General features: G+C 50.4%; 97 protein-coding genes and 4 pseudogenes (1 of these 101 running past the window's edge). 38 read left to right on the top strand and 63 right to left on the bottom strand.

Going from position 1 to position 115,343, the window contains the following annotated elements; translation table 11 throughout:
- The 6 genes from glgP to asd all read right to left on the bottom strand — a co-directional run.
- Positions 1-1,752, bottom strand: the 5' portion of a protein-coding gene (glgP, locus tag AB4H76_RS02125) for a glycogen phosphorylase (protein WP_000993449.1). Its footprint begins 696 nt before the window's first position; 1,752 of the gene's 2,448 nt are visible here — the first part of the coding sequence; its start codon is at positions 1,750-1,752; its stop codon lies beyond the left edge, outside the window.
- A gap of 18 nt (positions 1,753-1,770) precedes the next feature.
- Positions 1,771-3,204, bottom strand: coding sequence for a glycogen synthase GlgA (glgA, locus tag AB4H76_RS02120; RefSeq protein ID WP_096854162.1), 1,434 nt, complete (start codon positions 3,202-3,204; stop codon positions 1,771-1,773).
- Positions 3,204-4,499, bottom strand: coding sequence for a glucose-1-phosphate adenylyltransferase (gene glgC / locus AB4H76_RS02115; protein ID WP_000253975.1), 1,296 nt, complete (start codon positions 4,497-4,499; stop codon positions 3,204-3,206). Before glgC ends, glgA begins: the two co-directional genes overlap by 1 nt.
- A 17-nt stretch (positions 4,500-4,516) precedes the next feature.
- Positions 4,517-6,490 (bottom strand): glycogen debranching protein GlgX, encoded by a 1,974-nt coding sequence (gene glgX / locus AB4H76_RS02110; RefSeq protein WP_077492431.1) that lies wholly within the window; start codon positions 6,488-6,490, stop codon positions 4,517-4,519.
- The gene (gene glgB, locus AB4H76_RS02105) at positions 6,487-8,673 is read right to left on the bottom strand and encodes a 1,4-alpha-glucan branching enzyme (RefSeq protein ID WP_001283723.1); all 2,187 of its coding nucleotides are present in this window, start codon (positions 8,671-8,673) and stop codon (positions 6,487-6,489) included. The genes glgX and glgB overlap by 4 nt, the downstream gene beginning before the upstream one ends.
- A gap of 272 nt (positions 8,674-8,945) precedes the next feature.
- Positions 8,946-10,049 carry an aspartate-semialdehyde dehydrogenase gene (asd, locus tag AB4H76_RS02100; RefSeq protein WP_000799956.1) on the bottom strand — a complete coding sequence of 368 codons (1,104 nt, stop codon included), beginning with the start codon at positions 10,047-10,049 and terminating at the stop codon, positions 8,946-8,948.
- A 191-nt stretch (positions 10,050-10,240) separates the two neighbouring features.
- On the opposite strand from asd, the gene yhgN reads away from it, so the two are divergent.
- A complete protein-coding gene (yhgN, locus tag AB4H76_RS02095; protein ID WP_001002544.1) occupies positions 10,241-10,834 on the top strand; it encodes an NAAT family transporter YhgN in 594 nt (197 codons plus the stop codon).
- 56 nt (positions 10,835-10,890) lie between these two features.
- On the opposite strand, the gene gntU is transcribed toward yhgN, so the two are convergent.
- From gntU to AB4H76_RS02070, 5 genes are all read right to left on the bottom strand, one after another.
- Positions 10,891-12,231: a gluconate transporter gene (gene gntU, locus AB4H76_RS02090; RefSeq protein WP_000210111.1), complete on the bottom strand. Its 1,341-nt coding sequence runs from the start codon at positions 12,229-12,231 to the stop codon at positions 10,891-10,893.
- A 3-nt stretch (positions 12,232-12,234) separates the two neighbouring features.
- A complete protein-coding gene (gene gntK / locus AB4H76_RS02085) occupies positions 12,235-12,762 on the bottom strand; it encodes a gluconokinase (RefSeq protein ID WP_000108330.1) in 528 nt (175 codons plus the stop codon).
- A gap of 138 nt (positions 12,763-12,900) precedes the next feature.
- Positions 12,901-13,896: a gluconate operon transcriptional repressor GntR gene (gntR, locus tag AB4H76_RS02080; protein ID WP_000730249.1), complete on the bottom strand. Its 996-nt coding sequence runs from the start codon at positions 13,894-13,896 to the stop codon at positions 12,901-12,903.
- Positions 13,897-14,119: 223 nt separating this feature from the next.
- On the bottom strand, positions 14,120-14,815 hold the full coding sequence (yhhW, locus tag AB4H76_RS02075) for a quercetin 2,3-dioxygenase (RefSeq protein WP_000639811.1): 696 nt from the start codon (positions 14,813-14,815) through the stop codon (positions 14,120-14,122).
- A 122-nt stretch (positions 14,816-14,937) separates the two neighbouring features.
- Entirely contained in the window at positions 14,938-15,975 is a 1,038-nt protein-coding gene (locus AB4H76_RS02070) for an oxidoreductase (protein ID WP_077492435.1), read from the bottom strand.
- A gap of 332 nt (positions 15,976-16,307) precedes the next feature.
- Here AB4H76_RS02070 and yhhY point away from each other — a divergent pair, with 332 nt between their 5' ends.
- From yhhY to AB4H76_RS02045, 5 genes are all read left to right on the top strand, one after another.
- A complete protein-coding gene (gene yhhY / locus AB4H76_RS02065; protein WP_001295206.1) occupies positions 16,308-16,796 on the top strand; it encodes an N-acetyltransferase in 489 nt (162 codons plus the stop codon).
- 236 nt (positions 16,797-17,032) lie between these two features.
- Positions 17,033-18,211 (top strand): Hcp1 family type VI secretion system effector, encoded by a 1,179-nt coding sequence (tssD, locus tag AB4H76_RS02060; RefSeq protein ID WP_077492437.1) that lies wholly within the window; start codon positions 17,033-17,035, stop codon positions 18,209-18,211.
- Positions 18,208-18,702: a protein YrhA gene (gene yrhA / locus AB4H76_RS02055; RefSeq protein WP_000988496.1), complete on the top strand. Its 495-nt coding sequence runs from the start codon at positions 18,208-18,210 to the stop codon at positions 18,700-18,702. Before tssD ends, yrhA begins: the two co-directional genes overlap by 4 nt.
- Positions 18,703-18,796: 94 nt before the next feature.
- The gene (gene yrhD, locus AB4H76_RS02050) at positions 18,797-18,952 is read left to right on the top strand and encodes a protein YrhD (RefSeq protein WP_001307436.1); all 156 of its coding nucleotides are present in this window, start codon (positions 18,797-18,799) and stop codon (positions 18,950-18,952) included.
- Between the two features lie 199 nt (positions 18,953-19,151).
- The gene (locus tag AB4H76_RS02045) at positions 19,152-19,436 is read left to right on the top strand and encodes a YrhB family protein (protein ID WP_000634159.1); all 285 of its coding nucleotides are present in this window, start codon (positions 19,152-19,154) and stop codon (positions 19,434-19,436) included.
- Positions 19,437-19,473: 37 nt separating this feature from the next.
- On the opposite strand, the gene ggt is transcribed toward AB4H76_RS02045, so the two are convergent.
- Complete coding sequence (gene ggt / locus AB4H76_RS02040; RefSeq protein WP_000595071.1) at positions 19,474-21,216, bottom strand: gamma-glutamyltransferase; 1,743 nt, start codon at positions 21,214-21,216, stop codon at positions 19,474-19,476.
- Positions 21,217-21,335: 119 nt separating this feature from the next.
- On the opposite strand from ggt, the gene AB4H76_RS02035 reads away from it, so the two are divergent.
- Positions 21,336-21,776: a DUF2756 family protein gene (locus AB4H76_RS02035; RefSeq protein WP_000825996.1), complete on the top strand. Its 441-nt coding sequence runs from the start codon at positions 21,336-21,338 to the stop codon at positions 21,774-21,776.
- On the opposite strand, the gene ugpQ is transcribed toward AB4H76_RS02035, so the two are convergent.
- The 10 genes from ugpQ to livK all read right to left on the bottom strand — a co-directional run bounded on the left by ugpQ (position 21,763) and on the right by livK (position 31,951).
- Positions 21,763-22,506 (bottom strand): glycerophosphodiester phosphodiesterase, encoded by a 744-nt coding sequence (gene ugpQ / locus AB4H76_RS02030; protein WP_000073599.1) that lies wholly within the window; start codon positions 22,504-22,506, stop codon positions 21,763-21,765. The two genes, AB4H76_RS02035 and ugpQ, sit on opposite strands and share 14 nt — an antisense overlap.
- Positions 22,503-23,573, bottom strand: coding sequence for a sn-glycerol 3-phosphate ABC transporter ATP binding protein UgpC (ugpC, locus tag AB4H76_RS02025; protein WP_000907792.1), 1,071 nt, complete (start codon positions 23,571-23,573; stop codon positions 22,503-22,505). Before ugpC ends, ugpQ begins: the two co-directional genes overlap by 4 nt.
- A 1-nt stretch (position 23,574) precedes the next feature.
- Positions 23,575-24,420 carry a sn-glycerol-3-phosphate ABC transporter permease UgpE gene (ugpE, locus tag AB4H76_RS02020; protein WP_000572176.1) on the bottom strand — a complete coding sequence of 282 codons (846 nt, stop codon included), beginning with the start codon at positions 24,418-24,420 and terminating at the stop codon, positions 23,575-23,577.
- Positions 24,417-25,304 carry a sn-glycerol-3-phosphate ABC transporter permease UgpA gene (gene ugpA, locus AB4H76_RS02015; protein ID WP_000099289.1) on the bottom strand — a complete coding sequence of 296 codons (888 nt, stop codon included), beginning with the start codon at positions 25,302-25,304 and terminating at the stop codon, positions 24,417-24,419. Before ugpA ends, ugpE begins: the two co-directional genes overlap by 4 nt.
- Before the next feature lie 97 nt (positions 25,305-25,401).
- Positions 25,402-26,718 carry a sn-glycerol-3-phosphate ABC transporter substrate-binding protein UgpB gene (gene ugpB, locus AB4H76_RS02010; protein WP_000803190.1) on the bottom strand — a complete coding sequence of 439 codons (1,317 nt, stop codon included), beginning with the start codon at positions 26,716-26,718 and terminating at the stop codon, positions 25,402-25,404.
- 396 nt (positions 26,719-27,114) lie between these two features.
- Positions 27,115-27,828, bottom strand: a complete 714-nt coding sequence (gene livF / locus AB4H76_RS02005; RefSeq protein ID WP_000416900.1) for a high-affinity branched-chain amino acid ABC transporter ATP-binding protein LivF — start codon at positions 27,826-27,828, stop codon at positions 27,115-27,117.
- 1 nt (position 27,829) lies between these two features.
- Positions 27,830-28,597 carry a high-affinity branched-chain amino acid ABC transporter ATP-binding protein LivG gene (gene livG, locus AB4H76_RS02000; protein WP_000082101.1) on the bottom strand — a complete coding sequence of 256 codons (768 nt, stop codon included), beginning with the start codon at positions 28,595-28,597 and terminating at the stop codon, positions 27,830-27,832.
- On the bottom strand, positions 28,594-29,871 hold the full coding sequence (gene livM, locus AB4H76_RS01995; RefSeq protein WP_000803782.1) for a branched chain amino acid ABC transporter permease LivM: 1,278 nt from the start codon (positions 29,869-29,871) through the stop codon (positions 28,594-28,596). The genes livG and livM overlap by 4 nt, the downstream gene beginning before the upstream one ends.
- Positions 29,868-30,794 (bottom strand): high-affinity branched-chain amino acid ABC transporter permease LivH, encoded by a 927-nt coding sequence (gene livH / locus AB4H76_RS01990; RefSeq protein WP_001295111.1) that lies wholly within the window; start codon positions 30,792-30,794, stop codon positions 29,868-29,870. Before livH ends, livM begins: the two co-directional genes overlap by 4 nt.
- Positions 30,795-30,841: 47 nt before the next feature.
- A complete protein-coding gene (gene livK, locus AB4H76_RS01985; RefSeq protein ID WP_000827696.1) occupies positions 30,842-31,951 on the bottom strand; it encodes a high-affinity branched-chain amino acid ABC transporter substrate-binding protein LivK in 1,110 nt (369 codons plus the stop codon).
- A 423-nt stretch (positions 31,952-32,374) separates the two neighbouring features.
- On the opposite strand from livK, the gene panM reads away from it, so the two are divergent.
- Positions 32,375-32,758: an aspartate 1-decarboxylase autocleavage activator PanM gene (gene panM / locus AB4H76_RS01980; RefSeq protein ID WP_000778795.1), complete on the top strand. Its 384-nt coding sequence runs from the start codon at positions 32,375-32,377 to the stop codon at positions 32,756-32,758.
- 198 nt (positions 32,759-32,956) lie between these two features.
- Here the strand turns inward: panM and livJ are convergent, their stop codons facing one another.
- The 5 genes from livJ to ftsY form a co-directional block, all read right to left on the bottom strand.
- The gene (livJ, locus tag AB4H76_RS01975; RefSeq protein WP_001022007.1) at positions 32,957-34,060 is read right to left on the bottom strand and encodes a branched chain amino acid ABC transporter substrate-binding protein LivJ; all 1,104 of its coding nucleotides are present in this window, start codon (positions 34,058-34,060) and stop codon (positions 32,957-32,959) included.
- 270 nt (positions 34,061-34,330) lie between these two features.
- On the bottom strand, positions 34,331-35,185 hold the full coding sequence (gene rpoH / locus AB4H76_RS01970) for an RNA polymerase sigma factor RpoH (protein ID WP_000130217.1): 855 nt from the start codon (positions 35,183-35,185) through the stop codon (positions 34,331-34,333).
- Between the two features lie 244 nt (positions 35,186-35,429).
- Positions 35,430-36,488 carry a permease-like cell division protein FtsX gene (gene ftsX, locus AB4H76_RS01965; protein ID WP_001042003.1) on the bottom strand — a complete coding sequence of 353 codons (1,059 nt, stop codon included), beginning with the start codon at positions 36,486-36,488 and terminating at the stop codon, positions 35,430-35,432.
- Complete coding sequence (gene ftsE / locus AB4H76_RS01960; RefSeq protein ID WP_000617726.1) at positions 36,481-37,149, bottom strand: cell division ATP-binding protein FtsE; 669 nt, start codon at positions 37,147-37,149, stop codon at positions 36,481-36,483. The genes ftsX and ftsE overlap by 8 nt, the downstream gene beginning before the upstream one ends.
- 2 nt (positions 37,150-37,151) lie before the next feature.
- A complete protein-coding gene (gene ftsY, locus AB4H76_RS01955) occupies positions 37,152-38,648 on the bottom strand; it encodes a signal recognition particle-docking protein FtsY (protein WP_001040683.1) in 1,497 nt (498 codons plus the stop codon).
- A 149-nt stretch (positions 38,649-38,797) separates the two neighbouring features.
- Between ftsY and rsmD the strand changes: the two genes are divergently transcribed.
- Together rsmD and AB4H76_RS01945 are read left to right on the top strand one after the other, a co-directional pair.
- Positions 38,798-39,394 carry a 16S rRNA (guanine(966)-N(2))-methyltransferase gene (gene rsmD, locus AB4H76_RS01950; RefSeq protein ID WP_000743193.1) on the top strand — a complete coding sequence of 199 codons (597 nt, stop codon included), beginning with the start codon at positions 38,798-38,800 and terminating at the stop codon, positions 39,392-39,394.
- A complete protein-coding gene (locus AB4H76_RS01945; RefSeq protein WP_001295207.1) occupies positions 39,384-39,653 on the top strand; it encodes a DUF1145 family protein in 270 nt (89 codons plus the stop codon). The genes rsmD and AB4H76_RS01945 overlap by 11 nt, the downstream gene beginning before the upstream one ends.
- A gap of 2 nt (positions 39,654-39,655) precedes the next feature.
- Here the strand turns inward: AB4H76_RS01945 and AB4H76_RS01940 are convergent, their stop codons facing one another.
- The gene (locus AB4H76_RS01940) at positions 39,656-40,015 is read right to left on the bottom strand and encodes a DUF2500 domain-containing protein (protein WP_000042903.1); all 360 of its coding nucleotides are present in this window, start codon (positions 40,013-40,015) and stop codon (positions 39,656-39,658) included.
- Between the two features lie 140 nt (positions 40,016-40,155).
- Between AB4H76_RS01940 and AB4H76_RS01935 the strand changes: the two genes are divergently transcribed.
- Positions 40,156-40,782 carry a lysoplasmalogenase gene (locus AB4H76_RS01935; RefSeq protein WP_000964718.1) on the top strand — a complete coding sequence of 209 codons (627 nt, stop codon included), beginning with the start codon at positions 40,156-40,158 and terminating at the stop codon, positions 40,780-40,782.
- 73 nt (positions 40,783-40,855) lie between these two features.
- Positions 40,856-43,054, top strand: coding sequence for a Zn(II)/Cd(II)/Pb(II) translocating P-type ATPase ZntA (gene zntA / locus AB4H76_RS01930; RefSeq protein WP_077491530.1), 2,199 nt, complete (start codon positions 40,856-40,858; stop codon positions 43,052-43,054).
- A 101-nt stretch (positions 43,055-43,155) separates the two neighbouring features.
- On the opposite strand, the gene tusA is transcribed toward zntA, so the two are convergent.
- Positions 43,156-43,401: a sulfurtransferase TusA gene (tusA, locus tag AB4H76_RS01925; protein WP_000130621.1), complete on the bottom strand. Its 246-nt coding sequence runs from the start codon at positions 43,399-43,401 to the stop codon at positions 43,156-43,158.
- A gap of 220 nt (positions 43,402-43,621) precedes the next feature.
- On the opposite strand from tusA, the gene AB4H76_RS01920 reads away from it, so the two are divergent.
- Positions 43,622-44,287, top strand: coding sequence for a 7-cyano-7-deazaguanine/7-aminomethyl-7-deazaguanine transporter (locus AB4H76_RS01920; RefSeq protein WP_001103663.1), 666 nt, complete (start codon positions 43,622-43,624; stop codon positions 44,285-44,287).
- Between the two features lie 72 nt (positions 44,288-44,359).
- The gene (dcrB, locus tag AB4H76_RS01915) at positions 44,360-44,917 is read left to right on the top strand and encodes a phage sensitivity protein DcrB (RefSeq protein ID WP_001245295.1); all 558 of its coding nucleotides are present in this window, start codon (positions 44,360-44,362) and stop codon (positions 44,915-44,917) included.
- A 3-nt stretch (positions 44,918-44,920) separates the two neighbouring features.
- Here dcrB and AB4H76_RS01910 read toward each other — a convergent pair whose 3' ends face one another.
- Positions 44,921-46,138: an MFS transporter gene (locus AB4H76_RS01910; RefSeq protein WP_001300943.1), complete on the bottom strand. Its 1,218-nt coding sequence runs from the start codon at positions 46,136-46,138 to the stop codon at positions 44,921-44,923.
- Between the two features lie 131 nt (positions 46,139-46,269).
- Here AB4H76_RS01910 and AB4H76_RS01905 point away from each other — a divergent pair, with 131 nt between their 5' ends.
- The 12 genes and pseudogenes from AB4H76_RS01905 (at position 46,270) to AB4H76_RS01850 (ending at position 59,919) form a co-directional block, all read left to right on the top strand.
- Positions 46,270-47,319: an AI-2E family transporter gene (locus AB4H76_RS01905; RefSeq protein ID WP_001300885.1), complete on the top strand. Its 1,050-nt coding sequence runs from the start codon at positions 46,270-46,272 to the stop codon at positions 47,317-47,319.
- Between the two features lie 54 nt (positions 47,320-47,373).
- Positions 47,374-47,961 (top strand): 4'-phosphopantetheinyl transferase AcpT, encoded by a 588-nt coding sequence (acpT, locus tag AB4H76_RS01900; protein ID WP_000285774.1) that lies wholly within the window; start codon positions 47,374-47,376, stop codon positions 47,959-47,961.
- 110 nt (positions 47,962-48,071) lie between these two features.
- On the top strand, positions 48,072-49,646 hold the full coding sequence (nikA, locus tag AB4H76_RS01895) for a nickel ABC transporter substrate-binding protein (RefSeq protein ID WP_000953348.1): 1,575 nt from the start codon (positions 48,072-48,074) through the stop codon (positions 49,644-49,646).
- Complete coding sequence (nikB, locus tag AB4H76_RS01890; RefSeq protein WP_000947062.1) at positions 49,646-50,590, top strand: nickel ABC transporter permease subunit NikB; 945 nt, start codon at positions 49,646-49,648, stop codon at positions 50,588-50,590. The genes nikA and nikB overlap by 1 nt, the downstream gene beginning before the upstream one ends.
- On the top strand, positions 50,587-51,420 hold the full coding sequence (nikC, locus tag AB4H76_RS01885; RefSeq protein WP_077492362.1) for a nickel ABC transporter permease subunit NikC: 834 nt from the start codon (positions 50,587-50,589) through the stop codon (positions 51,418-51,420). The genes nikB and nikC overlap by 4 nt, the downstream gene beginning before the upstream one ends.
- Entirely contained in the window at positions 51,420-52,184 is a 765-nt protein-coding gene (nikD, locus tag AB4H76_RS01880; protein ID WP_077492360.1) for a nickel import ATP-binding protein NikD, read from the top strand. The genes nikC and nikD overlap by 1 nt, the downstream gene beginning before the upstream one ends.
- Complete coding sequence (nikE, locus tag AB4H76_RS01875; protein ID WP_000173665.1) at positions 52,181-52,987, top strand: nickel import ATP-binding protein NikE; 807 nt, start codon at positions 52,181-52,183, stop codon at positions 52,985-52,987. The genes nikD and nikE overlap by 4 nt, the downstream gene beginning before the upstream one ends.
- A gap of 5 nt (positions 52,988-52,992) precedes the next feature.
- A complete protein-coding gene (nikR, locus tag AB4H76_RS01870; protein WP_001190062.1) occupies positions 52,993-53,394 on the top strand; it encodes a nickel-responsive transcriptional regulator NikR in 402 nt (133 codons plus the stop codon).
- 202 nt (positions 53,395-53,596) lie between these two features.
- On the top strand, positions 53,597-57,832 hold the full coding sequence (gene rhsB / locus AB4H76_RS01865; RefSeq protein ID WP_121689807.1) for a rhs element protein RhsB: 4,236 nt from the start codon (positions 53,597-53,599) through the stop codon (positions 57,830-57,832).
- Positions 57,804-58,187 (top strand): protein YhhH, encoded by a 384-nt coding sequence (gene yhhH, locus AB4H76_RS01860; protein ID WP_001271686.1) that lies wholly within the window; start codon positions 57,804-57,806, stop codon positions 58,185-58,187. Before rhsB ends, yhhH begins: the two co-directional genes overlap by 29 nt.
- A gap of 104 nt (positions 58,188-58,291) precedes the next feature.
- Positions 58,292-58,642 (top strand): annotated as a pseudogene (locus AB4H76_RS01855) (lyase); the annotation flags it as partial.
- Between the two features lie 140 nt (positions 58,643-58,782).
- Positions 58,783-59,919, top strand: a pseudogene (locus AB4H76_RS01850) (ISAs1-like element ISEc1 family transposase).
- Positions 59,920-60,083: 164 nt separating this feature from the next.
- On the opposite strand, the gene AB4H76_RS01845 reads toward AB4H76_RS01850, so the two are convergent.
- The 6 genes from AB4H76_RS01845 to AB4H76_RS01820 form a co-directional block, all read right to left on the bottom strand.
- A complete protein-coding gene (locus tag AB4H76_RS01845; RefSeq protein WP_001216257.1) occupies positions 60,084-61,208 on the bottom strand; it encodes an ABC transporter permease in 1,125 nt (374 codons plus the stop codon).
- Complete coding sequence (gene rbbA / locus AB4H76_RS01840; protein ID WP_000149156.1) at positions 61,208-63,943, bottom strand: ribosome-associated ATPase/putative transporter RbbA; 2,736 nt, start codon at positions 63,941-63,943, stop codon at positions 61,208-61,210. Before rbbA ends, AB4H76_RS01845 begins: the two co-directional genes overlap by 1 nt.
- Complete coding sequence (locus AB4H76_RS01835; protein ID WP_000361491.1) at positions 63,940-65,007, bottom strand: HlyD family secretion protein; 1,068 nt, start codon at positions 65,005-65,007, stop codon at positions 63,940-63,942. The genes rbbA and AB4H76_RS01835 overlap by 4 nt, the downstream gene beginning before the upstream one ends.
- Before the next feature lie 62 nt (positions 65,008-65,069).
- On the bottom strand, positions 65,070-65,183 hold the full coding sequence (gene yhiY / locus AB4H76_RS01830) for a protein YhiY (RefSeq protein ID WP_001296785.1): 114 nt from the start codon (positions 65,181-65,183) through the stop codon (positions 65,070-65,072).
- A 189-nt stretch (positions 65,184-65,372) separates the two neighbouring features.
- Positions 65,373-66,995, bottom strand: coding sequence for a YhiJ/YhiL family protein (locus AB4H76_RS01825; protein ID WP_001300550.1), 1,623 nt, complete (start codon positions 66,993-66,995; stop codon positions 65,373-65,375).
- 261 nt (positions 66,996-67,256) lie between these two features.
- Positions 67,257-68,864: a YhiJ/YhiL family protein gene (locus tag AB4H76_RS01820; RefSeq protein ID WP_000643701.1), complete on the bottom strand. Its 1,608-nt coding sequence runs from the start codon at positions 68,862-68,864 to the stop codon at positions 67,257-67,259.
- A gap of 382 nt (positions 68,865-69,246) precedes the next feature.
- Here AB4H76_RS01820 and AB4H76_RS01815 point away from each other — a divergent pair, with 382 nt between their 5' ends.
- Positions 69,247-70,299: a DUF2776 domain-containing protein gene (locus AB4H76_RS01815; protein ID WP_001028905.1), complete on the top strand. Its 1,053-nt coding sequence runs from the start codon at positions 69,247-69,249 to the stop codon at positions 70,297-70,299.
- Positions 70,300-70,957: 658 nt separating this feature from the next.
- Here the strand turns inward: AB4H76_RS01815 and pcoE are convergent.
- The 7 genes and pseudogenes from pcoE to pcoA form a co-directional block, all read right to left on the bottom strand.
- Positions 70,958-71,392, bottom strand: a complete 435-nt coding sequence (gene pcoE / locus AB4H76_RS01810; protein ID WP_000723069.1) for a copper resistance system metallochaperone PcoE — start codon at positions 71,390-71,392, stop codon at positions 70,958-70,960.
- Positions 71,393-71,609: 217 nt separating this feature from the next.
- Positions 71,610-73,010, bottom strand: a complete 1,401-nt coding sequence (pcoS, locus tag AB4H76_RS01805) for a copper resistance membrane spanning protein PcoS (RefSeq protein ID WP_001211180.1) — start codon at positions 73,008-73,010, stop codon at positions 71,610-71,612.
- Complete coding sequence (pcoR, locus tag AB4H76_RS01800) at positions 73,007-73,687, bottom strand: copper response regulator transcription factor PcoR (protein ID WP_001188930.1); 681 nt, start codon at positions 73,685-73,687, stop codon at positions 73,007-73,009. The genes pcoS and pcoR overlap by 4 nt, the downstream gene beginning before the upstream one ends.
- Before the next feature lie 54 nt (positions 73,688-73,741).
- A complete protein-coding gene (pcoD, locus tag AB4H76_RS01795) occupies positions 73,742-74,620 on the bottom strand; it encodes a copper resistance inner membrane protein PcoD (protein WP_229692861.1) in 879 nt (292 codons plus the stop codon).
- 55 nt (positions 74,621-74,675) lie between these two features.
- The gene (gene pcoC / locus AB4H76_RS01790; protein WP_020219105.1) at positions 74,676-75,056 is read right to left on the bottom strand and encodes a copper resistance system metallochaperone PcoC; all 381 of its coding nucleotides are present in this window, start codon (positions 75,054-75,056) and stop codon (positions 74,676-74,678) included.
- Between the two features lie 39 nt (positions 75,057-75,095).
- Positions 75,096-75,986, bottom strand: coding sequence for a copper resistance outer membrane transporter PcoB (gene pcoB, locus AB4H76_RS01785; protein ID WP_001378118.1), 891 nt, complete (start codon positions 75,984-75,986; stop codon positions 75,096-75,098).
- 5 nt (positions 75,987-75,991) lie between these two features.
- Positions 75,992-77,808, bottom strand: a pseudogene (gene pcoA, locus AB4H76_RS01780) (multicopper oxidase PcoA).
- A gap of 234 nt (positions 77,809-78,042) precedes the next feature.
- Between pcoA and AB4H76_RS01775 the strand changes: the two are divergent.
- Both AB4H76_RS01775 and AB4H76_RS01770 read left to right on the top strand, forming a co-directional pair.
- On the top strand, positions 78,043-78,492 hold the full coding sequence (locus tag AB4H76_RS01775) for a copper resistance protein (RefSeq protein ID WP_001023257.1): 450 nt from the start codon (positions 78,043-78,045) through the stop codon (positions 78,490-78,492).
- Between the two features lie 288 nt (positions 78,493-78,780).
- Entirely contained in the window at positions 78,781-79,518 is a 738-nt protein-coding gene (locus tag AB4H76_RS01770) for a peptidoglycan DD-metalloendopeptidase family protein (RefSeq protein WP_000287501.1), read from the top strand.
- Positions 79,519-79,551: 33 nt separating this feature from the next.
- Here AB4H76_RS01770 and AB4H76_RS01765 read toward each other — a convergent pair whose 3' ends face one another.
- The 7 genes from AB4H76_RS01765 to silC form a co-directional block, all read right to left on the bottom strand.
- Positions 79,552-79,749, bottom strand: coding sequence for a DUF2933 domain-containing protein (locus AB4H76_RS01765; RefSeq protein WP_000843494.1), 198 nt, complete (start codon positions 79,747-79,749; stop codon positions 79,552-79,554).
- 40 nt (positions 79,750-79,789) lie between these two features.
- Entirely contained in the window at positions 79,790-82,267 is a 2,478-nt protein-coding gene (silP, locus tag AB4H76_RS01760; RefSeq protein ID WP_001398208.1) for an Ag(+)-translocating P-type ATPase SilP, read from the bottom strand.
- A gap of 97 nt (positions 82,268-82,364) precedes the next feature.
- Positions 82,365-82,805 (bottom strand): DUF411 domain-containing protein, encoded by a 441-nt coding sequence (locus tag AB4H76_RS01755; RefSeq protein WP_000758229.1) that lies wholly within the window; start codon positions 82,803-82,805, stop codon positions 82,365-82,367.
- An 86-nt stretch (positions 82,806-82,891) separates the two neighbouring features.
- Positions 82,892-86,038 carry a Cu(+)/Ag(+) efflux RND transporter permease subunit SilA gene (gene silA / locus AB4H76_RS01750; protein ID WP_020219104.1) on the bottom strand — a complete coding sequence of 1,049 codons (3,147 nt, stop codon included), beginning with the start codon at positions 86,036-86,038 and terminating at the stop codon, positions 82,892-82,894.
- Between the two features lie 10 nt (positions 86,039-86,048).
- Positions 86,049-87,341: a Cu(+)/Ag(+) efflux RND transporter periplasmic adaptor subunit SilB gene (gene silB / locus AB4H76_RS01745; protein WP_001381488.1), complete on the bottom strand. Its 1,293-nt coding sequence runs from the start codon at positions 87,339-87,341 to the stop codon at positions 86,049-86,051.
- A gap of 113 nt (positions 87,342-87,454) precedes the next feature.
- Positions 87,455-87,808 (bottom strand): cation efflux system protein CusF, encoded by a 354-nt coding sequence (gene cusF / locus AB4H76_RS01740; protein ID WP_001246155.1) that lies wholly within the window; start codon positions 87,806-87,808, stop codon positions 87,455-87,457.
- Positions 87,809-87,835: 27 nt separating this feature from the next.
- Positions 87,836-89,221 carry a Cu(+)/Ag(+) efflux RND transporter outer membrane channel SilC gene (silC, locus tag AB4H76_RS01735; protein WP_000475507.1) on the bottom strand — a complete coding sequence of 462 codons (1,386 nt, stop codon included), beginning with the start codon at positions 89,219-89,221 and terminating at the stop codon, positions 87,836-87,838.
- Between the two features lie 189 nt (positions 89,222-89,410).
- Between silC and silR the strand changes: the two genes are divergently transcribed.
- From silR to AB4H76_RS01715, 4 genes are all read left to right on the top strand, one after another.
- Positions 89,411-90,091 carry a copper/silver response regulator transcription factor SilR gene (gene silR / locus AB4H76_RS01730; protein ID WP_000697968.1) on the top strand — a complete coding sequence of 227 codons (681 nt, stop codon included), beginning with the start codon at positions 89,411-89,413 and terminating at the stop codon, positions 90,089-90,091.
- Positions 90,084-91,565, top strand: coding sequence for a copper/silver sensor histidine kinase SilS (gene silS / locus AB4H76_RS01725; protein ID WP_000555736.1), 1,482 nt, complete (start codon positions 90,084-90,086; stop codon positions 91,563-91,565). Before silR ends, silS begins: the two co-directional genes overlap by 8 nt.
- Before the next feature lie 244 nt (positions 91,566-91,809).
- Positions 91,810-92,241, top strand: a complete 432-nt coding sequence (gene silE, locus AB4H76_RS01720) for a silver-binding protein SilE (protein WP_000790485.1) — start codon at positions 91,810-91,812, stop codon at positions 92,239-92,241.
- 147 nt (positions 92,242-92,388) lie between these two features.
- Complete coding sequence (locus tag AB4H76_RS01715; protein ID WP_000647571.1) at positions 92,389-92,739, top strand: DUF305 domain-containing protein; 351 nt, start codon at positions 92,389-92,391, stop codon at positions 92,737-92,739.
- 168 nt (positions 92,740-92,907) lie between these two features.
- Here AB4H76_RS01715 and AB4H76_RS01710 read toward each other — a convergent pair whose 3' ends face one another.
- From AB4H76_RS01710 to AB4H76_RS01675, 8 genes are all read right to left on the bottom strand, one after another.
- Positions 92,908-94,734 carry an AAA family ATPase gene (locus AB4H76_RS01710; RefSeq protein ID WP_001239419.1) on the bottom strand — a complete coding sequence of 609 codons (1,827 nt, stop codon included), beginning with the start codon at positions 94,732-94,734 and terminating at the stop codon, positions 92,908-92,910.
- A gap of 563 nt (positions 94,735-95,297) precedes the next feature.
- Positions 95,298-95,597 (bottom strand): helix-turn-helix domain-containing protein, encoded by a 300-nt coding sequence (locus AB4H76_RS01705; protein WP_001097216.1) that lies wholly within the window; start codon positions 95,595-95,597, stop codon positions 95,298-95,300.
- A 352-nt stretch (positions 95,598-95,949) separates the two neighbouring features.
- The gene (locus AB4H76_RS01700) at positions 95,950-96,876 is read right to left on the bottom strand and encodes a hypothetical protein (protein WP_000262423.1); all 927 of its coding nucleotides are present in this window, start codon (positions 96,874-96,876) and stop codon (positions 95,950-95,952) included.
- Between the two features lie 11 nt (positions 96,877-96,887).
- A complete protein-coding gene (locus AB4H76_RS01695; RefSeq protein WP_001324699.1) occupies positions 96,888-98,444 on the bottom strand; it encodes a TnsD family Tn7-like transposition protein in 1,557 nt (518 codons plus the stop codon).
- A gap of 40 nt (positions 98,445-98,484) precedes the next feature.
- The gene (locus AB4H76_RS01690) at positions 98,485-99,933 is read right to left on the bottom strand and encodes an ATP-binding protein (RefSeq protein ID WP_001049180.1); all 1,449 of its coding nucleotides are present in this window, start codon (positions 99,931-99,933) and stop codon (positions 98,485-98,487) included.
- Complete coding sequence (locus AB4H76_RS01685) at positions 99,933-102,056, bottom strand: transposase (protein ID WP_000351437.1); 2,124 nt, start codon at positions 102,054-102,056, stop codon at positions 99,933-99,935. The genes AB4H76_RS01690 and AB4H76_RS01685 overlap by 1 nt, the downstream gene beginning before the upstream one ends.
- The gene (locus tag AB4H76_RS01680) at positions 102,043-102,885 is read right to left on the bottom strand and encodes a TnsA endonuclease N-terminal domain-containing protein (RefSeq protein WP_000090707.1); all 843 of its coding nucleotides are present in this window, start codon (positions 102,883-102,885) and stop codon (positions 102,043-102,045) included. Before AB4H76_RS01680 ends, AB4H76_RS01685 begins: the two co-directional genes overlap by 14 nt.
- Positions 102,886-103,027: 142 nt before the next feature.
- A complete protein-coding gene (locus AB4H76_RS01675; RefSeq protein WP_000439198.1) occupies positions 103,028-104,230 on the bottom strand; it encodes an NAD(P)/FAD-dependent oxidoreductase in 1,203 nt (400 codons plus the stop codon).
- Between the two features lie 231 nt (positions 104,231-104,461).
- On the opposite strand from AB4H76_RS01675, the gene pitA reads away from it, so the two are divergent.
- Positions 104,462-105,961, top strand: a complete 1,500-nt coding sequence (gene pitA / locus AB4H76_RS01670) for an inorganic phosphate transporter PitA (protein WP_000902780.1) — start codon at positions 104,462-104,464, stop codon at positions 105,959-105,961.
- 243 nt (positions 105,962-106,204) lie between these two features.
- Here pitA and uspB read toward each other — a convergent pair whose 3' ends face one another.
- Positions 106,205-106,540, bottom strand: coding sequence for a universal stress protein UspB (gene uspB / locus AB4H76_RS01665; RefSeq protein ID WP_000626187.1), 336 nt, complete (start codon positions 106,538-106,540; stop codon positions 106,205-106,207).
- A gap of 390 nt (positions 106,541-106,930) precedes the next feature.
- On the opposite strand from uspB, the gene uspA reads away from it, so the two are divergent.
- Positions 106,931-107,365 (top strand): universal stress protein UspA, encoded by a 435-nt coding sequence (gene uspA / locus AB4H76_RS01660; RefSeq protein ID WP_000323571.1) that lies wholly within the window; start codon positions 106,931-106,933, stop codon positions 107,363-107,365.
- 76 nt (positions 107,366-107,441) lie between these two features.
- Here the strand turns inward: uspA and AB4H76_RS01655 are convergent.
- Positions 107,442-107,507 (bottom strand): annotated as a pseudogene (locus AB4H76_RS01655) (hypothetical protein); the annotation flags it as partial.
- A gap of 175 nt (positions 107,508-107,682) precedes the next feature.
- Here AB4H76_RS01655 and dtpB point away from each other — a divergent pair.
- Positions 107,683-109,152 carry a dipeptide/tripeptide permease DtpB gene (gene dtpB / locus AB4H76_RS01650; RefSeq protein ID WP_001098652.1) on the top strand — a complete coding sequence of 490 codons (1,470 nt, stop codon included), beginning with the start codon at positions 107,683-107,685 and terminating at the stop codon, positions 109,150-109,152.
- Between the two features lie 48 nt (positions 109,153-109,200).
- Here the strand turns inward: dtpB and rsmJ are convergent, their stop codons facing one another.
- Both rsmJ and prlC read right to left on the bottom strand, forming a co-directional pair.
- Positions 109,201-109,953, bottom strand: coding sequence for a 16S rRNA (guanine(1516)-N(2))-methyltransferase RsmJ (gene rsmJ, locus AB4H76_RS01645; protein ID WP_000686620.1), 753 nt, complete (start codon positions 109,951-109,953; stop codon positions 109,201-109,203).
- A 7-nt stretch (positions 109,954-109,960) separates the two neighbouring features.
- Complete coding sequence (gene prlC / locus AB4H76_RS01640) at positions 109,961-112,003, bottom strand: oligopeptidase A (RefSeq protein WP_001298719.1); 2,043 nt, start codon at positions 112,001-112,003, stop codon at positions 109,961-109,963.
- A gap of 202 nt (positions 112,004-112,205) precedes the next feature.
- Between prlC and rlmJ the strand changes: the two genes are divergently transcribed.
- Together rlmJ and gorA are read left to right on the top strand one after the other, a co-directional pair.
- Positions 112,206-113,048, top strand: coding sequence for a 23S rRNA (adenine(2030)-N(6))-methyltransferase (rlmJ, locus tag AB4H76_RS01635; protein WP_000954225.1), 843 nt, complete (start codon positions 112,206-112,208; stop codon positions 113,046-113,048).
- Between the two features lie 71 nt (positions 113,049-113,119).
- Complete coding sequence (gorA, locus tag AB4H76_RS01630; RefSeq protein WP_000160808.1) at positions 113,120-114,472, top strand: glutathione-disulfide reductase; 1,353 nt, start codon at positions 113,120-113,122, stop codon at positions 114,470-114,472.
- Positions 114,473-114,525: 53 nt separating this feature from the next.
- Here the strand turns inward: gorA and dinQ are convergent, their stop codons facing one another.
- Positions 114,526-114,609: a damage-inducible type I toxin DinQ gene (gene dinQ, locus AB4H76_RS01625; protein WP_001295215.1), complete on the bottom strand. Its 84-nt coding sequence runs from the start codon at positions 114,607-114,609 to the stop codon at positions 114,526-114,528.
- Between the last annotated feature and the right edge of the window lie 734 nt (positions 114,610-115,343).

Below are 115,343 nucleotides of genomic sequence, written 5' to 3'. Positions count from 1 at the left end.
CACGCGCGGTACCCACTTCGCATCCGGGTCGGCCTTGATGCGGTTATAGCGGGTAATCACATGCAACACATTCATCAATTGACGTTTGTATTCGTGAATACGTTTGATTTGTACATCGAACAACGCCTTTGGATTCACCACCACATTCAGCTGCTGGGCGATATACTCTGCCAGACGCTTTTTGTTCTCCAGCTTCGCCTGATGCACAGCGTGATTAACCATTGGGAAATCACAGTGTTGTTGCAGCTCATTAAGCAGGCTAAGGTCGGTGCGCCAGTTACGGCCCAGGTGTTCGTCCAGCACGGCTGAAAGCGATGGGTTCGCTACCGCTAGCCAGCGACGCGGCGTCACACCGTTGGTGACGTTGGTGAAACGACCCGGGAAGATTTTCGCAAAGTCGGCAAACAACGATTGCACCATCAGATTAGAGTGCAGTTCCGATACACCGTTAACTTTGTGGCTCACAACAACCGCCAGCCAGGCCATACGCACACGACGACCGTTGGATTCATCAATGATCGACGCCCGTCCCAGCAGATCGGTATCGTTCGGATACTGTTCCTGCAAGGTTTTCAGGAAATAGTCGTTGATTTCAAAGATGATCTGCAGGTGACGCGGCAGAATTTTACCCAGCATATCAACCGGCCAGGTTTCCAGCGCCTCGCTCATCAGCGTGTGGTTAGTGTAGGAGAAGACCTGACAACACACCTCAAACGCGTCGTCCCAGCTAAATTGGTGCTCATCGATCAGCAGACGCATCATCTCAGGAATCGACAGTACCGGATGGGTATCATTGAGATGAATCGCGATTTTATCCGCCAGGTTATCGTAGGTTTTATGCAACTGATAATGGCGGCTTAAAATGTCCTGAATGGTCGAGGAAACCAGGAAGTATTCCTGACGCAGGCGCAGCTCACGCCCGGAGTAGGTGGAGTCATCCGGATACAGTACGCGAGATACGTTCTCGGAGTGGTTTTTATCTTCCACTGCCGCGAAGTAGTCACCCTGGTTGAATTTACCGAGGTTAATTTCGCTACTGGCTTGCGCACTCCACAAACGCAACGTGTTGGTCGCGTCGGTATCGTAACCAGGGATTATCTGATCGTAAGCGACTCCCAGAATCTCTTCGGTTTCAATCCAGCGCGTTTTTTTACCTTCCTGCTGAATGCGACCACCAAAACGGACTTTATAGCGCGTGTTGTGGCGTTTGAATTCCCACGGGTTACCGTATTCCAGCCAGTAGTCTGGCGACTCTTTCTGGCTACCGTTAACGATGTTCTGCTTGAACATACCGTAGTCATAGCGGATGCCGTAACCGCGCCCCGGCAACCCTAACGTCGCCAGAGAATCAAGGAAGCAAGCCGCCAGACGTCCCAGGCCACCGTTACCGAGGCCCGGATCATTTTCTTCATCAATCAGCTCTTCGAGATTTAACCCCATCGCTTCCAGTGCGCCCTGTACATCTTCGTAAATTCCTAGCGACAACATGGCGTTGGAGAGCGTACGGCCAATCAAAAACTCCATCGACAGGTAGTAAACCTGACGAGTTTCTTGCGACAACTGGGCACGGTTTGAACGTAACCAGCGCTCCACGAGACGATCGCGCACAGCAAATAACGTTGCGTTCAGCCATTCATGTTTATTGGCGACGACCGGGTCCTTTCCAATCGTAAACATCAGCTTGTAAGCGATAGAGTGCTTAAGAGCTTCTACGCTAAGCGTGGGCGATGAATATGTAAACGGAGCATTCATATAGGCGTTTCCTGAAAACTATTTCAAGCGATAGTAAAGCTCACGGTACGACTTCGCCGCGACCTGCCAGCTAAAATCCATTGCCATAGCCTGACGTTGCACAAACCGCCACAGTGAAGGACGGGACCACAGTACAAAAGCACGCCGAATAGCCCGTAACAGCGACCAGGCATTACTATCTTCAAAGACAAACCCACTGGCGACGCCATCTGCAAGGTTCTCAAGAGAACAGTCAGAAACCGTATCAGCAAGCCCACCGGTGCGCCGCACTAACGGCAGCGTACCGTACTTCAATCCATAAAGTTGCGTTAAGCCGCACGGTTCAAAACGGCTGGGCACCAGAATGACGTCCGCGCCGCCCATAATGCGATGCGAAAATGCTTCGTGATAGCCAATCTGAACGCCCACCTGACCGGGGTATTCCGCTGCCGCCGCAAGGAAACCTTCCTGCAGCACCGGATCGCCCGCGCCGAGTAGCGCCAGCTGCCCGCCCTGCTCCAGAAGGCCCGGTAAGGCTTCCAGCACCAGGTCGAGACCTTTCTGGCTGGTCAGACGGCTCACCACTGCAAAAAGCGGCACTTTATCGTCAACCTTAAGCCCCATTGCGATTTGTAACTGGCGCTTATTTTCCGCTTTATCTTCCAACGTATCGCGGGTGTAACGCGAGGCCAACAGTAAGTCCGTCTCAGGACTCCAGATTTTCTCGTCCACGCCGTTCAGTACGCCGGAAAGACGCCCTTCACGGTGACGCTGTTGCAACAGACCTTCCATACCGTAGGCAAACTGCGGTTCGGTGATCTCGCGAGCGTAGGTTGGACTGACCGCCGTAATGTGATCGGCATAGTACAGACCGGCCTTCAGGAAAGAGATTTGTCCGTTGAATTCCAGCCCATGAATATTAAAGAATGACCATGGCAATTGGATGTCATTCATGTGATGTGCATAAAACATGCCTTGATAGGCCAAGTTGTGCACAGTAAACACCGACTTCGCCGGACGCCCGCGCACCGCCAGATACGCAGGCGCAAGGCCTGCATGCCAGTCGTGCGCATGCACCACATCAGGACGCCAGAATGGGTCAAGCCCGCTGGCCATTTCTGCCCCAACCCACCCCAGCAGCGCAAAACGCAATACGTTGTCGGTATAGGCAAATAAGTTGGTATCGTGATACGGGCTTCCCGGACGATCATAGAGATGCGGCGCGTCAATCAGGTATATGCCAACCCCGTTGTAATGACCGAACAACAGCGTGATATGTCCGGCGAAGGTATCACGACGGGATACTACCTGCGCATCGGTCACGCCACGGCGAATATCGGGAAATGCAGGCAACAGTACGCGAGCGTCAACGCCGTCTGCGATTTGTGCTGCGGGTAATGCCCCAATAACATCAGCCAGACCGCCGGTTTTAAGCAGCGGGAACATCTCTGAACATACATGTAAAACCTGCATTATCGCTCCTGTTTATGCCCTAACTTCCGTAGCATTTCGCGCGTTACCAGCACGATGCCTTCTTCTGAACGATAGAAACGACGTGCATCTTCCTCTGCGTTTTCACCAATCACCATGCCTTCCGGAATAACACAAGCACGATCGATGACGCAGCGGCGCAGACGGCACGAGCGACCTACCCATACTTCCGGTAACAATACGGCGGAATCAATGTTGCAGAATGAATTCACGCGAACGCGCGAGAACAGAACGGACTGCACCACCACCGAACCGGAGATCACACAGCCGCCGGATACCAGTGAGTTAAGGGTCATCCCGTGGCTACCGGAGCGATCCTGCACGAATTTCGCTGGCGGTAATGATTCATTGTAGGTGCGAATTGGCCAATTGCGATCGTACATATCCAGTTCCGGCACCACAGAGGCCAGATCGAGGTTCGCTTTCCAGTAAGCTTCCAGCGTACCCACATCGCGCCAGTACGGCTCGGCATCCGGGTCGGATTGTACGCAAGAGAGCGGGAACGGGTGCGCATAGGCCAGACCGGCTTCGGTGATCTTGGGAATCAAATCTTTGCCAAAGTCGTGGCTGGAGTTCTCATCACGATCGTCTTCTTCCAGCAGTTCATACAGATAGTCGGCGTCAAAGACGTAGATACCCATACTCGCCAGAGATTTGCTCGGATCGTTCGGCATTGACGGTGGGTTAGCAGGTTTTTCAACGAATTCGATAATTTTATCGTTCTCATCAACCGCCATAACGCCAAATGCGGAGGCTTCTTCAATCGGTACTGGCATACAAGCAACGGTGCAACGTGCGCCTTTTTCGACGTGATCGATAAGCATACGCGAGTAATCTTGCTTGTAGATATGGTCGCCCGCCAGGATCACCACGTATTCCGCTTTATAACGGCGGATAATATCGAGGTTTTGGGTGACCGCATCTGCGGTGCCGCGATACCAGTTTTCCCCTTTCATTCTCTGCTGCGCTGGCAGCAGATCGACAAACTCGTTCATTTCTTCATTAAAGAATGACCAGCCGCGCTGAATGTGCTGCACCAGAGTGTGGGACTGGTACTGGGTGATCACGCCCATACGACGGATCCCGGAGTTGATGCAGTTAGACAGCGCAAAGTCGATAATGCGGAACTTACCGCCGAAGTGTACGGCCGGTTTTGCTCGCTTATTGGTTAAATCCTTCAGGCGGGTACCACGTCCTCCCGCCAGTATCAGGGCAACAGATTTCAATGGCAGCTGGCGCGCCAACATTAAGTGATCGTTCTTCTCTAAACTAACCATGACTAACTCCTTTTTTATCATCTCTGGAACACACACAATCCGTGTGCAGGTCCCTGCCAGACAGCCGTAATCACTGGGTTATCCTCTCCAGCGAATGGGGGAATGGCGTGCCACTCCCCAGCAGGTAAAACAATCTCTGTTACCTCAAGCGTGGCGTTAATTGCGATCAAAAAGCGATCCGAGAGCAGAATTTGCAGCTGTTTCGGCCCGTTTTGCCACTCATCCGTGCTTAAAGGTTGAGCATATCGATTTAGCCAACGGACATTGCCGTCGCCTTCTTCCCACCAGCGATTCTCCACCAAAGCGGGAATACGCTTGCGCAGATGGATTAACGCGGCGGTAAATGCGGTTAAACCACTGCTTGCCTGCGACCAGTCCAACCAGGTTAATTGGTTATCCTGACAGTAGGCATTGTTATTGCCATGCTGGCTGTGACCATGTTCGTCACCGGCCAGTAACATCGGCGTGCCCTGGGAGAGCAACAACGTTGTTAACAGGGCATGAATGCTGTCGCGCCGCCGTTCAACCAGATCAAGAGTACCGCCTAACCCTTCTTTACCATGATTGTTACTGTAATTGTTGTTGGTCCCGTCGCGATTTTCTTCTCCGTTTGCTTCATTGTGTTTATGGTTGAAGCAAACGCAGTCGCGAAGCGTAAAACCGTCATGCGCGGTGACGAGATTAATCGCGGCACTCGGCAGACGACCATTACGTTTAAAAACATCGCTGGAGGCAGCAAAACGCCCGGCAAACGCCCCCAGAGGCAAATCATAATGTAGCCAGAAACGACGGGCAGCATCGCGGAAATGATCGTTCCACTCGGCAAACAGCGGCGGGAAATTTCCCACCTGATAACCACCAGGAGCGATATCCCACGGTTCAGCAATTAACTTCACCTGCGAGAGCACCGGGCAGTTCTGGATAGCGGTAAACAACGGCGCATCCTGACGGAACTCTGGCGTACGGCCCATGACTGCCGCCAGATCAAAGCGGAAACCATCGACGTGACAGGTTTCTACCCAATAACGCAGGCAGGCGCAGGCATAATCCACCACCGCCGGATGACTCAAATTGAGCGTGTTGCCACAACCGGTCCAGTTGTGATAATCGCCGTCTTCTCTTATCCAATAATAGCTACGGTTGTCGATCCCACGCAGCGAGAATAACGGGCCGTCGAGGTCCAGTTCCGCACTATGGTTGAGCACGATATCAAGAATGACTTCGATACCCGCTTTATGCAGTGCTTTGATTGCATCGCGAAACTCATGCAGCGCCGTTTCTGGCGAGCAGGCATACGCCGGATGCAGCGCAAACATCGCCACCGGGTTGTAACCCCAGTAGTTACTTAGCCCCATGCGTTGCAGACGTGGTTCACTGGCAAACTGCGCCACTGGCAGCAGTTCCAGCGCGGTAATGCCCAATTGTTTCAAATAGTTGATCATCACCGGATGTCCCAGGGCTTTATAAGTGCCACGGATCTCGACCGGGATCTCCGGGTGCAGGTACGTTAATCCTTTAACATGGGCTTCATAAATGATGGTGCTGCCCCACGGCGTGCGCGGCGGGGCATCATCTTCCCAGTCATAGTGATCAACCACCACTACGCATTTCGGCGCAATGGCGGCGTTGTCGCGATAGTCAGGTTCATTATGACCGGCGTGCAGCAGCGGGTTATCTTTGAATTCCCCGTCAATTTGCCGCGCGCAAGGATCAATCAACAACTTCGCCGGGTTAAAGCGATGCCCCTCGGCGGGTTGCCAGGGGCCATGAACGCGATAACCATAACGCAAACCCGGGCGCGCATCCGGCAGATAACCGTGCCAAATGTCGTCACTGTGCCCTGGCAAGTCATAGCGATGTTCCTGGCCATTGGCGTCAAAGACACACAGCTCTACCCGCTCGGCATGAGCGGAGAAAAGTGTGAAGTTGACGCCCTGACCGTCGTAATGCGCGCCGAGGGGAGCGGGTTTGCCAATGGCGAGTTGTGTCATTCTGCCTCCCGAACCAGCCAGATAGTGGCCAGCGGTGGTAGCGTCAGGCTTAGTGAATGCTGACGACCGTGGCTGGCAATCTCATCGCTGTGTACCGTGCCGCCATTGCCTGCATTACTGCCGTGATAGTGCATGGAATCGGTATTGAGGATTTCACGCCATTTGCCCGGCTGGTTTATGCCGAAGCGATAATCATGACGCGGTACCGGCGTAAAGTTACTGGCAACGATGATTTCGTTACCCTCTTTATCGCGACGCACAAAGATCAGCACCGAGCGTTCTTTGTCATCCACCACCAGCCATTCAAAGCCGTACGGGTCAAAATCCAGTTCATGCATTGCTTTATGGTGGCGGTAGGTGAGGTTCAGATCGCGCACCAGACGCTGGACACCGTGGTGCCAGTTATCGCCGCCTTCCAACAGATGCCAGTCGAGGCTGGCGTCATGGTTCCACTCGCGGCCCTGGGCAAATTCGTTACCCATGAACAGTAGTTTCTTGCCCGGGAATGCCCACATCCAGCCATAGTAGGCGCGCAGGTTCGCGAATTTCTGCCATGCGTCGCCCGGCATGCGGTCGAGAATCGATTTTTTACCGTGGACCACTTCATCATGCGACAACGGCAGGACGAAGTTTTCAGTGTAGTTGTAGAGAATCCCGAAGGTCAGTTTATCGTGATGATACTGACGATAAACCGGGTCGAGCTTCATGTAGTCCAGGGTGTCATGCATCCAGCCGAGGTTCCACTTGTACCAGAAGCCCAGACCGCCCATATCCTGCGGACGAGAAACGCCAGGGAAATCGGTAGACTCCTCAGCCATTGTCACCGCACCGGAAACCTGCTCACCAAGAATACGGTTGGTATTACGCAAGAATTCAATCGCTTCAAGATTCTCGCGCCCGCCAAATTCGTTCGGGATCCACTCCCCCTCTTTACGGCTGTAGTCGCGATAAATCATTGACGCCACCGCATCGACGCGCAGCGCATCAATACCAAAACGTTCAATCCAGTAAAGCGCGTTACCGACGAGGAAGTTACTGACTTCACGGCGACCATAGTTGTAGATCAGCGTGTTCCAGTCCTGATGATAGCCTTCACGCGGATCGCTGTGTTCATACAAGTTCGTGCCATCAAATTCGGCAAGCGCAAAGTCATCGGTCGGGAAGTGGCCTGGCACCCAGTCGAGAATCACGTTCAGACCAGCTGCGTGTGCGGCATCAATGAAATAACGGAAGTCGTCGCGAGTACCAAAACGGCGGGTTGGTGCATACAGGCCGGTTGGCTGATAACCCCAACTGCCATCGAAGGGATGCTCGTTAATGGGCAGTAGTTCGAGGTGGGTAAAGCCCATCCATTTAGCATAAGGCACCAGTTGATCGGCCAGCTCGCGGTAGCTCAACCAGAAATTGTTGTCGGTGTGGCGACGCCAGGAACCCAGGTGAACTTCATAAATAGAGATTGGCGCATCAAACTGATTCGCTTTTTTGCGCTCTTCAGTCTGTACAACCTTTTCCGGCAGCCCGCAAATAAGAGACGCGGTTTCCGGGCGCATTTGCGCTTCGAAGGCATAAGGGTCGGACTTCAGACGCAAGTTGCCATTGGCATCAATCATCTCGTATTTATAGAGCTGACCGTTATGCGCCCCAGGGATAAACAGTTCCCAGATGCCGCTCTCTTTACGCAGGCGCATCGGGTGACGGCGACCGTCCCAGTAGTTGAATTGCCCAACCACCGAGACCCGACGGGCGTTTGGAGCCCAGACAGAGAAACGCGTACCTGTGACGCCATCCATAGTATCTGCATGCGCGCCTAAGGTTTCATACGGGCGCAGGTGAGTACCTTCAGATAATAGCCAGGCATCCATTTCCTGGATTAGCGGACCAAAACGGTAAGGATCATCAATCAGGTTTTGCTGACCATGCCAGACAACAGCCAACTGATAGCGGAAAAAATTCTTACGTCGCGGAATGACGCCGCTAAAGAATCCCCGTGAGTCGAGACACTCCAGTTTTGCGAGTTTGCGCCCGGTTTTCGGTTCAATCACCCACACATCGGTAGCGTCGGGTAAAAGGGCACGGACTTCCAGTCCCGCGGTGGTTTTATGCATTCCCAGTACGGAAAAAGGATCCGCAAAATGGCCTGCAATTAGCGCGTTAATCACGTCTCTATCGATACGATCGGACATGCTTGTCTTCCTGTTTTATTGTGTCACCCCATCCAATTGGATTTTTGACTTCTGGTTGTGACATTTTTTTGACCTGAACGGCGCAGCACTCTGTGCATCCTCTCTGCGTCGTCCTCACTTCAGGTAAGGCTGTGAATACTCATGTATTCAGCCACCCTTAAAGAATAGCCAATGCTCTATTTAACTCCCGGTAAATCATGAAACATCTGCGCTTACTCCTGTATTACGCACTAACAGGGGCGGCATCGCGCCCCAGATTTAATGAATAAAGATTACGCCAGTTGACGAAGCATCCGACGCAGCGGCTCCGCGGCCCCCCACAGCAGCTGGTCGCCCACTGTAAAGGCTGACAGGAACTCTGGTCCCATATTCAGCTTACGCAGGCGGCCTACCGGCGTGGTCAGCGTGCCGGTAACGGCAGCTGGGGTTAGCTCACGCATAGTGATTTCCCGATCGTTCGGAACGACTTTCGCCCACGGATTGTGCGCAGCCAGCAGTTCTTCCACGGTCGGAATAGACACATCTTTTTTCAATTTAATAGTGAATGCCTGGCTGTGGCAGCGCAATGCCCCGACACGCACACATAAACCATCTACCGGAATTACGGAAGATGTGTTGAGGATCTTGTTGGTTTCCGCCTGCCCTTTCCACTCTTCGCGGCTCTGACCGTTATCGAGCTGTTTGTCGATCCACGGAATCAGGCTACCCGCCAGCGGCACGCCAAAGTTATCCACCGGCAGCTCACCGCTACGGGTTAAGGTTGTGACTTTGCGTTCGATATCGAGAATAGCAGAGGACGGGGTCGCGAGTTCATCTGCCACATGGCCATACAGATGGCCCATCTGGGTTAATAACTCACGCATATGTCGCGCACCACCGCCGGAAGCGGCCTGGTAGGTTGCAACGGACACCCAATCAACAAGATCATTGGCGAATAAACCACCCAACGACATCAACATCAGGCTTACGGTACAGTTACCGCCAACAAAAGTCCTGATGCCATTATTTAATCCGTCGGTAATGACGTCCTGATTGACGGGGTCAAGAATGATGATGGCGTCATCTTTCATGCGCAGAGACGATGCTGCGTCAATCCAGTAACCTTGCCATCCGCTTTCACGAAGCTTTGGATAGATTTCGTTGGTATAATCGCCGCCCTGACAGGTCACAATGATATCGAGGGCCTTTAGCGCCTCCAGATCAAAGGCATCCTGAAGTGTGCCAGTGGTTCCGCCAAAAGACGGCGCAGCCTGGCCAAGCTGAGAAGTAGAAAAGAAGACAGGGCGAATGGCGTCGAAGTCGCGCTCTTCAACCATGCGTTGCATGAGAACGGAGCCGACCATACCGCGCCAGCCGATAAAACCAACATTTTTCATAAGCGTTTTTTCCTGCAAAGATGTGTGCTGTACAAATGTGCCGGTCTCCTCTTGGCACATCTTTCACCATACAAAAAGCAGCCAAAGTCGCAAGTGAAATTAATCAATGATAGCGAAGCCATCAGTAATGCGACTTATCCTGCTTTGTTAGCACGCAGAAAGTCCGCGGCAATTATCAGGGAATTTGAGTTATGAATGAAATCATTTCTGCAGCAGTTTTATTGATCCTGATTATGGATCCGCTCGGAAACCTGCCTATTTTCATGTCCGTACTGAAACATACTGAACCGAAAAGACGGCGGGCAATCATGGTGCGAGAGTTGCTTATTGCTCTCCTGGTGATGCTGGTGTTCCTGTTTGCGGGTGAGAAAATTCTGGCATTTCTCAGCCTGCGAGCAGAAACCGTCTCCATTTCTGGCGGCATCATTCTGTTTCTAATCGCCATTAAGATGATTTTCCCCAGCGCTTCAGGAAATAGCAGCGGGCTTCCGGCAGGTGAAGAGCCATTTATCGTGCCGTTGGCAATTCCGTTAGTCGCCGGGCCGACTATTCTCGCCACGCTGATGTTGTTGTCTCATCAGTACCCGAATCAGATGGGACATCTGGTGATTGCTCTGCTGCTGGCCTGGGGCGGCACCTTTGTCATCCTGCTACAGTCTTCGCTATTTTTACGTCTGCTGGGCGAGAAAGGGGTGAACGCACTTGAACGCCTGATGGGATTGATTCTGGTGATGATGGCAACCCAGATGTTCCTCGACGGCATTCGAATGTGGATGAAGGGGTAACGAGGAGAGTTTTTCGAAAAGAACCCGGTAGTGTCACAACTACCGGGCGAACAAACTTAACTCAACAGCTGGAACGCAATCATCCCAACGATGGCACCGACAGTGCCGAGGATGGTTTCCATCATGGTCCAGGTTTTCAGCGTTTCGGCTTCGGTCGCGCCGGTAAATTTACCGAACAACCAGAAACCGGCGTCGTTAACGTGGCTGACAACAATCGAACCACCAGCGATACAAATCGACAGCGCCGCCATTTGCGCACCGGAGTAGTTCAGTTGTTCAATAACCGGCATCACCAGTCCTACCGCCGTTAAACAGGCTACGGTGGCAGAACCCTGAATGATGCGCACTGCAGCGGCCAGCACGAAGCAGGTGATGGCTATCGGCAGGCCCATGCCAGTTAACGCTTCGCCCAGTGCCGGACCTACGCCAGAGTCAACCAGCACCTGTTTGAACACGCCGCCTGCACCAATCACCAGCAGAATGATCCCCGCCGGTTGCAGCGCGTGACCGCAAATCTCCATCACTTTGTCTTTTGGCATGCCCTGACGCATTGCCAGGCCATAAATCGCTACCAGACAAGCAACCAGAATCGCGGTAAACGGATGACCAATAAACTCGAACCATTCGTAAGCGGTAGAGCCTTCTGGCACAAAACGCGCGGCAATGGTTTTCAGCCCCACCAGCACCAGCGGCAACAGGATCAGCGACAGGCTGAATCCGAAGGACGGCATTTTGCCTTCGCCGAGATGCGGTTCGCTGATGTCATCAGGAATATGCAACTCCACGTAACGGCTGATGAAATTACCCCACAGCGGCCCGGCAATAATCATTCCCGGAATTGCCGCACACAGGCCAATCAGGATCATCCAGCCAAAATCGGCGTTCATCTGCGATGCCAGCAGCATTGGCGCTGGCCCTGGCACCAGGAACGCCGCCGCTGCCGCCACGCCTGCGAATAATGGGATTACCAGCTTCACCAGGTTCGTACCGGTGTGGCGCGCCATTGAGAAAGCAACGCTAATCAGCAGAACAATCGCCACTTCAAAGAACAGCGGTAGCGCACAGACCAGCCCCGCAAGGCCGATGGCATAATGCGCGCGGCTGTGACCGAAGGATTTGAGCATTTTGACGGCAATCTGATCGACTGCGCCGGTTTCATGTAAGATCTTGCCAAACATAGCTCCCAGGGCGACAACCACCGCCAGGAAGCCGAGGGTGCCTCCCATCCCTTTTTCCATCGTCGCTGCGATTTTATCGAGCGGCATACCGGAAAAAAGGCCAGCCCCCATGGACACCACCATTAAAGCCAGGAAAGCGTGCATACGCGCCTTCATGACTAAAAACAGCAGCAGTAAAACAGACCCTACTGCTGTTAAAACAAGCGTTAATGTAGTCACTACTTATTTGCCTTTTTTAATAACCTCAATGGTGCTTGCCACAACACCTTCCAGCGGTTGATCGATATCCACCACCAGTACATCGGTTTCGTCCGCACCCGGCTCCTGCAGCGTTTCAAACTGCGTCACCAACATTTGGGTTTTAAAGAAATGGCCTTTGCGCGCTTTCAGGCGGCTTTCAATCACATCAAAATCGCCTTTCAAATAGATGAAAGAGAGATTCGGATTACCTTCACGCAGCAAGTCGCGATAGTGTTTTTTCAATGCAGAACAGACGATCAGCGACACTTTATTAGTGCGCTGCATAGCAAACGCGGCGTCGTTCAGCGCCTGCAACCACGGTTTGCGATCGTCGTCATTCAGTGGTTCGCCAGACGCCATTTTTTCGATATTGCGCCGTGGATGGAGGAAATCGCCATCAAGAAACGCGGCATGAAGTTGATGCGCCACTTCACTGGCGACCGCAGATTTGCCGCTGCCCGATACGCCCATCAAGACGTAAATGTGGTGATCATGGTTAGTCGTGCTCAAAGTGGTGCCCCCACAATACAAGAATTAAAAATGTTACGGGTAACTGTTATCGGTAACATTGTCCAGCCGGACAATATCAGAAGCAATATCCATCCATGCCTTAAGTGTATAAGTGTGAGCTACTTCAAATTTGTGGGCTTAAATAGATCCGCCCGGTGACAAGGTGAAACCTAAATCTAACATTTTCGGTGTCACAGATTCGCCACGAATACGCGCCAGCAGGCGTTCAGCGCCAATACTGCCCATCCGCTCACGCGGCGTCAGTACGCTCGCCAACCGTGGTTCCATCACCTGACCAATGTCATGACCGTGGAAACCGGCAATCGCCATATCGTCAGGAACTTTTAACCCCAGACGCTGGCATTCAAACGCCGCGCCGACCGCCAGGTCATCATTAGTACAGAACACGCCATCCAGCTGCGGATATTCCCGCCTCGCCTGGCGAATCAGTTCAATACCGGAAGAGTAAGAAGAAGATTGCTCAACCATCACGCTATATGGCACCAGGTCTGCATCCAGCATCGCCTGTTCGTATCCCTTCTGTTTGATGATAGTACGTTCGTCGAGACGTGCGCCGAGATAAGCAATGTGGCGATGCCCGCGAGCAATAATGGCGGTGGTCATCTGGCGTGCCGCTTCAAAGTTATCAAAACCGACGGCAATATCGAGGCACGGCGACTTGCTGTCCATCAACTCCACCACCGGGATCCCCGCCACTTCAATCATCTTTAAGGTGCGTGGCGTGTGAGTACGTTCGGTGAGGATCAGTCCATCGATATTCCATGAGAGCATGGATTCGAGGCGTTCTTGCTCCATTTCCGGTTTATAACCGTAGTGCGCCAGCATGGTTTGATAACCGTGCGCGTCGGTGACGCTTTCGATTCCGCGTAATACTTCCGCGAAAACCTGGTTGGTGAGAGAAGGTAACAGGACGCCAATCGCCCGGCTGGTGGCGTTAGAGAGGATATCGGGCGCACGATTGGGAATATAACCCAGTTCATCAAGAGCGGCGGCAATCTTGCCGCGTAGAGCGACGGAAACCTGCTCCGGGTTACGCAAAAAGCGGCTGACCGTCATTTTGGTCACGCCTACACGGTCAGCCACATCCTGAAGTACGGGTCTTTTCTTTTTCATCGTCCTGAAGGTACAAAAGAGATAGATTCTCTTAGTTTAACACGGACGCATCAGAACCTTCCCGGGGAAAACAGTGCTTGTTTACAATTATTAGATATACACTAAATCAATTGCATCGCATTGTGCTAACGACGCGGCAAAACCCCGGAAGCGTGCATCAGCACGCGACCGGAGCGAGCGAGGAAGCCTGCAAAAAGGCAGGCTTCAAAGATGCCGTTGAGTTTTAAACCGGCGGCAGATCGAACAGTAACACTTCGCTGTCGCTATCCGCATGGATGGAGATTGCCTGCTCATCCCAGATTGCCAGACCATCGCTGGTCGAGGCTTTCACGCCGTTAATGGTGACATTGCCTTTCACCACCTGGATCCAGACGCGGCGTTCAGCGGCAATCTGATGCACCGACTGCTCATCTTTCAGCAACGCCCAACGATACAGTTCCATATCCTGATGCACTTTCAATGAACCATCTCGAGCATCCGGCGAGAGCACCAGCTGTTTGCCCTGTACGGCATCGAAGCGACGCTGTTCATAACGCGGCGTAATGCCATTTTCTTCAGGCATGATCCAGATCTGATACAGATGCAGACGCTCGGTGCTGCTTGGGTTGTACTCTGAGTGACGAATACCCGTACCCGCACTCATAATCTGGAACTCACCCGCCGGAACCTGCTCTTTATTGCCCATGCTGTCCTGATGCTCAACAGTACCTTCCAGCACGTAGGTCAAAATTTCCATATCTTTATGCGGGTGAGTGCCGAAGCCCTGCCCTGCTTCAATCACGTCGTCGTTAATCACGCGCAGCGCGGAGAAGCCCATAAAGTTCGGATCGTAATAGTTGGCAAAAGAGAAAGTATGCCAGGAGTCCAGCCAGCCATGATTTGCATGACCACGTTCATTTGCTTTGCGTAAGTAGATCATTTGTATTCGCCCCATGAATGATTTCGATGGGCTTAGTGTGGACCCGATCTGCCTGGGATGATAGAGGGTGAAAATTGACCCCTCTGTTCAAAAAAATTGAACTATTCGAGGGGCCATCAAACTTACTTCGCGAGAGTCACTGTGGAGGGAGAGGCTTGCTCAAATCCGCGTTCAAGGATTTCCAGATTGGTAAGAACTTCAGATTCCTTGACGTAATTTGGCGCACCGTGGGTGATGGTTTGATACAACGCATCATAAACGCGCCCGTAATCGCCCATCTCCGGCTTCATCTCTTCTCTGACCGTCACGCCCTCGTCATTGACATACTCCAGCACACCGACCGAATCATCCGCTGCGAATCCCGGTTCGCCCGGCATAATATTAGCCTTCAGGCTGGTTTCCTGCTGGTCGATACCGTATTTAATAAACGAACCTTTCTTACCGTGAACGATAAATTTCGGATAATCGATTTTCACCAGATGGCTGGTTTTGACGATGGCTTTCAGGTCGCCATAAAACAGTTGCGCTTCAAAGGTGTCGTCAGGATTGGCTTTATTACGCAGGCTGCGGATGTCATAAGCGACGTGATCCGGGCGACCGAACAGAGAAATAATCTGGTCCATCGTATGCACACCAAGGCCATAAAACGCGCCATCCTGCGGCAGCCCAGGTTTGGTTTCTGCCACCGGGCGGTAATAGTCAAAATGGCTTTCCACTTCAACAATCTCTCCCAACTTGCCACTTTCAATCGCTTTTTTCGCTGTCAGGAAGCAGGAGTCAAAGCGACGATTCTGATACGGCGTGACGGTCAGCCCTTTGCTTTTCGCCAACGCAAACAGCTCCTTCGCCTGGGCAAGCGTCGGGGTGAACGGTTTTTCGACCAGCACATTTTTCCCGGCTTCCAGCGCGCGTTTCGCGTACTCGAAATGGCTGTCCGCGTGGGTGCAGACAACAACCAGCTTAACATCGGGATCGTTTAGTACTTCGTCGAGATCGCTGGTGAAATGGATATGGGAATAAATGGGAGCCTGTTCTTCCGGCTTCGCATGGCAACGAAAAATATGCGCGACATGCCAGCTATCCTTGCGGTTAAGTACATACGGCAGATGGTAACGGGTGGTGCTTTTGCCGAAGCCAATAAAGGCGCAGTTGATGACCATGATTTCGTCCTTTTTAAGGTGGTTATTTACACCTTAGCGCAAAGCGGACGTGGTTCCTACTGGAGTGCGCATAACGAACACAAGCACTCCCGTGGATAAATTGAGAACGAAAGATCAAAAAAAAAGCCAGCACCCGGCTGGCTAAGTAATACTGGAAGCAATGTGAGCAATGTCGTGCTTTCAGGTTCTCCGCGAGGGTCTTCCTGATCGCGAGACAATAATAATCATTCTCATTCGCACTTGTCCAACACTTTTTGCAAAAAAATGCATTTGACTCGCATTTGAAAGTCAATGATGTTGAAAGGGACATTTACCCCAAAGAGGACAAAGGAATGAGTGAGATAGTAATACGCCACGCAGAAACACGGGATTACGAGGCCATCAGGCAGATTCACGCCCAGCCGGAGGTGTATTGCAACACACTACAGGTGCCTCATCCTTCCGATCATATGTGGCAGGAGCGACTCGCCGATCGTCCCGGCATCAAGCAACTCGTCGCCTGTATTGATGGAGACGTCGTGGGCCATCTCACCATTGACGTGCAACAGCGCCCACGCCGCAGTCATGTTGCCGATTTTGGTATCTGTGTCGACTCTCGTTGGAAGAACCGCGGCGTCGCCAGCGCCCTGATGCGAGAGATGATTGAAATGTGCGACAACTGGTTGCGGGTAGATCGCATTGAACTAACCGTGTTTGTCGATAACGCCCCGGCAATTAAGGTCTATAAAAAATACGGCTTTGAAATTGAAGGGACTGGTAAGAAGTACGCATTGCGTAATGGTGAATATGTCGATGCATATTATATGGCGCGGGTGAAGTAAGATAGTGCCCTTTTTCTGAGATGGAAAAAGGGTGTCATTCAAAATCGACATACCTTCCTTTAAGGTATTTATTTGCCCAATACATATATTGAGATTTAACTCATAATTACTTCCTAAAGTGTAATATTTTATTTTTTAATATATACGCCTACAATTTCCTGGAGTAAATAAATAACAATTAACAAGCATAATATTGCCATTGATAAAATAGCATGCCATAAAAGGACTTTTCAGGGATGAGTAATATTGTTTACCTGACAGTAACGGGAGAACAACAAGGAAGCATCTCCGCAGGTTGTGGGACTTCTGAGTCTACAGGTAATCGTTGGCAGAGCGGGCATGAGGATGAAACATTTACATTCTCACTCTTAAATAATATTAATAATACGGGGCTTGGTTCACAGTTCCATGGTATAACATTTTGTAAATTAATTGATAAAAGCACTCCATTATTTATTAATTCCATTAACAATAATGAACAAATATTTATAGGATTTGACTTCTATCGAATAAATAGATTTGGTAGATGGGAAAAGTATTATTATATACAACTAAGAGGCGCTTTTTTATCGGCTATTCATCACCAGATCATTGAAAACCAACTGGATACAGAAAAAATAACTATTAGTTATGAATTTATCCTCTGTCAACATCTTATCGCAAATACCGAGTTCAGCTATTTGGCACTCCCTGAAAATTATAACCGTTTGTTTTTACCAAATTCAAAAAACCAAACAAATAATCGTTTCAAAACGTTAAATAGCAAAGCTATTGGCAGGCTACTTGCTGCTGGTGGCGTATACAATGGGAACATTGAAGGATTCAGAGATACTGCGGAAAAACTGGGTGGAGATGCAATAAAAGGCTATGATCAAATACTAAATGAAAAAACAGCGGGCATAGCGATAGCAACAGCATCTATTCTTTTAACAAAGCGTTCTAATGTTGATACATATACAGAAATAAATAGTTACTTAGGCAAACTTAGAGGTCAACAAAAACTTCTTGATGGTATAGACATAATAGAAATAATATACATTAAGAGACCTTCAAAAGACTTAGCTAACTTACGAAAGGAGTTTAATAAAACTGTAAGAAAAAATTTTCTTATCAAACTTGCAAAAACCTCCGAAGCATCTGGAAGATTCAACGCCGAAGACCTTTTAAGAATGAGAAAGGGCAATGTTCCTCTAAATTATAATGTTCACCATAAACTATCTCTAGATGATGGTGGTACTAATGATTTCGAAAATTTAGTATTAATCGAAAACGAACCATATCATAAAGTTTTTACTAACATGCAATCACGAATAGCTAAGGGAATATTAGTAGGTGAAAGCAAAATCACTCCCTGGGCCATTCCATCTGGCTCAATTTATCCTCCCATGAAAAATATTATGGACCACACAAAATGATGACTAAAACCCAAATAAATAAATTAATAAAAATGATGAATGATTTAGACTATCCATTTGAAGCACCGCTCAAGGAATCATTTATTGAAAGTATAATCCAAATAGAATTTAATTCTAATTCAACTAATTGCCTGGAGAAGTTATGTAATGAAGTTAGTATTCTTTTTAAGAATCAACCTGATTATCTTACTTTTTTAAGAGCAATGGATGGATTCGAAGTTAATGGATTACGATTATTTAGCCTCTCGATTCCAGAACCTTCAGTTAAAAACCTTTTTGCCGTAAATGAATTTTATAGAAATAATGATGATTTCATAAACCCTGATCTACAAGAACGGTTAGTGATCGGGGATGATAGCATTTCAATATTTACTTATGACATTAAAAGTAACTTTTTTGAAATTAGAGATAATATTGGCACAGAAAATATATTCAGTTCGTTTAGTGATTTCTCTTCATTCTTAAACGAAATCATGGACAGTTGTTCATAATAATCAAAAGGAAACAAAAATCATTGTAAACCATGCCATCTTTTTAGAGATTACCAGCAGAAAATTCCTTGTTCGAAATTTAGCAGTGCAAGCTATGGAAAAACTTACAACGGAACTACACTCCTTAAGTGAGATGGACCGAAGACATGTAGTCTCTATTTTAGCCGAAATAGCTAATGGCTATGATGATTTTAATGACATGTTGATTTATTTAGAATTTTACCCGAATCATAAGATTCTGATATCTTAAATAAGAAAATCCCGTTCGACGTTCTGAAAAAGAAATCATAAAATATTAGCAGATACTTATTTCGTGACTATATCTTATCCGATGAACTTTTTTCAAAACCAGCATTTAATAATATCTTTGACGAAGATGAACGCGTCTTTGCTCAATGTATCACACAGGAATAATAATATAACACTCAACAATAATATTTATTATAATTATGATTACTTATCACGACGCATTCGCGAAAGCGAACCATTACCTTGATGATGCAGATCTCCCGGTCGTCATTACTCTACATGGACGCTTTAGCCAGGGCTGGTATTTCTGTTTCGAAGCACGAGAATTTCTCGAAACTGGAGATGAGGCCGCGCGCTTAGCTGGTAACGCACCTTTTATTATTGATAAAGACAGTGGTGAAATTCATTCTCTGGGAACGGCAAAGCCGCTGGAAGAATATCTACAGGATTACGAAATAAAAAAGGCTACCTTCGGCTTGCCCTGACAAAATAGCCCTCTTCCCACGAAGAGGGCCGCTAACCTTAGTACCCCGCCGTTAAATCATCCACCGAGCGCGGGTCGGATGCGCCGTACAACTCACCGTCCGGCCCAACCATAATGCTTTGTGTACTGCCCATCGCCTCTTTCAGCGCCACTTTCTGACCTTTTGCTTCCAGCAGCTTGAGCGTATCCGGGCTAAACCCTTTTTCGACACGCAGCTCGTCCGGCAACCACTGATGGTGGAAACGCGGCGCATTGGTCGCTTCGGCGACGTTCATGCCATAATCGATGCTATTCACCACCATTTGCAGCACCGTGGTGATAATCCGGCTACCGCCTGGGCTACCGGTAACCAGCCAGGTTTTACCGTCTTTCACCACAATGGTCGGCGACATCGACGACAGCGGGCGTTTGTTCGGCCCGACGGCGTTGGCATCACCGCCCACCAGCCCGTAAACGTTCGGTACGCCCGGTTTGGCGGAGAAATCATCCATCTGGTTATTAAGCAGAATACCGCTCTCGCCCGCGACAATACCCGTACCGAAGGTGGTGTTCAGCGTATAGGTCACCGCCACCGCGTTACCGTCTTTATCCACTACAGAGTAATGGGTAGTTTGATTACTCTCATAAGGCGCAAGCTTGCCAGGGCGAATCTCACTGGACGGCTTCGCTTTGTTGATATCAATTTGATCGGCAATGGATTTGGCATAGGCTTTATTGGTCAGTGCCTGCCACGGGACTTTGACAAAATCCGGGTCGCCAAGATATTCCGAGCGGTCGGCGTAGGCGTATTTCTCCGCTTCTGCCATGATTTGCATCGCATCGGCGCTGCCAAAGCCGTATTTCTTCATATCGAAGTTTTCCAGAATATTGAGGATTTGTACGATATGGATCCCGCCGGAGGATGGCGGTGGCATGGAGTAAACCTGATACCCGCGATAATCGCCGCTTATCGGAGTGCGTTCGACCGCTTTATAAGCCGCTAAATCTTCTTTAGTGATCAAGCCACCGTTTTTCTGCATCTCCTGGGCGATCTGTTCCGCAATCGTGCCTTTATAGAATTCGTCCGGGCCGTTTTCAGCAATCATCTCCAGGCTCTTTGCCAGGTTCGCCTGCACCAGCGTGTCGCCCTTTTTCAGCGGCTCGCCCTCTTTCCAGAAGATAGCTTTACTGTTTTCGTGATTCGGCAACACTTCGCTACCGTAGGTTTTGAGATCGTCAGCCAGCGCGTCGTTAACGATAAAACCATCGCGTGCCAGTTTAAACGCGGGCTGCACGACTTTGTTCAGCGGCATGGTGCCGTATTTATCCAGCGCCAGCGAGAAACCTGCTACCGTACCCGGTGTGCCGGAAGCCAGATGCGAAGTGAGTGATTTTTTGCTGTCCGGGTTGCCCTGATCATCGAGGAACATATCGCGGGTCGCTTTGGCGGGTGCCATTTCGCGGAAATCGATAGCCGTGGTATTGCCATTTTTCGAGCGGATTAACATAAAACCACCACCGCCCAGATTCCCTGCCTGCGGATGCGTTACCGCCAGCGCGTAGCCCACCGCCACGGCGGCATCAACGGCATTCCCGCCCTCCTTGAGGATATCCACCCCCACCTGAGTGGCAGTGGCGTCCACAGACGCTACTATTCCCTGTTTCGCGCGTACCGGGTGGAAGACATCTTCCTCCACACCATACGAGACGGGCGGCGCAGGAGGCGCGGCGGCGGCGCTAAAACAACTTCCTGAGAGCAGAGCAGCAATGGCCACCCGGCGTAAAAACGTCGGTTTTATCATCGTTATTCTCCAGAGATTAAGGGGCAACCCCAGCTAAGCCTGGTATATAACTCTGAATTAATCATCGTTTTGTCGGGAAGCGAGTAAACTTAAAGGATATCTTCAGAGGAGGATACGCGATGAAACGACTTCTGATTCTTACGGCACTCCTGCCGTTTGTCGGCTTTGCACAGCCCATTAATACTCTGAACAACCCTAACCAGCCGGGGTATCAGATACCCAGCCAGCAGCGGATGCAAACCCAGATGCAGACTCAGCAAATCCAGCAAAAAGGGATGCTGAATCAGCAACTGAAAACGCAAACTCAGTTGCAACAGCAGCATTTAGAAAACCAGATAAACAATAATTCTCAGCGGGTGTTGCAGTCACAGCCGGGGGAGCGAAATCCCGCCCGGCAGCAAATGCTGCCCAACACCAACGGCGGGATGTTAAACAGCAACCGTAATCCGGATAGTTCGTTGAATCAGCAGCATATGCTGCCGGAGAGGAGAAACGGCGACATGCTGAATCAGCCCAGCACGCCGCAGCCTGACATTCCGTTGAAAACTATTGGGCCGTAAAGTTCGGACCAATCACGTCAATCGCATCGGTACAGATGCAATCCACGCCCCAGCGCAGCAACTCTGCCGCGCGCTGGGGTTTATTGACGGTATAAACCAGAATCCGCAGTCCGGCGTCTTTCAACTGCATCACTCGCACTTTATCGAGTAACTTATGATTGAGATGAATAGAGACGCAGCCCAGCCGCGCGGTCAGTTCGCGCCAGTCGTCGCGCCACTCATCCAGCAACAAACCGCGCGGCAGTTCCGGTACTGCCTGTTGTGCGGCTTCTAAAGCATCAATCTCAAACGATGACAGCAGCGGCGGCGTCATACCGGCCCACAGTTGGCGTGCCGCCAGCGCCACCATTTTGCCCGTTAATGGTCCAGTGCCAGTGGTGGGTTTGATTTCGATATTCGCCATCATCCCGTGTTCACGACAGCGTTCCGCCACCTGCGAAAGCAACGGTAGCGGCTCACCTTTAAACGCTTTGCTGTACCAACTGCCCGCATCCACGCGCAGTAAATCCTGCCAGTTCAGTTCACCCGCGACGCCCCAGCCGTTGCTGGTGCGTTCGAGATTGTCGTCATGGAGCAGGAAGATCTCGCCATCTTTCGATAACTTCGCGTCAAATTCGATCATCTTATGACCGTATTTTGCCCCGACGTCGATTGCCGCCAGGGTGTTTTCCGGGGCCAGCTTACCGCCGCCACGATGAGCGACGATGCGGGGATAAGGCCAGTTACTCATACTCGTTGTCCTGTTTCACCATCAAAAAGATGCAGCTGATTTTCCGCCAGATGCAGCCACAGCGTGCTGCCTGCCGTCGGGCGCTCCTGATGCGCCAGTCGCACCACCAGCTTCTGCTCGCCCCAGCGTCCGTGCGCCAGGTTATCTGCGCCGAGGATCTCCAGCGTGTCCATCACCATCGGTACGCCGCCTTCTGCCTGCGAGCTTAGCGCAATATGTTCCGGGCGAATGCCGAGAGTCATTTTACGCCCGGCATACTGACGGTAGCCACCGTTTAGCGGCAGCTCAATACCGCCGTCCAGTTCGAAATGCGTGCCTTCGTTATTCACGCGGCCTGTCAGCAGGTTCATCGCCGGACTGCCGATAAAACTCGCTACAAACAGGCTGGCGGGCTTTTCGTAGACTTCAACTGGTGTGCCAATCTGTTCGGCAACGCCGCCGTTCATCACCATTACTCGCTGGGCGAGCGTCATCGCTTCAACCTGATCGTGAGTAACGTAGAGTGAAGTCGTTTTCAGGCGACGGTGCAACTGTTGCAGTTCAAGACGCATCTGCACGCGCAGCTTGGCATCGAGGTTAGAGAGCGGCTCATCAAACAGGAACACCGCCGGATCGCGCACAATCGCGCGGCCCATCGCCACACGCTGGCGCTGACCGCCGGAAAGCTCGCGCGGGCGACGTTTGAGCAGACCGTCCAGCTCCAGAATGCGCGCCGCTTCTTTAACGCGCTCGGCAATTTGCTGCTTGCCCATGCCGCGAATTTTCAGCCCCCACGCCATGTTTTCTTCGACACTCATATGCGGATAAAGCGCGTAGTTCTGGAACACCATCGCAATCCCGCGATCTTTTGGCTCCATTTCAGTCACGCGCTGGTCGTTGATCCAGATATCGCCTTCTGTCACCCGCTCCAGCCCGGCAACCATGCGCAGCAGCGTCGATTTCCCGCAGCCAGACGGCCCGACCATCACGATAAATTCGCCATCCGCCACATCAAGGGTCAGCGGTTTAATGACCTGGGTTTTACCATCCCAGCTTTTGGTTACTGCCTGTAATTTCAGTCCTGCCATCTTATTTCTCACTATCGACCAGGCCGCGCACGAAGGCACGCTGCATCACTAAAACAATCACCACCGGAGGGATAAGCGTTAATAACATCGCCGCCATCACTGAGTTCCATTCCGTGGTGCCTTCGCCTGTAGCGATCATCCCTTTGATCCCTGCCACGGTGGTGCCGAGATCCACATCGGTAATAATCAACAACGGCCACAAATACTGATTCCAGCCGTAGATAAAGGTGATCACAAACAGCGCCGCCAGATTAGTTTTGGAGAGCGGAAAAACGATGTCGCAAAAGAAGCGCATTGGCGATGCGCCGTCGATCCGCGCGGCTTCCACCAGCTCATCCGGCAGCGTCATAAAGAACTGGCGGAACAGGAAAGTAGCGGTCGCCGAGGCCATCAGCGGCAGCGTTAAACCGGCGTAGCTGTCGAGCATCTGCAGGTTGGCGATGACTTCCACCGTCGGGAAGATACGTACTTCAACCGGCAGCATCAGGGTGATAAAAATCATCCAGAAGAAGAGGTTACGTAGCGGAAAACGAAACCAGACAATGGCAAATGCCGAGAGCATCGAGACGGTAATTTTGCCGAGCGTAATGCTGAACGCCATCACAAAGCTGTTAAGCAACATCCGCCAGAACGGCGCGCTATTCGTGCCTACCCCGTTCACCCAGATGTTGTGGATGTTTTCCAGCAGATGTGTGCCGGGGATGAGCGTCATCGGCGCGGCATAGACGGCCTGTTTATCCAGCGTCGCCGCGACAAACGCCACGTACAGCGGGAAGAGGATCACCGCGATCCCGAGGATCAGCATGGTATGGCTGAATATCGTCAGCCACGGACGGTTCTCAATCATTGGTAACGCACCTTGCTTTCAACATAGCGGAACTGCACCACCGTCAGCACGATGACGAGGAACATCAACACCACCGACTGTGCGGCAGACGAAGCCAGATCCAGTCCGGTAAAACCTTCGCGGTAGATCTTATAAATCAGCGTCGTGGTGGCCTGAACCGGCCCGCCGGACGTGGCGGCGTCGATCACCGGGAAGGTGTCGAAGAAGGCATACACCAGGTTCACTACCAGCAGGAAGAAACTCACCGGGGCGATAAGCGGCAGCGCAATCTTAAAGAAGCGGCGAATCGGCCCTGCACCGTCGATGGCTGCGGCTTCGATCAACGAACGGGGAATGGATTGCAGCGCGGCATAGAAGAACAGGAAGTTGTAGCTGATTTGCTTCCATACTGAGGCAAACACCACCAGAAACATTGCCTGACCGCTGTTTTGCGCGTGGTTCCAGTCGTAGCCGAACTCCGCGAGAAAATGGGTGATCAGCCCGCGACCGGGGTTAAACAGGAAGATCCACAATACGGCGGCAACGGCGGGAGCCACGGCGTAAGGCAGCAACATTAAGGTTTGATAGAAACGGCTGCCGCGCACGATGTACTCCACCAGCGCCGCAAAGAACAGCGATACCAGCAAACCGCTGACGGTGACAAAGGTGCTGAATTTTATCGTCGTCCAGAAGGAGTCGAGATAGTAGCTGTCATGGAACAGCGTGACGAAGTTATCCAGGCCGACAAACTGGCTGGAGAAACCAAACGGATCGACGCTTTGTAGCGAGTACCACAACGCTTCGCCCGCAGGCCAGATAAAAAAGATAACGGTGATGATGAGCTGCGGCGCGACCAGCAGATAAGGCAGCCAGCGCGAGCGGAACACCGGACGGGATGATGACATTACGGTTAATTCCTGAACTGTGCCGGATGCGCTTCGCTTATCCGGCCTACACGCGATGCCAGGTCAGATAAGCGAAACGCATCCGACATTACACTGATTAAGACTTCGTCGATTTCTCAAAGCGGCGCAGCAACTGATTTCCACGCTCAACGGCGGTATCCAGTGCCTGCTGTGGTGTCTTCTTACCGGTCCACACGCTCTCCAGCTCTTCATCCACAATCACGCGGATCTGCGGCATGTTGCCCAGACGCAGCCCTTTGGTGAACGGCAACGGCGGCTTATTCAGCATCTGACGCGTCGCGGTATCCGCCCCTGGGTTTTTCTCATAAAAGCCCTGCTCACGGGTCAGGTCATACGCTGCTTTGGTGATTGGCAGATAACCGGTTTTCTGATGCCACTCGGCAGCGTTTTCTGGCTTCGCGAGGAAATCGAGGAACTTCGCCACACCGGTATACGTTTCTTTATCTTTACCCTGCATCACCCACAGGCTGGCTCCGCCGATAATGGCGTTTTGTGGCGCATCTTTCGCATCGGCGTCGTAAGGCATCATGCCTACGCCGTAGTTAAATTTGGCGTACTCGCGAATGTTGGCAAGAGAACCGGAAGAGGCGGTGGTCATCGCGCAATCACCGTTATAGAACTTCTCGGTGGATTCATCCTTACGACCGACGTAGCTGAAGTCGCCCTTCTTGTTCATCTCCTCGAGCATGGCGATGTGTTTCACCTGCTCCGGCTTGTTGAACTCCAGCACCGCGTCCGTGCCGTCAAAGCCGTTGTTTTTGCTGGCAAACGGCAGACCGTTCCAGGCGCTAAAGTTTTCCAGTTGGATCCAGCCCTGCCAGCCGCTGGCGTAGCCGCACTTCATACCGGAGGCTTTCAGTTTCGCGGCATAGTCCGCCAGATCCTGCCAGGTTTTCGGCGGTTGTTCCGGGTCTAATCCTGCTTTCTTGAAGGCGTCTTTGTTGTAATAGAGAACGGGGGTCGAGCTGTTGAATGGCTGGGAGAGTAAGTGGCCCGTTTTGCTGTCGGAGTAGTAACCGGAAACCGTCGGCACAAACTGCGACTCATCGAATTGAATCCCCGCCTCTTTAAACACGTCATATACCGGTTTAATGGCTTTCGATGCCATCATGGTGGCGGTGCCAACTTCATAAACCTGCAAAATAGCCGGAGCGTTGCCGGTACGAAATGCGGCAATCCCCGCGCTTAAATTCTGTTCGTAGTTGCCTTTATAGGTCGGTACAATTTTGTAATCCGGATTTTCGGCGTTAAAACGTTGGGCCAGAGAATCCACCTCTTTACCCAGTTCCCCTTCCATAGAATGCCAGAACGGAATGGTCGTCACTGCCTGTGCATTCCCCATTAACGCCAGTCCGAGCGCCAGTGCTGAAGCTGTATAATGTAACGGTTTCATCGTTTATCTCTCTTGTTGTACCGAATGCGCGAATTCACGCGTTTTATGCTCGCGGGGTAACATGACATGCTCGAATTACAGAAAAATAACTTTTTTGTTACATTTGTAAGATAGTAAGGTGTCAGAAAGATGACAAGGCGGTGACGGCGTGGGTGAGGGAAAATGGGAGATGGGGCACGGATAAGCGGAAAAATAGAAGGTCTGAATCAAACTCTACAGATTACTCATCGTTTCATGCCAGATGCGGCGTAAACGCCTTATCCGGCCTACAAGATCGTGCAAATTCAATATATTGCAACTCACCCAGTAGGCCTGATAAGCGCAGCGCATCAGGCAATTTTACATTTGTCACCTGTCTCAAAGGAGTCTTTTGACTCCTTATCAATCAACGTGTTATTACCCGCCTAAATACGCACTTCTCACTGCTTCGTTCGCCAGCAGCACGTCGCCGGTATCGGAGAGCACCACATGGCCGTTTTCCAGCACGTAGCCGCGATCCGCCAGCTTTAGCGCCTGGTTGGCGTTCTGCTCGACGAGGAAGATAGTCATCCCCTGCTCGCGCAGCTGCTCGATGGTGTCGAAAATTTGCTGGATGATAATCGGCGCAAGACCGAGCGATGGCTCATCAAGTAGCAGCAAACGCGGATTGCTCATCAGCGCGCGACCAATCGCCAGCATCTGCTGTTCACCGCCGGACATGGTGCCCGCCCGCTGAACACGGCGCTCATGCAGACGTGGAAACAGTTCATACACCCACTTTATGCGCTCCTGAAACTGGTCACGTTCGGCAAAGAAGCCGCCCATCGCCAGGTTCTCTTCCACCGTCATCCGCGAGAAGACGCGACGCCCTTCCGGGACAATCGCTACCGCTTCGCGCATGATTTTCGCCGTCTGCCAGTCGGTAATGTCTTTATCATCAAACACAATTCGCCCGCTGGTGGCGCGCGGATCGCCGCATAACGTACCAAGCAAGGTGGTTTTCCCCGCCCCGTTCGCGCCAATCAGCGTGACAATCTCGCCCTGATTGATATGCAAGCTCACCTCATGCAGCGCCTGGATTTTGCCGTAGTGGGCGCTGACTTTGTCAAAGGACAACATGACTTTTTCCATCTTATGCCTCACCTAAATAGGCACGGATCACGTCCGGGTTATTACGGATTTGCTCCGGCGTACCGTTTGCCAGTGGCGTCCCCTGATTGACCACGTAAATTCGGTCTGAAATCCCCATCACCAGCTTCATATCGTGTTCAATCAACAAGATAGTGGTGTTGTGATGATTGCGCAGTTCGGCAATCAGCTCATCCAGCTCTTTCGTCTCTTTCGGGTTAAGACCTGCCGCCGGTTCGTCGAGCATTAAAATCTCCGGCTGCGTCACCATGCAACGGGCAATCTCCAGACGGCGTTGGTCACCATAGGCCAGGTTACTCGCCTGACGGTTGGCGTGTTCCAGCAAACCAATGCGCTCAAGCCAGGTGGCGGCGCGGTCGAGCGCTTCGCTCTGGGCGCGACGGAAAGAAGGCGTTTTCAACAGGCCAGAGAACAGCCCGGTTTTCAGTTGCTGATGCTGCGCCACCAGCAGGTTTTCAATTACCGTCATTTCACGGAACAGACGCACATGCTGGAAGGTGCGCACCACGCCCATGCGGGCAATTTGCTGCCCCGGTAAACCTTCAAGATGCTGATCGCGCAGTAAAATGGTGCCGCCGGTGGGTTTGTAGAAACCGGTCAGGCAGTTAAAAACCGTGGTTTTTCCGGCACCGTTAGGGCCGATTAACGAGACGATTTCCTGCGGGTACAGTTCAAGATTGACGTTGTTCACCGCCAGCAGGCCGCCGAAGCGCATCATCAGACCGTTAACAGATAATAATGGCTGACTCATGCCTGCTCTCCTTTCGCTGCGCCGTTTTTCAGCTTCAGTTGCGGGCGCGTCATGGGCAGCAAGCCCTGCGGACGCCAGATCATCATCAGCACCATCAAACCACCGAGCATTAACATGCTGTATTCGTTGAAATCACGCATCAATTCGCGCGACACCACCAGCAAAATTGCCGCCAGAATCACCGCAAATTGCGAGCCCATACCGCCGAGCACCACTATCGCCAGCACAAACGCCGATTCGGCAAAGGTGAAGGATTCCGGGCTGACAAAGCCCTGACGCGCCGCAAACAGCGTTCCGGCAAAACCGGCAAACGCGGCGCTGATGGTAAAGGCGGTCAGCTTGATACGACGCGGGCTTAAGCCCAGCGAACGGCAGGCAATTTCATCTTCACGCAATGCTTCCCACGCACGCCCCAGCGGCATCCGCAGCAGGCGGTTAATGACAAACAGGCTTAGCACCACCAGCAGCAACGCCACCAGATACAGGAAGATGACGCGATCGGAGGGATCGTATTTCAGGCCAAAGAAATTACTGAACGTGTCCCAGCCGCCTTCACGAGCGGTACGGCTGAACTCAAGGCCGAAGAAAGTCGGTTTCGGGATCTGACTGATTCCGTTCGGGCCGCCGGTAATTTCGGTGTTATTGAGCAGCAATATGCGCACAATTTCGCCGAAGCCAAGGGTAACGATCGCCAGATAATCACCACGCAGACGCAGCACCGGAAAGCCGAGCAGGAAGCCCGCCGCCGCTGCCATTAACCCGGCAATCGGCAGACAAGTCCAGAAGCCCAAGCCGTAATAGTGATTGAGCAGCGCAAAGGTGTAAGCGCCGATGGCGTAAAAACCGCCGTACCCCAGCACCAGCAGACCAGAAAGACCAACAACCACATTCAGCCCGAGACCGAGGATAATGTAGATCATGGTCAGAGTGGCGATATCCACCGTCCCACGTGACACCATAAACGGCCACGCCACCGCAAGCACCAGCAGCGCCACGAGGAACAGTTTCTGCTTCACCGTGGAGCCATCAATGGCGGGCAGAATAAACTTCGGTCCGGAAACACTTTTCAACCCTTTCTGGAAAGCAGGTCGCAAAAGCTGAAAGAAAAAGACCACCGCCGTGCCGATAAACACCCACTGCCAACGGACATCCGAAGCGCTGTCGACCACCAGTTTGGTGCCATCCAGCTCCAGTTGCACGCCCATAAAGACGCCAGCGAGGACAAAGAACATCGCGGCAGAGAGCAGCGCCATTGCAATATGCATCGGTTTCATACTTTCTCTACCTCCGGGCGACCCAGAATACCGGTCGGCATCACCAGCAGCACCAGAATCAGCAGGGCAAATGAAACCACATCCTTATATTCCGTACTCAGATAGGCAGAAGAGAGCGCCTCCGCAATCCCCAAGATCAGCCCGCCAATCATCGCCCCTGGAATGCTGCCAATCCCACCGAGCACCGCAGCGGTAAAGGCTTTCATCCCGGCCATAAAGCCGATATAGGGGTTAATGACGCCATAGAACTGACCGAGCAGTACGCCAGCCACTGCCGCCATCGCCGCGCCAATAACAAAGGTCAAAGCAATCACCCGGTCGGTGTTGATGCCAAGCAGGCTCGCCATTTTCAGATCTTCCGCGCAGGCACGACAGGCGCGCCCCATACGGGAATAGCGAATGAAAATCGTCAGCGCCAGCATGGCGAGGAAGGTGACAATCCAGATCACCGCCTGCATGGTGGTAATAGAGGCAGAGAAGTTTTCGCTATGGCCCACCACCCACTGACCGTTAAACAGGCTGGGCAGCGCCACATCGCGCGAACCTTCGGTCAGGCTGACGTAGTTTTGCAGGAAGATGGACATACCGATTGCGGAAATAAGCGCAATCAGGCGCTTAGAATTACGCACCGGGCGGTAAGCCACCCGTTCGATACTCCAGCCGTAGGCGCTGGCAATGACGATTGCGCCGACGAATCCCGCCGCCACCAGCAGCCAGCCGGTATCAATGCCCATCATCATCAGCGCGGCGATGATCATAAATGAGACGTAGCTGCCAATCATATAAACCTCGCCGTGGGCGAAGTTGATCATGCCGATAATGCCGTAAACCATGGTGTAGCCGATGGCTATCAGCGCGTAGGTACTGCCCAGCGTGACGCCGTTAAACATCTGCTGCAAGAAATACAAAAACTGCTCAGACATAAGGTAACCTTTCTAAACCCGCCCGCATTTTACGGGCGGTGGGATGATCACTTGGCTGCCGTGGATGAACCGTCGGCGTGCCACTGGAAGACACCAAAATCAAATCCCTTAAGATCGCCTTTTTCATCCCAGTTCAGCGGCCCAATCACGGTGTTTGCACCGTTAGCTTTTAAATCTTTCACCAGCGCCAGCGGCTCATCGCTGCCAGTACGCTCAAGGGCAGTCGCCAGAGATTGCACCGCCGCGTAGGTGATCCAGACATAAGGCCCGGACGGATCTTTCTTGTCTGCTTTCAGCGCATCAACGATGCCCTGGTTTGCCGGATCCTGGTCATAGCGTTTTGGCATAGTGACCAACATGCCTTCGGCAGCATCACCGGCAATATTCGACAATGATGCGTTACCCACACCTTCCGGCCCCATAAACTGAGTTTTCAGGCCAACGGAACGGGCCTGGCGCAGCATCTGCCCCATTTCTGGGTAGTAACCGCCGTAGTAAACGAAGTCGATGTTTTCTTTTTTCAGGCGGGCGATCAGCGCGGAGAAATCTTTCTCCCCGGCGGTAATACCGTCGAAGAAGACGACGTTGGCGTTAGCCGCTTTCAGCCCGTCCTGCACCGAACGCGCCAGCCCTTCGCCATACTGTTGTTTGTCGTGAATGATGGCGATGCGCTGGGGCTTCACCGTCTCAAGAATGTATTTTGCCGCCGTTGGCCCCTGGGAAGAGTCCAGCCCGGCAGTACGCATAATGTGTTGATAACCGCGTTGGGTCAGCTCCGGGTTGGTCGCTCCCGGCGAGATCATCAGAATACCTTCGTCTTCGTAGATATCTGATGCAGGTTGGGTAGAAGAAGAACACAGATGACCAATAACGTATTTAATGCCGTCATTAACGATTTTGTTGGCGACCGCAACGGCTTGTTTCGGGTCGCAGGCGTCGTCATATTCCACGCCAACCAGCTTGTCGCCCTTAATTCCCCCTTTGGCATTAATGTCTTTAATCGCCTGACGCGCGCCGTTAAATTCCATATCGCCCCACTGGGCAATCGGGCCGGACATCGCGCCGACAACGGCGACTTTAATATCGTCAGCCATAGCGGTGTGTGAAATTGCCAGTGCAATCATCCCTGCGATGATAGTTTTCGCATTCCGTTTCATAGTCAAAAATCCCCATTCGTGATGTTGTGTTGCTTTGTTTTTATGTGTTAACAAATCAGACTGTTCTTTTTTTATACTGCACTGTTTTTGCCTGTCTGATTAAGGGTTTAGCGCAGTATTTTGTGATAATAGTGATTAAAATCCCTATTTTTCAGTCGATTAAGAACAGATAATATTCTGAATTTATTGATAGATAAACAGAAAAAAGTGCCTTTGTCAGCATAAAATAACGGCACAAAGGGCGGAATAATTCACTACCATTCAGGGGATTATGCTGGGTATTTTTCATTCTCTAATGTTTTAACTTTGTAATTATTGCTGTTAAAAAATTAATCACCTGCCAAAAGAAATAAAAAAGAGAAAGCCTCCGATTAAATTATTTCGCTACACTGGTTCCACTTTTGTGATTTACACGGGTTACCCATGAAGCTGACCATCATTCGATTAGAAAACTTTAGCGACCAGGACCGGATTGACCTGCAAAAGATCTGGCCGGAGTATTCCCCTTCCTCTTTACAGGTTGACGATAACCACCGTATCTACGCCGCGCGTTTTAACGAGCGCCTGCTCGCTGCCGTACGGGTAACCTTAAGCGGCACCGAGGGAGCACTGGATTCCCTGCGTGTGCGGGAAGTCACCCGACGTCGCGGTGTGGGGCAATATCTGCTGGAAGAGGTTTTGCGTAACAATCCTGGCGTTTCATGCTGGTGGATGGCGGATGCAGGCGTGGAAGATCGCGGTGTGATGACGGCGTTTATGCAGGCACTGGGATTTACGGCGCAACAGGGCGGCTGGGAGAAGCGTTAATCGTCAAGTTGATTTCAAAAGTGATGACCAACGAGAAATTGCCTGATGCGCTACGCTTATCAGGCCTACAATGTGTGTTGCAATTTACTGATTTCTTTGGATCTTGTAGGCCGGATAAGGCGTTTACGCCGCATCCGGCATGAAGCAACGTACTCGATATTAGCAATTTGGCGGCAACCCAAAGTTGCCGATTAATGATTACTTCGCATCGGTCGCCGTGCCGTTGGCGTGCCAGTCAAATACGCCGAACTCAAAGCCTTTCAGATCGCCTTTCTCATCCCACGTCAGCGGTCCCATTACGGTATCCACGGAGTTCGCTTTCAGGTATTTGGCGATTTCAGCCGGATCGTCAGACTGATTCAGGCCCGCCTGCAAAGATTGCAGCGCGGCGTAGGTGGTCCAGACGAATGCGCCGCTTGGGTCCTGTTTTTTCGCTTTGATCGCGTCAACAATGGGTTTGTTCGCCGGAACCTGATCGTAGTTCTTCGGCTTGGTCACCAGCAGCCCTTCCGCTGATTCGCCCGCAATGTTAGACAGCGAAACGTTAGCCACACCTTCCGGCCCCATAAACTGAGTTTTCAGCCCTGCCGCGCGTGCCTGACGCAGGATTTGCCCCATTTCCGGGTGATAACCGCCGTAGTAAACGAAGTCGATATTCTCTTTTTTCAGACGCGCCACCAGCGTTGAGAAATCTTTTTCCCCGGCGGTGATACCATCAAAGAACACCACGTTAGCATTGCCTTTCTTCAGGCCGTCCTGCACCGCTCGCGCCAGACCTTCGCCGTATTGCTGTTTGTCGTGAACGATAGCAATACGCTGCGGTTTCACTTTCTCAAGAATATATTTCGCCGCCGTCGGCCCCTGGTCGGAGTCCAGGCCGGTGGTGCGCAGGATCAGCTGATAGCTACGGGCGGTCAGCTCCGGCGCGGTTGCCGCTGGGGTGATCATTAAAATGCCTTCGTCTTCGTAGATATCAGACGCAGGCTGCGTTGATGAAGAACAGAGGTGACCAATCACGTATTTAATGCCGTCGTTAACGACTTTGTTCGCCACCGCAACCGCCTGTTTCGGGTCACAGGCATCGTCATATTTTACGATTTGCAGTTTGTTGCCTTTAATGCCGCCTTTAGCGTTGATATCCGCAACCGCCTGCTCTGCGCCGGTAAACTCCTGGTCACCGTACTGGGCCACCGGACCGGACATTGCGCCCACGACCGCGACTTTAATATCTTCTGCCAGAGCCATATTGCTGAATGCCAGCGCGATACATCCTGCCAGTAACGCTTTACCCTTTATGTTCATCCTGAGAATCCCCATTCTTCTGGTTATTACGTGTGTTGTGATGTTGTTGTTCAGCACTTTATTTCGTTTTATGCATGACTACCCGTGCTTTAGCAGCATACTCTGCTAAAACATACCCGATTTTTATGATATTGGAATAGCTATTTTGACAGTTTATTAACAATCTGCGTGGGGATTGGCGTTTTGCCGGAGGGGAAATTGATTATTGTAGAGGCTCAAAAAACAAAAACCCCGGACTCGCATCCAGGGTTCTCTGCTTAATAGCGGAAATTACGCTTCTATAGCAGCGCGCAGTTTTTTCATCGCGTTCTTTTCCAGCTGGCGTACACGTTCAGCGGAAACGCCGTAACGGTCAGCCAGTTCCTGCAACGTGGACTTGTTGTCTTCGTCCAGCCAGCGCGCGCGGATGATGTCCTGGCTGCGTTCGTCCAGACCCTGCATCGCGTCGGTCAGACGGTTTGCCGCCTGCTCTTCCCAGTTATCATCTTCGATGCCGTCGGCAAAGTTAGATGATTTATCCTGCAGATAGAGCACCGGTGCCATCGGTTGGCTGTCGGAATCGTCGTCGGAAGACAGGTCAAAGGTCATGTCCTGTGCCGCCATACGTGATTCCATCTCACGTACGTCTTTGCTGGTTACGCCCAGTTCACGGGCCACCATTTCGACTTCATCCTGGTTAAACCAGCCCAGACGCTGCTTGGTTTTACGCAGGTTGAAGAACAGTTTGCGCTGCGCTTTGGTGGTCGCAACTTTGACGATACGCCAGTTACGCAGGACGTATTCGTGGATCTCTGCTTTGATCCAGTGAACGGCGAAGGAGACCAGGCGCACACCCACTTCCGGGTTAAAACGGCGCACTGCTTTCATCAGGCCGATGTTACCTTCCTGAATCAAATCCGCCTGTGGCAGGCCATAGCCCGCATAATTACGAGCAATATGAACAACAAACCGCAGGTGAGACAGGATCAGCGTTTTAGCTGCTTCCAGATCGCCATGGTAATGCAGCTTTTCAGCCAGCGCCCGCTCCTCGTCAGCCGACAACATCGGCCACGCGTTAGCTGCCCGGATGTAGGAATCCAGGTTGCCAACTGGGGCTAAAGCTAAACTTTGCATTTTGTCAGTCATTCAAATCCTCTCAATCGATATCTTCTGGCGCTTCAGTGGTAGCAACAACTGTGCCAGAGCTTAAGAGCAACGAGGTTATCATTCACTGTTTTATCAGACCGTGATTTTATCCACAAGTTCAATGCAAGCTTGTGAATAAATTACGCACAAAATGTGACATAGAGATGAAATACCGGGAAGAGACAACGGGGTCTCTTTCCCTGCTACGGAACCCATTGCAGGGAAAGAGTATAACACGCTTTTATTATTCAGGCGTAAAGTGGCGTAAATGTTGTACCGTGGCAAGCCACGCTGCCACCCAGCCAATCATCGAGCATACCAGCAGCAACAGCAGGCATTCATCGAACGATAAACCATTGATATCAAACTTCGTTCCGAAAACCTGTGCCACTTCCGCAACCGCCGATGACAATCGCAGTACCAGAATTTCTGACAAAATTAGTGACAACAATGCGCCAGAAAATCCCAGCAGTGCGCCACCGTACAGGAACGGGCGCAGGATGAAACCATCCGTCGCACCAATCAGTTTCTGCACGTTAATGGAGTCACGGCGAGCAAAGATGCTCAGACGTACGCTGTTGCCGATGACGAGGAACACGGCCGCCACCATCAATACGCCGATCATCGCCGAAACGCGCCCGACCAGCCCAGTCAACGCCGCCAGACGGGCAAACCAGCTGTCATCCATCCGCACTTCGTCAATGCCGTTAATCTGCGTGATACGATCACGCAGCGTATTGAGTGATTCCGTCCCCTGAAAATCGAGTTTCGGGATCACCACCGCCACTGCCGGAAGCGGGTTTTCTTCCAGCATATCCAGCGCGCCGCCAAAGCCAGACCAGTTACGGAACTCGCCCAGCGCGTCTTCACGAGAAAGATAATTCACTTTCTCCACGCCTTGCTCGGCCTGCAACTGTGCCACCACGCCCGCAGCAGCGTCATCGTCCAGCGTTTTTTGCAGATAAACAGTGATTTGCGGTGACGGATAATACTGCGTCGCCGCCTGGTTAACGTTTTTGTACACCATATAACAGACGCTGGGCAGCGTCAGGGAGATGGCGATAACCATCACCGTTAAAAATGTGGCGAACGGTTTGCTTTTCAGATCCTGCAATGCGCCGTGGAAGGCATAGCGCACCTGTTCGTTGAAAACGTTGGTTTTGCGATTTACCGGTTTTGGCGAGGATTTCGCGCGTTTCGGTGCGTTACGACCGCCATCGCCTGAGCCGCCGACCGATTTACGGAAGCGATCCAGACGCCCGCCAAACTGCCGAATATGATTGATTGCATCGCGCTTATTCATGGCCCACGCCTCCATGCAAGTGACCATCGCTCAGGGTGAGCATGCGATAGGAACGCCGTGAAATCAGGTTGAGGTCGTGCGTTGCCATCAATACGGTTACCCCAACGCGGTTAAACTCTTCAAACAGACGTAGAATCCCTTCCGACAACGCGTCGTCCAGGTTACCAGTCGGTTCGTCCGCCAGCAGTACCGCGGGCTTATTCACCACCGCGCGGGCAATGCCAACACGCTGTTGTTCACCGCCCGAAAGCTGAATAGGGAAGTTCTTCGCTTTGTCCAGTAGCCCGACTTTATCCAGTGCCGCCGACACCCGGCGACGAATATCGTCACCGCTGGCACCAGCGATAATCAGCGGGATCGCCACGTTATCGTAGACAGTACGGTCCATCAGTAGATGGTGATCCTGGAAAATCATGCCAATCTGGCGGCGCAGAAACGGAACTTCACGGTTTTTCAGACGCGTGATGTCATGGCCGCTAAACCAGATTTTCCCGGCGCTGGGCCGCTCAATCCCACAGATCAGCTTCAGGAGGGTACTTTTCCCTGCGCCGGAATGACCGGTCAGAAACGCCATCTCACCCGGCTGCATATGGAACGTAACGCCCTGCAGCGCCTGTCTCCCACCGAGATAAGCCTTGCTGACATGTTCAAAGCGAATCATTGTTAATCCTCTCGGGCAAAAAGTGCCTCTATAAAGTCGTCCGCCTTAAACGGACGCAAATCCTCAATACGTTCGCCGACACCAATGTAGCGGATAGGGATACCAAACTGGTCAGCCACCGAGAAAATTACCCCGCCTTTCGCCGTGCCGTCCAGTTTCGTTAGCGTGATGCCGGTTAAACCAACGGCTTCATGGAACAGTTTGGCCTGGCTTACCGCGTTCTGCCCGGTGCTGGCATCGATAGTCAGCATAACTTCATGCGGCGCTTCAACGTCGAGTTTCTTCATCACGCGGACGATTTTCTTCAACTCTTCCATCAGGTGCGATTTGTTCTGCAGGCGTCCGGCGGTATCGGCAATCAGGACGTCGATATTACGCGCTTTAGCTGCCTGAATGGCGTCGAAGATAACAGAGGCGGAATCCGCACCGGTATGCTGGGCAATCACCGGAATATTGTTGCGCTGACCCCAGACCTGAAGCTGTTCAACCGCTGCTGCACGGAAAGTATCGCCCGCCGCCAGCATCACCGATTTACCCTGCTGCTCAAACTGACGTGCCAGCTTACCAATCGTCGTGGTTTTACCCACACCGTTGACGCCCACCATCAGGATCACGAACGGCGTTTTACCTTCAACATTCAGCGGCTCATCGACTTTCGCCAGAATCTCGCCCATCTCTTCTTTCAGCAGGCCATAGAGCGCCTCGGCATCACGAAGCTGCTTGCGGGATGCGCCTTCCGTCAGATTGGTGATAATTTTACGTGTGGTTTCCACGCCCACATCGGCGATCAAAAGCTGTTCTTCCAGCTCTTCAAACAGATCATCGTCGATTTTTTTACCGCGGAACAGGCTGATAAATCCGGAACCGAGATTTTCTTTGGTTTTTAACAGGCTGCGTTTCAGGCGCGCGAAGAAACCTTCTTTGGTCGGTTTTTCCTGCTCCTGAGCGATTTCTTCCACCGGCTGCTCTTCTTCTGCCGGAGGAACCACCATCACCGCCTCTTCTGCCGCTTCGGCAGCCAGCGCCTGTGCTTCCAGCTCTTCGTCGGTGATTTCTTCTTTAGCCGCTTCTTCTTCCGCCGCTTCGACAATCTCTACGGTTTCCGCTTCAGCCTGCCACTCTTCTGGCGAAACCTCTTCGGCGTTGACGTCTTCCGGCAACGGCAGCTCTTCACGTTCGATAGCCACTGGCTCCGGCGTTTCTTCTACGACCGGTTCCGGCTGTGCAACGACTCCCGCTTCAGGCTGCGCTTTTTCACTTTCAGCAACCTGTTCAGTGACTTCCACAACGTCGGCAGCAAAAGTTTCCGCCTCGGCTTCAGTATGCGCCTGCGGCTGCTCTTCAACGGCTTGTTCAGAAGCCTTCGCAGGCTCTTGCACCTGAACGATTTCTTCTACAACCGATTGTTCATTCTGAACTTCTGTCTCTTTTTCCGGGGTCTGCTCTTTTTGACCAAAGCCCAGCCAGGAAAAAAAGCCACGTTTTTTTTCTTTCGCCATTTGCGACTACACTCCTCGCTGTTGCTTCATGGCACAGCGTTAACGCTATGTACATAGCAGCTAAAAAAATGATGAAATAGTCTATCACTTAACTTAATTCACATCACCGCCTGCAAGTATGTGTTATCTGGCGGATTGAGCAATTTATCATGAAAAAACCGAATCATTCCGGCAGCGGCCAAATCCGCATTATTGGCGGGCAGTGGCGAGGCCGTAAACTCCCGGTTCCTGATAGCCCAGGTCTGCGCCCCACCACCGACCGCGTACGCGAAACGTTGTTTAACTGGCTGGCTCCGGTCATTGTTGACGCCCAATGTCTGGATTGCTTCGCCGGGAGCGGCGCGCTGGGACTGGAAGCGTTATCGCGCTACGCTGCGGGGGCCACGTTGATTGAGATGGATCGCGCGGTTTCTCAGCAGTTAATTAAGAATCTGGCGACACTAAAAGCAGGCAATGCACGCGTGGTGAACAGCAACGCGATGTCATTCCTGGCGCAAAAAGGTACACCGCATAATATCGTGTTTGTCGATCCACCGTTCCGCCGTGGCTTGTTAGAAGAGACGATAAATTTACTGGAAGATAACGGCTGGCTGGCTGACGAAGCCCTGATTTATGTCGAAAGCGAAGTCGAAAACGGTCTGCCCACTGTTCCGGCAAACTGGTCATTACATCGGGAAAAAGTGGCGGGTCAGGTGGCTTATCGGCTGTATCAACGCGAAGCACAAGGAGAAAGTGATGCTGATTAATATTGGTCGTTTGTTAATGCTCTGCGTTTGGGGATTTTTAATCCTCAATCTGGTGCATCCCTTCCCGCGCCCGCTGAATATTTTCGTTAACGTGGCGCTGATTTTTACCGTGCTGATGCATGGTATGCAGCTGGCGCTATTGAAATCCACTTTACCGAAAGATGGCCCGCAGATGACTACCGCCGAAAAGGTGCGGATTTTCCTTTTCGGCGTGTTTGAACTGCTGGTCTGGCAGAAGAAATTTAAAGTTAAAAAATAACCTTATTGTTCGCCAACAAAGCTAACAAAGCGCGTTCCTTTATAGCTCAGCGTACCTTTATCGCCCACTGTCAGGGCATGGTACTGCTGGGCGTCGAGGCGAAACGTCTGCTCCATTCCTCCGCTTTGCGGTTTGAAGCTTACCTCATAGCGCATACTGGTGCCTGCCGGAGTCACTTCCTGCTGGCGCGAACGGCGATCGTTAATCGGTTTTTCCCGCTTGTTGCTCACCACCACCAGCTTTTGCTGGAGCGGAGCCATATCATTATCAGCTTTTTCCCGTCGCTGTTGCATAAAACGAAACGATGCGGCGACGACAATTAAGCCAATGATAACAATAAAGAAAAGAGGTGGTTTGCTCATCTTTATCCCTCATCGGAAAATGCGGAAATAAGCATACCCTGCCAGTTATGGTGTTGTCATCCGTCCACCCTCGCCACTAAACTGGAAGCAAGACCGTAGGCATTCCGCTTACGAAAAAATAACGAATTCAAGGAACTAAGATGCTTTGGTCGTTTATCGCTGTCTGTCTTTCCGCATGGCTATCTGTGGATGCATCGTATCGTGGGCCAACCTGGCAACGCTGGGTGTTTAAACCGTTAACCCTTCTTCTCCTGCTGTTACTGGCTTGGCAAGCGCCGATGTTCGACGCCATTAGCTATCTGGTGCTGGCAGGGCTGTGCGCCTCACTGCTGGGCGATGCGCTAACCCTGTTGCCACGTCAACGTCTGATGTACGCCATCGGCGCGTTTTTCCTCTCGCACCTGCTGTACACCATCTATTTCGCCAGTCAGATGACGCTCTCTTTCTTCTGGCCTCTGCCACTGGTGTTGCTGGTTCTGGGTGCGCTGTTACTGGCGATTATCTGGACGCGGCTGGAAGAGTATCGTTGGCCTATCTGCACGTTTATCGGCATGACGCTGGTGATGGTGTGGCTGGCAGGTGAACTGTGGTTCTTCCGTCCGACCGCTCCGGCGCTCTCTGCGTTTGTTGGCGCTTCGTTGCTGTTTATCAGTAACTTTGTCTGGCTGGGGAGCCACTATCGCCGACGCTTCCGTGCGGATAACGCGATTGCTGCGGCCTGCTACTTTGCCGGTCACTTCCTCATCGTCCGCTCACTGTATCTCTGATAAAACTTGACTCTGGAGTCGACTCCAGAGTGTATCCTTCGGTTAATGAGAAAAAACTTAACCGGAGGATGCCATGTCGACTCCTGACAATCACGGCAAGAAAGCCCCTCAATTTGCTGCGTTCAAACCGCTAACCACGGTACAGAACGCCAACGACTGTTGCTGCGACGGCGCATGTTCCAGCTCGCCAACTCTCTCTGAAAACGTCTCCGGCACCCGCTATAGCTGGAAAGTCAGTGGCATGGACTGCGCCGCCTGTGCGCGCAAGGTAGAAAATGCCGTGCGCCAGCTTGCAGGTGTGAATCAGGTGCAGGTGTTGTTCGCCACCGAAAAACTGGTGGTTGATGCCGACAATGACATTCGTGCACAAGTTGAATCTGCGGTGCAAAAAGCGGGCTATTCCCTGCGCGATGAACAGGCCGCCGACGAACAACAAGAATCACGCCTGAAAGAGAATCTGCCGCTGATTACGCTAATCGTGATGATGGCAATCAGCTGGGGTCTGGAGCAGTTCAATCATCCGTTCGGGCAACAGGCATTTATCGCGACCACGCTGGTTGGGCTGTACCCGATTGCTCGTCAGGCATTACGGCTGATCAAATCAGGCAGTTACTTCGCCATTGAAACGTTAATGAGCGTAGCTGCTATTGGTGCGCTGTTTATTGGCGCAACGGCTGAAGCTGCGATGGTGTTGCTGCTGTTTTTGATTGGTGAACGACTGGAAGGCTGGGCCGCCAGCCGCGCGCGTCAGGGCGTTAGCGCTTTAATGGCGCTGAAACCAGAAACCGCCACGCGCCTGCGTAACGGTGAGCGGGAAGAGGTGGCGATTAACAGCCTGCGGCCTGGCGATGTGATTGAAGTCGCCGCAGGTGGGCGTTTGCCTGCCGACGGTAAACTGCTCTCCCCGTTTGCCAGTTTTGATGAAAGCGCCCTGACCGGAGAATCCATTCCGGTGGAGCGCGCAACGGGCGATAAAGTTCCTGCAGGAGCCACCAGCGTAGACCGTCTGGTAACGCTGGAAGTGCTGTCAGAACCGGGTGCCAGCGCCATTGACCGGATTCTGAAACTGATCGAAGAAGCCGAAGAGCGCCGCGCCCCCATTGAGCGGTTTATCGACCGTTTCAGCCGTATTTATACGCCAGCGATTATGGCCGTCGCCCTGCTGGTGACGCTGGTGCCACCGCTGCTGTTTGCCGCCAGCTGGCAGGAGTGGATTTATAAAGGCCTGACGCTGCTGCTGATTGGCTGCCCGTGTGCGTTAGTTATCTCCACGCCCGCGGCGATTACCTCCGGGCTGGCGGCAGCAGCGCGTCGTGGGGCGTTGATTAAAGGCGGAGCGGCGCTGGAACAACTAGGTCGTGTTACTCAGGTGGCGTTTGATAAAACCGGTACGCTGACCGTCGGTAAACCGCGCGTTACCGCGATTCATCCGGCAACGGGTATTAGTGAATCTGAACTGCTGACACTGGCGGCGGCGGTCGAGCAAGGCGCGACGCATCCACTGGCGCAAGCCATCGTGCGCGAAGCACAGGTTGCTGCACTCGCCATTCCCGCCGCCGAATCACAGCGGGCGCTGGTCGGGTCTGGCATTGAAGCGCAGGTTAACGGTGAGCGCGTATTGATTTGCGCTGCCGGGAAACATCCCGCTGATGCATTTGCTGGTTTAATTAACGAACTGGAAAGCGCCGGGCAAACGGTAGTGCTGGTAGTACGTAACGATGACGTGCTTGGTGTCATTGCGTTACAGGATACCCTGCGCGCCGATGCTGCAACTGCCATCAGTGAACTGAACGCGCTGGGCGTCAAAGGGGTGATCCTCACCGGCGATAATCCACGCGCAGCGGCGGCAATTGCCGGGGAGCTGGGGCTGGAGTTTAAAGCGGGCCTGTTGCCGGAAGATAAAGTCAAAGCGGTGACCGAGCTGAATCAACATGCGCCGCTGGCGATGGTCGGTGACGGTATTAACGACGCGCCAGCGATGAAAGCTGCCGCCATCGGGATTGCAATGGGCAGCGGCACAGACGTGGCGCTGGAAACCGCCGACGCAGCATTAACCCATAACCACCTGCGCGGTCTGGTGCAAATGATTGAACTGGCACGCGCCACTCACGCCAATATCCGCCAGAACATCACTATTGCGCTGGGGCTGAAAGGGATCTTCCTCGTCACCACGCTGTTAGGGATGACCGGGTTGTGGCTGGCGGTGCTGGCAGATACGGGTGCGACGGTGCTGGTGACAGCGAATGCGTTAAGATTGTTGCGCAGGAGATAAGGCAAACCGATCGCAACATTGAGCGCGATCGGTCCCCTCGCTCCTCTGGGGAGAGGGTTAGGGTGAGGGGAAAAGGCGGCATCGAAGCCAATCAGCCCCCATCAACCGCCTTTACGAATCAAATAACGATAAGGCAATCCATCCGTCTCTTTAGCAACCAGTTCGTGTTCCATAAAGGTACAAAACCCAGGAATATCGCGGGTCGTCGCCGGATCGTCAGCAATAATCAGCAACGTTTCACCTGGCTGCATATTGCGCACTGTTTTGCGCACCATCATTACGGGTTCCGGGCAGCGCAGGCCAAGTGCGTCGAGTGTGTGGTCAGGGCTGGAAAAGAGATCGGTCATTTTCTTCTCATCACATAAAAAAACGGCGCTAGTTTACGCCCTGTGAGTCCGTAAGCAAACCAGGTTAACGATTGCGTGAAAATTAACCATTGCATTGTCAACGTAAAGCAGTATCATGCGGCGGCTCGAAAAAAGGGTAAGCACGTTATTATGTTAAGGTAACAGACGTGTCGTACGTATTGGGTTCCCTCACCCCAATGGTTAATCAAAAAGGTACAATATGAACGTTGTCTCGCAAACGCAACGCTATAAGGCGTTGTTCTGGTTATCGTTATTTCATCTGCTGGTGATCACCTCCAGTAACTATCTGGTTCAGCTTCCCGTCTCCATTTTTGTTTTCCATACCACCTGGGGCGCGTTTAGCTTTCCGTTTATCTTTCTCGCTACCGACCTGACCGTACGTATTTTTGGCGCACCGCTGGCCCGTCGTATCATCTTTGCGGTGATGATCCCGGCGTTGCTGATCTCCTACGTCATCTCGTCGCTATTCTATATGGGTTCCTGGCAGGGATTCGGCGCACTCGCCCACTTCAACCTGTTTGTCGCCCGTATCGCCACCGCCAGTTTCATGGCCTACGCGCTGGGGCAGATCCTCGACGTGCACGTTTTTAACCGCCTGCGTCAGAGTCGCCGCTGGTGGCTGGCACCGACAGCGTCCACACTGTTCGGTAACGTCAGCGACACGCTGGCCTTTTTCTTCATTGCCTTCTGGCGTAGCCCGGATGCCTTTATGGCTGAACACTGGATGGAAATCGCGCTGGTCGATTACTGTTTCAAAGTGTTAATCAGTATCGTTTTCTTCCTGCCAATGTATGGCGTATTACTCAATATGCTGTTGAAAAGACTGGCAGATAAATCCGAAATCAACGCTTTGCAGGCGAGTTAAAGGTTCGTTATCAGAGTTGTGATAAGATGGATGAATGAGCCGTTATGGCCGTTTATCGAAAGGAAGAAGTCAATGCGCAATCTGGTTAAATATGTCGGAATTGGCCTGCTGGTTATGGGGCTTGCGGCCTGTGATGATAAAGACACTAACGCTACGGCGCAGGGTTCGGTCGCGGAAAGTAACGCTACCGGGAATCCCGTCAACCTGCTTGATGGCAAGTTAAGTTTCTCGCTGCCAGCGGATATGACCGACCAGAGCGGTAAGCTGGGAACGCAGGCCAATAACATGCATGTCTGGTCCGACGCCACCGGGCAGAAAGCAGTCATCGTCATCATGGGCGATGATCCAAAAGAAGATCTGGCGGTGCTGGCGAAGCGTCTGGAAGATCAGCAACGTAGCCGCGATCCGCAGCTGCAAGTGGTAACCAATAAAGCCATTGAGCTGAAAGGTCACAAAATGCAGCAGTTAGACAGTATTATCTCCGCGAAAGGCCAGACGGCGTACTCTTCCGTTATTCTGGGTAACGTGGGTAATCAACTGCTGACCATGCAAATTACGCTGCCCGCTGACGATCAGCAAAAAGCGCAGACCACCGCAGAAAACATCATTAATACGCTGGTTATTCAGTAAGTTTTAAGATGATGAGGCGGCCTCAGGGACGTGTTCCGGAGGCCGTTTTTTTAATCGCCACGTCAGTAATAACGCGATTGCGACCAGTCCCGCCGCCGCCAGATAAATCACCGGTACGCCCGCCCAGCTCATCACCAGCCCAGCCAGTGGTCCAGTCACGCCAAGCGATAAATCCATAAATACGGTGTAAGTTGCCAGCGCCGCCCCCTGATTTTGCTGCGGAACCGCTTTTACCGCCACTACACCCAATGCCGGGAACACCAGCGAAAACCCGGCCCCCGCCAGTAAGACGCCGATTTTCGCCATCCACGGCATAGTCGCCACGCCAACCAGTAGCAGGCCGATTATCTCAACGCTAAAGCAAATCATCGCTACGTTTAAGCCACCGATACGGTTAATGCCGTTAGGGAATAACAAACGCGTACCGACAAACGCACAGCTAAACAGCGTCAGCGCGAAAGCCGCACCGTCCCAACCTTTAGCGTCATAAAACAGCGTGATAAAGGTGGCGATGACGCCAAATCCGGCGGAAGCCAGTGCCAGCGCCATACCGTACAGCCAGACGCGCCCAAGCACCGCGCGAAACGGCAGCGGTTTGCCTTTACTGGCTTTTACCGTCGGACGCGGGATCGCCAACAAAATGGCCACCAGCGCCACGCCCATAATGATTAACGCTAACGCCTGCAAGCCGCCCCAGTGATAAAACACGACGCCTAACGGCGCACCCATCGCCATCGCCCCGTAAGTGACAATGCCGTTCCACGAAATCACCCGCCCGATATGCAGCGAGCCAACCACGCCAACGCCCCATAGGGTCGATCCCGTTCCGGCAAAACTTTGCCCAATCCCAAGGATGACGCGCCCCAGGCAAAGTAATAACAGGCTGATGACAGGCAGACTGGCGGTTAATCCTGCCGTCAGATACCCCAGACCGCTCAAAAAGCAGCCGCATAAACCGAAGACGACAATCTTTTTGGGTCCCAGCGAATCGGCGTAACGTCCGGCATGAGGGCGGCTCAGCAAGGTGGCGAAATATTGCAGGCTGATAACCAATCCTGCCCAGAAGGCGCTAAAGCCCATCACATCATGGACATAGCCCGGTAATACAGCGAGCGGCAACCCGATGGTGAGGTAGCTGGCGAAGTTAAACATGACTATAGAGACAATGCGCAAATTCAGGCGCAATCCGTTTAGCGCGGGTTCGGCTACGGGTTCGGGCATGAGGATCACCACATTTTTACAACAGTGTTTCATTTTTACCACGTGCTGACGTGAAAATCAGCAGTAAGAATCAGAATATTGCTGGCGTGACTCCCGCTACACTTAATACAAAAAGTCACAAGGAAGCCCCAATGGAAACCCCTCAACCCGATAAAACGGGCATGCACATTCTGCTCAAGCTGGCCTCGCTGGTAGTGATCCTCGCGGGCATTCACGCAGCGGCAGATATCATTGTGCAGCTGTTACTGGCGCTGTTTTTTGCCATCGTCCTCAACCCGCTCGTCACCTGGTTTATTCGTCGGGGAGTACAACGCCCCGTTGCCATTACGATTGTAGTGGTGGTGATGCTGATCGCACTAACCGCGCTGGTCGGCGTACTGGCGGCATCGTTTAACGAATTTATCTCTATGCTGCCGAAGTTTAATAAGGAGCTGACGCGCAAACTTTTTAAATTGCAGGAGATGTTGCCTTTTCTTAATTTGCATATGTCGCCGGAGCGAATGCTGCAGCGGATGGACTCGGAAAAAGTGGTTACCTTCACCACAGCGCTAATGACCGGGCTTTCCGGGGCAATGGCGAGCGTGCTTTTGCTGGTGATGACCGTAGTTTTTATGCTGTTTGAAGTGCGCCACGTCCCTTACAAAATGCGTTTTGCGCTGAATAATCCACAGATTCACATCGCGGGATTACACCGCGCACTTAAAGGCGTTTCGCACTATCTTGCATTGAAGACGCTACTCAGTTTATGGACAGGTGTCATCGTCTGGCTGGGGCTGGAGCTGATGGGGGTGCAGTTTGCGCTGATGTGGGCAGTACTGGCGTTTTTGCTCAACTACGTGCCCAATATCGGCGCGGTAATTTCCGCCGTACCGCCAATGATTCAGGTGCTGCTGTTTAATGGTGTTTACGAATGTATTCTGGTCGGCGCATTGTTTTTAGTGGTCCATATGGTCATCGGCAATATTTTAGAACCACGGATGATGGGCCATCGCCTGGGGATGTCCACCATGGTGGTATTTCTTTCATTGTTAATTTGGGGATGGCTGCTCGGCCCGGTAGGGATGCTACTTTCGGTGCCATTAACCAGCGTGTGTAAAATCTGGATGGAAACCACCAAAGGCGGTAGCAAACTGGCGATTTTACTGGGGCCGGGCAGACCGAAAAGTCGGTTACCGGGATGAGGCGACAAGTGATACGATACGCACTTTCATTTTCCATTAAACGTTGGCCCTGATATGTATCGGATAGTTCTGGGGAAAGTTTCGACCTTAAGCGCAGCTCCACTGCCACCGGGTTTACGCGAGCAAGCACCGCAAGGTCCACGACGCGAACGCTGGCTGGCGGGGCGTGCATTGCTTTCGCACACGCTTTCCCCGCTACCGGAGATCATCTATGGCGAACAAGGCAAACCTGCATTTGCGCCGGAAATGCCGCTATGGTTCAACTTAAGCCATAGCGGTGACGATATCGCCCTGCTGTTGAGTGATGAAGGCGAAGTCGGCTGCGATATCGAAGTGATTCGCCCGCGCGCCAACTGGCGCTGGCTGGCGAACGCCGTATTCAGCCTCGGGGAACACGCTGAGATGGACGCCGTGCATCCTGATCAGCAACTGGAAATGTTCTGGCGCATCTGGACGCGCAAAGAAGCCATCGTTAAACAGCGTGGCGGCAGCGCCTGGCAAATCGTCAGCGTAGACAGCACCTATCACTCCTCGCTGTCAGTCAGCCATTGTCAGCTTGAAAATTTAAGCCTTGCGATCTGCACCCCTACTCCCTTTACGCTCACCGCCGACAGTGTGCAATGGATCGATTCAGTTAACTGATCCGCCCACCCGACTGCCCATCTATTGATCCAGAACAGGTAATCAGTATGACGAATACTTAAAATCGTCATACTTATTTCCGCCATCTATTTTAATCCATTGGGGTTACCATGCTCTCCACACTCCGCCGCACTCTATTTGCGCTGCTGGCTTGTGCGTCTTTTATCGTCCATGCCGCTGCACCAGATGAAATCACCACCGCCTGGCCGGTGAATGTCGGGCCACTAAACCCGCACCTTTACACGCCTAACCAGATGTTCGCCCAGAGCATGGTTTATGAACCATTGGTGAAATATCAGGCAGACGGTTCGGTGATCCCGTGGCTGGCAAAAAGCTGGACTCATTCAGAAGATGGTAAAACCTGGACCTTCACCCTGCGTGATGACGTGAAATTCTCTAACGGCGAACCGTTTGATGCCGAGGCGGCGGCAGAAAACTTCCGCGCAGTGCTCGATAACCGTCAACGTCACGCCTGGCTGGAGCTGGCAAACCAGATTGTTGATGTTAAAGCACTCAGTAAAACAGAGCTGCAAATCACCCTGAAAAGCGCCTACTATCCTTTCCTGCAAGAACTGGCCCTGCCCCGTCCTTTCCGTTTTATCGCCCCCTCGCAGTTTAAAAACCATGAAACCATGAATGGGATTAAAGCGCCGATTGGCACCGGACCGTGGATTTTGCAGGCATCGAAACTGAATCAGTACGATGTCTTCGTCCGTAACGAAAACTACTGGGGCGAAAAGCCAGCGATTAAAAAGATCACCTTTAACGTCATCCCGGACCCGACTACCCGCGCGGTGGCGTTTGAAACTGGCGATATCGACCTGCTGTACGGAAACGAAGGGTTATTACCGCTCGATACCTTCGCCCGCTTTAGCCAGAACCCGGCTTACCATACCCAACTGTCACAGCCGATCGAAACCGTGATGCTGGCGCTTAATACCGCCAAAGCCCCCACCAATGAGCTGGCAGTACGTGAAGCTCTTAATTACGCGGTAAACAAAAAATCGCTGATTGATAACGCGTTGTATGGCACCCAGCAGGTCGCCGACACCCTGTTTGCCCCTTCTGTGCCCTACGCCAACCTCGGCCTGAAACCGCGCCAGTACGATCCGCAGAAAGCGAAAGCGTTGCTGGAAAAAGCCGGTTGGACGCTGCCTGCGGGCAAAGACATCCGCGAGAAAAATGGTCAGCCGCTGCGCATTGAACTGTCGTTCATCGGCACCGATGCGTTAAGCAAATCGATGGCGGAAATCATTCAGGCTGATATGCGCCAGATTGGCGCAGATGTCTCGCTGATTGGCGAAGAAGAGAGCAGTATCTATGCTCGTCAGCGCGACGGTCGTTTTGGCATGATTTTCCACCGCACCTGGGGCGCGCCATATGATCCACACGCCTTCCTCAGTTCAATGCGCGTACCGTCACACGCTGACTTCCAGGCACAGCAAGGATTAGCCGACAAACCGCTGATTGATAAAGAGATCGGCGAAGTGCTGGCGACCCATGACGAAACGCAACGTCAGGCGCTGTATCGCGACATTCTGACCCGTCTGCATGACGAGGCGGTTTATCTGCCTATCAGTTACATCTCAATGATGGTGGTATCAAAACCGGAGCTGGGTAACATCCCCTACGCGCCGATCGCCACCGAAATTCCGTTCGAACAGATTAAACCGGTGAAACCTTAATGTTGCGTTACGTATTACGCCGCTTTCTGCTGCTGATCCCGATGGTGCTCGCCGCCTCGGTGATCATTTTTCTGATGCTGCGCCTCGGTACCGGCGACCCGGCGCTCGATTATTTGCGTCTGTCTAACCTGCCGCCGACGCCGGAGATGCTGGCCTCTACCCGCACCATGCTCGGGCTGGATCAGCCGCTGTACGTCCAGTACGGCACCTGGTTGTGGAAGGCGCTGCATCTTGACTTTGGTATCTCATTCGCCAGCCAACGCCCGGTACTGGACGATATGCTGAACTTCCTGCCCGCCACGCTGGAACTTGCAGGTGCGGCGCTGATATTAATTCTGCTCACTTCCGTACCGCTCGGTATCTGGGCGGCGCGCCATCGCGACCGTCTGCCGGATTTCGCCGTACGTTTCATCGCGTTTCTTGGCGTGTCGATGCCTAACTTCTGGCTGGCGTTTTTACTGGTGATGGCGTTTTCGGTGTATCTGCAATGGCTACCCGCGATGGGTTACGGCGGCTGGCAGCACATCATTTTGCCTGCGGTTTCCATTGCCTTTATGTCGCTGGCGATTAACGCGCGTTTACTGCGCGCCAGTATGCTGGACGTCGCCGGTCAGCGTCACGTCACCTGGGCGCGTCTGCGCGGCCTGAACGACAAACAGACCGAACGTCGCCACATCCTGCGCAATGCCTCGCTGCCGATGATCACCGCCGTGGGGATGCACATCGGCGAACTGATTGGCGGGACGATGATTATCGAAAACATCTTTGCCTGGCCGGGCGTCGGGCGCTATGCGGTGTCGGCGATTTTTAACCGTGACTATCCGGTGATCCAGTGCTTTACGCTGATGATGGTGGTGGTTTTTGTGGTCTGTAATTTGATTGTTGATTTACTCAACGCCGCGCTGGACCCGCGCATTCGTCGTCATGAAGGAGCGCACGCGTGAACTTTTTCCTCTCTTCCCGCTGGTCGGTACGCCTGGCGCTGATCATTATCGCCCTGCTGGCGCTGATTGCGCTCACCAGCCAGTGGTGGCTGCCGTATGACCCCCAGGCGATTGATTTGCCGTCGCGCCTGCTTTCGCCGGATGCGCAGCACTGGTTGGGCACCGATCACTTAGGGCGCGATATTTTCTCGCGGCTGATGGCAGCGACCCGCGTGTCGCTCGGTTCGGTAATGGCCTGCCTGCTGCTGGTGCTGACATTAGGGCTGGTTATAGGCGGCAGCGCCGGACTGATTGGCGGGCGCGTTGATCAGGCCACCATGCGCGTCGCCGATATGTTTATGACCTTCCCAACCTCGATTCTGTCGTTCTTTATGGTTGGCGTGCTCGGCACCGGGCTGACCAACGTAATTATCGCCATCGCCCTGTCGCACTGGGCGTGGTATGCACGCATGGTGCGCAGCCTGGTGATTTCACTGCGCCAGCGCGAGTTTGTGCTGGCATCACGGCTTTCTGGCGCGGGCCATGTGCGAGTGTTTGTTGATCATCTGGCAGGTGCGGTGATCCCTTCGCTGCTGGTGCTGGCAACGCTGGATATCGGCCATATGATGCTGCACGTCGCGGGGATGTCCTTCCTCGGCCTCGGCGTGACCGCACCGACCGCCGAATGGGGCGTGATGATTAACGACGCGCGCCAGTATATCTGGACCCAGCCGCTGCAAATGTTCTGGCCGGGGCTGGCGCTGTTTATCAGCGTGATGGCCTTTAACCTGGCGGGTGACGCACTGCGCGATCATCTGGACCCTCATCTGGTGACGGAGCACGCACACTAATGCCGCAACAGATTGAACTACGTAATATCGCGCTACAGGCCGCGCAGCCGCTGGTGCACGGCGTATCGTTAACCCTTAAACGCGGGCGTGTGCTGGCGTTAGTCGGCGGTAGCGGCAGCGGGAAATCACTGACCTGCGCCGCGACGCTGGGCATTTTGCCCGCTGGCGTTCGCCAGACGGCGGGGGAAATTTTAGCCGATGGCAAACCGGTTTCGCCTTGCGCCCTGCGCGGCATCAAAATTGCCACCATCATGCAGAACCCGCGCAGCGCCTTTAATCCACTGCACACCATGCACACCCACGCGCGGGAAACCTGCCTGGCGTTAGGGAAACCCGCCGATGACGCTACGCTTACCGCTGCCATAGAAGCGGTGGGGCTGGAAAACGCCGCGCGCGTGCTGAAGCTGTACCCGTTCGAGATGAGCGGCGGCATGTTGCAGCGCATGATGATTGCGATGGCGGTGCTGTGTGAATCACCGTTTATCATCGCCGATGAACCGACCACCGACCTCGACGTGGTAGCACAGGCGCGCATCCTCGATCTGCTGGAAAGCATTATGCAAAAACAAGCGCCGGGAATGCTGCTGGTGACCCATGATATGGGCGTTGTGGCGCGTCTGGCGGATGACGTGGCGGTGATGTCTGACGGTAAGATTGTCGAACAGGGCGATGTAGAAACGCTGTTTAACGCCCCCAAACATACAGTGACGCGCAGCCTGGTTTTCGCTCATCTCGCCCTCTACGGTATGGAGCTGGCATCATGACCTTACTTAACGTCTGCGGCCTTTCCCATCACTATGCCCACGGTGGATTTAGCGGAAAACATCAACATCAGGCGGTGCTGAATAACGTTTCCCTGACCCTGAAAAGCGGCGAAACCGTCGCCCTGCTGGGACGCAGCGGCTGCGGAAAAAGCACCCTCGCGCGGCTGCTGGTAGGCTTAGAGTCTCCCTCACAAGGGAATATTAGCTGGCGCGGCGAACCGCTGGCGAAACTCAATCGCGCCCAGCGTAAAGCGTTCCGCCGCGATATTCAGATGGTATTTCAGGACTCCATCAGCGCCGTGAATCCGCGCAAAACCGTGCGCGAGATCCTGCGTGAACCGATGCGCCACCTGCTATCACTGAAAAAATCCGAACAACTGGCGCGCGCCAGCGAAATGCTGAAGGCGGTCGATCTCGATGACAGCGTTCTCGACAAACGCCCACCGCAGTTAAGCGGCGGCCAGCTCCAGCGCGTCTGCCTGGCTCGCGCGCTGGCGGTCGAACCGAAACTACTGATTCTGGATGAAGCCGTTTCTAACCTTGATCTCGTGTTACAGGCGGGCGTCATTCGCCTGCTGAAAAAGCTACAACAACAGTTTGGCACCGCCTGCCTGTTCATCACCCACGACTTACGCCTGGTGGAACGCTTCTGTCAGCGGGTGATGGTGATGGACAACGGACAAATCGTCGAAACCCAGGTGGTGGGAGATAAATTAACCTTTTCCTCTGACGCCGGACGTGTGCTACAAAACGCGGTATTACCCGCATTCCCCGTGCGCCGTCGCACCTCAGAAAAGGTTTAACGCAAATGCAACGAGTCACCATCACGCTTGATGACGATTTACTGGAGACGCTGGACAGCCTGAGCCAGCGTCGTGGTTATAACAACCGTTCCGAAGCTATCCGCGATATTCTGCGTAGCGCCCTGGCGCAGGAAGCTACCCAGCAGCACGGCACACAAGGTTTCGCGGTGCTGTCGTATGTGTATGAACACGAAAAACGCGACTTAGCCAGCCGTATTGTTTCCACCCAGCATCATCACCACGACCTCTCCGTCGCCACGCTGCATGTGCACATCAACCACGACGACTGTCTGGAAATCGCCGTGTTGAAAGGTGACATGGGTGACGTGCAGCATTTTGCCGATGACGTTATCGCCCAGCGCGGCGTGCGGCACGGGCATTTGCAGTGCTTGCCGAAGGAAGATTGAGTCTATTATTGGGTCCTTTGGTGAACGATCAACAAAGGGCCACTAGCACACCTGATTCCTCTCTAAATACCCTATCCGAACCTTCTCTTTTGTAACGTTCTAAATATATTCCTAAAAATCTTCAATTCATTGTGACCACAAGTTTTTCTTCGCTTTTTCGTATGAAGATACTGTCATTAAAATAATAGAAAAGGATTTTACGATGAGCGGAAAACCGGCAGCGCGTCAGGGCGACATGACGCAGTATGGCGGTAGCATTGTTCAGGGTTCAGCCGGGGTGCGCATTGGTGCCCCCACCGGCGTGGCCTGTTCGGTGTGCCCCGGCGGAGTGACGTCCGGCCATCCGGTCAATCCCCTGCTCGGTGCAAAGGTCCTTCCCGGTGAAACCGACCTTGCCCTGCCCGGCCCGCTGCCGTTCATCCTCTCCCGCACCTACAGCAGTTACCGGACAAAAACGCCCGCGCCGGTGGGGAGCCTCGGCCCCGGCTGGAAAATGCCTGCGGATATCCGCTTACAGCTGCGCGATAACACACTGATACTCAGTGATAACGGCGGCAGAAGCCTGTATTTTGAGCACCTGTTTCCCGGTGAGGACGGTTACAGCCGCAGCGAGTCACTGTGGCTGGTGCGCGGCGGCGTCCTGAGACTGGATGAAGGTCACCGGCTGGCCGCACTCTGGCAGGCGCTGCCGGAAGAACTCCGCTTAAGTCCGCATCGTTATCTGGCGACAAACAGTCCGCAGGGGCCGTGGTGGCTGCTCGGCTGGTGTGAGCGGGTGCCGGAAGCGGATGAGGTGCTGCCTGCGCCGCTGCCGCCGTACCGGGTACTGACCGGGCTGGTGGACCGCTTCGGGCGCACACAGACGTTCCACCGCGAAGCCGCCGGTGAATTCAGCGGCGAAATCACCGGCGTGACGGATGGTGCCGGGCGTCACTTCCGGCTGGTACTGACCACGCAGGCGCAGCGGGCAGAAGAAGCCCGGCAGCAGGCCATTTCCGGCGGGACGGAACCGTCCGCTTTTCCTGATACCCTGCCGGGTTACACCGAATATGGCCGGGACAACGGCATCCGTCTGTCTGCCGTGTGGCTGACGCACGACCCGGAATACCCGGAGAATTTACCTGCCGCGCCGCTGGTACGCTATGGCTGGACGCCACGCGGCGAACTGGCGGTGGTGTATGACCGTAGTGGCAAACAGGTGCGCAGCTTTACTTACGATGATAAATACCGGGGCCGGATGGTGGCGCACCGTCACACGGGCCGACCGGAAATCCGTTACCGTTACGACAGCGACGGGCGGGTGACAGAACAGCTTAACCCGGCAGGCTTAAGCTACACGTATCAGTATGAGAAAGACCACATCACCATCACCGACAGCCTGGACCGCCGTGAAGTGCTGCACACGCAGGGTGAAGGCGGGCTGAAGCGGGTGGTGAAAAAGGAACACGCGGACGGCAGCGTCACGCAGAGTCAGTTTGACGCGGTGGGCAGGCTCAGGGCACAGACGGATGCCGCAGGCAGGACAACAGAATACAGTCCGGATGTGGTGACGGGCCTCATCACGCGCATCACCACGCCGGATGGCAGGGCATCGGCGTTTTACTATAACCACCACAGCCAGTTAACGTCAGCCACCGGGCCTGACGGGCTGGAAATACGCCGGGAATATGATGAATGGGGCCGTCTGATTCAGGAAACTGCCCCTGACGGCGATATCACCCGCTACCGTTATGATAATCCACACAGTGACTTACCCTGCGCAACGGAAGATGCCACCGGCAGCCGGAAAACCATGACGTGGAGCCGTTACGGTCAGTTGCTGAGCTTCACTGACTGTTCCGGTTATGTAACCCGCTATGACCATGACCGTTTTGGTCAGGTGACGGCGGTGCACCGCGAGGAAGGGCTGAGTCAGTACCGCGCATACGACAGCCGTGGACAGTTAATTGCCGTGAAAGACACGCAGGGCCATGAAACGCGGTATGAATACAACGCCGCCGGTGACCTGACCGCCGTCATTGCCCCGGACGGCAGCAGAAACGGGACACAGTACGATGCGTGGGGAAAGGCCGTCCGTACCACGCAGGGCGGGCTGACGCGCAGTATGGAATACGATGCTGCCGGACGGGTCATCCGCCTGACCAGTGAAAACGGCAGCCACACCACCTTCCGTTACGATGTACTCGACCGGCTGATACAGGAAACCGGCTTTGACGGCCGCACACAGCGTTATCACCACGACCTGACCGGCAAACTTATCCGCAGCGAGGATGAGGGGCTGGTCACCCACTGGCACTATGACGAAGCAGACCGCCTCACGCACCGCACCGTGAATGGCGAAACCGCAGAGCGGTGGCAGTATGACGAACGCGGCTGGCTGACAGACATCAGCCATATCAGCGAAGGGCACCGGGTGGCGGTGTATTACGGGTATGATGAGAAAGGCCGCCTGACCGGTGAGCGTCAGACGGTGCATCACCCGGAGACGGAAGCACTGCTCTGGCAGCATGAGACCAGACATGCGTACAACGCGCAGGGACTGGCGAACCGCTGTATACCGGACAGCCTGCCCGCCGTGGAATGGCTGGCCTACGGCAGCGGTTACCTGGCAGGCATGAAGCTCGGCGACACACCGCTGGTGGATTTCACCCGCGACCGCCTGCACCGGGAAACGCTGCGCAGCTTCGGCCGTTATGAACTCACCACCGCTTATACCCCTGCCGGGCAGTTACAGAGCCAGCACCTGAACAGCCTGCTGTCTGACCGCGATTACACCTGGAACGACAACGGCGAACTCATCCGCATCAGCAGCCCGCGCCAGACCCGGAGTTACAGCTACAGCACCACCGGCAGGCTGACCGGCGTTCACACCACCGCAGCGAATCTGGATATCCGCATCCCGTATGCCACAGACCCGGCAGGTAACCGCCTGCCCGACCCGGAGCTGCACCCGGACAGCCCCCTCAGCATGTGGCCGGATAACCGTATCGCCCGTGACGCGCACTATCTTTACCGGTATGACCGTCACGGCAGGCTGACAGAGAAAACCGACCTCATCCCGGAAGGGGTTATCCGCACGGATGATGAGCGGACTCACCGGTACCATTACGACAGTCAGCACCGGCTGGTGCACTACACGCGGACACAATATGAAGAGCCGCTGGTCGAAAGTCGCTATCTTTACGACCCGCTGGGCCGCAGGGTGGCAAAACGGGTGTGGCGGCGTGAACGGGACCTGACGGGCTGGATGTCGCTGTCACGGAAACCGCAAGTGACCTGGTACGGCTGGGACGGCGACCGGCTGACCACGATACAGAACGACAGGAGCCGCATCCAGACGATTTATCAGCCGGGGAGCTTCACGCCACTCATCAGAGTTGAAACCGCCACCGGTGAGCTGGCGAAAACGCAGCGCCGCAGCCTGGCGGATACCCTTCAGCAGTCCGGCGGCGAAGACGGTGGCAGTGTGGTGTTCCCGCCGGTGCTGGTGCAGATGCTCGACCGGCTGGAAAGTGAAATCCTGGCTGACCGGGTGAGTGAGGAAAGCCGCCGCTGGCTGGCATCGTGCGGCCTGACTGTGGAGCAGATGCAAAACCAGATGGACCCGGTGTACACGCCGGCGCGAAAAATCCACCTGTACCACTGCGACCATCGCGGCCTGCCGCTGGCCCTTATCAGTAAGGAAGGGGCAACAGAATGGTGCGCAGAATACGATGAGTGGGGCAACCTGCTGAATGAAGAGAACCCGCATCAGCTGCAGCAGCTTATCCGCCTGCCGGGGCAGCAGTATGATGAGGAGTCCGGCCTGTATTACAACCGCCACCGCTATTATGACCCGCTGCAGGGGCGATATATCACTCAGGATCCGATTGGACTGAAGGGGGGATGGAACCTGTATGGATATCAATTGAATCCGATATCAGACATCGACCCCCTGGGTTTATCTATGTGGGAGGATGCAAAATCGGGGGCATGTACTAATGGTCTTTGCGGCACACTATCCGCTATGATAGGTCCAGATAAATTTGATTCTATAGATAGCACCGCATATGACGCCTTAAATAAAATAAATAGCCAATCTATTTGCGAAGATAAAGAGTTCGCTGGTTTAATATGTAAGGATAATAGTGGCAGATATTTCTCAACAGCACCTAACCGAGGAGAAAGAAAAGGATCATATCCATTCAATAGCCCTTGCCCTAATGGTACTGAGAAAGTATCAGCTTATCATACTCATGGTGCAGATAGTCATGGAGAATATTGGGACGAAATATTTTCAGGTAAAGATGAGAAAATAGTTAAAAGTAAAGATAACAATATCAAGTCATTTTATTTAGGTACGCCCAGTGGTAATTTTAAAGCAATAGATAACCACGGGAAGGAAATAACAAACAGAAAAGGATTACCTAATGTCTGCAGAGTTCATGGTAATATGTAAAAAAATATTGTTTAGGAACTGTGTCATTGTATCTTTGTTTGTTTTTACATACAACACATGGGCGCAGTGTAATAATAATATTAAAATAATGCGCAAGTATGAAAGTGAAGGTAAATATACCGTTAGAAATTTGGTTAAAAATAAAGCTATAGCATTGGAATTAGCTGAGATATATGTTAAGAATCGTTATGGACAGGATGCCGCAGAAGAAGAAAAACCATACGAAATCACTGAGTTAACAACAAGTTGGGTTGTTGAAGGTACCATTCACTCAGACCAAATTGCTGGTGGGGTTTTTATTATAGAAATAGGCAAAAATGATGGGAGAATTCTGAATTTTGGCCACGGAAAATAAGTATGTAAGGATAATCAAACATCGTGTGCGCTGATGGCAGAGTAGGTGGAGGACTCCAGACAGTCAAACGATAGAAAAAGATAGCCTTTATGGAGGTTCCTGCAATGTCAAATACATACCAGAAAAGAAAGGCAAGTAAAGAGTATGGTTTATATAATAAATGTAAGAAACTAAATGATGATGAATTATTTCGCTTACTTGATGATCGCAATTCCTTGAAAAGGATTTCATCTGCCAGAGTATTACAGTTAAGAGGGGGGCAAGACGCTGTTAGATTGGCAATTGAATTCTGCACTGACAAAAATTATATCCGTAGAGATATCGGAGCATTTATACTCGGGCAAATATAAATTTGCAAAAAATGCGAAGATAATGTTTTTAATATTTTGAACAATATGGCATTGAATGATAAGAGTGCTTGCGTTCGAGCTACGGCAATCGAGTCAACGGCCAGGGAAAGATCATCAAAAGTTCACTTTTTGCACTAAATAATTCGCATTTTATGTTTAAAAATTGAGATATTCCTTATTACCTGAAGCTGTTTTTTATTGCTTATACATGATCAAATACTCCTTACCTAATTAAGGAGAACAAAATGGAACTTAAAAAATTGATGGAACATATTTCTATTATCCCCGATTACAGACAAACCTGGAAAGTGGAACATAAATTATCGGATATTCTACTGTTGACTATTTGTGCCGTTATTTCTGGTGCAGAAGGTTGGGAAGATATAGAGGATTTTGGGGAAACACATCCCGATGTTTTGAAGTGATATGGTGATTTTGAAAATGGTATTCCTGTTCACGATATCATTGCCAGAGTTGTATCCTGTATCAGTCCTGCAAAATTTCACGAGTGCTTTATTAACTGGATGCGTGACTGCCATTCTTCAGATGATAAAGACGTCATTGCAATTGATGGAAAAACGCTCCGGCACTCTTATGACAAGAGTCGTCGCAGGGGAGCGATTCATGTCATTAGTGCGTTCTCAACAATGCATAGTCTGGTCCTCGGACAGATCAAGACGGATGAGAAATCCAATGAGATTACAGCCATTCCTGAACTTCTTAACATGATGGATATTAAAGGAAAAATCATCACAACTGATGCGATGGGTTGCCAGAAAGATATTGCAGAGAAGATACAAAAACAGGGAGGTGATTATTTATTCGCGGTAAAAGGAAACCAGGGGCGGCTAAATAAAGCCTTTGAGGAAAAATTTCCGCTGAAAGAATTAAATAATCCAGAGCATGACAGTTACGCAATCAGTGAAAAGAGTCACGGCAGAGAAGAAATCCGTCTTCATATTGTTTGCGATGTCCCTGATGAACTTATTGATTTCACGTTTGAATGGAAAGGTCTGAAGAAATTATGCGTGGCAGTCTCCTTTCGGTCAATAATAGCAGAACAAAAGAAAGAGCCCGAAATGACGGTCAGATATTATATCAGTTCTGCTGATTTAACCGCAGAGAAGTTCGCCACAGCAATCCGAAACCACTGGCACGTGGAGAATAAGCTGCACTGGCGTCTGGACGTGGTAATGAATGAAGACGACTGCAAAATAAGAAGAGGAAACGCCGCAGAATTATTTTCAGGGATACGGCACATCGCTATTAATATTTTAACGAATGATAAGGTATTCAAGGCAGGGTTAAGACGTAAGATGCGAAAAGCAGCCATGGACAGAAACTATCTCGCGTCAGTCCTTGCGGGGAGCGGGCTTTCGTAATCTTGCCCTGAATACAGGACTGAGTATCAAAAAGCCGGTTAACTGAAACTGTCCAGGTTTTGGGGGTCAGTTCATAAACGCCTTATCCGGCCTAAAAACAACTAAAATTCAATAAATTGCACCGATGCGTAGTCCCTATAAGCTTACGCATCGGGCAATTGTATTTACGCCATTGTCCCAATCGTCTTCCTGAATCGCAGCAGTGCAATGGTGAAAAACGCGCCGCCAATTGCCATCAGCGTCAGGAACTGCGGCCAGACGATTTCGAATCCGGCACCCCGGTAGAGGATGGCCTGCGCGAGGCTAACAAAGTGTGTCGTCGGCATGGTCAGCATAATGTCCTGCACCATCTGCGGCATACTTTCGCGCGGCGTGGAACCACCGGAAAGCATTTGCAGCGGCAGCAGCACCAGAATCACCAGCAGCCCCAGTTGCGGCATTGAACGCGCTATCGTCCCCATAAAAATGCCGATTGACGTGGTGGCAAACAGACTGAGCGCCACGCCCAGCATAAACAGCGGGATCGAGCCTTCAATCGGTACGCCCAGTACACCTTTCACCATCAGCACCAGCGATAATCCCGATACCACCAGCACCACCAGCCCCATCGACCAGATCTTCGCCATCATGATCTCAAACGGCGTTATCGGCATCACCAGTAAGTGTTCCACCGTGCCGTGTTCACGCTCGCGGATCAGCGCCGATCCGGTCAATACAATCGCCAGCATGGTAATGTTGTTGATGATCGCCATCACCCCGCCAAACCACGCGGGATCGAGGTTCGGGTTAAAGCGCATCCGGGTTTCCAGCGATACCAACGGTTCGCTGTTATCACGGTAGCGCGCGACAAAGCTGTTCACTTCACCGTTGATAATATTCTGGATATACCCATTGCCGGTAAATGCCTGGCTCATGCGCGTGGCATCGACGTTCACCTGAATATCCGGCTGGCGTCCGGCGAGGACATCACGCTGAAAATTAGGCGGAATATTTATCGCGAAGGTATAGCGTCCGGCGTCCAGTCCGGCATCCATCTCATCGGCGGTGATCATCTCCGGTGGCAAAAACCACGGACGATAGAAGCTGTTAACGATCCGGTTCGATAACTGCGATTGATCCATATCGGCAATGGCGATCGGCGCGAGGTTCAACGATCCTGGCGTAACGGTCGCTGACGAATACACCGACACCGTAAACGAGAAGACAATCAGCGTCAGCATCGCTTTATCACCGAGCAGACTGCGCAACTCTTTGATACCCAGATTAAAAATATTGCGTAAATGGCGCATCATCCCTCCTGTTTTTTCAGCAGCAGGATACTTAAGCCCATCACCAGCGGGATGGCTATCAGCAACGGGATAAAAAGTTGCCACAAATCAGTCAGATCCAGCGCTTTCGAGAACGTCCCGCGGGCGATAGTCAGAAAATGACTGGTCGGGTAAACCTCGCCGATCCAACGTCCAGGCCCTTCCAGCGAAGCTACCGGATCGATCATCCCGGAAAACTGTGTCGCCGGGATCAACGTGATAATCGCCGTTCCGAAAATGGCGGCAATCTGGCTTTTCATAAAGGTGGAGATCAGCAGCCCCATTCCGGTGGCAATGATGATATACAGCAGCGCCGCCAGGGTGAGCGTCAGGAAACTGCCTTTATGCGGTACGCCAAACACAAACACCGACAGGCCGCAGAGCAGGAAAAAGTTCAGCATCCCCAGCGCGATGTATGGCAACTGTTTACCAAGCAAAAATTCACTACGCGTGGTGGGGGTCACGTAAAGGTTGATAATCGACCCAAGCTCTTTTTCCCGCACCACGCTAAGGGCGCTTAGCATTGACGGGATCATCATCAGCAGAAGCGGGATCACCGCCGGAACAATCGCTGGCAGGCTTTTTACGTCCGGGTTATAGCGATAGCGCGTCTCAATATTCATCAGCCCGCTTTGGCTGGCGGGTGTCGATTGTCGGCTCGCCACATCCTGTAACCAGCTCTGGTGCATGGCCTGCACGTAACCTTTTACCGTTTCAGCACGGCTCGGCATCGCTCCGTCGATCCAGACGCCGAGTTCCACAGGCGTACCACGCGCGATATCGCGCCCGAAATTGGGCGGGATCTCAATCGCCACCGTGATATCGCCCGCACGCATCCGACGATCAAGCTCGTCATAACTGGTGAGCGGCGGCTGTTCGATAAAGTAACGGGAACCGGAGAGGTTGAGTGTCCACGCCTGGCTACTGACGGTCTGGTCGCGGTCGAGCACCGCAAAGCGCAGGTTTTCCACATCCATACTGATGCCGTAACCCATTATCAGCATCAGGATCACCGTTCCCATCAGCGCCAGCGTCGAACGTACTGGATCGCGTCGCAGTTCCAGCGCTTCGCGGCGGCTGTAGCTAAAAAGACGGCGCAGGCTAAATCCCTGACGCGGCGCGTGGGTGGTGTCGTGTACCACGGGCGGCGCTTCGGCTTCGTTGCTCTGCCCTGCCGCTTCCTGCAAATAGGCGATAAATGCCTCTTCCAGACTGGCGGCTCCGCGTTTCTCAACCAGTTCCTGCGGTGTACCGCTGGCAAGCACTTTTCCGGCGTGCATCAGTGAGATGCGGTCGCAACGTTCCGCTTCGTTCATAAAGTGGGTGGAGATGAAGATAGTCACTTTGTCCTGGCGCGAGAGATCGACCATCAACTGCCAGAACATATCCCTCGCCACCGGATCGACACCAGAAGTAGGCTCATCGAGGATTAACATCTCCGGGCGATGAATCACCGCCACCGCCAGCGAAAGCCGCTGGCGAATGCCGAGCGGCAATGACTCCGGCAGAATATCTTCAACGTCGTTGAGCTTAAAACGCTCGCTCATTTCAGCCACTCTTGCGGGAATTTCCGCTTCCGGGATGTGAAACAAACGGGCATGTAACTCAAGGTTTTGCCGCACGGTGAGTTCGTTATAGAGCGAAAACGCCTGCGACATATAGCCCACCCGACGGCGGGTATCGATATCTTTTGGATCAACCGGTTGCCCGAACAGCCACGCCTCACCTTCGCTGGCGGGCAGCAGTCCGGTGAGCATTTTCATGGTGGTGGATTTACCGCAGCCGTTCGAACCAAGAAAACCAAAAATCTCCCCGCGTGGAATGCGGAAATTAACGTGATCAACGGCAACGAAGGAACCAAAACGCATGGTCAGATCGCGCGCTTCGATGGCAATCTCTGCGTTTTCAGGTTGATACGGTGGGATCACTACCGCCTGATGCGCCTGGCGTTGCGCTTGCGGTAACAGATTTATAAATGCTTCTTCCAGCGTAGCGCTTTGCGTTTGCTGCCGTAGCTCTTCGGCGCTGCCAGTTGCCAGCACTTCTCCGGCATTCATCGCTACCAGCCAGTCGAAGCGTTCGGCCTCTTCCATATAGGCGGTGGCGACCAGCACGCTCATATTGCTCTGCCGCTGGCGAATACTGTCGATCAGATCCCAGAACTGGGAGCGGGAGAGCGGGTCAACCCCCGTTGTTGGCTCATCAAGGATCAACAGTTCCGGGTCGTGGATTAACGCGCAGCACAGCCCAAGTTTTTGCTTCATCCCGCCGGAGAGTTTCCCTGCCGGACGATCGCGAAACGGTGCTAACCCGGTGCTGGTCAGCAGCTCATTGATTCGCACTTCCCGCTCCGCTTTGTCGTGACCGAACAGGCGAGCGAAAAAATCGACGTTTTCATACACCGACAAGGTGTGGTAGAGGTTTTTGCCCAGCCCCTGCGGCATCCAGGCGATGCGCGGGCAGACGTCGCGGCGATGCTTCGGGTCGCGCATATCGCCGCCCAGCACCATCACATTGCCCTGTTCAATGACGCGGGCACCGGAAATCAACGACAACAAGCTCGACTTCCCGACGCCGTCCGGGCCAATCAGCCCGACCATACAGCGGGCCGGAATATCGAGAGTGATATTGTTCAGCGCAACGGTTTTTCCATAATGCTGGCTCACGCCCGCCAGTTGCGCGACAGGCGGGACGGGAACCAGTTCCAGATGCGTCATTGCGGCAACCTCACCACGAGGTCGTCAGGCCACGGAAGTTCTTCATTCACCCGCACCCACGCTACGCCCGGCAAACCGGTTTTGACATATTCCAGATGCTGCTGGAGTAATTCCGGTGGGATACGCGCTTTGACGCGGAACATCAGTTTCAGCCGTTCATCGCTGGTTTCGACGGTTTTTGGCGTGAACTGGGCGACACTGGCGACAAAACTGATGGTTGCAGGAATACGCAGATCTGGCGCGGCATCGAGGATCAGCCGGGCTTCACCGCCCAGTTTCAGCGTGCCCGCCTGTTCGGTTGGCAGGAAGAAAGTCATATAGACGTCGCTGAGATCGACCATATTCAGCACCCGACCGCCTGCCGCCAGCACTTCGCCTGGCTCGGCAACCCGATACTGCACGCGTCCGTCACGCGGGGCTTTCAGTTCGCTGTCATCGATATCTGCGGCAATGCGCCGTTCAGTGGCTTGTGCCGCTTCGACGCGGGTTTGCGCCTGAATGATATTGGTGCGTGCCGCTTCTATAGCCGCTTTAGAAGCCGATACCTGAGCTTTCGCCGATTCCAGCGCAGCTCGGGCGCTCTCAGCGGCGGCGCGATCGTCATCCAGCTGTTGCGCAGAAATAGCCCCTCGTTGGGCCAGTGAACGGGAACGCGTATGACGTTTTGCTACGGAGTCCAGTTCTGCCTGGCGTTGATTAACCAGCGACTGTGCGGCACGAGTTTCGCTTTGTCGTTGCTCCAGCAAAGCCTGCGCGGCAGCAACGGCGCTTTGTGCCTCTTTGATTTGCGCGATGGCTTCCAGTCGCTGTTCCTGCAACACGCGAGTATCCATCTTCGCCAGCACTTCACCTTCGCGAACAAACTGGCCTTCTTTCACCAGAATGGTGTCGATACGCCCGGCAATTTTGCTGGCAATATCCACTTCCGTCGCTTCAATGCGCCCATTACTGACAGCAAAGCCTTCCGGCACACCTGCCGGGCGCAACAGCCACCACGCCACGATAGCCGCCACCGCCAGTAACCCGACAACCCACCACGCCAGATGGCGCTTACTCTTATCCATAATCGACCCGCCATAATCCCTGTAAGCAAACGACGCGTGTTACAACTGCCGCCGAACGACGTTCAGCGGATTCTTCCATCCGGGATAAGAAGGAAACGGCAAATACGACCAGCGCGCAGAGCATTGAGCGCCAACGGGGAAGGCTTAGTGAAAACGGGTAGTAATGTTGTCATCATCAGCATTCCTGGCCGTAAATGAAACACGCATACTCATAAGTGTGATCTATAAAACTGGCTGACAAAACGGTATCCATCCTGTTGGATAGCGTTTCACGCCTGTTCAGTTGCAGGAACAGAGCATTCCTTTTTACGTTTTATCAACAGTCTCAACCAGATAGTAACATTAATATTCATGTTGTCTATGGTTCAGAGCTGTAACATTGTGCGCCTTCTAATCAAAGGCATAAGTCCATTTCTGTTTTTTTCATGCTGGTAAGACTTCCAGGGAGTGGTTATCTCAGGCCCTGCACCAGGGTTAATTTGGCAATTATGCATGCTGAACATTCTTCCAGCATGTTTACTGTCACGGGCGTTAAGACCTAAAACTGTCCCCGTTTCGCCTATGCGTTCTCTTCCACCATTTCCGTTATGTGCAACAACTTGATTTATACCTAACATTTGTGAACATGCTAATAGTGCTTCAAGTTTAGGTCTGTAATCTGTCGAAACAGAAAAATAACGATTAAAGGATCGACAAGAGATAGCCCGGCTAGTTTTAAACTTTTTGCCATTAATTATAGCATGATGCTTTTTATTGATAATTGCCGCTAATTCGACCGGATCGAGAGCATTGGTCATTTCATCAATAGAGACTGTTATCGGTCCTATAATGTAACGTTTTCGCTGATCATCAAAAGTTATCCCATGATGATTTGCCATTATTTTGTATTTGGGGTCATAGAAACATACAGGATAATCTTTTATCCCAGAGTAGGTATCCTCATCGAGTGGTTTCATACGCGTGAAGTTCTGCATATAGTTACCATTGCAATTCGTTTCATGATTTCCAGCTAATACATGAACATTTTCATTGATACTCATTATGCGTTTTAACAAATCGATGATAAATTGATCACCACAGATATTGCTAAATCGATCGCCGGTTTGGTCGCCCAGAAACGTACATGGCGTCACAGCGTCTTTATTAATAACTAAATAAGGCTGAAGACTTTCTAAAATAATGTCTCTTCTGTTCAGGATACTGATTATTGTATTAACATTAGTGTTAAGTTGCTCATTAAAGTTCTCCCTTAGCAATACGTTGAGAACTTCATCTTCTATATTAAGCAACTGGCTAAGGAAATTTTCTCCTTCAGCCATGATTCCCAAATGTCCCGTTGCGAAAAGCGCGAACAAAACTGCACCGACTGAGCCATCGGTATCACCAAAATAGGTTGGTCTGGTACTTGTGGGATCAACGGGTGAACAATTGGAGAAATAGATTCTGTCAGCGAACTGGGGTTTTATCATTGTTTCGAATTTAATATCAGATACATTATATTGCGATATTTTCCAGTTCCAGATGGGTTTGTACGACTCAGTAACTGCAACATCATTAGCATTATCATTTACTGTCATATTATTAAGTAAATAAACAATACTGCACCAATTAACATCGGTATTATCAAGAGAGCAACCGTAATTTTTGCTATTAATTGTCACAATAAACTGATAATTATTATTCCTACGTAGAATATGAGCACGCATGCCCGATAGCATACTATATTTTTCTGAATGATCCGTTTGTATGGTAAATGAAATTTTGTCATCTTGAATAGATTGTTGGAACCGTTCTATTTGCCAATCATCTATTTTTTCCACAACCTCACCGAGCATTGTCCTGGCAATACTTGATATATCATCACCTATACCATTTGCAATATACCCAAACAGTTCTTTAGTGAAGTTGGTAACATGCTCTTGCACCATATCATTTGTTGCGATTGTCGTTGTACTGTCGTTAGTGCCTGCCACAGTTCCAATTTTCATATTTTACCTCATATTATTTACCGCGAGGAATACATAGTTAACATTTTATCTTATGACATACACCTCATGTTCGATGGGAAAATAATTATATTTTGCACAAATCATTCAGCCTCAAAGCATAATATGAAATTTCTTATCTCATAGCAGAGAAAGTCCCTAAAGATTGTAGAGGCGTCATCAGAACATGCCTCTACAATCGATTAAGAAAACCTATGAAATACTGGCAGGATTAAAAAGACATACCACCGTATTCATGGAGTTTTAATGTGGTTGAAAACAACTAAGCCCTGAGGAATAAATTATTTTATTATTTTTATCACGTGCTTCCTTCAGGGAATTTAGCCCCATAATACCATTATCAAATTGTTGATTATGATCTACCCCGGGCCCATGATGCCCATATTTTTGTCTAATGTATTTGCTGGGGTCTTCACCTTTGAGTGTCTCCCCACATATGAAGATACGTTCACGTGCTGGTCTGAAATCAGTAGTGTTATCAAAATAATTAGCATATACAGGTGTGGGTTTCAAAGTATTGCTTCGGATTAGATGGAATAGAGGATCATCCATGTGTTCTTTATGTTTTTTATTAAAAATATTGGCTAATTCCTCAGGATCAGTAGGATTTTTCATCTGATTAAATGGAACCTGCAAAGCACCGAGACAATAACATTTTTTTTCTTCATCTCTTATTATTCCGTGATGACTGGTTAAAACTTGCCTTTCTGAGTCATAATTACAAACATCGAGCGTTTTAATTAAGTTATACGTATCACCGGCAGAGAGTTTATGATTTGCTAGTCGTGCAGTATAGTTACCATTAAAATTGATTTCATGATTTCCAGCCAGAACGACGACATTTTTATTAATACGGCTATCTTTATTACCCTCCATATTTCGCATAGAATTTAGCAAAGTAAGGATATATTTATCACCAAAAATAGTACTAAATCTATCGCCTGTATGATCCCCAAGGAAGATACAAGGGGTTATCGCATCGTCCTTTAAAAAAACATGTTGATGCAACTCATTCAAGATCATGTCTCTCGTATTTAATAAATCGTAGAGCACTTTATTATTTTTATGTTTGTATGCAGATGAAGCCATCTCTTCGTGTTTTAATAATTCACATAATAAACTCCAACCCTTTTCCCTGATGCCTATATGCCCTGAAACGAGCAATGCATAAAGTACAGCGCCTACTCTTCCATCTGTATCGCCAAAATAAGCCGTGTTGGCATTTTGTGGGTTAATCACACCACACTGTTTATAGAAGTCTATTTTTGAAAACACAGATTTAACATAGCTATCAAACTTTTCCTTAGTAAACGTCTCTTTAGAGACATCCCAACGCCAGTCAGGTTTGAAATTACCACTAAGAAGAGTAAAGAAATTTCTCGCTATGATAGAAAGCCCATCAACTTTATAAATTATATCTGATTTATCTCCAGAGGAATTAATAAAATAATAACCGCCCTTACACTCAACAGTAACGGTAATGGGAGACGATAATTTTAACACATGGTTATTGTCTGGTATAATTGTAAAGATAAACGTATCAGTAGTATTGTCGGCGAATCTATTATATTCTTGAATATCTATAGAAGGTTCACTATTATAAAACCATACTTTCTCCATCTGGTGACTACGATCATTTACCTTCCAGTGACCATGTTGCAGGAAATAGATGATATGCAGGCCAAAATCGTTATCTATTTGCGAATCATTATCCAGTTTATCAAATTCAACTATCTTTGCACGATGTGTTTTATCAACCTTGCCATGGTGTTGATGACTGTTAACTTTATCTGAATGCTTATCTTGATGGCTTGAAGAGATGTTTCTAATCTGATTGTCAATTGCTTTCATAAATAACCTGTGATATTTTTGAATTGTTTGTAACAAAATAAATGATACTTGTCTGAAAAACAGATTTACGACGATATAAAATAATAATACTTATATGTTCGCTGATTTTAAGCACCGAGACTATCCGGTCTTTTACCAAATAATGAAGAATAATCCCTCCCTGGAAGATAATTGTAAAAAACAACAGCATAAGAATTAATCTTAGGATAAATTTTTATTTATCATGGCCTTTTGAACGCTGAAAAGTAGCGCTCTGCAAAGTAAACCCCGCTATAGTTATGCTATGCATTTGTCTTTAATGATATCTCGTCATTATATTAACAGGATGAAATTATCATTAATGCATATTTCAATATTAGCAGGGATACCTGAGGAGTTTAAAGTGAACATATATATCGGGTGGCTTTTCAAATTAATCCCTTTGATTATGGGCTTAATTTGTATCGCGTTAGGTGGCTTTGTGCTGGAAAGTTCAGGGCAAAGCGAGTATTTCGTCGCGGGTCATGTGCTGATTTCTCTGGCGGCCATATGCCTGGCATTATTCACTACCGCATTTATTATCATTTCGCAGCTCACGCGCGGCGTTAATACGTTTTACAATACATTGTTCCCCATTATTGGCTATGCGGGGTCAATTATCACCATGATATGGGGTTGGGCACTGTTAGCAGGCAATGATGTGATGGCAGACGAGTTTGTCGCCGGCCATGTTATTTTCGGCGTTGGTATGATTGCCGCCTGTGTATCGACGGTGGCAGCGTCATCCGGTCACTTTCTGCTCATTCCCAAAAATGCAGCGGGGAGCAAGAGCGACGGAACACCGGTACAGGCTTATTCTTCATTAATCGGTAACTGCCTCATTGCCGTTCCCGTTTTACTCACCCTGCTCGGTTTCATTTGGTCTATTACGCTGTTACGTAGTGCTGACATAACTCCGCATTATGTCGCGGGTCACGTATTGCTTGGGTTAACCGCAATCTGTGCCTGTCTAATTGGCCTTGTTGCCACAATTGTCCATCAAACACGTAATACGTTTTCAACTAAAGAACACTGGCTGTGGTGTTATTGGGTTATTTTTCTCGGCTCAATCACGGTACTGCAGGGGATATACGTCTTAGTCAGTTCCGATGCAAGCGCCCGACTGGCTCCCGGCATTATTCTTATTTGCCTCGGAATGATCTGTTACAGCATATTCTCAAAAGTCTGGCTACTGGCACTGGTATGGAGACGTACCTGTTCGTTAGCCAACAGAATACCGATGATTCCCGTCTTCACCTGCCTGTTTTGCCTTTTCCTGGCATCGTTTCTTGCGGAAATGGCGCAGACCGACATGGGATATTTTATTCCTTCGCGAGTTCTGGTCGGTTTGGGAGCGGTATGCTTTACGTTGTTCTCAATCGTTTCAATATTAGAAGCGGGTTCTGCTAAAAAATAATTGCAACGTACCGGATAAAACCAGCGTTGACCATTTGCGTAACGCTGTTTTTTCTTAGGCATCATGAAATAACGCAGCATTAATGCATAGTGGTTAAGTATAAAAAACAGCAAAGTTACTGTTTTTTTCAACCTGTTCATATTTCATAAAGATCTGGCCACTGGGTGAGTTTTCAATCACCTTTCCATCCACCTTATATTAAGCATGGAGGGTTTCAGTTCACGGGCTCATTAGAAAATAATCACAAGATAACCACTATCAAAATTAGCTCATTTTTAATGCGACTCTAATAATTTTCATCTTTAGGAAATAGGTCAGGACGACTTTGCTGCAATTGTGTAGAGACATTAAAGTTGTATCCTTTAACCTGAAAAAGACTTTAAAGTTGTAAAGTTTTAAAAAAACACATACAAAACATGATGCTAAGTGTGTATCACACGCTGTTCCAACATTATGCCTTGATGTTCTTGCAGGAACTGCAATTTACAGGAGGAAAAAGGTGTTTTTGTAGTTATCTGGCGTTACGTGACAGTGTTGGTCAGATACTTCCACCTCTTCAGAGTTAAAGTTTGATATATGGGAAAAAAAACGCTCCCGGACGGGAGCGTAAGCCAGTGACTTCGGCGTCAAATGAGGGTCTAACAAGTGGAGCTGCGGGTTAATTCTGGGTGATCTGACTGCGATGCTTATCAGCCTGCTGCTGGTGAACAACGGAAGACTGACCATTATTCGCCTTCTCATGTACAGCTGCGGCCTTCTCATGCTCGCTCATTTCAGAAAATGACTTTGCTGTTTCGTTGGTAGCTCCGGGTTTAGCTTTCATCATTTTTTTATGCATTTCAGCCATGTCCTGGTGGGCAGCAGAATTGCTGTTTTGCATCATGTCATGGGACATTGCGGCCTGATCGTGACTGCTCATATCCATCATTGTCATGCTGTCTCCCTGAATTGCACTTTTTTCAGCAGATGACTGCATCTGGTGGGCAGGTGCCTGTGCATTATTTACCTGGTCATGCATGTTCATTGTCTCTGCAGCCATGGCAGATGAAGCGGCAGCCATAATGGCAACAAATGATACGAGAATCTTTTTCATGGTTGGGTCTCCGGTGTTTACATACCCAAACAATCAATGGCTTATAACAGAGAAAGCAGTTGATCTCAGGGCGGGTTAATCATCACTCCAGGAACCAGGTGATTGTGTTATCACGCTGCTCCTGATTTATGAATAATTATAAAAAACCGCCTCTGTTTATCGCGTGACTGAATGATGACAATTTTGTCACCTTCCAGGTTTCTCCTGAACAACGGGATTAATCCATTAACAGGCGCACTTTGAACACAATTTCACGCCCCTGCTGTTCTGCTGACAGCTCGCCGCCGTGAGCATGAATGATCGACCTTGTAATTGATAATCCCAGCCCCGCGCCTTCCGTGTTGTAGAACCTTGATGAGTCTGCGCGATAGAACCGGTCAAACAAACGTTCCAGATTAGCGGGAACCTGGCCGGACATCGTATTCGTAATCATCACGTTCACACAGTCACTGTCACGCTCAAGGTGTATCGCTGTACAGGTGTTATCGGGAGAATACTTGATTGCATTGGAAAGCAGGTTACTGAAAGCACGTCGGAGCATATCGCTGTCTCCGGCAACAACGCCCTCTCCTTCAACCGTGATTGTCTTTCCTGTTTCGTCTGCCAGGGGCTCGAACAACTCACGTAATTCATTCAGTTCGGCTGCCAGATCCACATCATGTTTATCCAGCCGCAGCAGACCATGCTCTGAACGTGCCAGAAAAAGCATGTCACTGGTCATTCGTGACAACCTTTTCAGTTCTTCCAGGTTAGCGAATAAAATTTCGCGGTAATGCGAAACATCCCTTTCCTTAGCCAGTGCAAACTGCGTCTGCATCATCAGATTACTGACTGGTGTGCGCAGCTCATGCGCGATGTCAGACGAGAAATCTGACAGTTTCCGGAATGCCCCCTCCAGGCGATCAAACATATTATTGAACTCCTGCATGGTCTCAGAGATTTCCGGCGGAGCCAGATCGGGATTTAGACGCTGATCCAGGCTGTGTACGGTCATGGAGGAAGCCAGACTGGTCATTTCCCGTAGCGGTTTCAGACCAATACGTGTGGTCAGCCAGCCCAGAAAAACAGAAATAAAGACCAGACCGATATTGAACCAGAACAGCCAGGTACTGAGTTTGTCCATAAACAGGGTGTGATACCCAGTATCCGTGGCAACCGTAATGATGACATGTTTGCTTTTACCCTGTTCCGGCGTCACGGCAACCCGCCGCGAGATACTGCGGTACACGGTGTTATTTTCTTCCGTCTGGATCATATAGTCGAGAATATCACCCGACTTATTAAGCAGGACCGCTGGAACAACAGAATTTTTGGCATAGAGTTCAACAATTTTTTCATTTTCCATGTTTTTTATAGAAATGAATAAGCCATTGTGCCCCACCATCGCATCGTTTATTTTTTCTGATAATGACTTAATATCCGTTTTGTTCCTGAACGTCTCTGTTTTAAGAAACTCTTCGGTGAGCTGAAGTTTACCTGTCAGAAAATCGCGGTCCTGATTATCGAAATAGCCATTAAGGGTGCTAATCAGGATAAAACTTGATAACCACCATACCGTAAGCATCACCGCAGAAAAAATCAGGCTCAGGCGTGTGGTCAGGGAAATTTTGAACCTCACTCTTCTCTGATCTCCAGGACATATCCGGCACCGCGAACGGTATGGATCAGTTTTGGCTCAAAGTCATCATCAATTTTACTTCTCAGACGTCTCACGGCGACATCAATCACATTCGTATCACTGTCAAAATTCATGTTCCAGACCAGGGACGAGATAAGACTCCTGGGTAACACTTCTCCGGTGCGTTGCAGCAGCAACTCAAGCAGAACGTATTCTTTACCGGTGAGATGGATCTTCTTCCCCGAACGGATCACGGTCCGGCGCACCATATCAACGGTCATATCGGCGATGGTGCAGACTGTTGCGGCCTGCGAGCGTGCCCGGCGCAGTAGGGTTCTTACACGTGCAACCAGCTCCGTAAAATCAAAGGGCTTAATCAGGTAGTCATCTGCGCCAAGCTCCAGTCCTTTCACTTTGTCCCGCACGTTGTCCTTTGCGGTTAAAAACAGGACCGGTTCTTCGTGCCCGGACTCCCTCAGTGCGCTGATGATTTGCCACCCGTCGAGGAAAGGCAGCATCACGTCCAGTATTATCAAATCATACTGTCCCTTCGACGCGGCCCCGAGACCATCGCGGCCATTATTAAAGAGATCGGCCTGATAGCCTTCCTCAACCAGTCCCTGCTGCAGGTAACGACCTGTTTTTTGTTCGTCTTCAACGATTAAAATACGCTGCATGGTCAACTCGCTGATATGAAAGTAAAAATCTCACGCATGAGCTTTGGCTGTCCCCTAGCTGACCTGAGACGGAGCAAGCATTCCGAGCCACGCTACGGCGCCCAGAATGATAATCGCAACAACGAATTCTGTCAGGATGCTGTTTCGCATCAGGGCAACGCTGCGATCATAATTCCCTTCCCTGACCATAACTTCAAGCCGGGGACCCAGGTGAAACCGGTTTGCTGCAGCCAGAAGAAGCATCAGAACAAACAGAGCCGTCTTGGCAAGCAATATCCTCCCCCAGGAACTGTTGAATAAGGGAGTTAAGTTACCCTCAGCAATATACAGATAGTTGACCAGCGCACTCAGGATCAGGGCTACAACAATCACCGTTCCTGCCGTGGCAAATTTTGCCAGGGAGTCAGATATCACAATGACGCTCTGTGCATTATGCTCGTTTCTGCGCATCAGCAGGATAGCAAATGCAACCAGAGCACCTGTCCAGGCACCTGCAGCGCCGAGATGGGTCAGATCGCTCAGTAAATGGAGATAGTAATGCAGACCGTCATGCATAACGGCGTGTCCTCCCCAGGCAAGTGTAGCCAGCGCCACGCCCCCACTCATCGTCATCAGCAGGCAGGACAATACTCTCTTATTAGTGTAAAGGAACAAAGCACCGAGTGTGGTAAACAGGGCACAGAGCCTGACAATCCAGCTAATACCCACATCAGTTTCTTCTATCACCATCTCGATAACATGGATGGATAATTCTCTGAGGTCAGTTACTCCACTCATGGCATTAGATACCAGGAGCATATTAATGCCAGTAAGAATGATGCCTGTAACAACAGCAAAAGTTATAAACGACCTGAAATTAGTCAGGTTATAGGTTTCATGTCTGACACCGCTTATTCCATATATCTGAAAAAATGGCAATCCAAATATTACCATCAAATCCAGATAAAGAAGAAAACGAATAACAATCATAATCAGGTCGTTCATAATATTACTTCACTGTAAAGGTGTAATTACCGGTAATAAGGTGCGTATCTGAAGAAACCGCGCGCCAGTCAACACGATAAGTGCCAGCGGGTAAAGGCTCTCGCGGAATAATGACCATCGATTTAGGGTCAGCGCCTGGCGCCACTTTTGCCGCGACCGGCATCGGAGAATGTGATGACATGCCTTTCATACCCGTCATCGTTAATTTTGCACCTGAGAATTTCACGGTCAGATTTTCCGAGAAATTAAGCTGAATCTTTTCCGGGGCCGCTACGGCTGAATCAGCCTGTGGCACAGAGCTTTTTAATTCCGGATGGGCCATAGCAGAGAAAGCAACGCCCATAACGAGGCCACCTGTAAGAATGGCTTTATTTAAAATCGACATTTTATTTACCTGTTTAGTTGAGTGTTTTATATCAGTGCGTTAAAACCAGATTCTGGCTCCCGCCAGGAATACTACCTGATGGTCTTTCTCACCTTCTCTTTTCGCCATATCGGATGTTTTCCCGTAAAGTTGATTCCAGGAAACGCCTATATAGGGTGCAAACTCACGGCGTATTTCATAGCGCAGCCGGAGCCCCAGCTCTGTGTCAGTCAGTCCCCTGCCGCGACCCCGCGATTCATCATCCTGACTGTAGAAATTCACCTCATAGGATGGCTGGAGTATGAGCCGGTTAGTCAGTAAAACGTCGTATTCTCCTCCCAGACGAAGGGCTGCTTTTCCGCCATTACTGACAAAACCCGTAATTTCAGACTCAAAATTATAGAGTGCCAGCCCCTGAAAACCGACAGCAGCCCAGGTCCGGGCAGAAGCAGGTCTGAAATCCTGCCTGACACCCGCAACCAAATCCCACCATGGGCCAACCGCATGTCCCCAGAGTAACTGCGCTTCAGCCGCCTCCGTTTCCCCATTGCTTCGTTCACCTTCACTCTTTAGCCAAATCCGATCTGTGTCGCCTCCAATCCAGCTGTTAACACTCCAGCTGAAATTGTTGGTGTTATCCGACCGTTGCCATTCCAGTTGATCCAGCAGAACCAGATAATTAATCGCACTGTCGTGAATCGCATGCCCCTGTAAATTGCCGAATGCAGCCTTCCGGTCGGCATCGGTAACAGGCGGAATTGGCGTTCTGCTCTCAGTTACAATGGGCTCCATTGACGTCATCTCAGTGAAATTCTCATCTGCTGGCATCTGCATGGCAGACATGTCGTGCCCGGCGTGGGGATCTGCAGAGACGGAGCCCGCCGCAATAGAAAGCTGTGAGGTAAACAAACCGGCGACCAGAACAGGTATGGCCTTCAAATTTCTCTTCATTCGCATCATTCCTCCACCCGGACTTCACGAAACATTCCCATTTCCATGTGATAGAGCAAATGGCAGTGATACGCCCAGCGGCCAAGCGCATCTGCTGTCACTCTGTAACTGCGTTTTGTACCAGGGGGAACATCTATTGTGTGTTTACGAACCATGAAATTACCGTTTTCATCTTCCAGATCGCTCCACATACCATGCAGGTGAATGGGGTGAGTCATCATGGTATCGTTGATCAGCGTGATCCTGAGCCGCTCACCGTATTTCAGCAGCACCGGTGCGGCATCTGAAAACTTGATTCCGTTAAATGACCAGGCAAACTTTTCCATGTGGCCGGTTAAATGCAGTTCTATGGTACGGCCAGGTTCACGTCCGTCAGGATCCTCAAAGCGGCTTTTCAAATCCGCGTACGTGAGAACCTTTCTTCCGTTATTTCGAAGACCAATACCCGGATCATTTAATTTCGGAGAGACGCTCATCGCCTGCATATCAACCAGTGGGTTATCCGTTTCTGACGCAGGATGACTTTGCATACCCGGCATTCCGGCCATCCGGGAATGATCCATACCGGCCATGCTGCTGTGATCCATGGGCGCGGAGGATGTCCCGCTATCCGGAAGGTCAGCACCGTCCATAGACATCATCTCTCCGCTGTTATCCATGCCTCCCATCTGGCTGTGGTCCATTCCTGCCATATCATGTCCCATTCCCCCCATACCCATATCTTCCATGGTCAACAGAGGACGGGGATCGAGGGGGGAACGGCAGCACTTAACCCCTCTCTCGTGGCCAGTGTCCCTCGAGCGTAACCGGTCCTGTCCATGGATTGTGCGAAGATGGTATAGGCCTCACCCTGAGGCTCCACAATGACATCATAGGTTTCGGCAACGGCAATCCTGAATTCGTCAACGGTAACCGGGTTTACATACTGGCCATCTGCAGCCACGACCGTCATTTTCAGCCCGGGGATACGGATATCGAAATAGGTCATTGCCGAGCCGTTGATAAACCGTAAGCGTATCTTTTCACCGGGACGGAACAGTCCGGTCCAGTTTTTCAGCGGGGCCTGCCCGTTCATGAGATAGGTGTAGGTGTAGCCACTGACATCCGCGAGGTCAGTCGGATTCATTTTCATTTCAGCCCACATTTTCCGATCGGCAATGGTGGCTGACAGCCCCCTGGTATTCACGTCGCGGAAAAAAGAGCCAACGGTTGGTTTATTGAAATTGTAGTAATCCGACTGTTTTTTTAATTTTTTCAGCAGGCTGTGAGGATTTTCATCGGTCCAGTCAGACAACATGACCACATGCTCACGATCGTAAGTAAACGGTTCTGGCTCCCCGGCATCGATGATAATGGCACCGTATACCCCCTCCTGTTCCTGCAGACCGGAATGGCTGTGGTACCAGTAAGTCCCGTTCTGCTTAACCTTAAAGGTGTAAACGTAGGTATCATCAGGCTCTATGCCCATAAAACTCAGCCCCGGAACACCATCCATATTGGCCGGAAGAATAATGCCGTGCCAGTGAATGGACGTCTGTTCATTAAGACGGTTTTTGACCTTCAGGGTAATGGTGTCACCTTCTTTCCAGCGAAGAACGGGCCCCGGCAGGCCTCCATTGATTGTTTTGGCCTGACGCTCACTGCCCGTGATATTGACGGCCGTTTCACCAATGGTCAGGTCAAACTGAGTACCCTGCAGGGATGCGGCAACTGGCAGGCTCAGACTGGAACGCGCATTGAAACTCCATACGCCAAGACTTCCGGCTACGCCAGAGAGGGTTAACCCCTTCAGGAAAGTTCGTCGAGACGTTTTCAACAGCATGCGTATTCCCTTATTTAAAGTATGGTTACTGACAGAATTCGAGAACCGATTTAAATTAAATTACTGGTTCATCCACTTACAATAAAATGAATCTAGCACACCTTAAGAAACAAATTCATTACAATCGTGTAATGTACATAGCTGTATTACATTTACGTCATCTTCCCCACAGGTTGATTATTTTTATATATGATCATAAGGACATCTTTTATGTACCTCAGAAGGTAATTACACATGAATATATTAATCACGACCACTGCGTTTACAGCTTTATTTTGTGGGGCAGCTTTTGCTCAGTCCAGTGATATTGCCCATGAAGCACATCGATTTGTTAATAATGCCTCAGCCGTCAGTCATGTGAATTCCTCGACGCATGAAAACTTACCGGACAGGGTTAATAAAAACAACACGCCCTCATTCTCTGAAATGAATGAACATGAAAGGGCCATTGTTGCTCATTCATTTATGAACAACAGCGCGTCCTATGCGCATCAGAAAATGATTGAGGAACATAAAAAAATGCTGTCCGGCAGTGACGCAAATTCAAAGACCTCGTCTTCTTCTTTTAACGAACTGAATGCCGGAGAAAAAGCCGCTCTCGTGCATGAGCAGGTCAATAATGCCGGTGCGGAAGCACATCAGACGCAGGCAAGAAAGCTTCGCGGGCTGTATTCGACCAGGTAACTGCAGGCGGGTTAGTGCTTAGCGTCAGGTGCGCAGCAGGGCTTTACTGACGGGTTACGTAGCAGGACATGAGCCCCATATTGCTCTGCCGTAACCTGTTTCAGTCCCGTTAATCATCACCGTCGGGCTGGTCATACAGTTCCCAGAGCTTCAGGAGCAAACGGGAAACAAGATATGTTACAAAAATGACGACCATCAACGGTGCTCCCGATTAACTGACAGATGACACGCCTCCTGAAAACCCCTAGCATACGCCGCAGTGTTCATGCTAACGGCGAATTCCAGTAAATGTATTCTACCGATGTCGTAAAAGAAAATGCCTACCTTTCAGCCACCCGCTCGGGGCTGGAATCGAACGAGATCGCTACTCTTCAGCGCTCCTTGCCTTCCCGGTTTAATCTGCGGCATTTGAAAAAAAATGAATCATTAAAACTCGTACTGCAAAAGAAAGCGGGAAAATCACGTGTCGTGGCCTATAAATTTACGTCCGGTTCATTTAATTACACGGCGTATCGTATATCAGATAAAAAGTTCTATAACCTTTCCGATACTTCCGGGAAAGGCAGTCTCGATTATCCGTTACCGGCCACAGCAAGACTCAGTTCGCCTTTCAATCCTGCAAGACTTAACCCGGTATCGGGAAAAGTGAGTCCCCATAATGGCATTGATTATTCCATGCCCATGAACACGAAAATAGTCAGCGTCATCGACGGAAAAATCACCCGGGCCGAATACAACAGTACCATGGGATATTTTGTTGAAGTAACGGGAAAAGCCGGTGTTAAAACTCGCTATCTCCACCTCAATAAAATACTCGTTACTAAAGGGGCCAGGGTTACACGGGGAGGTGCTATTGCGTTATCCGGTAACAGCGGACGTTCATCCGGTCCTCATCTGCATTACGAGCTGGTCATCAATAACAACCCTGTTAACTCTCTGGCGTTCCGGGCAGCGGCACCCGCTGATAACAAACTCGAACAGCATGCCTTTGCGCATGCCAGAGACTACGAACGATACCTGGACTGATAACGGGACCGCGACGCGGCCCCGTCTGCCGGATTAATTTTTTTTATCGTTTTCACTTCCGTGATGTTGATGATCTCCATGCCCTCCGTGGCCGTGGAAAAGATGCATTAGCGGGCAGACCAGCAATAACAGATATGGCCAGTAACCTGCCACATGTGACCAGTGTTCGCGCAGGAGGGCAAATGCCGCGATCGCGGCGACAGCAATAAGCGCATAGGTGGTACTTTTCATACTGGACTCCTTCTGTTCGTAACTGACCCTTCACTCAGTGTTATTTCCCGAGCCTGACACTTTTCAGACGCAACGCATTCACAATGACGCTGACGGAGGAAAGAGCCATGGCCGCCGCCGCAATAACTGGCGACAGCAGTATTCCATACACAGGATAAAGCAGACCTGCAGCCACAGGCACGCCAAGTGCGTTGTAGATAAATGCAAAAAACAGATTCTGACGGATATTTTTCATGGTGATCTCTGACAGATGACGGGCCCTGTTCAGTATCATCAAGTCGCCTTTGAGAAGGGTGACTCCGGCACTTTCAATTGCCACATCTGTACCCGTTCCCATGGCTATTCCCACGTCAGCCGCTGCCAGCGCCGGGGCATCATTCACACCGTCTCCGGCCATCGCAACCACATGGCCAGACGCTTTCAGTCGGGTTATCACTGCTTTTTTGCCATCCGGCAGAATCCCGGCTTCAACCTCATCTATTCCCAGTTTCCGTGCGACTGCTTCAGCAGTAAGCTGGTTATCCCCGGTGAGCATAACAATGCGGATCCCCGCCTGACGCAAAGCTTTAAGCGCATCCGGCGTGGTTGCTTTCACGGGATCCGAGATAGCTATCAGGCCTGCAAGGTACCCATCTGTGGCCACATAGATAACGGTAGCGCCTTCCATCCGCAACTTATCCGCAACGGCCTTTTGATTATCAATAACGATACTGTTTTCCTGCATAGCCAGTTCATTACCAATAACAACCCGTTGACCTTCAACATCGCCTGAAACACCTTTCCCCGACGGAGCATTGAAATCACTGACTGCGGGTATCATGATCCCCCTGTGCTGGGCTGCCCGGACTACAGCCATACCCAGCGGATGCTGCGAGCCTTTTTCCACTGCGGCCGCTACACGTAAAAGAGATGCTTCCCCACCCGGATTGAGACTGATAATCCCTGTCACCGTAGGCGAACCTTCCGTGAGCGTGCCTGTTTTGTCGACAACCAGCGTGTCCACTTTTTCAAGACGCTCAAGGGCTTCGGCATTCCTGATTAACACCCCGGCCTGGGCTCCTTTGCCTACCCCCACCATTATCGACATCGGTGTGGCCAGCCCCAGTGCGCAGGGGCAGGCAATAATCAGGACCGACACAGCCGCAATCAGACCGTGCGCCATCCTGGGCTCGGGCCCCCAGACAGACCAGATCACGAAAGCAACAACCGCGATAAGTATCACCAGAGGAACAAACCAGCCTGAAACGCTGTCAGCCATTCTCTGGATGGGGGCACGCGAACGCTGTGCATCAGCGACCATCTGAACAATTCGTGAGAGCATCGTTTCATCACCGACTTTCTCTGCACGGATGATAAGACTCCCTGTCTGATTAATCGTCCCCCCAATGACAGGGTCATCCTTCGTTTTGGTAACCGGCATAGACTCCCCGGTCACCATCGATTCATCAACGGTTGTTTTGCCTTCGATCACGATACCGTCGACCGGAATACTCTCTCCAGGTCTGATGCGGAGCTTATCGCCAGGCAGGACATCTTCCGCATTAATATCCGTTTCATGACCGTCATGATCCAGCCGTCTGGCGGTTTTGGGGGCAAGGTTCAGAAGCGCAGTAATGGCGCCTGAGGTTTGTTCCCGTGCCCGCAGCTCAAGAACCTGTCCCAGCAGAACAAGCACTGTAATAACTGCTGCGGCTTCAAAATAAACGGCCACCAGGCCATCCATGTTTCTGAACGATGCAGGAAACCAGGAGGGGAAGACGGTTGCAATGACGCTGTAAACCCAGGCTACGCCGGTCCCCATTGCAACAAGGGTAAACATATTCAGGGAGCGGTTACGTAACGACATTCCGGCCCGGGCGAAGAATGGCCAGCCACACCACAACACGACAGGGGAGGCCAGAAGCAACTGCAGCCATGTGTTGTACTGTGGCGGTACTGTATTCCTCAAGTCGGGAAACAGATGAGATCCCATTTCGAGTACCAGAACCGGAAACGCCAGCAACAACCCCAGCCAGAAGCGTCTTGTCATGTCGTGAAGTTCATCACTCGGCCCCGTGGATGCCGTAGCTACGAGCGGCTCCAGTGCCATTCCACAGACAGGACAGCTTCCGGGACCACTGCGGCGTATCTCCGGGTGCATCGGACATGTCCACACACCTTCAGAATTCTCTTTTTCCGCCTGGTGGTGAGGCTGTTTTATCTGATCAGGGCTGACTTCGTGATGATCGTGGTGATGGTGATGGGAATGTTCACTGGCATCTTCGGTAAGATAACGATCGGGATGGGCTTTAAATTTACTCTCACAGCTGGCGGAGCAGAAATAAAGTTGATGGTCCTGGTATCGAATGCTGCTGTGCGCCCTGTCGGGCAGGATGGCCATCCCGCACACGGGATCTCTCACCTTATGCAATACGTGGCCCTCGTCCGGGGATAATGTCTGCTCAGAAGCAGTCTGGTTGTTGTGTTGCACTGCATTGTTATTTTTCACTGTAACTCTCCTTATGCATATCTGAAGCATTTTCTGTCTTCAGGGTATGTCATGGATGCGATTACCACGAATATCGCCGGCACAGGAGTGCCTGCTACCGGCGTCCCGTTATCAGCCGTTCCGCTGACTATTCGATTCGCTGGAAGACTTTTTTACTTCCATCCGGTGAGAATGCGATAACATCGTAAGCCTCTTTTCGGGCTCCCATCTCCATTCCAGGACTTCCTGCTGGCATACCGGGGGTGGCGAGACCGTATATACCCGAACCAGACTGCATTGCCTTATGTATCGTTGTCGCAGGCACATGGCCTTCAATGATCAAATTACCGGCAACCGCGGTATGACAACTTCGTAGTCCTGCAGGAATAGCATGCTTTTCTTTCTGGGCTGACAGCGCCTGATCATTCATGACGTGAGTTCGTACTTCGAACCCGTCTTTTTCCATCGCTTTGCCCCACAGGGAACAACAGCCACAGTTTTCAGATTTGTACATATCAATGACTTTTTCACTCGCCATCGCGGGTAGTGAAAGGCCGAGAGCCAGCGCCATTAGAACCACTTTTTTCATACTCACCTCTGTATATTATCGATATAAACCCTGACGTCAGGGTGAATCAGTAAAGAAGGACACCCACAGGGGGTGCCCTTTCAGGTTCAGGACACGCTTTTTTTATGTCTGCGCAGCCAGATTAATTTGTAGGCGGCAGGAATAATGAACAGGGACAGCAGCGGAGCCGTGATCATCCCACCAATCATGGGTGCCGCGATACGGCTCATGACTTCTGAACCTGCACCGGTTCCCCAGAGTATTGGCAGCAGACCCGCAATGATCACCGCCACGGTCATGGCTTTCGGCCGGACACGCAGTACGGCACCATGATAGAGGGCTTCATCAAGGCCTTCCGGTGTGAACGTCTCTTTACGGGACAATTCCGGGTGCGCGTCAATGGCATGACGCAGATACATCAGCATGACCACGCCAAACTCTGCTGCCACCCCGGCCAGAGCGATAAACCCCGTTCCGGTTGCGACAGACATATGGAAGCCCTGCCAGTACAGGAACCATATCCCGCCAACCAGGGCGAACGGCAGGCTCATCAGGATCAGCAGGGCTTCATCAACCCGGCGGAATGCCAGATACAACAGGATGAAGATGATCATCACCGTCATCGGCACCATCAGCTTCAGTTTCTTGTTGGCATGCTCAAGCAGTTCAAACTGTCCGGAGAATGACACGCTGGTACCCGGTCTCAGTTTCACTTTCTGACTGATCGCCGTTTTAATGTCATTAACCACCGACACCATATCCCTGCCGCGCGCGTCAATGTAAATCCAGCTGGCTGGACGGGCATTTTCCGTTTTCAGCATAGTCGGCCCGGAAACGACCTTAATATCCGCAACATCGCCCAGCGTGATCTGCTGCTTCATCGGGGTCAGGATCGGCATCTGTTTCAGGGCCTGCGGGCTGTTCCGGTAATCCTGCGGATAGCGGATATTAATCGGGTACCGGGCCACGCCTTCAACCGTTTCCCCTACCGTCGCGCCGCCGATGGCTGATGAGATGAACAGCTGCACATCGCCCACCGTCATTCCGTAGCGGGAGGCTTTTTCCCGGTTGATATCCACATCAATGTAGCGCCCGCCTTCCAGTCGCTCTGCGAGAGCAGACACTACGCCGGGTACGGTTTTGGCGACCGCTTCGATACTCTGCGCCGTTGCATCGATATCGGACAGAACCGTTCCGGACACCTTGATACCTATCGGGCTTTTGATCCCGGTTGAGAGCATATCAATACGGTTACGGATTGGCGGCACCCAGAGGTTTGCCAGCCCCGGTAAACGGACGGTCCTGTCGAGTTCTTCAATAATCTTGTCAATCGTCATGCCTGGACGCCACTGATCCTCAGGTTTGAGCTGGATCGTGGTTTCAACCATTTCGAGCGGTGCGGAATCCGTGGCGGTCTCTGCTTTACCGGTCTTGCCAAATACAGAGGCCACTTCAGGAACGCTTTTGATTAACTTGTCCGTCGTCTGCAGGAGCGCTGCAGCTTCAGCCGGAGAGACACCCGGCAGGGTCGACGGCATATACAACAGGTCGCCCTCGTTAATCTTCGGCAGAAACTCACCGCCCACCTGGCTCAGCGGCCAGATAACGGTGAAAATGGACAAGGCCGCAACCAGCAGGGTTGTTTTTGGCCAGTGGAGAACCCACAACAGCAATGGATGATACGCTTTGATCAGTACCCGGTTCAGGGGGTTACTGGTCTCTGCAGGAATTTTCCCCCGGATCCAGAATCCCATCAGAATCGGAATGACGATGATGGCCAGCGCGGCCGCGCCCGCCATGGAGTACGTTTTCGTGAATGCCAGCGGGCCAAACAGACGTCCTTCCTGACCTTCCAGGGTAAAGATAGGAATAAAGGACAGGGTGATGATCAGCAGGCTGATAAACAGTGCGGGTCCCACTTCAACGGAGGCATCGGTAATCACCTTCCAGCGGGTGGCGTTGTCAATCTGCTCACCCGGATGCTGATGATCCCACTCCTCAAGCCGCTTATGCGCATTCTCAATCATCACAATGGCGGCATCCACCATCGCACCGACGGCAATCGCTATCCCTCCCAGCGACATGATATTGGCGTTCAGTCCCTGGAAGTGCATGACGATAAAGGCGATACACAGACCAAGCGGCAGAGAGATAATCGCCACCAGGGCAGAACGTACGTGCCACAGGAACAGGGCACAGACGATGGCCACCACGATAAACTCTTCCAGAAGTTTGGAACTGAGGTTATCAATCGCCCGGTCGATGAGCTGGCTGCGATCGTAGGTGGTCACGATTTCAACGCCTTCCGGCAGGCTGGCCTTCAGCGTCTCAAGTTTATCCCTCACTGCCGTGATAACGTCGCGTGCATTTTTACCCGACCGCAGGATCACCACGCCGCCAGCGACTTCGCCCTGGCCGTTCAGCTCGGCAATACCACGCCGCATTTCAGGCCCGGTCTGCACGCGGGCAACATCCCGCAGATAAACCGGCACGCCGTTCTCGCCTGTTTTCAGGACGATGTTATTAAAATCATCAATGCTCTGAAGATAACCGCTGGCACGGACCATATACTCAGCTTCGGCCATTTCAACGGATGAGCCACCGGCCTCCTGGTTAGACGATTCAAGGGCCTGTTTCACTTCGGGCAGGCTGATACCATACTGAGACAATTTTACCGGATTGACCTGAATCTGGTACTGTTTCACCACGCCGCCAACCGAAGCGACCTCAGCCACGTTCGGGATGGTTTTCAGCTCAAATTTCAGGAACCAGTCCTGCAGAGAACGCAGTTCTGAAAGGTCGTGTTTTCCGCTGCGATCGACAAGGGCATATTCAAATATCCAGCCCACCCCCGTGGCGTCCGGACCGATTTCAGAACTCACACCGGCGGGCAGTTTTCCCTGTACCTGGTTCAGGTACTCCAGCACGCGGGAACGGGCCCAGTACAGATCGGTGCCGTCTTCAAAAATGACATACACATACGAATCACCGAACTGTGAAAAACCACGCACGGTTTTTGCGCCAGGCACGGACAGCATGGTGGTGGTAAGTGGATAGGTGACCTGGTTTTCTACAATCTGCGGGGCCTGGCCGGGATAGCTGGTTTTGATAATGACCTGCACATCTGACAGGTCAGGCAAGGCATCGACAGGCGTGTTAATAATCGTCCATGTGCCCCAGATGCTGAGAAACAGGGCCCCCATCATGACCAGGAAACGGTTGGCGACAGAGCGCCGGATAATCCATTCAATCATCGTCGTCTCCTCAGTGCCCTGAATGCATATTTACAGGCTGGTCAGACATTGCTGGCATACTGCTTTCTGTTTTTTCAGGGTGGCGCATACGTTCCAGTGCGCCCGTAATATTGGCTTCAGAGTCAATGAGGAACAGGCCACTGACCACCACGGTATCGCCTTCATTCAGGCCGGAGCCGATGCCGGACTGTTGCTGTGACTCATGCAGAACGTGGATCTGTTTCGGCACAAACTTGCCTTCATCATCAACAGTAATCACGCGCTGTTCTTTGCCGGTATCGATAACGGCCTGGCTTGGTATCAGCAGCATCTCCTGGCTTCTGGTATTCAGTTTCAGATAGGCATTCATGCCCGGCTTGAGAAACTCATCCTTATTAGAAACCTGGAGACGGACCTGAAGCGTACGGGTTGTCTGATCCACGCTGGGAAGAATATTCCATTTTTCGACATGGAATGTTTTATCCGGATAAGCCGGTACCGAAATTTCAAACTGCGACGTATCTTTCAGCAGATAGGCGATAGATTCTGGCACTGCAGCGCTGATCCAGACCGGGTCCATTCCCTGAATCTGAGCCACCACCTTATCTTTCGAAATATTCATGCCGGTGCGCAGGTCAAATGCAGTAATGACACCATCAATAGGTGCTTTAATGGTAAAACGGGTCTGAATGCTCCGGGTAGAACGCAGTCTCTGAATATCCTCTTCCGGCATACCTGCCAGGCGAAGCCGTTCCAGAACGCCTTTAATTTGCGTGGAAGTACCACCGGTGCTGGATAACAGAAGGAATTCACTCTGTGCTTCCACCCAGTCCGGAATGGTAATATCGATAAGTGGCGTCCCCTTCTTCACATGATCGCCAATCGTCATGGGGTAGACTTTTTCGACAAACCCGTCAGAACGCGCCTGCACAATAACAAACTGATACTCGTTATAGCTGACATTAGCCGGGATTGTCTGAGAATAATTCAGCATTCCTCGCGTGACTTTTTGCGTTTTTAATCCCAGATTCTGAACCTGGGTTGGGTCGATACGGATCCCGCCACTGCTTTTATCGCCACTGTCATCAGCATATTTTGGCACCAGGTCCATATCCATAAAGGGCGATTTTCCGGGTTTATCAAATTTGGTATCCGGTTTCATCGGGTCATACCAGAAAAGTACCTTTCGCTCCGGTGCCTTTTGTTCGGTTTGTACTGTTTTTTGTGATGAGTTTACATACTGCCAGGCAGTAACCGATATCAGCCCCCCTGCTATGAGGCTGCTGATAATTATTGCAGCATATTTTATCTTTAAAGAAGCCATACAATTTTCCGCTAAAAAATCAAAACACCTGGCATATGCGCCTGACGGTTAACTCACACATATACCTATGTGAATGTACAGGCGCACAGGATGTAATCGCTCCGGACAGCCAATCAGGACTGCGTCACGTTAATGCTTTTGAGTAAGGAGATATTGCCCTGCTGAATAAACGAGAAATCGACATGGTTGCCTGTTTTCAGGGCATTAATAGCATCGTCTGCATTAACAAAAGTAAAGCGCATGGTCATTGCAGGCCAGCCCACCGCTGGAATTGCTTCATGCGAAATGGTGATTTTCTTAGTATTCATATCAATGTCTTTAACGACACCGGTGCCCTTGATAACTTGCTGTACCGAAGCATCACTGGCAGTATTCATATCGCCATGCTGATGTGTTTCAGCATGAAGACCGGCAGAAAACATGACAGAGAAGGCACCAAATAAAACGGCTTTAAGTGAATTACGCATTTTAATTTCCTGATTAATTAAATAAATTTACTCTACCCAACCGCCACCCAGCGCGGTAAACAGATTAATTTCGTTAACCTGCCGGGAATAGGTAAGATCGAGAATGGTTTGCTGGGTAGCGAAGAGGGAACGTTCTGCATCCAGCACTTCGATGTAACTGACAGCACCACTTGCATACAATCCTCTGGCACGCTGGAGAGTTATCTGAAGTGAATCAAGATAACGCTGCTGTGACTCAAGTTGCTGGCTAAGGCTGTCGCGCAGCGCAAGCGTGTCGGAAACATCCTTAAAGGCTGACTGAATTTTTTGTTCGTAATTAACCACCGACTGTTGCTGGCGAATTTCAGCCAGCTTCAGATTGGCTTTATTCCTGCCAGCATTAAATATAGGAATTTCAATTTTAGGGATAAAATTCCACATTCCACTTCCTGACGTAAACAGGCTGGACAGCTCCGTACTGCTTGTGGAAAGACCACTGGTCAGGGTAATTGAGGGGAAAAAGGCCGCTCGCGCTGCGCCAATATTGGCATCAGCCGCTTTCAGCTGATATTCCGCTTCCATAATATCCGGTCGCTGCAGCAAAATTTGTGAAGACAGATTTGGTGGCAATTTTACTGGGGCTATCTCCCCGCCTTTCATCCCTTTTTCTGACGGAAGTGCGCGGTACGTTCCCAGCACCAGTTGCAGGGCATTGTTTGCCTGAGCCAGATCGCCTTCTCGTTTGGCTATTTCGGCGCGGGTACTTTCGATTTGTCCTCGCGCCTGTTCAAGTGCCAGAACGTTCGTACTCCCGGTCACGAGCTGCTGCTCAACGAAAGCATAGGACTGTTGATAATTTTTCAGCGTTTCCCGCGCAATACGAAGTTGTTCGTACGCCAGTTGCTGGCTGAAATAGCTTTGTGAAACGTTGGATACCAGCAGGATGTGTACGGCCCGACGGGCTTCTTCGCTGGCAAAGTAGTTCTGGCGATCAGCATCACTCATGTTCTTAAGTTTGCCGAAAAAATCGAGCTCATAGCTGAGCTCCAGTCTCGCGTCGTACTCCTGTGTGGTCGGCTTGTCACCTTTCAGACCACCGCTGTATGTTATCCCGGATGAGGCATTCAGCTGGGGATAACGATCTGCATCCGTGACGTTGAACTGGGCTCGGGCCTCTTCAACCTTCAGGGCAGCCATTCTCAAATCACGGTTATTAGTCAGAGCTTCACCGATCAACCGGGTAACCTGGGGATCGACAAAAAAGTTACGCCAGCCCGTATCCTGATAGCCATTTACCGCTGGCGTCAGGCTGTTATGGGACAGTGAAAACTGCTGGGGTACCGGTGCTGCGGGCCGCTGATATTCAGGCGCAAGCGACACGCAGCCTGCCAGGATGAATATCGTGCTAATGCTGAGTAATTTTAATTTGAACATAACGCTTCTCGTCCAGGCAGACCTGGTAAATGGTTCAAATGAAGTCCAGAGTATTGATAGGGGTACTTTACCTAACGCTCTCTGTTTGCCGGGTGACAGGATAATGACAATGTTGTCATTTTTGCTGTAATCCGTTGATAACGATCGTGGGCGCAATAGAATGACATTAGCAGCCAGCCGGGGAGCAAGATGAAAATATTGATCGTCGAAGACGAAATTAAAACAGGTGAATATCTCAGCAAAGGGCTTACAGAGGCAGGGTTCGTAGTGGATCACGCTGATAATGGTCTTACCGGATATCATCTCGCCATGACAGCCGAGTATGATTTAGTCATTCTGGATATCATGCTACCTGATGTGAACGGCTGGGATATCATCCGCATGCTGCGCACTGCCGGAAAGGGTATGCCGGTCTTACTGCTGACAGCCCTCGGCACGATCGAACATAGGGTCAAAGGACTGGAACTGGGTGCGGACGATTATCTGGTTAAACCCTTTGCGTTTGCCGAACTGCTCGCCCGGGTGAGAACCCTTCTGAGGCGGGGAAACACGATGATCACGGAAAGCCAGTTTAAGGTGGCTGACCTCTCGATTGATCTCGTATCCAGAAAAGTCAGTCGCGCCGGAAACCGCATTGTGCTCACCAGTAAAGAGTTCAGCCTGCTGGAATTCTTCATTCGCCATCAGGGAGAGGTTCTTCCCCGCTCCCTGATTGCCTCTCAGGTCTGGGACATGAATTTTGACAGCGACACTAATGCGATCGATGTCGCAGTAAAGCGACTCCGCGCTAAAATAGACAACGATTACGAGACAAAGCTGATCCAGACAGTCCGGGGCGTGGGCTACATGCTGGAGGTCCCGGATGCATAGCAAACCTTCCAGACGCCCTTTCTCACTCGCTCTGCGGCTGACCTTTTTTATCAGCCTGTCCACGATACTGGCTTTTATCGCATTCACCTGGTTTATGCTGCATTCTGTTGAAAATCATTTTGCCGAGCAGGATGTCAGCGATCTTCAACAAATCAGCACCACACTGAACCGTATACTGCAGTCCCCGGTGGATCCGGATGATAAAAAAATAAGCAAAATAAAGGAATCAATTGCCAGCTACCGCAACGTTGCCCTTTTGCTCCTCAATCCCAGGGGGGAAGTGCTCTTTAGCTCAGCTCAGGGGGCGGCACTACGCCCGGCAGTGAATTCAGCAGATTTTAGCGAGCACAGCCGCGCACGGGATGTCTTTCTCTGGACGGTGGAGGATCCTGCGGGACCGATGGATACCGGGTCCGAAATGAAGATGGAAACATACAGGATTATCGCCTCCTCTGGTCAGGCGATATTTCAGGGCAAACAGCAGAACTATGTCATGCTGACTGGCCTATCCATTAATTTCCATCTCCATTACCTCGATGCGCTGAAAAAGAACCTGATTGCGATTGCCGTCGTGATAAGCCTGTTGATTGTTCTGATCATTCGAATCGCTGTCCGTCAGGGGCACCTGCCCCTTCGTAATGTCAGCAATGCCATTAAAAACATCACCTCCGAGAATCTTGATGCGCGACTGGAACCGACACGCGTTCCCATTGAGCTGGAGCAACTGGTTATCTCGTTCAATCATATGATTGGAAAGATTGAGGATGTCTTTACCCGCCAGGCCAATTTCTCTGCCGATATCGCGCATGAGATCAGAACGCCCATCACCAATCTGGTGACGCAGACTGAAATCGCACTGAGTCAGGATCGAACACAGAGGGAACTTGAGGATGTCCTCTATTCCAGTCTTGAAGAGTATAACCGGATGACCAAAATGGTCAGCGATATGCTGTTCCTGGCACAGGCAGATAATAATCAGCTGATACCTGACAGGGTCATGTTTGACCTCAGAGCGGAAGTCATGAAAGTCTTCGAGTTTTTCGAAGCCTGGGCCGAAGAACGCAATATCACGCTCAAATTTAACGGGATGCCCTGCCTGGTTGAGGGAGATCCACAAATGTTCAGAAGGGCGATCAATAATCTGTTATCCAATGCCCTGCGTTATACCCCGGAGGGACAGGCAATCACCGTCTCAATAAGAGAGCAGGAGAGCTTTTTTGACCTTGTGATTGAAAATCCGGGGAAACCAATCCCTGAAGAGCATTTATCAAGGTTGTTTGACCGTTTTTATCGGGTGGATCCGTCCAGACAACGAAAAGGAGAAGGCAGCGGCATCGGCCTTGCGATTGTGAAGTCAATCGTGGAAGCACATCACGGAAGAGTGCAGGTGGAATCGGACGTACACTCAACGCGTTTTATCTTATCCGTGCCCAGACTGGAGAAAATGATTCCGGACACCCAGTGCTGGGAATAAAGATTTAAATGACAAAGATGTCATTAGCCTGTCATGCAGCAAACAGAAGCCATTCGATATAATTAGTGCAACTTATCAGGAAGGCTGGATTGCTTTATCAATATCCGGCGTCAGTGGACGCCAGGAAATGAATATCCAGTCCCCTCCCGGAGAAATAAACACTTCCGAACCTGTTTCAGTTATGGAACTGAAAACACCGGTTGTACTCCCCCGGACATCACTAATTAAGAAATGGAGAGTTATCATGAAAAATATCGTATTAGCATCCTTGCTGGGCTTTGGCTTAATTTCTTCGGCCTGGGCCACTGAAACCGTGAATATCCATGAGCGGGTCAACAATGCACAGGCACCTGCTCACCAGATGCAGTCTGCTGCGGCTCCTGTCGGGATCCAGGGGACTGCACCTCGTATGGCCGGTATGGACCAGCATGAACAGGCCATTATTGCTCATGAAACCATGACGAACGGGTCGGCGGATGCGCACCAGAAAATGGTGGAAAGTCATCAGAGGATGATGGGAAGTCAGACCGTTTCCCCTACCGGGCCGTCGAAGTCATTAGCGGCAATGAATGAGCATGAAAGAGCTGCAGTTGCCCATGAATTTATGAATAACGGTCAGTCTGGCCCACATCAGGCCATGGCCGAAGCGCATCGTCGCATGCTCAGTGCAGGCTGACGGCGAGGGAAGTATCTGTGCTGTCCTTATTTCCTTGATAGATTTTTCCGTAACCGGATATATGGCAACATCTTTGCCCCCTACAGGGGGCATTTTTATCAGATTCTGCTACAGTTAACGGGCATCAACGCTAAAAGGATATTTTTTATGAAAGCCAGAAACACTTTATTTGCAGTATTAATGTTATCCCTGCCAGCGATTTCAGCAGAACATTCAGAAATGAAAATGACTGATATGTCTACCTCGGCTTCGTCACAGGAATATATGGCTGGCATGAAAGACATGCATGACAAAATGATGGCTGCCGTAAATGAGTCCGATCCCGACAAGGCTTTTGCGAAAGGCATGGTAGCGCACCATGAAGGGGCAATAGCAATGGCTGAGACCGAGCTCAAATACGGAAAAGATCCGAAAATGAGAAAGCTCGCGCAGGACATCATTAAAGCTCAAAAAGGTGAAATTGAGCAGATGAATAAATGGCTTGATAGTCAAAAGTAAACATTGTAGAAATGTCACGACAAGCGTGATTTTACATCGTTCCTGGGCGCGGGAGTCGGTTAATCTTTATATAATTCAAACCCGATTAATTTCGGGTTTTTACTACTCTGTACTCCGGTCCTTTGTTGAGGACCGGAATATATGCACCTGAGATGCTTATTTAATACATTATCTCGTCATGGATACAATGTCGCTCAGGATCTCAACCAGCTCGCTTCTCTCCTGCGTTCCGTCATGATAGGTTGATCTTGAGATGATTCTTTCTGATGTCATCTGAGGCCAGAATTTATCTAGTACATTATCGGGTTTCATTCCCACAGCCCGGCCGATTATTTTTTTAGCGTCACAGGTGTCCGTAAACGTGACGGCTACACCAGTAATTTCCTCGATAAGATCCGGGCACAGATAGTTTTCTATCTCACGTTTGCGCGTAGCGAAAAATACCTTACCGGCCTCCTCTACTTCTTTTTTACGCTTCTGGATGGACAGAACCTGTGCAGGGTCTCCCCCAATATCGGAGTCCAGAAATACGCACCAGGGAAGCCCCAGATCTTTGGCCAGATTCAATGTAACCCAGTGTTTGACGCTACCACACCCTCCTATGAGGACTGGCACTATTTTCACGTCCTCCAGAGAGGCTGGCAGCGCACCTGACTGTTTTAATGAACTGGCCGCATGCCTCAGGAAAGTAACATCCGACTTTCCCTCTACCAGAACAATCCCCTGCGCCCTTTCCATACCGGTCTCTGGCAGCACCCCCAGGCTTTCAGTGGCTTCCTTCAGCACTGCGTCATCCGGCATTTTTACTACGGGTTCACCCGCCTCATTTCGGGTAACATAACGTACGCCTTCGACAGGGATTAATCCGGCCAGCGCCGGGACATGGGTGGTGACGATAATCTGACGGTGCGGCTGGCCTGCCAGTGCCAGTAACGCTTTCATCAGCATCATCTGATAGTTCGGATGCTGTGACGTTTCAGGCTCCTCTATGGCATAAATCACATTTCTGGGCGTCCCCGCGACATTCTTTTCAGCCTCAGCCCGAAAAAAATTCAACAGGATAAGCCTCCTTATCCCGCTGCCGCGCTTATTGATGGGGATGCCATTTTCCCCGTCCAGGGTGAAATTGAAGGTCCACTTGGGTTTCTCCTTAAATCGTGGAGTCAGTTCACTGGCGAGTTCGGGGGCCATTTCACGTAATTTATCCAGCGTTCTCTGTGCGACATCCAGGACGCTGTCCTGAATCTCATTTTCCAGCGCTGTAATTTTGTCCTGCAGCGCAGCCTGAGCGTCTTTTACGGCCTGCTGTAAGGGGTTTTTAGCTTCGGAATCCCCGTCGCTGCTTTCCCTGTCGGCTTTGAAAATCGCATACGTGGGCAGCAAATCGAGGATCTTACCCCATAATGATTTTGTGTCGGTTCCGAACTCTTTATCGACATCCAGCATAATTTCCGAACAGGTATAGGGGGCTGCGGCTTCCCTGATGGCCTGACGCCATAACGATGCAGTGCGTTTATCCGCCACATTTTTTTCAACTTCTTTTCCCACCGCCTTGAGCTCAGAAATTTTCATGCCCAGTAAATTTCTCAGGGGCTCCTCATCCGGGTGGATGCAGCGGATGCAGGTCTGCTCCGGTTTTCCTGAGGTCGTTGCTTTAAACGTTTTGACGATTTCAAAATTGCCGTCCTCATTCAGCAGATGTTCTGAGGCGAGCGTGGTCTGCACCCTGTCGTCGATCATGATAAAATCGGGCAGGTCATCAAATTCACAGGCTATTTCAAAACGGCCGTCCCCTTCTCTTAGGCTGAAACAGTTCATGTCATTCTTGTCAGCCTTCATTCCTTCTGTTTCAAAAAAAATAGCCAGCGCTTCCAGAAGCGTTGATTTCCCAAAGTCATTACGACCGACAATACCCGTCATGCTTTCATCAATAATGATTTCAGTAGAGTTTCTGTAGCCTCTGAAGTTTTTCAGTTTTAATTTTCTGAGCCGCATATGAAGTCCTGTGTGTAAGAAAGCGTTTTGCTGCAACCTGAATACAAAATATATTTTCAAATGCCTGCCAACAAGCAGGGATAACCGTTATTCAGAATATCTTAACGACATTTCGGGATTATGATCTGGTCGCGCTTTCAGAACTTTACTGCCCCTCAAAACACCGGAAACTAACTTGTGGTTGGTTACATGGCAAAGTTAAAACTCCAGAATCACGGGTAATGATTTCAATGCTTATTATATTTTTTGGAATTGACTCATGAGCTTTATAATTTAAATGATAATAATAACCATTCTTTTATGCGTAATATTTGCTACTGACACTGATGAATTTAAAAGAAGATAGATTTTCATTTACGGATTATTTCCTAAATTCATCGATAATGTGATCGACATAAAATTTTCACTGAAGAATGAAGAGATAATTTAAGGCCGAGCGAAATAGCTCAAAATGGTGTATTTAACATAACAGAAGAAATGAAAGGCTCTATCGCAACCTGATACTTCAGGCCGCTAAGGGGTTAATCTTGTTGAAGAAAAATTAGACCGGGAAGCGCCAGGCGTCACCATTTCTCCCGCCTGGCTGGAAGTGAAGAATAATTGTGCATAGCTCCGTATTCGGGCTTTGCATCTGACAATGGTTCCCTGGATGAAAGTACGATCTCCACTCCAAGGACGCTGAACACCCTAAACAAACGCTCAAAACCCGCACTTGCAGGGTTGGCCTCTAGTCGGGCATAAGTTTGCTGTGTTATACCCAAACGTTCAGAAACATCTTTTTGCGTCAGTCCATTGGCTTTGCGAAAGCCGATTAAAACAGGACGTAACTGATTCAAAGTCTTCAAAGCGTATTGAGTGTTCATAAGTGACCTTCCGTATCGACGAGTTAACAAGCATAACGCAGGGATTTACAGCATATAGGCTGTAATGCTCATTAACAGACTATAGGCTGTAATACGAATCCTGCCAAGATGCGGCATCTTTCAAATACAAGGCCGTATTGGGTAAGCAGTACACCGTTATATAGCACCCCTTGCCCCTTTGCTGGAGAGGGACCCACGTGATCGCAGGTCTTTTAGACGTTGTTGCTAACCGGCATCATACACAGGTGGTAACCCCCAGGGAAACTCTATGAGTGATAATTTATTCCTGCCCCAGTCAAAATATAAAACCTTATCTAACTAGCTTTCTTAGTATTTTATAAATGAAGTGAAATTAGCGAAGAAGTTTTACATTGTAAAGTGAGCAAAAATATTTACCATTCAACTGGCAAAATTTACAATCTGCAGCCCTTAGCCTGAGAAAATGCACATTAACAGAATAATCATCAAGTCCGATAGAGGCATAACTTACGTCCTCAAAAATATCAGAAATAAATGAGTTGAAATTACAAAAATTAACTTCACTTAACATCTTGAACACCGCAGAAATATATCTATCATGCATTATCTTGACTTCGATAACCTTAGATAAACTTGAATGCGACTTACATTTGAAGAGATCAAAGAGAAAGTAAATCAGCATATTTTTATTGTCCGAAATCCATTTTAAAATTTTATTACGTGCACATGGTAATATATACACTGGATTTTTGAAAGGGTTTGAAACGTCAACCACAAGGGAACAATAACCATGAGGATTTATTCCACTTATAATTAAGTCACTAAGTCCTTTCACTGCATTCAAATAGTTATCAAAACAAACCTCATATAAACTGGTACTATGAACTGCACATTTAGATTCAAACAACCATCTATGACGCAGATAACCAATGCCTTTAGAGTGTATATCTTCAACAATACATTTGTGACAGTAACGAATGTTTGAGATGTTTACCAATGGATATGAATTAGTTATGTGAAAATTTTTCCGACAGGCATCTTCAACAGCGTTAAAATACCCGTAAACACCAGAAGATAACGACACTATATTGGAAGTTAGTATATAACCATTTCTAGTGGCAAGAATGTCATATATATCCTGCAAGCTATGCAATTTGTACATATCAATCAGTTCGAAACGAGGAAAGGCATCGTACCTTAGTGCGCCATGCTTTGATATTATGTTCCTGCAATTGGATAAGTTATACATTATCTGTGAACGCAGAAGAAAACTGTGCCACAATTCATTTTCGTAAACCATATAACTCCCTCTTATTTAATTAGTTCCATTTTTCTGAGAAGTATCATTGTCATTGGTAGTTTATCTCTGTATTTCAAAAGCCAGCCATGCCCTCCCAGTAAAGCATCTAGACTTGTAAGTGACATCGAGTACTGCCCCTGAGATAAAACATCATTTATTAATGATGATGAGATAATATCTCTCTCGCTCCAGTCTACTCTTTTATTTTTATAGCATCGTATTGTTTTAGGAAGACAGGAATTAAGCCAGTCACATTCATGTTTATTTAGCCAATAGAAACTTGCATAACAACTTTCTTTGACTAACTTTCGTGTTATAGAAACGGATTGATTATGTATAAATCTTAATATTTTCTGCTTATGACGCCGTCTTAAAGAATCTTTTTTACATTTTTTACGCCATGAGCATAAACCGTAACAAGATGAAATTACAGAGGATACAGCTCCTTCCGATAATGAGTTTTTCTCAGCTATGGATGCCAGACTAAACCCCCTTACAGCCATAGACTTGATAAGCAATTCAGTGAATATATTAATTTTTGTGTTTCGCTTAAACGCCCTCAGGTATTTTTTATAAATAAGTGTTTTAATGTAACATCTGCTGCGACTAAATTCCTTCCCAAGGTTGCTAACACTAGTATTATTTTCAACTATATGAAAACTGTATTTCTTATGACTTTTAAAGATTTCTTTCTTTTTATTAGTACGACTTCCTGCATACGTTGGCCAGCAAGTATTTAACAAACAATAACAAAGCAAAAGATGCTTTGTGGGATGCTGACAACATTTGTCTTTGAGTATAGGCTCCCAGTAATGATAATCAGTTAGGGATGTTGGTATAAGTCCCGATGAACCCTCCCCAAATAACTGGCACTTAGCATAAACATGTGCGTAGAATACATTTTTCTTTAAATTTCCATCCAATGATAATAAATTCAACTTTTTAAGTACATCCATGTAATTGGGGTGTGTAATATCTTTTCTTCTGATTATATTTAGGGACTCATAACAAAACTTAGCAAAATCGAAGTCTATCTCATTGCTAAGTTGTTCTGTATACGAAACAGGAGGCATCAGTCCAATACGTATGTGCGGTGAAGAAGGGACATGGATGCTTTCAAGCGCTACCGGATGCCGATGGCAGGTTGTAACCCCATGAAGCTGATGCGCCAGATGCCAATAAGTAACACCATAATGAAAAGTATCTTCACGAGCGCAAACCGGGCAAAACTTCAATAGTGTGCGCTGCCCTAGTGAAAAATTACTAAGGCGGCACAATCGATTAAGCCTGGCAGGGGTCGTGTTGAAATCCATAATTTCATTACGACTGATTGGTAGTGCCCAGGCAAAAAGAGGGAGTAAAGTCTGTTCATGCCAGAGCTGATCTGCACTTTCGGATGTATGAAGAGAAATAGCCTTTAATCCTGAATTGAGAATTGGATGGACGTTCATATCAGGTTTGTTGAAAATGATCGTTAACAGAGAAGATGGGGACATACCGTACACGGTAGTTGTCCGACAAAACCGGCTGAACAAGGATTCATCAGGCAAAACAGGCAACATTCTCATTTCCCACACCTCTCTTTGACCGTTACGAACTGTTACCTCATTACAATTTATTAAGTGGATCTATATTTATAAGCCCGCAACGCTGAAGAGCATCGTAGGTATTTTTCTTTTCAGCTGTTCTGTTGATAACAAGATCGTGGTCAAGAGACAGTATTTTCTCGTCGAAATTGCGCAAAACCTCGTCTATTTTTCCTACGAATTCCTTGTGCTGTGGCCTGTCTATATCCCCAGGGATCAAAGACTTTAGGGACTTCTCTGCCATGATTTTAGCCGAAGCATCACCCTCATTAGATGCAGAGAGCCATTTAGCTTCCTCATCTTCAGTCGCGGCCCCCGGGAGTGGAGTATCCTTATATTCCTCCGTATGACTCACGAGTACCGGTACAGAGGCCGACAAGACTGCGCCAGTGATGATTTCATTGCCGCTACCGATAACCTTTAATTGTGCCCCCCGATAAATCATCTGAGCCAATCCAATATTGCCTTTAGATAAAATGAATAATTTTTCGTTTAACTCATCATTTAATGGAGTTTCAACATTTGTCCATTGTAATGGCCATAAATAATGAATAAACGATTGCCAGTCTTGTGAATCGTATCTAACATTCTTAATTTTCATGTAACCACCAGACTCTGCCCGCCTGGCAATTCTCATTTTCTTTGTCAGCGTCTCGTCAAAAGGATGATTTCCACAAAAAACCATAGATACCCCCATGGAATCTACAATTTCATGTAAAAAATCAATCAACTTACTCTCACCCCCGGTTCTTGAAAATTTAAGCCTCTGCATTTCATCAATAACAAGGATACCCAAAAATGATGATTTAATTCTTTGTGCAATCTGGCGAGCCAGAGCACCATTTCTAATCTCAGGTGTAGTTCGTTCAATACCAATTGCATCATCTAATTTTTGTAAAATCTCTTCACAAAGGTCTCTCACACTTGAATTGTATGGACAATTAATCTTTACCCATACAATTTGCTTACTGAAGCCGGGAAAAACTCCTTTATAGCTGCTGTGTTCTATAATCTGAGGGAAATGATCCATGACTTGCTCAATCATGGTAGTTTTTCCAGAACCACTCATTCCAACTATCGTAATAGTTTCAGCCTGGGATTTAAAATATCCACTTTCTGGCTCAATATCAGGACGCTCATTTCCATAGTAATGAAGATATTGAATTGTTCCGCTTTTTAAAGGATTACGAGCTGCATAGCTTTCCCTAAGTGCCCGTAAGATCATCTTATAAGCCTGGATAAGATTGGTTTGAGGGCAACGGAATTTCTTTATACGTTCGACATACTGCTCTCTAACATTCGCCGGGGCAGTCCAGCGGATTTTTTCGTCAATTTCGGGGAAATAACTCATTTCCAGAAGTACTTCATCTTCCGTAAGCGCTTCAGGAAGTGCTTCAATTAAGGGATTGCCACGATACTCAGGTAACTCCTGTTCTTTATATATCGCTGAAACGCGCCGTATAAGATTCATTATTCTGCGTCCTCAGTCTTCTTCTTACCTTTTAACCATCTTTGTTTCTCCTCCCGGCCAGGCAAAAGCAGAACATTACTGGATGAAGGAAGTAGGGGTTCAGATCTTCCATTAGCAACATGAGTTCGCCCTAATGAATCAAGTTCATTTTTCCTGTTCTTTTTAATATCTTTACCATGTACCCGGCGAGATTCGTATATTTCATTTAATCTTTCGTTACCTTTCCTGTTAAATTCATCTTTATTATTGATATTGCTGAGCGAATCCAGAGTAAATAAATTAATTTCTTTTTGAGTATCTACCCAATCAGCCATTACATCTGTATCAAGATGAGCTTTCCCTTTAAATACATCTCTTTTCTTAAGTAGGTAATGTTTTTTGAAAATGCTATTTTTGTCAAATCTTACATATATATAATCTACGCAATTGTCATCTATTCTTGCTTCACAAGTGGTTCTTCCAAATACTCTGACACCTGATGCAATTTCAGGATCACATTCATAAAAAAGATTATTGTACTGAATCCCACCGGCGGTAATGTTAGCGTTCACAGGGATTAACAATCGTGCGATCACTTCGTCGGCCCCAACGGCTCTTGCGCTGAATCTCCCGTGCTTTAAGCTTATCATCCAACTATTTTTTGGTGATATTACGAGATCATTTTCAATCAGTAAGGGATTGATATAAGCCAGTTCCTCATACGTTCTCTGATTATGTGCAAGTATCTCCCGAATCAGTAAAGACGTGACCTCCTGAATCGTTAAACAAGCCCTGGATTGCGGTGTTGGCTCTCCTTTAACAATCTTTCCCCTTCGTGTTGTTCCAATAAGCCTATGAATAACCTCATCATTCAGAATGCCGAAACAGCGTTCAACAATGCTTTTTCTGTCGCCTCTACCGACTGGCGCAAACTCAAGTTTTGTCAGGGGGGTCATCTCTTCCTGAGGTTTAAGACCAATCATCTCCCCGTTGTCACACATCAATGTTAATGGAATGTGAGAACAAGGCCAATCATCATCAGTAATAGAGATTCCAAATAATCTACAATATTCTTTTTTTGGCATAAAGCAATTTGCTAACGCTTGTCGGGCGGCTCGCCATGAAGCATGGTATAAAGAAACATGAAGGCCAACAATCATTCTTGTTGCACGATCCACCACTGTATAAATAGTAGGACGCCCAATGACTTTTCGTCTGTTTAAACTCGAAATAAGATGTACATCAGCGACAGTTGAGTCTATTTCGAAAACATCACCCGGCAAAACAGTTGTATTAGCCACACTACCTAAAAGCGCCCGCATTTTGAGGTCTATTTCTTTTTTCGTGTTCTTCTTATTTATCGAGAAATCTTTAGTGAAGAGTTTTTTATTCCAGTATGAAAATTGTTTTAAAGAAGGAACATATGGAGCTCTATTTTCTAGGTTTGCTGTTTTAATTTCATCCCTAAAATACAAATCAATATGTCTCTCTAATGTTTTCTTTATCGTATCTCCGTTAACTTTATAATGATACGTAATGAGAGATTTTCTAATATTATTTATATCTCTTTCATTAAGAATGAAAACACGTGATCGTTCATTAGGTAATGCTCTGTTTTTTTTGGAATTCCCAAGTTTAATTTCATGTTTGATTCTACTTTTCCCAGCGGCGCCACAGTTCGAGAATGCGGGTAGCAATGCATAAATATCCTGCCCATGTCGCCAATACAACGCCAGAAGCGTTCTGATAGTATATTGTGATATTTTTTTATTTCTTGAGTAATCCATTAAAAGGTGCGACTTTTTATGTAATGCATAGTCGAACAGAAACATTCTGTCATCTACAAGATCTTTAATGATATTGTAATTTTCATCTCGCCTTCCTCTGTCTTTATCTGTTAATTCTTTCTCATCTACTAACATATATGAAGGATATATATAATCTTTACAAGTTATGCTATTTGATTCAATATAATATTTAAACATTGAAAATGAGAAAGGGATTGGCTTACCCGTTCTTTCTGATTTTATTTTAAACAAAATTAACAAATCGACCTTTCTGTCAAAATCCAAAACACGGTAAAGTCCCTCTGCAAGCAAATCAGTGCCTTGAGAGAGCCAGACTGAATTCCTAATAATATCCATTTGCGTTCAGTCCTATATAGTGGTCATTGGAAATTATCTTTATCAGACCGGTTTCGAGTATTGGATATGATAAATCAACATTTATCATTTTTAATCCAATCATTGCCTGCAATAACATCATCGCTTCTTGTGCATCTACCCCAAAGATTGATGAAATCATTGCACGTAGTCCTACTATGGGATAAACATCTGGTTTAAGCTTCCATAGGATTTTATCAAGAGGATATTTATCATAAAATTCAGAACCATCTCTTAATACAGAAGTAGCCCAGCAAATGTTTTTACCGACGACGTTATTGAGTTCCGAGCCAACATAAATTTGAAACTCAACATCAATCAACTGCCAAAACATCCTCTCTATTTCAAGTTTTTGGGCTTCGCGTTCAGGTATGCTCTCGTTATGTTTTACTGCTATAGCTTTGTATCGAAGTCCGCCTTCAGGAGTTCTCAAGGTCAGTAAAAAATCGGTTGTCATAACATTCAGAACTTCGACAGGTACTCCTCTTACTCCCCTCACCATAGGATGTTGAAAATGTAGATGATTTGCTATTTGTTGGGTAAGCCGGAGAGGAAAGAGTGGGAATTGTTCCCGGATATCAATCACCGAGTCATTAAACTCAGCCAGATAGAAAAAGTTACTTTCGACAGAAGAAAGGAGATGATGGTTTCGAAACGTCTTAAGGCCAAAGACTATCGAACGGTTTCCACGGGATTTAACGTCCTGAGCTCTAAGCCAGGGCTGATAACTTTGGCCATAGCCCACTCCTATGCCGTCACCTAGCGCATTTTCATAATCCAAATAGGATTTGAGACGCCTACCCCTAGCCATGATCGTACCCTAAAAACGACATTGATACGTACCTATATGTGCATTTTATAGTCTCCAACCCTATAACCACACATTCAGTAAGTATACAACATTAGCGTCGTTTTTTGAGAATGGTTACAACTTTAGTGCTTTGTGTACAACTTTATTGTCCTCGGACAGCAATCAAATCCTGCGCACAAGCCCACGCACTCGACCACGCCCACTGGAAGTTATAGCCCCCCAGCCAGCCGGTGACGTCCATCACTTCGCCGATGAAGTACAGCCCAGGCACTTTGCGCGCTTCCATCGTCCGTGAAGAGAGTTCGTTGGTGTCCACGCCGCCGAGCGTCACTTCGGCAGTGCGATAGCCTTCAGTGCCGTTGGGTTGTACGCGCCAGTCGGTCAATGTGCTAATCAGTGCCTGTTGGTCACGCACGTTGAGCTGTTTTAGCGAAACATCCGGGATTTGCCCGAGTTGCTGTAAGCGTTCAACCAACCGCTTCGGTAGATGAACCGCCAGTGTGTTTTTCAGGCTCTGATTCGGATGTGCGTTACGCTGCTCATTCAGGAAGGTTTCGAGGTCCACATCCGGTAGCAGATTGATACTGACAAATTCACCCGGTTGCCAGTAGCTGGAAATCTGCAACACCGCCGGTCCAGATAAGCCGCGGTGGGTGAAGAGTAAGTTCTCACGGAAAACGGTGCCGTTTTCAGCGGTAATCACGGAAGGCACCGCCACGCCCGCCAGCACCTGTAACTCTTCGAGCAACGGTTTATGCAGAGTGAATGGCACCAGACCCGCACGGGTCGGCAGCACGTTGAGGCCAAATTGTTCGGCAATCTTATAACCAAACGGCGACGCGCCCAGCCCCGGCATTGACAGCCCACCGGTCGCGATGACCAGCTTTTCGCAACCGACAGTCATGCCGTTTAGATCAAGCGTGAAGCCTGTTTCATCCTTCGCCACACTCAGCACTTCGCTACGCAATCTGAAGGTCACATTGCCCTTCTCGCACTCATCCACCAGCATGTTGACAATCTGCTGCGCGGAGTCATCGCAGAAGAGTTGCCCTAACGTTTTCTCGTGCCATGCGATGCCGTGTTTATTGACCAGATCAATGAAATCCCACTGGGTAAAACGCGCGAGTGCAGACTTACAAAAATGCGGATTCTGGCTCAGATAAGCGCCTGGTTCGACATAAAGGTTGGTAAAGTTGCAGCGCCCACCGCCAGACATAAGGATTTTGCGCCCTGGTTTTTTACCATTATCGATCAGCAGAACCCGGCGTCCTGCCTGACCTGCCAGCGCAGAACAGAACATACCCGCCGCACCAGCGCCTATAATAATGGCATCAAACCTTTCCACGTTGCGCTCCTCTTAGAAAAAACGGGCGTGAATTGTAAAGATTCCTCAGTGGTCGCACCAGCATCAATATTACTAAAAGGAAGTATTTGCCTGAATTATATAAGATAATTATTTTTTGAGTGAAATCCATACAGGAGGCAAATCAAAAAAAGTCTATATTTCACTTTGCCCGCGCCGCGAAAGTCACTGATAATGCGCCGCGTTCATGTCCTCAAAATGGCGTAACGTCCTATGCTACATTTGTTTGCTGGCCTGGATTTGCATACCGGGCTGTTATTATTGCTTGCACTGGCTTTTGTGCTGTTCTACGAAGCCATCAATGGTTTCCATGACACAGCCAACGCCGTGGCAACCGTTATCTATACCCGCGCGATGCGTTCTCAGCTCGCCGTGGTTATGGCGGCGGTGTTCAACTTTTTGGGTGTTTTGCTGGGTGGTCTGAGTGTTGCCTATGCCATTGTGCATATGCTGCCGACGGATCTGCTGCTTAATATGGGATCGTCTCATGGCCTTGCCATGGTGTTCTCTATGTTGCTGGCGGCGATTATCTGGAACCTGGGTACCTGGTACTTTGGTTTACCTGCATCCAGCTCTCATACGCTGATTGGCGCGATCATCGGGATTGGTTTAACCAATGCGTTGATGACCGGGACGTCAGTGGTGGATGCACTCAATATCCCGAAAGTATTAAGTATTTTCGGTTCTCTGATCGTTTCCCCTATTGTCGGCCTGGTGTTTGCTGGCGGTCTGATTTTCTTGCTGCGTCGCTACTGGAGCGGCACCAAGAAACGCGCCCGTATCCACCTGACCCCAGCGGAGCGTGAAAAGAAAGACGGCAAGAAAAAGCCGCCATTCTGGACGCGTATCGCGCTGATCCTTTCCGCTATCGGCGTGGCGTTTTCGCACGGCGCGAACGATGGTCAGAAAGGCATTGGTCTGGTTATGTTGGTATTGATTGGCGTCGCGCCAGCAGGCTTCGTGGTGAACATGAATGCCACTGGCTACGAAATCACCCGTACCCGTGATGCCATCAACAACGTCGAAGCTTACTTTGAGCAGCATCCTGCGCTGCTCAAACAGGCTACCGGTGCTGATCAGTTAGTACCGGCTCCGGAAGCTGGCGCAACGCAACCTGCGGAGTTCCACTGCCATCCGTCGAATACCATTAACGCGCTCAACCGCCTGAAAGGTATGTTGACCACCGATGTGGAAAGCTACGACAAGCTGTCGCTTGATCAACGTAGCCAGATGCGCCGCATTATGCTGTGCGTTTCTGACACTATCGACAAAGTGGTGAAGATGCCTGGCGTGAGTGCTGACGATCAGCGCCTGTTGAAGAAACTGAAGTCCGACATGCTTAGCACCATCGAGTATGCACCGGTGTGGATCATCATGGCGGTCGCGCTGGCGTTAGGTATCGGTACGATGATTGGCTGGCGCCGTGTGGCAACGACTATCGGTGAGAAAATCGGTAAGAAAGGCATGACCTACGCTCAGGGGATGTCTGCCCAGATGACGGCGGCAGTGTCTATCGGCCTGGCGAGTTATACCGGGATGCCGGTTTCCACTACTCACGTACTCTCCTCTTCTGTCGCGGGGACGATGGTGGTAGATGGTGGCGGCTTACAGCGTAAAACCGTGACCAGCATTCTGATGGCCTGGGTGTTTACCCTTCCGGCTGCGGTACTGCTTTCCGGCGGGCTGTACTGGCTCTCCTTGCAGTTCCTGTAATCGTACGCACCAAAACGAGCGGGTCAGCTGGCCCGCTTCAGATTGTGACATAGTGCGCTTTGTTCATGCCGGATGCGGCGTGAACGCCTTATCCGGCCTACAAAAACATGCAAATTCAATAGATTGCAGAGATTATGTAGGCCTGATAAGCGTAGCGCATCAGGCAATTTTGCGTTTGTAATCAGTCTCGAGCGGGTCAGTTTACTGGCCCGCTTTTTTTATGCGTTATTATTGCTGAAGTGCTTAATGCCAAATCATCAATGCAATCAGGCTGACCACCACCAGACCACACAATGCGCTGGTCAGAATAAACTGCCGACGCACCCGCTCACAGCGGCGAATAAATTCATCATCGTGATGATCGCGATAACGTTGGGCATAGATATACCAAACGAGACGCACCTGTTTGTTGGGTTGGCCATGTGAGGTAAAAAAGCCCCCTCCATCAACATATTGATAGAGCAATGGATCGCAGTTACGCAGTACCACTAACAACGCGCGTAGTGATGAGAAATAGCGCGCCATGTTAACAATGCAAACGACACATAAAGCCCAAAATAATGCGACGGTGCTTATCATACCTCCTCCCCGGCGACCTGCCCGCGGAGTTCCACCCCGGGGCTACCGCTCCCGATACGCTGCCAATCAGTTAACACCAGGTCCTGGAGAAACCGCTTTTGTGGTGACCAACATCCGAGCGGCTCTATAGATAGTGTAGGAGATCAGGTTGTTTTTTTTCCAGAAGGTTAACCACTATCAATATATTCATGTCGAAAATTTGTTTATCTAACGGGTAAGCAAGGCGGATTGACGGATCATCCGGGTCGCTATAAGGTAAGGATGGTCTTAACACTGAATCTTTACGGCTGGGTTAGCCCCGCGCACGTAGTTCGCAGGACGCGGGTGACGTAACGGCACAAGAAACGCTAGCTGGCCAGTCATCGACAACTTTATGGAAGGAGTAACACTATGGCTTATAAACACATTCTCATCGCGGTCGATCTCTCCCCGGAAAGCAAAGTTCTGGTAGAGAAAGCAGTCTCTATGGCTCGCCCCTACAATGCGAAAGTTTCTCTGATCCACGTAGATGTAAACTACTCTGACCTATACACCGGGCTTATTGATGTGAATCTGGGTGATATGCAGAAACGCATCTCAGAAGAGACACATCATGCGCTGACCGAGCTTTCCACTAATGCAGGCTACCCAATCACTGAAACCCTGAGCGGCAGCGGCGACCTGGGCCAAGTTCTGGTCGATGCAATCAAGAAATACGATATGGATCTGGTGGTTTGTGGTCACCACCAGGACTTCTGGAGCAAACTGATGTCTTCCGCACGTCAGCTGATCAACACCGTTCACGTTGATATGCTGATTGTTCCGCTGCGCGACGAAGAAGAATAATCTTCCCTCTACGACGTGTTCCTGAACGCCCGCATATGCGGGCGTTTTGCTTTTTGGCGCGCCTTGTTACCTGATCCAGCGTAAACACCTTATCTGGCCTACGGTCTGCGTTCGCAATCAAAATCCCCAGCCAATACAATATTTAACACCATCATATTTTCCATCATTAGTGTGATCAGCTGGTTATTTTCTGTTGTAATAGTGTATTAATCTATTCACCGCATCAATATTAAGAATCTCTGACAGATGTAAACTTTTTCGCGCGTTATCCCTTACGCGTTCATACTTTTCAGGATGGTATTGGAAGGTTAATAAATATGAATACAACAACACCCATGGGGATGCTGCAGCAACCTCGCCCATTTTTCATGATCTTTTTTGTCGAGTTATGGGAGCGATTCGGCTACTACGGCGTGCAGGGCGTACTGGCGGTTTTCTTCGTTAAACAGCTTGGATTCTCGCAAGAGCAGGCTTTTGTCACTTTTGGTGCTTTTGCTGCGCTGGTCTATGGCCTCATTTCCATTGGCGGCTATGTCGGCGACCACCTGCTGGGGACCAAACGCACCATTGTTCTTGGTGCACTTGTGCTGGCGATTGGCTACTTCATGACCGGCATGTCGCTACTTAAGCCTGACCTGATTTTCATCGCCCTGGGGACTATCGCTGTAGGTAACGGCCTGTTTAAAGCTAACCCAGCCAGCTTGCTTTCGAAGTGCTATCCGCCGAAAGATCCGCGGCTTGATGGCGCATTCACCCTGTTCTATATGTCGATCAACATCGGCTCGTTGATAGCGTTATCGCTGGCCCCTGTGATCGCTGATAGATTCGGTTATTCAGTCACCTACAACCTGTGCGGGGCGGGGTTAATTATCGCATTACTGGTTTACATCGCCTGTCGTGGAATGGTGAAAGACATTGGTTCTGAACCCGACTTCCGGCCAATGAGCTTCAGCAAACTGTTGTACGTGTTACTTGGCAGCGTGGTGATGATCTTCGTATGCGCATGGCTGATGCACAACGTAGAAGTCGCCAATCTGGTGCTGATTGTTCTCTCCATCGTCGTCACCATCATCTTCTTTCGTCAGGCATTCAAGCTGGATAAAACCGGGCGCAATAAAATGTTTGTCGCCTTTGTCCTGATGCTCGAAGCGGTGGTGTTTTACATTCTCTACGCCCAGATGCCAACATCGCTGAACTTCTTTGCCATCAACAACGTGCATCATGAAATTCTCGGTTTTTCCATCAACCCGGTCAGCTTCCAGGCGCTTAACCCGTTCTGGGTGGTACTCGCCAGCCCAATACTGGCAGGCATTTACACGCATCTGGGTAACAAAGGCAAAGACCTCTCGATGCCGATGAAATTTACTCTCGGCATGTTTATGTGCTCACTGGGCTTTTTGACGGCGGCAGCTGCGGGAATGTGGTTTGCGGATGCACAAGGGCTGACATCGCCATGGTTTATCGTGCTGGTGTACTTATTCCAGAGCTTAGGTGAACTGTTTATTAGCGCCCTTGGCCTGGCGATGATTGCTGCCCTGGTGCCGCAGCATTTGATGGGCTTTATTCTCGGGATGTGGTTCCTGACGCAGGCTGCCGCGTTCTTGCTGGGCGGCTATGTGGCAACATTTACCGCGGTGCCGGACAACATTACCGATCCGCTTGAGACGTTGCCCGTCTATACCAACGTGTTTGGTAAGATTGGTCTGGTCACGCTGGGCGTTGCAGTAGTGATGCTGTTGATGGTGCCGTGGCTGAAACGCATGATTGCGACGCCGGAAAGCCATTAATTATTCTTGCAGAAAGCAGGGTAGCGTTATCGCTACCCTGTTTTAGTTTTACACTGGCGTACCTGCATAGATATCAAAGCGATGCCCTTTAGTGACTACCGCGTTTGGCGTGGCGACATTCGCCAGCGGTGGCGCGTAGTCCGGGCGCTTTACCACCACGCGTTTGGTCGCCAGCAAGCGTGCAGGCTCCAGTAATCCATCGGCATCAAGATCCGGTCCCACCAGCGACTGAAAGACACGCATCTCTTTTTTCACTAGCGCGCTTTTCTGCTTATGCGGGAACATCGGGTCGAGATAAACCACCTGCGGGCGCGGGGTAATATCAGTCAGCGCCGTCAGGCTGGAGGCGTGAATTAACTGCAACCGCTCCTGCAACCAGCCGCCGATTTCCGCATCCGCATAACCACGCGCCAGGCCGTCGTCGAGTAGCGCGGCAACCACTGGATTACGCTCCAGCATCCGCACGCGGCAGCCGACTGAAGCCAGTACAAAGGCATCGCGCCCAAGTCCTGCAGTGGCATCCACCACATCCGGCAAATAATCGCCTTTAATGCCCACCGCTTTCGCCACCGCCTCACCGCGACCACCGCCGAATTTGCGTCGGTGCGCCATCGCTCCGCCAACAAAATCAACAAAGATGCCGCCAAGTTTTGGCTCATCACGCTTGCGCAATTCCAGATGTTCCGGCGTTAACACCAGCGCCATCAGGTTGTCTTCATCGTGCTCCAGCCCCCAGCGGGCCGCCAGAACAGATAAGGCACCGTCTCCGGTGCCTGTTTCATCAATTAAGCAGATTTTCACTGAATGATCAGCCCTTAATGCCGTAATGCTCCAGCATCGCATCCAGCTGCGGTTCACGACCACGGAAGCGTTTGAACAGATCCATCGGCTCTTCTGAACCGCCACGGCTCAGAATGTTGTCGAGGAACGACTGCCCGGTTTCACGGTTGAAAATGCCCTCTTCCTCAAAGCGCGAGAAAGCATCTGCCGCCAGTACGTCAGCCCACAGGTAGCTGTAGTAACCTGCGGCATAACCACCGGCGAAAATATGGCTGAAAGCGTGCGGGAAACGGCCCCAGGACGGAGATGGCACCACGGCAACCAGTTTCTTGATTTCTGCCAGAGTTTCGAGGATTTTTGCCCCCTGATCCGGGCGGAACTCGGCATGAAGGCGGAAATCAAACAGGCCGAACTCCAGCTGACGCAGAATAAACAGCGCCGCCTGGTAGTTCTTCGCCGCCAGCATTTTATCCAGCAACTCTTTCGGCAGCGGTTCGCCGGTTTCATAGTGACCAGAGATAAACGCCAGCGCCTCCGGCTCCCAGCACCAGTTTTCCATAAACTGACTCGGCAGTTCGACCGCATCCCACGGCACACCGCTGATACCGGAAACACCAGCGGTTTCGATGCGGGTCAGCATATGGTGCAGGCCGTGACCGAACTCGTGGAAGAGGGTGATCACTTCGTCGTGAGTGAACAGCGCCGGTTTACCATTTACCGGGCGGTTGAAGTTACAAGTCAAATACGCGACCGGTTTTTGCAAAGAACCATCAGCTTTACGCATCTGGCCTACGCAGTCATCCATCCACGCCCCGCCGCGCTTGTTTTCACGGGCATACAGATCGAGGTAGAAGCTACCGCGCAGTTCGTTATTTTCGTCATACAGTTCGAAGAAACGTACATCCGGATGCCAGACATCAACATCTTTACGCTCTTTAGCGGTGATGCCGTAAATACGCTTAACCACTTCAAACAGGCCGTTAACCGCTTTGTTTTCCGGGAAGTACGGACGCAGCTGTTCGTCACTGATGCTGTAGAGGTGCTGTTTTTGTTTTTCGCTGTAGTAAGCGATATCCCACGGCTGCAACTCATCGACGCCAAATTCGGCTTTGGCAAAGGCACGCAATTGCGCCAGCTCTTTTTCGCCTTGTGGACGCGCGCGTTTTGCCAGATCGGTTAAGAAATCCAGCACCTGCTGCGGGTTTTCTGCCATTTTAGTGGCAAGTGATTTGAAGGCGTAGTTTTCAAAGCCCAGCAGTTGCGCCAGTTCGTGACGCAGCGCGAGGATCTCTTCCATCACCTTGCTGTTGTCCCACTTACCGGCGTTCGGGCCTTGATCGGAGGCGCGGGTGCTGTAAGCGCGATACATCTCTTCACGCAGAGCCTGGTTGTCGCAGTAGGTCATTACCGGCAGGTAGCTTGGGATATCCAGCGTCAGCAGGTAGCCTTCAAGTTCTTTCGCTTCAGCCTGGGCTTTTGCCGCAGCCAGCGCGCTTTCTGGCATCCCCGCCAGTTCCGCTTCGTCGGTAACGAGTTTGGTCCAGCCCATTGTCGCATCGAGGACGTTGTTGCTGTACTGGTTGCCCAGTTCAGAAAGACGGGTAGCAATTTCGCCGTAACGCTGCTGTTTCTCTTTCGGCAGACCTATGCCAGAGAGTTCAAAATCACGCAGGGCGTTATCAACCGCTTTCTTCTGCGCCGTGTTCAGCGTGGCGTAATGATCGCCATCGCGCAGGTCGCGGTACGCTTTATACAGCCCTTCATGTTGCCCTACCCAGGTGCTGTATTCCGACAGCAGCGGCAGGGTTTGTTCGTACGCTTCACGCAGTTCCGGGCTATTTTTCACCGAGTTCAGGTGGCTGACCGGGGAGAAGATACGCCCCAACACATCGTCCACTTCCGCCAACGGCTGGCAGAGATTTTCCCAGGTGTACGGTGCCCCTTGCGCTACTACGCGCTCCACGTTTTCGCGGCAGTCGTTCAATGCCTTAGTCACGGCTGGAACGACATGTTCCGGGAGAATTTTAGAAAACGGAGGCAATTCAAAGGGAGTCAGTAACGGATTCGTCATTCGCGCAGTCCTGGTTAAAGAGGTTAAGGAAGCGCTCAACAGGCGCTTTACATAATGTGTGTAGCATGGGGTTAAGTGTAGTGAATTTCAATGAGAAACGTTACGCTTTCGCGGCGGCGGCCTCTTTTCGGTATACTGTCCTGATACGCTTTTGTGCGCCCCGAATACGGGCCGATTTTTACTTACCGGAACACCTTTACCCATGCTCAGTTATCGCCACAGCTTTCACGCTGGCAACCACGCCGACGTCCTTAAACATACCGTTCAGAGCCTGATCATCGAGTCGCTGAAAGAGAAAGATAAACCGTTTCTCTATCTCGACACCCACGCAGGGGCCGGGCGTTATCAGTTAGGCAGCGAACATGCCGAGCGTACCGGCGAATATCTCGAAGGCATCGCCCGTATCTGGCAGCAGGACGATTTGCCCGCAGAACTGGAGGCGTACATCAATGTGGTAAAACACTTCAACCGTAGCGGTCAGTTGCGTTACTACCCCGGTTCGCCGTTGATTGCTCGCCAGCTACTGCGTGAACAGGACAGCCTGCAACTGACCGAACTGCACCCGAGCGATTACCCGTTGTTGCGTTCTGAATTTCAGAAAGATAGCCGTGCGCGTGTCGAAAAAGCCGACGGTTTCCAGCAGCTTAAGGCCAAACTGCCGCCGGTTTCCCGCCGTGGTTTAATCCTTATCGACCCGCCGTATGAAATGAAAACTGACTATCAAGCGGTGGTCAGCGGGATAGCAGAAGGTTACAAACGTTTCGCCACTGGTACTTACGCACTGTGGTATCCGGTGGTGCTGCGTCAGCAAATTAAGCGCATGATCCACGATCTGGAAGCGACCGGTATTCGCAAAATTCTGCAAATTGAACTGGCGGTACTGCCAGACAGCGATCGCCGTGGCATGACCGCTTCCGGCATGATTGTGATTAACCCGCCGTGGAAACTGGAACAACAGATGAATAACGTGCTGCCGTGGCTGCACAGCAAACTGGTTCCGGCAGGCACCGGGCACGCCACCGTAAGCTGGATCGTGCCGGAGTAATTGCAGCCATTGCTGGCACCTATTACGTCTCGCGCTACAATCGCGGTAATCAACGATAAGGACACTTTGTCATGACTAAACACTATGATTACATCGCCATCGGCGGCGGCAGCGGCGGTATCGCCTCCATCAACCGCGCGGCTATGTACGGCCAGAAATGTGCGCTGATTGAAGCCAAAGAGCTGGGCGGCACCTGCGTAAATGTTGGCTGTGTGCCGAAAAAAGTGATGTGGCACGCGGCGCAAATCCGTGAAGCGATCCATATGTACGGCCCGGATTATGGTTTTGATACCACTATCAATAAATTCAACTGGGAAACGTTGATCGCCAGCCGTACCGCCTATATCGACCGTATTCATACTTCCTATGAAAACGTGCTCGGTAAAAATAACGTTGATGTAATCAAAGGCTTTGCCCGCTTCGTTGATGCCAAAACGCTGGAGGTAAACGGCGAAACCATCACGGCCGATCATATTCTGATCGCCACCGGCGGTCGTCCGAGCCACCCGGATATTCCGGGCGTGGAATACGGTATTGATTCTGATGGCTTCTTCGCCCTTCCTGCTTTGCCAGAGCGCGTGGCGGTTGTTGGCGCGGGTTACATCGCCGTTGAGCTGGCGGGCGTGATTAACGGCCTCGGCGCGAAAACGCATCTGTTTGTGCGTAAACATGCGCCGCTGCGCAGCTTCGACCCGATGATTTCCGAAACGCTGGTCGAAGTGATGAACGCCGAAGGCCCGCAGCTGCACACCAACGCCATCCCGAAAGCGGTAGTGAAAAATGCCGATGGTAGCCTGACGCTGGAGCTGGAAGATGGTCGCAGTGAAACGGTGGATTGCCTGATTTGGGCGATTGGTCGCGAGCCTGCCAATGACAACATCAACCTGGAAGCCGCTGGCGTTAAAACTAACGAAAAAGGCTATATCGTCGTCGATAAATATCAAAACACCAATATTGAAGGTATTTACGCGGTGGGCGATAACACGGGTGCAGTGGAGCTGACACCGGTGGCAGTTGCAGCGGGTCGCCGTCTCTCTGAACGCCTGTTTAATAACAAGCCGGATGAGCATCTGGATTACAGCAACATTCCGACCGTGGTCTTCAGCCATCCGCCGATTGGTACTGTTGGTTTAACGGAACCGCAGGCGCGCGAGCAGTATGGCGACGATCAGGTGAAAGTGTATAAATCCTCTTTCACCGCGATGTATACCGCCGTCACCACTCACCGCCAGCCGTGCCGCATGAAGCTGGTGTGCGTTGGATCGGAAGAGAAGATTGTCGGTATTCACGGCATTGGCTTTGGTATGGACGAAATGTTGCAGGGCTTCGCGGTGGCGCTGAAGATGGGGGCAACCAAAAAAGACTTCGACAATACCGTCGCCATTCACCCAACGGCGGCAGAAGAGTTCGTGACAATGCGTTAAATGTTAAAGGGCTAAGAGTAGTGTGCTCTTAGCCCTTAATTACGTTTCCGCTATCAGTTCAGAAGCTGAAGCAGAAAGCGGATCAGTTCCAGCAGCGCAATTAACGCCCCTAGAACGATGATTGCTTTATCAATCACCCGTTTTCTCCATGCGATGGAGTGAGAATGCATCCGCTTACTCATCCACTGCCTGTCACGGCGCATGTCTCATTGTTAGATAAGAACTCTCTCACTCCGGCCAGAGCATCAGTTAACGGCACCACCCGTACTTCTGACCAGGACTTTGAAAGCGTTTATGCGCATTGCCAGAGTGAAAATGCCTCAGAGCTAACTGGATAATCATACAGTACATGCAGGTTATAAAACCAGCACGTCCTTGCAATAGTTTCAGTATGGTATTAGCATTGATGCGTTAGATGATGGCTATCTCACTCCAGTCAGAGCCACCAACTCAGGGCTGGAAAGTAAAAAACCGACGCAAAGTCGGTTTTTTTACATCCGGATTCGGACAAGGCTTAATATGACGATGACCCAGTGAAAGTATATAAATCGTCACTGCGATATATACCGAAGTGCTCCCTCCGCCAGCTGAAGAAATCGCTAATTCTTGCAATGTTAGCCACTGGCTAATAGTATTGAGCTGTTAGATAAGAACTCTCTCACTCCAGCCAGAGCCACCAACTCAGGGCTGGAAAGTAAAAAACCGACGCAAAGTCGGTTTTTTTACGTCCTGATTCAGACCTCCTTTCAAATGAATAGCCAACTCAAAATTCACACCTATTACCTTCCTCTGCACTTACACATTCGTTAAGTCATATATGTTTTTGACTTATCCGCTTCGAAGAGAGACACTACCTGCAACAATCAGGAGC

This window comes from Escherichia sp. UTM R2 (assembly GCF_048593455.1).
GTDB lineage: Bacteria > Pseudomonadota > Gammaproteobacteria > Enterobacterales > Enterobacteriaceae > Escherichia > Escherichia coli.
Note: the sequence above shows the minus strand (reverse complement) of the source record. Positions and strands in the feature narration are given on the sequence as shown.

Coding starts and splice junctions, on each gene's coding strand:
- livG (WP_000082101.1), bottom strand. CDS start 28,597: ATGAGTCAGCCATTATTATCTGTTAACGGTCTGATGATGCGCTTCGGC.
- yrhA (WP_000988496.1), top strand. CDS start 18,208: ATGATGACTAAAACCCAAATAAATAAATTAATAAAAATGATGAATGAT.
- livF (WP_000416900.1), bottom strand. CDS start 27,828: ATGGAAAAAGTCATGTTGTCCTTTGACAAAGTCAGCGCCCACTACGGC.
- AB4H76_RS01905 (WP_001300885.1), top strand. CDS start 46,270: ATGGAAACCCCTCAACCCGATAAAACGGGCATGCACATTCTGCTCAAG.
- tusA (WP_000130621.1), bottom strand. CDS start 43,401: ATGACCGATCTCTTTTCCAGCCCTGACCACACACTCGACGCACTTGGC.
- nikA (WP_000953348.1), top strand. CDS start 48,072: ATGCTCTCCACACTCCGCCGCACTCTATTTGCGCTGCTGGCTTGTGCG.
- asd (WP_000799956.1), bottom strand. CDS start 10,049: ATGAAAAATGTTGGTTTTATCGGCTGGCGCGGTATGGTCGGCTCCGTT.
- rlmJ (WP_000954225.1), top strand. CDS start 112,206: ATGCTCAGTTATCGCCACAGCTTTCACGCTGGCAACCACGCCGACGTC.
- AB4H76_RS01820 (WP_000643701.1), bottom strand. CDS start 68,864: ATGAAAGCAATTGACAATCAGATTAGAAACATCTCTTCAAGCCATCAA.
- prlC (WP_001298719.1), bottom strand. CDS start 112,003: ATGACGAATCCGTTACTGACTCCCTTTGAATTGCCTCCGTTTTCTAAA.
- glgB (WP_001283723.1), bottom strand. CDS start 8,673: ATGTCCGATCGTATCGATAGAGACGTGATTAACGCGCTAATTGCAGGC.
- AB4H76_RS01695 (WP_001324699.1), bottom strand. CDS start 98,444: ATGAGAATGTTGCCTGTTTTGCCTGATGAATCCTTGTTCAGCCGGTTT.
- pcoD (WP_229692861.1), bottom strand. CDS start 74,620: ATGGTAATATTTGGATTGCCATTTTTTCAGATATATGGAATAAGCGGT.
- AB4H76_RS01920 (WP_001103663.1), top strand. CDS start 43,622: ATGAACGTTGTCTCGCAAACGCAACGCTATAAGGCGTTGTTCTGGTTA.
- AB4H76_RS01765 (WP_000843494.1), bottom strand. CDS start 79,749: ATGAAAAGTACCACCTATGCGCTTATTGCTGTCGCCGCGATCGCGGCA.
- pcoR (WP_001188930.1), bottom strand. CDS start 73,687: ATGCAGCGTATTTTAATCGTTGAAGACGAACAAAAAACAGGTCGTTAC.
- livM (WP_000803782.1), bottom strand. CDS start 29,871: ATGAAACCGATGCATATTGCAATGGCGCTGCTCTCTGCCGCGATGTTC.
- ugpC (WP_000907792.1), bottom strand. CDS start 23,573: ATGGCAGGACTGAAATTACAGGCAGTAACCAAAAGCTGGGATGGTAAA.
- yhgN (WP_001002544.1), top strand. CDS start 10,241: ATGAATGAAATCATTTCTGCAGCAGTTTTATTGATCCTGATTATGGAT.
- AB4H76_RS01715 (WP_000647571.1), top strand. CDS start 92,389: ATGAAAGCCAGAAACACTTTATTTGCAGTATTAATGTTATCCCTGCCA.
- ugpQ (WP_000073599.1), bottom strand. CDS start 22,506: ATGAGTAACTGGCCTTATCCCCGCATCGTCGCTCATCGTGGCGGCGGT.
- AB4H76_RS01685 (WP_000351437.1), bottom strand. CDS start 102,056: ATGGATATTATTAGGAATTCAGTCTGGCTCTCTCAAGGCACTGATTTG.
- nikR (WP_001190062.1), top strand. CDS start 52,993: ATGCAACGAGTCACCATCACGCTTGATGACGATTTACTGGAGACGCTG.
- silR (WP_000697968.1), top strand. CDS start 89,411: ATGAAAATATTGATCGTCGAAGACGAAATTAAAACAGGTGAATATCTC.
- silB (WP_001381488.1), bottom strand. CDS start 87,341: ATGGCTTCTTTAAAGATAAAATATGCTGCAATAATTATCAGCAGCCTC.
- livH (WP_001295111.1), bottom strand. CDS start 30,794: ATGTCTGAGCAGTTTTTGTATTTCTTGCAGCAGATGTTTAACGGCGTC.
- silE (WP_000790485.1), top strand. CDS start 91,810: ATGAAAAATATCGTATTAGCATCCTTGCTGGGCTTTGGCTTAATTTCT.
- silA (WP_020219104.1), bottom strand. CDS start 86,038: ATGATTGAATGGATTATCCGGCGCTCTGTCGCCAACCGTTTCCTGGTC.
- AB4H76_RS01680 (WP_000090707.1), bottom strand. CDS start 102,885: ATGGCTAGGGGTAGGCGTCTCAAATCCTATTTGGATTATGAAAATGCG.
- ftsX (WP_001042003.1), bottom strand. CDS start 36,488: ATGAATAAGCGCGATGCAATCAATCATATTCGGCAGTTTGGCGGGCGT.
- glgA (WP_096854162.1), bottom strand. CDS start 3,204: ATGCAGGTTTTACATGTATGTTCAGAGATGTTCCCGCTGCTTAAAACC.
- ugpE (WP_000572176.1), bottom strand. CDS start 24,420: ATGATTGAGAACCGTCCGTGGCTGACGATATTCAGCCATACCATGCTG.
- pcoE (WP_000723069.1), bottom strand. CDS start 71,392: ATGAAAAAGATTCTCGTATCATTTGTTGCCATTATGGCTGCCGCTTCA.
- rsmD (WP_000743193.1), top strand. CDS start 38,798: ATGAAAAAACCGAATCATTCCGGCAGCGGCCAAATCCGCATTATTGGC.
- yhiY (WP_001296785.1), bottom strand. CDS start 65,183: ATGATGACAACATTACTACCCGTTTTCACTAAGCCTTCCCCGTTGGCG.
- livJ (WP_001022007.1), bottom strand. CDS start 34,060: ATGAACATAAAGGGTAAAGCGTTACTGGCAGGATGTATCGCGCTGGCA.
- ftsY (WP_001040683.1), bottom strand. CDS start 38,648: ATGGCGAAAGAAAAAAAACGTGGCTTTTTTTCCTGGCTGGGCTTTGGT.
- AB4H76_RS01775 (WP_001023257.1), top strand. CDS start 78,043: ATGAATATATTAATCACGACCACTGCGTTTACAGCTTTATTTTGTGGG.
- yrhD (WP_001307436.1), top strand. CDS start 18,797: ATGGAAAAACTTACAACGGAACTACACTCCTTAAGTGAGATGGACCGA.
- silC (WP_000475507.1), bottom strand. CDS start 89,221: ATGTTCAAATTAAAATTACTCAGCATTAGCACGATATTCATCCTGGCA.
- AB4H76_RS01945 (WP_001295207.1), top strand. CDS start 39,384: ATGCTGATTAATATTGGTCGTTTGTTAATGCTCTGCGTTTGGGGATTT.
- AB4H76_RS01755 (WP_000758229.1), bottom strand. CDS start 82,805: ATGAAAAAAGTGGTTCTAATGGCGCTGGCTCTCGGCCTTTCACTACCC.
- ugpB (WP_000803190.1), bottom strand. CDS start 26,718: ATGAAACCGTTACATTATACAGCTTCAGCACTGGCGCTCGGACTGGCG.
- ftsE (WP_000617726.1), bottom strand. CDS start 37,149: ATGATTCGCTTTGAACATGTCAGCAAGGCTTATCTCGGTGGGAGACAG.
- dtpB (WP_001098652.1), top strand. CDS start 107,683: ATGAATACAACAACACCCATGGGGATGCTGCAGCAACCTCGCCCATTT.
- rhsB (WP_121689807.1), top strand. CDS start 53,597: ATGAGCGGAAAACCGGCAGCGCGTCAGGGCGACATGACGCAGTATGGC.
- pcoC (WP_020219105.1), bottom strand. CDS start 75,056: ATGTCGATTTTAAATAAAGCCATTCTTACAGGTGGCCTCGTTATGGGC.
- ugpA (WP_000099289.1), bottom strand. CDS start 25,304: ATGTCATCATCCCGTCCGGTGTTCCGCTCGCGCTGGCTGCCTTATCTG.
- AB4H76_RS01825 (WP_001300550.1), bottom strand. CDS start 66,995: ATGAAAATTGGAACTGTGGCAGGCACTAACGACAGTACAACGACAATC.
- tssD (WP_077492437.1), top strand. CDS start 17,033: ATGAGTAATATTGTTTACCTGACAGTAACGGGAGAACAACAAGGAAGC.
- AB4H76_RS01935 (WP_000964718.1), top strand. CDS start 40,156: ATGCTTTGGTCGTTTATCGCTGTCTGTCTTTCCGCATGGCTATCTGTG.
- nikD (WP_077492360.1), top strand. CDS start 51,420: ATGCCGCAACAGATTGAACTACGTAATATCGCGCTACAGGCCGCGCAG.
- rpoH (WP_000130217.1), bottom strand. CDS start 35,185: ATGACTGACAAAATGCAAAGTTTAGCTTTAGCCCCAGTTGGCAACCTG.
- AB4H76_RS01835 (WP_000361491.1), bottom strand. CDS start 65,007: ATGGATAAGAGTAAGCGCCATCTGGCGTGGTGGGTTGTCGGGTTACTG.
- silS (WP_000555736.1), top strand. CDS start 90,084: ATGCATAGCAAACCTTCCAGACGCCCTTTCTCACTCGCTCTGCGGCTG.
- uspA (WP_000323571.1), top strand. CDS start 106,931: ATGGCTTATAAACACATTCTCATCGCGGTCGATCTCTCCCCGGAAAGC.
- acpT (WP_000285774.1), top strand. CDS start 47,374: ATGTATCGGATAGTTCTGGGGAAAGTTTCGACCTTAAGCGCAGCTCCA.
- glgX (WP_077492431.1), bottom strand. CDS start 6,490: ATGACACAACTCGCCATTGGCAAACCCGCTCCCCTCGGCGCGCATTAC.
- ggt (WP_000595071.1), bottom strand. CDS start 21,216: ATGATAAAACCGACGTTTTTACGCCGGGTGGCCATTGCTGCTCTGCTC.
- panM (WP_000778795.1), top strand. CDS start 32,375: ATGAAGCTGACCATCATTCGATTAGAAAACTTTAGCGACCAGGACCGG.
- AB4H76_RS02070 (WP_077492435.1), bottom strand. CDS start 15,975: ATGGTCATCAACTGCGCCTTTATTGGCTTCGGCAAAAGCACCACCCGT.
- dcrB (WP_001245295.1), top strand. CDS start 44,360: ATGCGCAATCTGGTTAAATATGTCGGAATTGGCCTGCTGGTTATGGGG.
- rbbA (WP_000149156.1), bottom strand. CDS start 63,943: ATGACGCATCTGGAACTGGTTCCCGTCCCGCCTGTCGCGCAACTGGCG.
- pitA (WP_000902780.1), top strand. CDS start 104,462: ATGCTACATTTGTTTGCTGGCCTGGATTTGCATACCGGGCTGTTATTA.
- AB4H76_RS01690 (WP_001049180.1), bottom strand. CDS start 99,933: ATGAATCTTATACGGCGCGTTTCAGCGATATATAAAGAACAGGAGTTA.
- AB4H76_RS01710 (WP_001239419.1), bottom strand. CDS start 94,734: ATGCGGCTCAGAAAATTAAAACTGAAAAACTTCAGAGGCTACAGAAAC.
- gntR (WP_000730249.1), bottom strand. CDS start 13,896: ATGAAAAAGAAAAGACCCGTACTTCAGGATGTGGCTGACCGTGTAGGC.
- uspB (WP_000626187.1), bottom strand. CDS start 106,540: ATGATAAGCACCGTCGCATTATTTTGGGCTTTATGTGTCGTTTGCATT.
- yhhY (WP_001295206.1), top strand. CDS start 16,308: ATGAGTGAGATAGTAATACGCCACGCAGAAACACGGGATTACGAGGCC.
- yhhH (WP_001271686.1), top strand. CDS start 57,804: ATGTCTGCAGAGTTCATGGTAATATGTAAAAAAATATTGTTTAGGAAC.
- livK (WP_000827696.1), bottom strand. CDS start 31,951: ATGAAACGGAATGCGAAAACTATCATCGCAGGGATGATTGCACTGGCA.
- nikB (WP_000947062.1), top strand. CDS start 49,646: ATGTTGCGTTACGTATTACGCCGCTTTCTGCTGCTGATCCCGATGGTG.
- gorA (WP_000160808.1), top strand. CDS start 113,120: ATGACTAAACACTATGATTACATCGCCATCGGCGGCGGCAGCGGCGGT.
- pcoB (WP_001378118.1), bottom strand. CDS start 75,986: ATGAAGAGAAATTTGAAGGCCATACCTGTTCTGGTCGCCGGTTTGTTT.
- AB4H76_RS01910 (WP_001300943.1), bottom strand. CDS start 46,138: ATGCCCGAACCCGTAGCCGAACCCGCGCTAAACGGATTGCGCCTGAAT.
- AB4H76_RS01705 (WP_001097216.1), bottom strand. CDS start 95,597: ATGAACACTCAATACGCTTTGAAGACTTTGAATCAGTTACGTCCTGTT.
- glgC (WP_000253975.1), bottom strand. CDS start 4,499: ATGGTTAGTTTAGAGAAGAACGATCACTTAATGTTGGCGCGCCAGCTG.
- AB4H76_RS02035 (WP_000825996.1), top strand. CDS start 21,336: ATGAAACGACTTCTGATTCTTACGGCACTCCTGCCGTTTGTCGGCTTT.
- nikE (WP_000173665.1), top strand. CDS start 52,181: ATGACCTTACTTAACGTCTGCGGCCTTTCCCATCACTATGCCCACGGT.
- AB4H76_RS01770 (WP_000287501.1), top strand. CDS start 78,781: ATGTATTCTACCGATGTCGTAAAAGAAAATGCCTACCTTTCAGCCACC.
- AB4H76_RS01700 (WP_000262423.1), bottom strand. CDS start 96,876: ATGGTTTACGAAAATGAATTGTGGCACAGTTTTCTTCTGCGTTCACAG.
- silP (WP_001398208.1), bottom strand. CDS start 82,267: ATGCTTCAGATATGCATAAGGAGAGTTACAGTGAAAAATAACAATGCA.
- cusF (WP_001246155.1), bottom strand. CDS start 87,808: ATGCGTAATTCACTTAAAGCCGTTTTATTTGGTGCCTTCTCTGTCATG.
- yhhW (WP_000639811.1), bottom strand. CDS start 14,815: ATGATCTACTTACGCAAAGCAAATGAACGTGGTCATGCAAATCATGGC.
- AB4H76_RS01940 (WP_000042903.1), bottom strand. CDS start 40,015: ATGAGCAAACCACCTCTTTTCTTTATTGTTATCATTGGCTTAATTGTC.
- AB4H76_RS01845 (WP_001216257.1), bottom strand. CDS start 61,208: ATGCGCCATTTACGCAATATTTTTAATCTGGGTATCAAAGAGTTGCGC.
- zntA (WP_077491530.1), top strand. CDS start 40,856: ATGTCGACTCCTGACAATCACGGCAAGAAAGCCCCTCAATTTGCTGCG.
- AB4H76_RS02045 (WP_000634159.1), top strand. CDS start 19,152: ATGATTACTTATCACGACGCATTCGCGAAAGCGAACCATTACCTTGAT.